The following is a 109,603-nucleotide window of genomic DNA, read 5'->3' on the forward strand; positions in this document are numbered from 1 at the left end:
CCGGCGCGGCACAGCCGGCCGCAAGCAGCACCGAAGACAAGAGAGGGACGACAGCGAGACGACGCAGAGGGCCGGGCATTCAAGTCCTTTTCGTGGGTGAGGGGAGGTAAGGCACGCATAAGTTACTACGTCTGGATGCTCCCCTCCACCGATCGCCCGGATCCGGCATCTCGTCCCCCTCTGCGCTCCGGCGGAGAGCGCCGTCCGCTTGCGGACTCGCGCGTCGCCCACCCTGCCGCTGTCTGCGGTCGGGTGGGCGACGGGGGTGAACGCCGACGGATTGTCAGTCGTCGGTATCGGTGGCGACCACCGCAAACGAGGCGTCGAGGTCGATGTCGATCGACCGGCGGTCCTCTGTGACGACCGAGACGTCGTACGGGCGCGAGGCGTCGTCGTCGACATCGAGGTCGGTGATCATGCCCTCGGCCTCGTCGAGCGCGGCGGCGACGAGTGCGCGGATGGCGTCCTCGTCGAGAGTCACCGTCGGGCCCGTGTCGCCGTCGTCGGCGGTCTCGGTCGAGACGACGGTCGCCGCGAGGTCGGCGTCGACCCGCACCTCCGACTCGTCGCCCGCGGCGGTCTCGAGCGTGACCTCCCACGAGCCGTCGCGCTTCGCGTCGATCGAGGTGACGTCGCCGTCGGCGGCTCCGCGCGCGGCGTCGGCGATGTCGACGAGCTCGTCGGCCGAGTCGGTGCCGATGCCGGTCACCGGGCCGCCGCGCTGGGGCCCGCCCTGCCCGGGGCCGCCCTGCTGCGGTCCGCCCTGCGGGGGCTGTCCCTCGCCGCGGTCGTCGCCGTCGCCCTGCTCGTGCCGGGGTCCGTCCACCGCCGAAGGGCGGTCGTCGTGGTCGTCGCCGAACTCGTCGGCCATCGCCGCACCGACCGCGACGCCTCCTCCCGCGAGCAGCACGGCGGCCGCGATCCCGCCGCCGATCAGCAGCGCACGCTTCCGTCCGCGCTTCGGGGCCTCGCCCGGCGTCGCCGGGTATGCGGCGGATGCCTCGGGCTGGGGCGCGGCGCCGGCGGGAGCGGCGCCGGCGGGAGCTGCGGAACCGGCGCCGGCCGGAGCGGCGGGAGCCGGAGCATCCGCCGGCGTGAGGGGCACGGTCGGGGAGTCCGGCGTCGACTCCGGTGCGCGGTCGGCCGACGCGGGGTCGGTGTGCGGCGTGTTCTCGTTGTTCGGGGTCTTGTCGTCCATGTCCCCAGGGTGTCGCGCGACCGCTGAAGCCCCCCTGAAGCGTCCTGAAGTCGTCTTCAGGAAACGTCGGGCCCGCTCAGTCGGCGAGGGGGAGCGTCACGACGAAGCGCGCGCCGCCCCAGCGCGAGGCATCCACCGCCACCGTGCCGCCCATGGCCGTCGCGATGCCCCGCACGATCGCGAGGCCCAGGCCGCTGCCGCCGGCATCGCGGCTGCGCGCCTCGTCGAGACGCACGAACCGCTCGAACACGCGCTCCCGCTCGGCGGTCGGCACGCCCGCGCCGTCGTCCTCGACGGTCACCAGCACGACGCCATCACCGGGAGTCACCCCGATGGCGACGCGTCCCGCGCTGTGTCGGGCCGCGTTGTCGGCGAGGTTGCGCAGCAGCTGCCCGGTCAACCGCGGATCGCCGGACACGCGCGCGGCCCGGATGCCGGAGCCGTCGACCTCTATCCCCGCCGCGCGCAGTCGCCGCACCTCGGCGAGGGCCTGGTCGTCGAGGTCGATCGGCTCGTCGCGCGTGGCGACGCCCTCGTCGAGACGGGCGAGCAGCAGCAGCGACTCGACGATGCCCTGCAGTCGCAGACCTTCATCCGAGACGACCTCGGCCAGCTCGCCGATGCTCGTCGTCGACGGGTGCGCCTGTGCGAGCTCGGCGTGCTGGCGGATGACGGCGAGGGGCGAGCGCAGTTCGTGCGAGGCATCCGACACGAACCGACGCTGCGCGGTCGCCGCGGCGTCGAGACGATCGAGCATGCCGTTCATCGTCGTCGCCAGCGCGGCGATCTCGTCGCCCGACGGGGGCACGGGCACCCGGTGGTGCAGCCGCTCGGCCGTGATGCCGTCGACCTCCTCGCGGATACGCGTCACCGGACGCAGTGCGCGCCCCGTGACCAGCCACGTGGTGACCGCGACGAGCAGCAGCAGCAGGGGCACCGCGACGGCGAGCAGCACGGCCACCGTCGACAGCGTCTCGACGTCGTTCTCGACCGACACGGCGATGACCAGCGTGTGATCGCCCTCGATATCGTTCGACACGATCAGCATCGGCTCGCCGTCTACGCGTCGGGTCACGGGGTCGTCGTCGATCGGCAGCGCCGTCGAGCCCAGGGCGTCGCGGGCATCGTCGCTCGCCGCCCGCACCACGCCGTCAGGGCCGATGACCTGCACGATCTCGTCTTCGATGTCGCCGACGTTGCGCCCCGCGGGTCCCGGCCCGCCGCGCTGTTCGAAGCGTTCCGACAGTTCGTCGAGGCGCTGCTCCGCCGCGCGTTCGGTGCCCGCATGGATGCTGGCGCTCAGGATGCCGTAGAACGACACCGCTCCGATCAGCAGTGCGACGGCCACGACGAGAGTCGCGCCGAGGGTGGTGCGACCGCGCACGGAACGCCAGGCGCGGCGGCGCGGATGCTCAGCCACCGTCGGCCGCCAAACGGTAGCCCGCGCCGCGGATCGTCTCGATCGCCTCGCGGTCGAAGGGCTTGTCGACCTTGCGGCGCAGATGCCCCACGTACACCTCGACGATGTTGGGGTCGCCGTCGAAATCGTCGTCCCACACGCCCTCGATGAGCGCGCGTTTCGACACGACCTGGCCGCGATGACGCATCAGGTGCTCGAGTACGGCGAACTCGCGTGCCGTGAGGGTGATCGGGGCGTCGCCGCGCCACACGCGATGCGCCGCGGGGTCGAGGCGCAGGTCGCCGGCCTCGAGCACGGTCGGGCGCGCCACGGCGCCGCGCCGCACGAGCGCCCGCAGCCGCGCCACGAGGATCGCGAACGAGAAGGGCTTGGTGACGTAGTCGTCGGCGCCGCTCTCGAGCGCCTCGACCTGATCCCACTCGCCGTCTTTCGCGGTGAGCATGAGCACCGGTGTCCAGTTCTCTTCGGCGCGCAGAGCCTCGCACACTTTCCACCCGCTCATGCCGGGCATCATCAGGTCGAGCACGATCGCGTCGTACCGGGTCTCGCGCGCGCGCCACAGCCCGTCGACGCCGTTGTGCGCCACGTCGACCGCGAAGCCCTCGGCCTCGAGCCCGCGGCGTACGGCGTCGGCGAGACGCACCTCGTCGTCGACCACCAGGATGCGCATGCTCCCAGTGTGGCGCGTCGGGGCTGAAGCGCGGCTGAAGCGCGGCGGTCGCAGCCCGCGAGACACCACGCCGGCCGTGAGACACCACGGGAGACGTGATGTCTCACGGGGAGAGTGGTGTCTCAGCGCAGAGCGGCGAAGAAAGTGCGGCGCACCGCGGCGACGTCGGTGCCCTCGCGGGTCGGATGCACGCGATTGAGCAGCAGCACCCCGTACGACCCCGACCGGGGCGACACGGCGAACGCGGTGCCGGTGAAGCCGGTGTGGCCCACGGCATCCGCCTCGCCCATCCACGACCGGTCGCGCACCCGCAGACCGACCGCCTGCGCGAAGCCGTCGGCCGGTGCGGCGGGAGTGGTCATCAGGCGGATGCTCTCGCCCGACAGCACCCGGCCGCCCGCGCCGAACCCCTCGTCGCGCACCATGCGCGCGAGCGCAGCCACGTCGTGCACCGAACCGAAGAGGCCCGCATGACCCGCAGGCCGGCCGAGGGCGTGCGCGAGCTCGTCGTGCACCTCTGCGCGCACGAGGCCGCGGTGGGGCTGCACCTCGGTGGCCACCGTGCGGTCGGCCTCGGGCGTCCAGGTGAGCGAGGTCGCACCGAGCAGCGCGGCGACCTCGCCGACGAGTTCGGTCAGCGACCGGCCCGACACGCGTTCGAGCAACTCGCCCACCGCGATGAAACCGACGTCGGAGTATCGGTGCGCGGTGCCGGGGTCGGCGAGCAGTGCGCTGCGCAGCACGACCGCGCGCAACTCCTCACCGCGCAGACCCGTGCGCCAGGCGCCGCCCTCGGCCGGAAGCCCCGACGTGTGGGTCAGCAACTGGCGCAGCGTGATCGCTCTGGAGCCATCGCCGATCCCCACCGCGAGGGCGTCGGCGACCGGCGCATCGAGGTCGACCGCGCCCGCGTCGACCAGGCGCAGAGCCGCGACCGTGGTGAAGATCTTGGTGAGCGACGCGAGGTCGAACAGGTGCCGGTCGGTGAGCGGCGTCGGGTCGTCGTCGGCCGGAGTGCCGAAGACCCGCAGGTCAGCGGCATCCGCCCCGCCGTCCGGCCGAGCATCCGCCCGGCTTTCCGCCCCGCCGAACGCGTGAGCATCCACCTCACCCGTTCCGTCGACGAGCGACGCCCACGCCGATCCCGGCGCCCCGTTCACCACGCGCGGCTCACTTGCTCATGCCGGAGGTGAGTCCGTTGATGATCTGCTTCGTCGCGAGCAGGAACAGCACCACCAGCGGGATCGTCGCGATCGTCAGACCGGCGAACAGCTGCGGCCAGTCGGTCGAGTACTCGCCGAAGAAGCGGGTCAGACCCACGGGAAGCGTGTACGAGTCACGGTCGCGCAGCAGGATCAGCGGGTAGAAGAAGTCGTTCCACACCGGCACGAACCGGAACACGATGACCGTTGCGAGGGCCGGCCGCACGAGCGGCAGCAGGATCTGCACGAAGGTGCGGAAGGGGCCGGCGCCGTCGATGCGGGCCGCCTCCTCCAGCTCGATCGGCAGTGCGCGGAAGAACACCGTGAGCACGAACGTCGTGAACGGGATGCCCAGGGCGCCGTACACGAGGATCAGGCTGAACACGTTGCTGGTCATGCGCAGCGAGTCGAGCAGGTAGAACAGCGGCAGGATCGCCAGGTGAACCGGCAGCATCAGCCCCGAGAGGAACACCGCCTCGACACCGCGGAAGAACTTGGCTCGCGCCCGGGCGAATGCGTAGGCGGCGAGCACCGACACGACGGTCGTCACGATGACCGACCCGACGGTGACGGTGATCGAGTTGATGAAGTAGGTGTCGAACGACGCCGTGATCCACGCGTTCTGGAAGCTGGTGAACGTGGGCTGCAGGGGGAGGCCGAGCGGTTCGGTCGCGATCTGCTGCTGGGTGCGCAGCGAGTTGTTGACCATGAGCAGCAGCGGGCCGATCGCGATGATCGCGTAGCCCCAGAGGAACACGTTCGCGAGCAGGCGTCCGATGAACGGGGTGTCGTTCGTGCGGCTGGTGCGGCGGCGCGGGGCGGACGACCGGCCCGAGACGATGGCCTCGGTGGTCGGCTCGGGGCGGGCTTCGGTGGCGGTGCTCATCAGAACAGCTTCCGTTCGGCTCGGCGCATGGTCGACGTGATGACGACCGAGATCACCATGATGAAGATGAACAGCACGGTCGCGAGCGCCGAGGAGACACCGATGGAGTTCGGGTTCCCCGATTCGAAGGCCGTGCGGTAGAAGAGGAGCATCATCACGTCGGTCGATCCGGCGGGGGCTCCGTTGGATCCGGCGAGGGCGAACGGGATCGCCATCGCCTCCATGCTGCCGATGAAGGTGAGTACCGTGATGATGCCGATCGTCGGGGTGAGCATCGGCAGCGTGATGTATCGGAACCGCTTGCCGGCGGTGGCGCCGTCGAGGGCCGCGGCTTCTTCGATCTCTTCGGGGATGCCGCCGAGGGCCGCCCCGTAGAGCAGGATCGGGAAGCCGATCCACTGCCACGCGCTGACGAGCACGATCACCCAGATCGCGAGCTTCGGGTCGCCGAGCCACGGCAGGGCGAGACCCTCGAGACCGGCGCCGCGCAGGATCGCGTTGACGGGGCCGAACAGCGGCGACAGCATGAGCGACCACAGGTAGCCGATCACCATCGGGCTGACGAGGTACGGCAGGGCGAAGATGGTCTGGAAGAAGCGCTTGGTGCGCTTGCGGCGGTGCAGCAGGGTCGCGATGCCGAGGCCGAGCGAGTTCTGGAAGACGACGGCGCCGGCGAACAGCAGCAGGTTGTGGCCGAATGCGTTCCACAGTTTCGAGGCGTAGGGCTCGGTGGTGAGCAGGGTGATGTAGTTGCCGATGCCGGCGAACCCGCCCTGCTTCGTGCCCTGCCAGTCGAACAGCGAGTAGCTGAGCGCGGCGAGCATGGGGTAGAGGATCAGCACCGCGAACAGCACGGCGGCGGGCAGCACGAAGAGCATCGCCGTGGGGGTGGAGAGGGCGATGCCGGTGCGACTGCGTCGGTTCGGCGTCGTGCGCCGCAGGGGGAGAGTCAGGGCCATGATGAGTCTTTCGCTCCGCGAGGGGGCGCCGCGAACGGCGCCCCCTCGGTTCGGATCAGGATCCCGGGGTGAACCAGGTGGAGACGCCGGACTGCAGGTCGGCGCCCAGCTGCTCGGCCGTCTTGCTGCCGAGGAACATCGCCTGGATGTCGGGGCCGAGCACCGCGGTGCCGGTCGGGTCGCCGTAGCGGAAGTCGACGAGCAGCAGGTACGGCGCAGGGTTCTCGGTGTACGCCTCGTTCATCTCCTGCATGAGCGGGTCGGAGTACTCGACGCCGGGCAGGGCCGAGAACTGGTCGACCTCGTCGGCGACGAGCTGGCCGAACTCTTTGGTGGTCATCCAGTTGAGCAGCTCGGTCGCGGCCTCCTGCTGGTCGCTGGCGGCGTTGATGCCGAAGCTGCCGTCGGCGTAGCCCGGGGTCACGGCGTGGTCGAGCGCGCTGCCCGGTGCGGGCGGCACCTCGTAGACGCCCCACTCGGTGTCGGGCGCCGAGCTCTGGAACGTGGGCAGGTCGAACGAGCCGCCGGGCCACTGCGCGGCCTGACCCGAGGTGAACTGCAGCACGGCATCCGCGACGGCGATGGCGCTGACGTCCTTGTCGAGGTACTTCTGCATGTCCTTCACGGTCTGCAGCGAGGCGACGTAGGCGGGGTCGGTGAAGTCGACGTCGCCGGCGAGCACCTTCTCCTCGAACTCCGCGCCGCCGTACTGGGCCGAGCCGACGATGTCGTGGAACATCGGCAGCACCCAGTCCTCACGGGCGCCGAGGGCCATCGGGGTGACGCCCTCGTCGAGCAGGGTCTCCTGCAGCTCGATGAACTCGTCCCAGTCGGTGGGCTCTTCGAGGCCCATCTCGTCGAACATCGTCTTGTTGTAGAACATCTGCATCGTCTGGTACGCGAACGGGACGCCGTAGGTCTTGCCGTCGTCCTTGCCCTGGGCGGCGCGCAGCACCGTGGGGTCGTACTGGTCGAGCCCGTCGACGATGTCGTCGATGGGCACCAGCTGCTCCGACTGGATGGCGGGCTGGATGCCGCCGTAGGCGCGCAGCATGGCGATGTCGGGTCCGTCGCTGCCTTCCAGGCCCGTGGCGAGGATCTGGTTGTACTCGGTGGGCTGGTAGCCCTCGAACTCGACCGTCACACCGGGGTGCGACTCCTCGTACTTGTCGAACACGGCCTCCCACTTGGGAGACGACGATGCCTGCCACGACCAGACCTTGAGGGTGACGTTCTCGGCGTCTCCCTCCCCGCTGGAGGCGGAGGGTGCGCAGCCGGCGACGGCGAGCCCCGTGACGAGCAGACCCGCGGTGAAGACGAGTCGGGTGGTGCGGTGTCGCATGAGAATTCCTCTCGGACGTCGGTGTCGGGATAGGCGGGGCAGTCGGATGCCGGGGCCCTCATGCCACTTTGGGCAAAGAGTTACAGAAACTCAAGACTTTCCTGAAAATTCCTTCCATTCATTGATTCGATTCTGCAATCCTGTTCGCGTGACCCTCAGTGCGATGACCGCCATCCACCAGCGCCTGTCGGCGCTCACCCCCACCGAGCGCCGCATCGCCACCCACGTGCTCGACGACCCGCAGAGCGCGGTCGACAACTCCATCACCCAGCTCGCCGCCGCCTGCGGCACCTCGGTCGCCAGCATCGCCCGCTTCACGCAGAGCCTCGGCTTCCAGGGGTACCCCGAGATGCGGCTCGCCCTCGCCACCGAACTCGACCGGCGGGCCTCCGATCGCGAGCGGTTCCAGGTGTCCGAGTCCGACGTCAGCCGCCATGACGACGCGCTCACCACGGTGCGCAAGATCGCGTTCGCCGAAGCATCCGCCATCGAACGCACCGCCCAGCAGATCGACATCGACGTGCTCGAACGCTGCGTCGCCGCCGTACGCGGCGCTCGCCGCATCGACATCTATGGCACCGCGTCGAGCGGGCTCGCCGCCCACGACCTCGAACAGAAACTCCACCGCGCCGGACTCGTCGCCCAGGCCCGCACCGACCTGCACCTCGCGCTCACCGGCGCCGCGCTGCTCGACGTGCGCGACGTCGCGATCGTGATCTCGCACTCCGGTCGCACGCTCGAGATCGTGCAGTCGGCGCAGGTCGCCGCGCGCGCCGGCGCCACCACCATCGCGATCACCAACAACCCCCGTTCGCCGCTGGCGCGGGTGTGCGAGCTCGTGCTCGTCACCGCCGTGTCGGAGTCGACCTTCCGCTCGGGGGCCATGGCCAGCCGCATCGCGCAGCTCGCCGTGCTCGACTTCGTGTTCACGCGCATCGCGCAGGCCGACTACGACACCATCTCCGACAACCTCCAGCGCACCTTCAACGCCGTCACCGACCACAGAATCGACTGATCCCATGGCCCCGCTGCACCTCGGCATCGACCGCCTCGTCGCCCGCGACATCCGCCCCGATCTGCTCTCCCGACTCATGTCGGGAAGGGTCGGGATGCTCACGAACGATCTCGCCCTGACCTCCGATCTCGTCCGGGGTCGCGAGGCGCTCGCCGCGAGCGGATGGGACTTCGCCCTGCTCTTCGGCCCCGAGCACGGTCTGAGCGGGCGGGCCCGCGAGGGCGAGCACGTCGGCGACCTCACCGATCCCGTGACGGGCGTCGCGGTGCGCAGCCTGTACGGCGACGCCGTGCGTCCGACGGCCGCCGACCTCGCCGGTCTCGACGCGGTGCTCGTCGACCTGCCCGACGTGGGGGCGCGTTTCTACACCTACATCTGGACCATGAGCCATCTGCTCGAGGCCTGCGCCGACGCGGGAGTCGCCGTGGTGGTACTCGACCGTCCGAATCCGCTCGGCGGGCGGCTCGACCGCGCCGAGGGGCCGATGCTCGACGAGGGCGGCCAGTCGCTCGTCGGCCGATGGACCATGCCCATCCGGCACGGGCTGACCATCGGCGAACTCGCCCGGCACTGGGTGCGCACGCGACGGATCGACGTCGAGCTGGAAATCGTCGAGGTCGCCGGGCTCACCCGCGACCGGGCGATCGGCGGGGGAGAGGGCACCTGGATGCCGCCCTCCCCGAACCTTCCCAGCCCTACGACCACCCTGCTCTACCCGGGCACGTGCCTCGCCGAAGGCGTGAACGTCTCCGAAGGCCGCAGCACCGCCGTGCCCTTCCGGGCGCTCGCGGCCCCCTTCATCGACGGGGAAGGCTACGCCGCGGCCGTCAACGCCGCGGGGCTGCCGGGCCTCGCGGCCGTGCCTTACGGTTTCACTCCGCTGGTGCGCGACCACGCGGGCGAGGCGTGCGAGGGTGTGATCCTGCACGTCACAGACGCCGAGGCGTTGCGCCCCGTCCACGCCGGAGTGCGTCTGCTCTCGCTGCTCGAGCAGCTGCATCCGGGTGCCCTCGTCGAACGCTCCCTCGTGCCCATGCCGGGCGAGTCGGACTGGAGTCCGCTCGAGAAGCTGTTCGGCGTGCGCGGGGCGTTCGCGCAGATCACCCGCGGCGAGTGGGACGACCCGGCGCGCCTCGCCGTGCCCGACTGGCCCGCCGCCGTTGCCCCCGACCTGCTCTACGCCTGAGGTGTTGCAGGGGCCCCGTCCCCTCCCGCCCCTCCCGCCCCCTCCCCGCCCTAGCCCTCACCTCGTCCTGGCTCGGCCCCGACCCCGGCACAACTTCGGAGTCGCGGCGCGACACGCCGGGTGCGAGCATCCACCCCTCGGGGAGTCAGCTCGCCACTCCGAAGTTGTGGGGTGGGGCGGGGGCGGGAGCATGGGTCGGAGTGTCGCGCGCGTGGGGCGAGCGGCCCGCCGCGTCAAGCCCCTGCGAGGGGGAGTGTCCGCTCGGCCAGGGTGACCGCATGAGCCATAGTCCCCATGACGACGCGGGCCCGGGCGGCGCCGTCGGCCGCTACCTCCACGATCACCTCGCCGAGATGCTCGACCGGTTGTCCGAGTGGGTTGCGATCGCGTCGGTGTCCGCCGATCCCGACCGCCGCGGCGAGATGCGGCGCTCGGCGGACTGGCTGATCGGCGAGATGTCGGCGGCCGGGATGCAGGCTCGCACGTTCGAGACGGGCGACACGTGGGCGGTGTACGGCGAGTCGATCGTCGACCCGGGCGCTCCGACCGTGCTCGTGTACAGCCACCACGACGTGCGCCATGCCAAGCCCGATGAGTGGAGCGTCACCGCTCCGTTCACCCCGGTCGAGCGCGACGGTCGCCTCTACGGACGCGGCGCATCGGATGCCAAGGGGCAGGCGCTCGCGCACGTCTGGGGTCTGCGCGCCCATCGCGAGGTGTTCGCCGGTTCCGGCGCCCTCAACGTGAAGATGATCATCGACGGCGAAGAGGAGATCGGGTCGCCGAACCTGCGAGAGCTGCTGCGCACGCAACGCGACCTGCTCGCGTGCGACGTGATCGTGTTCTCCGACACGATCCAGTGGCGGGTGGACGCCCCGGCCCCCGTCACCTCGATGCGCGGCACGGTCACGGCCACCCTCACCATCCGAGGACCCGAACGCGACGTGCACAGCGGCGCTGCCTCGGGCGTGACGCCGAATCCGTCGCTCGTGCTCGCCGAGGTGCTCGCGGGGCTGCACGCCCCCGACGGACGCATCGCGATCGAGGGGTTCGACGATGACGTGCCGCCGCTCGGCGAGCAGCGCCGCCGCGAGCTCGCCGCACTGCCCTTCGACGACGACGACTGGCTCGCCCGCAGCGAGACCCGCAGCATCATCGGCGAGGACGGCTACACACCCCTCGAACGGCTGTGGGCACGGCCCGCGATCGAGGTCATCTCCCTGCTGGCGGGTGATCCGGAGGGATTCGAGCGGTCGGTGATCCCGCGCGAGGCGACGGCGTCGCTCAGCATCCGCACCGCGCCGGGGCAGCGGATCGCCGAGACCGCCGACCGGCTGCGGGCGCACATGGCGCGGGCCGTGCCGCCCGAGGTCGAGTACGAGCTCACCGTCGACCAGGACATCGCGCAGGAGCCGTACGTCACGCCCGACGGCCCCGTGACCGCGGCGCTCGAACGTGCGCTCACCCTCGGCTACGGCATCCCGGTGCAGGGGCGCATGGGCAACGCCGGGGGCGGCCCGGCCGACCTGCTCGCGACCGAGCTCGGCGCGACCGTGCACTTCCTCGGCACGGGTCTGCCCGAGGACCATTGGCATTCGAGCGACGAGAGCATCGACATCCGCATGCTGCTGCGCGGTGCCGCCACGATCGCGCACCTCTGGCGCGAGCTCGCCGCCCTCTCGCCCGGCGGGACGGGGGTCAGGGGAGAAGGGGGAGGTCGGGGATGAGGGGATTTCGGTCGAGGGGGTCGGCGATCACCGCGGTGACCGCCGACAGGTCGAGCACGGGATAGCGCGACACGGCGCCGATCTTCTCCTCGCTCGCGAGCACGAGCACCTCGGCGCAGCGTTCGGCGAGAGCGCGCTTGGTCACGGCGTCGTCGAGTTCGCCGGTGGTGAGGCCCTGCGCGGGGTGCACTCCCGTGACGCCGAGGTAGAAGACATCGGCGGCGAGGTGACGGATCGCCTCCATCGCCAACGAGCCGCTCGCGACGAGCGAGTGCCGCGAGAGCTCGCCGCCGATCATCACGACCCGCGCATCGGAGTGCTCGACGACGGCCAGGGCCACCGCGGGGCTCGGCGTGAGGACGGTGAGCCCCGCGTCGCGCGGCAGGTGCCGGGCGAGGGCGAGGGTGGTGGTGCCGGCGTCGAGCACGATGGTCGAGCCGCGGCGGATGCCCTCGGCGGCGCGTCGCGCGACGCGTTCCTTGCTCGCTGTCGCGAGGTCGGCCCGGGCGTCGACGGGGCGGTCGGCCGCGGGCACGGGGAGGGCGCCGCCGTAGACGCGGATGACCCTTCCCTCGTCGGCGAGTTCACGCAGATCGCGGCGGATGGAGTCCTCGGAGAGGCCGAGGTCGGCGGCGACGTTCTTGGCGACGACGCGCCCGTCGCGAGCGAGGATGTCGAGCAGGTGGGCCTTGCGTTGGGCGCCGAGCATGGTGGTCCTTCACGAAGTTGCACGTTCTTGCACGGTTAACGTTACAGTGTCCGGCATGAACACTCCACTCCTCATCCTCATCGCCGGCCCCTACCGCTCCGGCACCGACGGCGACCCCGCGCGCATCGCCGCCAACCTCGAACGGCTGGAACAGGCATCCGCCCCGATCTTCCGTCTCGGGCACGTGCCCATGATCGGCGAATGGGTCGCCCTGCCGGTCCTCCGCACGCTCGACGCGGATGCCGTCGACGGCGACGTGATGTACGACACCGCGCACCGTCTGCTGCAGCACTGCGATGCCGTGCTGCGCCTGCCGGGGGCCTCGGCCGGTGCCGACAAGGATGTCGAGATCGCGCGGGAGCGCGGGCTCCCCGTGTACTTCTCGGTCGACGAGATCCCGGCGGCCTGACCCCCTCGGCGACCGGTCACGCACACGCCCGGGCCGTCCTCGGCGTGATGGTCGAGATCGTCAGCCCGCGGTCGACCGACGGACCGACGCGTCGGGGAACACGACCCCGGTCAGCTGCTCGGACACGCGCCAGACCCGCCCGGCATCCGTCTCGCTGCGCAGCCGAGAATAGAGCGGCTGCTCGGCCGGCGCCCCGCCGAGGTGGGCGAGGCCCTTCGGCCCGTAGAAGCGGCGGGCGCGGGCATCGCTCGCCGTCGCCGCGTACAGCGCCGGGAGCGCGGCCGTCTCGGGCGTGCCGAGCAGGATGCCGCGGGCCGAGGCCCAGCGGATCACCCGCACGCCCACCGTGTCCGTGGTGCGCCCCAGCTCGGGGCGGGCCGCGAGCAGGCTCGTCGGTGCGACACCGGGGTGCGCCAGGTTGCTGGTGATGCCCCAGCCATGGCGCTCGCTGCGGCGGTCGAGCTCGAGCCCGAACATCCCGAGTGCGATCTTCGACTGGCTGTATGCGCGCCCGCCGCTGTACGAGCGCTCCCACGCGAGGTCGTCCCAGTTGATCGACCCCTGGTTCGCCGAGACGCTCACCTGCGACGTGACGCGCGCCCGCCCCGCGCGCAGCAGGGGCAGCAGATGACCGACGAGGGCGAAATGACCGAGATGGTTGGTGCCGAACTGCAGTTCGAAGCCATCAGCGGTGGTCTGACGCTCGGGCGGGGTCATGACCCCGGCGTTGTTGATCAGCAGGTGGATGGGATGCCCGTCGGCGAGCATGCTCGCGCCGAATGCGGCCACCGAGGCGAGGGAGGAGAGGTCGAGCGCGGCGATCCGCACGCGGGCGTCGGGGGCGGCGCCGCGGATGACGGATGCCGCCGCCTCCCCCTTCTCCGTGTTGCGCACGGGCAGCACGATCTCCGCGCCGGCGGCGGCGAGTCGGGTGGCGATGCGCAGGCCGATGCCGTCGCTGCCCCCGGTGACGACGGCGCGGCGCCCGCGGAGGTCGGGGATCTCGATGTCGATGCTCGTGCGGGTCATGATGCTCCTTCGTGTTCTTCCTCCAGCGTGCGCGGACCGCGTCGGCGCATCCAGGACATGCCATGCAGTGGATACGCCTCGGTCGCGAGTGCGAGGATCGGTGCGGCGGAAGGACGGTGTCGGATGGCGGTCGACAGAGAGGCGCTGGCGGGTTTCCTGCGGCTGCGCCGTGACAGCCTGCAGCCCGAGGACGTCGGGTTGCACCGGGGGCAGCGTCGGCGCACCGAGGGGTTGCGGCGCGAGGAGGTCGCGGCGCTCAGCCACATGTCGCCCGACTACTACGCGCGCCTCGAACGCGGTGACGGCCCCCTCCCGTCCGAGCAGATGCTGGCGTCGATCGCGCAGGGGCTGCACCTCACGATCGACGAGCGCGACCACCTGTTCCGCCTCGCGGGTCACCCGCCGCCGCCGCGCGGAGAGGCGAGCGACCACGTCGGTCCCGGACTGCTGCGCATCCTGGATCGGCTGGGCGACACCCCGGCCGAGATCGTCACCGAGCTCGGCGAGACGCTGCGGCAGACGCCGCTCGGGATCGCGCTGACCGGTGACACGGCATCGCTGCGGGGTCCGGAGCGCAGCCTCGGTTATCGCTGGTTCAGTGCTCCGCACACCCGCCGGCTCTACGCCGAAGAAGAGCACGCCTTCCTCTCGCGGTTGTGGGTGTCGGGTCTGCGCGAGGTCATCGCGCGGCGCGGGCCGGACTCGCGGGCGGCAGCTCTCGCCGACTCGCTGCACGCGCAGAGTGCGGAGTTCCGGGCGATCTGGGAGAGGCACGAGGTCGGCGTCCGACCGCGCGAGACGAAGCACTTCGTGCATCCGGATCTCGGGGCGCTCGAGCTCACCTGTCAGACCCTGTTCGACGCGGAGCAGTCGCAGGCGCTGCTCGTCTACACGGCGATCCCCGGCAGCGAGAGCCACGAGAAGCTCCGGATGCTGTCGGCCCTGGCTCCCCGCGTCGCGGTCTGAGTGCTCCCGGCCGCCCGGCCCCTCCTAGGCTGGAGGCATGAACAAGAACACCCTCTGGACCGTCCTCGGCGTGGTCGTGGCGATCGTCATCGCCTGGTGGATCGTGAGCGCGCTGTTCTCGATCCTCTGGTTCATCGCGAAGGCGGCGATCGTCGTCGTGGTGGCCGTCGTGGTGTTCTTCGCGCTGCGCAGTCTGTTCTCGTCGCGCGTGCGCGACTGACGCGGCGACCCGTCGTGGCCGTCCTCATCGTCACCGCGCATCCGCAGTCCGACTCGCTCACGGCGTCGATCGTCGATCGACTGCGCGACGCCCTCCCCGCGGATGCCGTTCGCATCGCCGACCTGCACGCCGAGGGGTTCGATCCCCGCTTCACCGAGGCCGACCGCATCACCTATGCCTCGGGCAGGGACGTGCCGCCCGACGTGGCGGCGGAGCAGTCCCGGATCGACGAGGCCACCGACGTCGTGCTCGTCTTCCCGGTGTACTGGTGGAGCTTCCCCGCGCTGCTCAAGGGCTGGATCGACCGCGTCTTCGTCAACGGGTGGGCGTTCGACGTCGACGCCGAGGCGGGGATCCGCCGGAACCTCGGGCGGCTCACCCTGCACATGATCCCCGTCGCGGGCGACACCGAAGACGTCTACGAGCGGCACGGCTACCGCGCTTCGTTCGAGACGCAGATCGCGCACGGCATCCTCGACTTCTGCGGGATGCAGCGCGGCGCGACCGCGTTCGTCTTCGACTCGGAGGGGGACGCCGGGCCTCGCGATCGCGGCGTCGCCGCGGCGGTCGAGGCCGTGACCCGGGCGATTTCGGGCGCGTGAGCTGAGCCGAGCCGAGTTGCGGCGGGCTGAGCCGAGCCGAGTTGCGGCGGGCCGTGGCGTCGCGGAGACATGAGGAAGGGCCCCGCCGGAACGACGGAGCCCTTCTCGGATGAGCGCAGACTCAGCTCTCCTGCATCGCCCGTCGGCGAGCACGCACGATGAACGGCGCGGCACCGGCGAGCAGGAGCAGCAGCCCGGCCGCCGACAGGGCCGCCACCAGCGAGCCGTCGGCTCCCGTCGCGGCGAGTCCGTCGCGGTCGGCCGCGCTGCCCGCGCCCGGGTCGGCCGGGTCACCGGCGGCTCCACCTGCACCCGGCGTCGATCCGCCGGGCGTCGAGCCCCCGGGTGCCGCCGGCGCGGCGATCGCGAACTCTACCGCGAGCGGGGCGGAGCTGCGCGTGCCGAGCGCCTGCGTGACGCTCAGCCGGTTCGCGCCGACCGTCAGGCCGCTCACCTCGAGCGTCCATTCGCCGTTCTCGCCGACGACGGCAGAAGCCGGCGCGGCGGCCACTGCGACCGCCGCCGGGGTCGTCGCGGCTGCGTCGGCGACGTTCACCTGCGCGCCCGGGAGTCCCGTGCCGCGCAGCGTGACCGACGTGGTCGTCGCGGGCAGCTCGCCCTGCGGCGCGCTCGTCACGGCGAACGCGCTGAGGTCGGCGCGCTGCGTCAGCCACTCGTCCGGCGTGGTCGGCCGGTCGATGATGCGCGTCTCGCCGATGCATCCGTTCCATCCGTTGCGGGCGGCGTCGTCGACCCAGTCCGCGCCGAGGATCCACGAGTGGCCCTCGTGCCAGGCCATGCCGGCGACATCGGTCGCGTTGCGCAGCACCGGCGCGCCGTCGACGTACATCGTCGTGGTGCGCGTGGCGGGATCGTTCACGAGGGCGACGTGCACCCAGGTGTCGACCATGATCTCGCCCGACCAGTTGACGCGGTCGCCGAGGGCGGCGTTCGCGTCGAGGCTGGTCCACTGGAACTCACGCAGGCTCGAGATGCCGAGCGCGCTCGGCGAGGCCGTCCAGTCCCAGCGCGTCTCGGGCACGCCGATCTGCGAGCGGTTGCCGGTGCGGGTGAGGAACTTCGACCAGGAGTTGTCGGCCACGCTCCACTCCGGGTCCATCTTCACGAAGGTCTCGATCGTGTAGCCGTCGCGCAGGTCGACGTCGTTGAGCGGCGCGTCGGCGGCCGTGGTCAGGTAGCTGAAGCGCGACCCGGTCGAGTCGGCGAAGCACATCGAAGCGCCGTCCGACGAGAAGCCGTGGGCGTCGTCGACGATCGTGACGTCGTCCCACGTGGCGCCCACCGCGTTGGTGGCGGCCGGGTCGACGCGCGTGAGGTCGTTGTCGCCCGCGACGTCTTCGATCACGGTGTCCGCGCCGACGACGCCCGACTCCCCGTTGAAGCGCCAGTGGGCCAGGGTGCCCTCGGCCTCGACGAAGTCGAGTTCGTTGCCCGGCAGCTCGGTCGAAATCGGGTCTGGGCCCTCGAATCCGTCGAGCAGCAGCGTGCGCGCCGCGGTCGACAAGGAGCCCTCGTCGGGGGTGCCGGCCGCGAAGCCGGGATCGAATCCGGCGAAGCGCTCGGCGAAGTCGATGTCGAGCGAGTAGCGCTGGTGCATGCCGTCGAGCAGCGGCTGGTCGTAGCTGGTCAGCGACTCCTGCGGCTTCGCGACGACCCAGGGCGACCCGGTCTCGAGCGAGAGGCTGCCGTTCGTGAGGTCGAACTCGAACAGGCCGAGGTAGCCGTTCCCGCCCTCGTAGGCCATCTGGTAGTCCATCAGCACCTGGTGCACGTCGTGCCCGAAGTCGTTCTGCTTGACCTGGCGCGTCGCCCCGTGGAAGTGCCCGTTGAGGGTGAGGAAGATCTGATCGTTGCTGCGGATCAGTCGATCCCACATGCGCTGGCTGTCGGCGGTCTCGACCGGCGACATCTGGTCGGCGGCGACGTTGATCAGCGCGTGGGAGCTGAGGATCACCGGCACGGTGGGGTGGGCGTCGAGCACGCTCTGCGCCCAGGCGAGGGTGGCGTCGGACGAGTTCCAGCCGATGGCCAGCGACATGAACTGCTGCCCCTCGGCCTCGAAGATGTGGAACTGGCTGAGGCCGGTCGGGTCGGACCCGCCGTACGTGGACTGCTCGGCCGCCCGCGACGCACCGAACCAGCGGTTGAACGGCTCGTTGGCGAGGTCGAGCTCGGTGTCGCGCTTGCCGCTGTCGAGCACGTCGTGGTTGCCCGGAAGGATCGAGTAGGGCAGGTCGGCGTCGTCGAGCGTCTGCATCGCCCGGTCGGCCGCCTGCCACTCGTTCTGCACGTTGGCGCGATCGACGACGTCGCCGAGGTGGGCGACGAACGGGATGTTCAGCTCATCGGCGTGGTCGGCCAGCCAGGCGGTCTGCGTGGCGAACGGGTCGGTGCCGTATCGCGGGGTGAACTGGTCGATCGAGTAGCGCGAGTAGAACTGGGTGTCGGGGAGCACGGCGAACGTGAACCGGGAGGCGAGGGGTTCGGAGGGCGCGGGGTCGGCGGCCGCGGCGGCGGGAGCGATGCCGGCGGTGAGTCCGGCGACGACGGTGGTCGCGATCACGGCGGCGCCGGTACAGCGCTGCAGTGTGCGGAAACGGCGGGGGGACACGTTTCTCCTTCAGGGGATCGGGCCCGCGACCCGGGTGGTCGCGCAGCCTCCCGAACCCTCGCGGGGCGGGGCGACGCCCGGGTGACCTCTGGTGCACGAGGAGGTGTCCGGGAGGTGGCGGATAGGGATGCGGTCAGTGCGTACGACCGTACGCATAAAGTGGTACGATCGTACGCATGACGGATCACTTCGCAGACGACCCGCGCACGCACCGGGAGCGGATGCTCGCCGGCGACCTCTACATCGGCGACGACCCCGAACTCGTCGCCCGGGCCGCGCGCGCCGCACGCCTCGCCGACCTCTACCACCGGCAGACGATCTCGGGCGACCCCGCCGCCCGCGGGTGGCTGCAGGACCTGCTCGGCGCGCTCGGAGAGGACGTCATCGTGCGGCCGCCGCTGCACGTCGACTACGGCGAGCACATCCGCATCGGCGCCCGCACCTTCGTCAACTTCGGCCTCACCGCGCTCGACACCGCCGCGATCACCATCGGCGAGGACTGCCAGATCGGTCCGAACGTGCAGTTGCTCACGCCCACGCATCCGATCGATCCGACGCTGCGCCGCGACAAGCTCGAAGCGGCCCTGCCCATCACGATCGGCGACAACGTCTGGCTCGGCGGGGGAGTGATCGTCTGCCCCGGCGTCACCATCGGCGACAACTCGGTCATCGGCGCCGGCGCCGTGGTCACTCGCGACATCCCCGCGAACGTCGTCGCGGTCGGCAACCCGGCTCGGGTGATCCGCGAGATCGGCCCCGAGCATGACGCCTGAGCCGGGCAGCCGGCGCGGACGCCGGAACGACCCCGACCGCCGCGACCGCATCATCGACGCCTGCCTCGACGTGATCGCCGAGTCGGGCGTCGCGGGTGCATCGCACCGACGCATCGCCGAAGCCGCCGGGGTGCCGCTCGGCTCGATGACCTATCACTTCGCGGGCATCGACGAACTGCTGCGCGAGGCGTTCACCCGGTTCGGCACCGAGATCAGCGAACGGTTCGAGACGCGGATGGCCGCGGCATCCGACCTCGAATCGGCGAGGGAGGCGGTCGTCGCGATCATCCTCAGCGACGTCTACGGCGACCCGCGCGAGCTGGTGCTCTCGCACGAGCTGTACACGCTGGCCGCCCGCGACCCCGCGTACCGCGAGCTCACCAGCGCGTGGATGCGGCGCAGCCGCGACGCGCTCGAGAAGTGGTTCGACCCCGAGACCGCGCACATGGTCGACGCCATCATCACCGGCGTCTCCATCCACCGCGCCCTCGACGTCACCGACCGCGACCCGGCCGAGGTCGCCCTCGCCGTGGCCCGCATCACCGCCTGACGGCGCATCGCCTGATCCGCACACCGCCTGACGGCCCACACCGCCTGACGGCGCCCATCGCCTCATCCGCACGCCCCCGCGGCCGCCCCTGTGGCGCGGCTCCTCCATCGACCGGCGCGACCGCACCCGCGCACGACCATCGGGAATCCCATGACCTCCACCACCACCGGCCCCACGCGCGCCGACCGCCGCGCACGTCTCGCCGTGGCCGCGCTGTTCCTCACGAACGGCGCCCTGTTCGCGAACATCCTGCCGCGCTACCCCGAGATCAAAAACCACCTCGGCCTCGACAACACCGTCTACGGGCTCGCCGTGGCCGCATTCCCGGTCGGCGCCATCGTCGCCGGACTCGCGGCGGCCGCGCTCATCCGCCGGTTCGGGTCGGCGAAGGTCGCCGTGTTCGGCACGATCCTCACCGGCGTCGGTGTCCTCGCCGCCGGTCTCGCGCCCAGCGTGTGGCTGTTCGCGCTCGGCCTGTTCCTCGGCGGCGCGATGGATGCCATCACCGACGTCGGACAGAACGCCCACGCCCTGCGCGTGCAGCGCGGCTACGGGCGATCGATCCTCAACTCCTTCCACGCCGTGTGGTCGATCGGCGCGGTGCTCGGCGGCACGATGGCGGCCGGGGCGATCGCCCTGCGCCTGCCGCTGGGCTGGCATCTCGCGATCTCGGGCGTGCTGTTCTCGGTGGTGTCGCTCGTCGCGCTGCGGTTCTGCCTCCCGGGGCGCGACGAGGCCGCCGACGAGGATGCCGTGGCCGATGCAGAAGAGGTGTCGACGGCGGTGCGCGCGGGCATCCGTCCGGCCGTGGTGTGGTCGCTGATCGGGCTGGTCGTGATCGCCGTGGTGGGCACGGTCGTCGAAGACGCCGGTAACACCTGGGCGACGCTCTACCTGTCGTCGCTCGGGGCGCCGGCCGCACTCGCCGCGACCGGATTCATCGCGCTCGTCGGGGCGCAGTTCGTCGGGCGGCTGCTCAGCGACCGCCTCGTCGACCGCTTCGGACAGCGCGCCGTCGCGCGGGTCGGCGGCCTCATCGTGGTGCTCGGCATGGGGCTCGCCCTCGCGTTCCCCTCGGTGCCCGGCACGATCCTCGGCTTCGCCGCCGCCGGATTCGGCGTCGCCCCGCTCGTCGCGGCCGCGATGGCCGGCGCCGACCGCCTGCCGGGCCTGCGCCACGGCACCGGGCTGACGCTCGTCTCCTGGCTGATGCGACTGGGGTTCCTGCTGTCGCCCCCGGTGGTCGGTGTTCTCGCCGATGCGACGAGCCTGCGCGTCGGACTGCTCGTCATCCCGGTCGTCGGGGTCGTGGTGATGCTCGTCGCCGGGGTGCTCCGCGGTCGCGAGCGGCCCTGACGTCGGGCGGCCGGATGCAGGCACGACGACGAGTTGCAGGCGGGATCCGGCAGGTTTCGCCTGCAACTCGCATCGGCGTCTGCATTCGGCGGGGGGTCAGCCCCGCCGGCCATCGCGCTGCACGGGGATGAGGCCGGTCTGCGCGGTCGGGATCGGATCGACGGGGCGGCGTTGCGTGCGCATCCACACCACGAAACCGACCGCGGTGAAAGCGCCGTAGAACACGTACATCAGCCCCGTGGCGTAGTACCCCGAGCCGAACAGCAGGGGCACCCCGACCACGTCGACGGCGATCCAGATGAGCCAGAACTCCGTCCAGCCCTTCGCCATGCCGTACGTGGCGAGGAGCGACCCGACGAACGTCCAGGCATCCGCCCATACCGGCTCCCACGAGCCGAGCGCGCGGAACAGCGGCGTGAGCGCGATCGTCCCGATCACCATGCCGAGCACGAGGCCGACGCGCGCGCCGGTCGGCGCCCACCGCGGCTGCACGCGCCCACCCTCGGCGCGACGCCAGCGCACCCAGCCGTAGATCGCGACCGCGATGAACATGATCTGCCGTCCGGCCTGCCCGAGCAGATGCGGCAGCGAATGGTCGGGGCTCAGCACCGAGCCGAGGAAGACGGTCAGCAGCAGCACGTTGCCGACGATGCCGACCGGCCACGCCCAGATGCGCCGCCGCATGCCGCCGATGGCGCTCGCGAGGCCGAACGCGTTGCCCACGACCTCGCGCACGAGGAGGGTCTGCCCGCCGGGCAGGGTCCAGGTCGACGAGAAGGCGTCGACGAGCCAGGTCAGCGGATCCATCAGGACGCCGTCGGCGTCGGCCGGTCGTCGAGCGTCAGCTGCAGGAAGCTGAGGTCGAGCCAGCGTCCGAACTTGGCGCCGACCTGCGGCAGGCGGCCGACCTCGACGAAGCCGAGGCGCTCGTGCAGGGCGACCGATGCCGCGTTGCCGCTCTCGACCGCGGCGACCATCACGTGCACGCCGCGTTCGCGGGCCCGCGCGATGAGCGCGGTCATGAGTTCGCGACCGATGCCCCGCCCCTGTGCGCCCTCGCGCACGTAGACGGAGTGCTCGACGGTGTGCCGGAAACCGCTGTGCGGCCGCCACCGCCCGAAGGTCGCGTACCCGAGAACGCCGGTCTCGTCGGATGCCACGATCACCGGGAACCCGTCGCACGACCGCTCGCCCAGCCACGCCGCACGGTCGTCGACGTCGACCGGGTCTTCGTTCCAGATCGCCGTGGTGTGCACGACGGCGTGGTTGTGGATCGTGGTGATCGCCTCGAGGTCGGCGATTCCGGCATCCTTGATCTGCATCGGGTTCTCCTGCGTCTGCGCTCGGGCAAGCGCATCGCCGACGGTACCAGTCCCCTCGGGCATCGGGTCGCGACGGTCACCGCCAGGTCGTCAGCTTGGCGGGGTTCAGCACGATCCACACGTGCGCCACCGCGCCCGAGACCACTCCGAGATTCACGACCGCGACGATCCCGCCGTGCTCGCGGAACAGGAACGCCGACCCGTCGCCCGTCTCGACCGTCTCGACCCGCATCTCGGGTCGTTTCGCCGCGATGCCGAGCAGGAAGCGCGCCACGTTGTCTGCGCCCGTCACGACGTTGCGGGCCGCACTGACGACGCCGCCGCCGTCGCTGTGCAGTTCGACGTCGGGGGCGAGCACCCGCAGCAGGTCGTGGATGCTCCCGCTGCCGCTCGCCTCGTGGAACGCCCGCACGACCCGGTCGTGCTCGGCGCGGGGCACATCGACCGCCCGGTCCTGCTGCACGCGCCGCCGCGCAGACGCGGCGAGCTGGCGGGCCGCGGCCGGCGACCGCCCCAGCACCTCGGCGATGTCGGCGAACGGTACGTCGAAGACGTCGTGCAGCACGAACGCCACCCGCTCGGCGGGGGTCATCGCCTCCATCACCACGAGCAGCGCGGTGGCGACCGCGTCGGTGCGGGTGACCCGGTCCAGAGGATCGTCGAGATCGGATGCCGGGGCGACGCGCGCTCCCCCGACGAAGAGGTCGAGCGGCACCGGCTCGGGCAGCCACTGGCCCACGTACTGCTCGCGCCGACGGCGCGCCGAGGTGAGCAGGTCGAGGGCGACGCGGCTCGCCACCGTGGTCATCCAGGCCGCCGGATTGCGGATGCCGGAGCGCTCGGCCTCGGTCAGCCGGTACCACCGGGCGAAGGCGTCGTGCACGACGTCCTCGGCGTCGGCGACCGTTCCGGTCATCCGGTAGGCCATTGACAGCAGTCGGCGCCGCTCGCCGTGCACGTCATGCTGCGCGTGGTCCACCGGTCTCCTCGTCTCGCGCCTGTTCGCAGACTACCGACCTCACACCTCGACGCGCTGCGTCGTCGAACAGAGGAGAGGATGCAGAGAGCATCCCGCATCGAGAGGACCGCCATGAGGATCGCCGTCGCCGGAGGAACCGGAACCGTCGGACGCCACGTCACCCGCACCGCCCGTGAGGCCGGGCACGAGGTCGTCGTGCTGTCGCGCAGACACGGCGTCGACGTGTGTACGGGCGCGGGCGTCGATGCCGCGCTCGCCGGGGCGGATGCCGTGGTCGACGTGACCAGCACGATGACGCTGTCGCAGAAGAAGGCGACTGCGTTCTTCGAGACCGGAACGCGCACGCTGCTCGACGCCGAGGCGCGGGCGGGCGTCGGCCACCACGTGGTGCTGTCGATCGTCGGGATCGACGGTATCGATGCGGGCTACTACGCCGCCAAGCTCGCCCAGGAGCGGGCGGTCGCCGGGGGTCGGGTGCCGCACTCCATCGTGCGCGCCGCGCAGTTCCACGAGTTCGCCGGGCAGGTGATGTCGATGGTGAGCGGACCGTTCGCGGTCGCGCCGCGCACGCTCATGCGTCCGGTCGCGGCGCGCGAGGTCGCCGCGCATCTGCTGCGGGTGGTCGAGGGCGGGCCGGTCGGTCGTGCGCAGGACATCGTCGGGCCGCGCGACGAGACGCTCGCCGACGTGATGCGACGGCAGATGGCGGCAGACGGCATCCGTCGTCGCGTGCTCGACGTGCGCCTGCCCGGTGCCTATGGTCGGGGTCTGGCCTCCGGCGCCCTGCGCGGCGGCCCCGATGCGTTGCAGGGCGCGATGACCTTCGACGCCTGGCTCGGCGGCCCCGATCACCGCCGCCCCTGACCGACCTGCCGCCCCTGCCACGGACCCGGCTGTTCCCGTCGCGAAATCTGTCGCCCCGGTCCCCCGCCAGCGACAGATTTCGCGACGGGAGCAGTGGGTGGTGCGAGGGCGAGAGGGCGACGATCAGGCGTGGACGTCGGCGGGCGACTCCTCGCCCTCGTGGAAGCGGGGCTTGCGGCCGAACAGCTTCGCGATGCCGAGCACGATGCCGACGATCACGAGACCTGCGACGAGCCCGGCGACGGCGGAGAAGAGCGTGTCGCCGATCCAGACGATGACGGCGCCGGCCGGCTCGAGGGCGTGCTCGATCGCGTGCAGGATGTCGGCGCCGAAGTGGATTCCGACCTCGCCGAGGTTGACCAGCAGGAGGTGCCCGCCGACCCACAGCATCGCCACCGTGCCGAGGATGCTGATGAAGCGGAAGACCGCGGGCATCGACCGCACGATGCGCATGCCGGTGTGGCGCACGCGGGCCTCGCGGTTCTTCGCCATCTTCAGGCCGATGTCGTCGATCTTCACCAGCAGCGCGACCGCACCGTAGACGACGCCGGTCATGATGACGGCGATGACGGCGAGGATCGCGAGGGTGGTCCAGATGTCGAGCCCCGCCTCGAGGTTCGACAGCGAGATGAGCATGATCTCGGTCGAGAGGATGAGGTCGGTGCGCACCGCGCCCCACACGAGCTTGTTCTCGTTGCGGGCGCCCTCGTCGGCGTGGCCGTGCTGCACCCCGAACCATTCGAGCACCTTCTCGGCGCCCTCGAAGCAGAGGTACGCGCCGCCGAGGATGAGCAGGTAGGGCAGCACGAACGGCGCGAAGGCGGTCAGTACCAGCGCCACGGGGATGATGATGACGAACTTGTTCGCGAGCGATCCCACGGCGATCTTCGCCACGACGGGCAGCTCGCGCGCCGGTGTGATGCCCTGCACGTACTGCGGGGTGACGGCGGCGTCGTCGATCACGACGCCGGCGGCCTTGGCCGAGGCCTTCATCGCGGCGCTCAGGATGTCGTCGACGACGGCGAGCAGTCCAACCGACATGTGCGTCCCCCCGGGTGTGAAGTGCAGACGAGCAACTCTATCCGCTCGCGCAAACTCACAGCGCGCTCCCAGCCCCGCGGGACCAAAACGGGGCGGTCGGCGGTTGTGACAGATGACGCCGCAGCCAGCGGCGCCGGACGAAGGAGACACACCATGTCGAACGACTTCCGCAAGACGCCAGAGGCCGTCAGCGACCTCACCCACCTGCAGTACGAGGTCACGCAGGAGGACGCCACCGAGCCGCCCTTCCGCAACGCCTACTGGAACAACCACGACGCCGGCATCTACGTCGACGTCGTCTCTGGGCAGCCCCTGTTCAGCTCGCTCGACAAGTACGACAGCGGCACGGGCTGGCCGAGCTTCACGAAGCCGATCGAGGCGGATGCCGTCACCACCCGCACCGACCGCAAGCTGTTCATGACGCGCACCGAGGCGCGTTCGTCGGGCGCCGACAGTCACCTCGGCCACGTCTTCGACGACGGCCCGCGCGACGCCGGCGGCCTGCGCTACTGCATGAACTCGGCGGCGCTGCGCTTCATCCCCGCCGACCGGCTCGACGAAGAGGGGTACGGTCGCTACAGCGGCCTCTTCGACGGCACCGGCACCGCTGACACCACCCACGACACCGAGGAGCAGTCATGACCGACGACACCGGAAACATCACCCGCACCCCCGGCACCGAGACGGCCGTGCTCGCCGGCGGATGCTTCTGGGGCATGGAAGACCTCATCCGCCGCCAGCCCGGCGTGCTCGACACCCGGGTCGGCTACACCGGCGGCCAGAACGACCACGCCACGTATCGCAACCACCCGGGTCACGCCGAGGCGGTCGAGATCGTCTTCGACCCGACCAAGACGACGTACCGCGACATCCTCGCGTTCTTCTTCCAGATCCACGACCCGTCGACGCTGAACCGTCAGGGCAACGACATCGGATCGAGCTACCGTTCGGCGATCTTCCCGCTCAGCCCCGAGCAGGAGCAGGTCGCACGCGACACGATCGCCGACGTCGACGCCTCCGGCCTGTGGCCTGGCAAGGCCGTCACCACGATCGAGCCCGAGGGTCCGTTCTGGGAGGCCGAGCCCGAGCACCAGGACTATCTGGTGAAGTACCCCAACGGGTACACGTGCCACTTCCCGCGCGCCGGGTGGGTACTGCCGAAGCGTGCCGAGACCTCGGTCTGACCCGCGCCGCGGATCCGGCATCCGCCAGGAGCCCCGTCGTCGTCGGGACGGCGGGGCCTTTCGCGTGCACGCCCGGCGTGCGAGGCTGGAGGCCGTCGCGCTTCCGAGGAGTCCCATGGTCGTCAATCCGCTCATCCCGAGCATCTACGACATCGTGTTCGGCAGCATCTGGGTCGCCGTCGTGGCCTTGGCGGTGGTGGCGTTCGTCTCGGCCCTGCGTGAGCGCCGCGTCACCGGCATCCACTTCGTCCTGTGGGCTCTGCTGATCTGGTTCGTGCCGGTCCTCGGCCCCATCGCCTGGTTCGTGCTGCGTCCGCGCCTCACGACGGTCGCTCCCGAGTCCGGTCGCACGAACGGCTCTTCTCAGACGTGAGAGCAGCCGCTCGCGCGACCGGAACGGCCTCGCGCCGCTCAGCCCTCGGCGAGGAACGCCACCGCCGCGTCCTTGAACGCACGCGAACCGGGCGCGTTGAAGTGGTTGCGGTCGGGGATCTCGAAGAACCGCCCGTCGGGGGCGGCGGATGCCAGGGCCCGCGACCCCTCGATGATCGCGTCCTTCGAGCCGGTGGCGAACAGGATCGGTCGCACCGGAGCATCCGCCGGATCGGGGTCGATCGCGCCCGACGACCGCATGCCCTCGGCCAGAGCGACGAGGGCGCCGAGGTCGTTCCCCGGCACCCGCTCGACCAACGAGATGTAGTTCTGCGTCGTGGCATCGGCGACCGGGGTGCCGTCGGCGATGTAGGCCCGGACCTGGTCGAGGTCGAGACGGGCGAGGGGGATGCCGTCCGGCACACCGCCGAGCACGGCGCGGCCGATGCGGTGCGGCAGCTCCTTCACGACCTCCCAGCCCACCCGGGCGCCGAGCGAGTAGCCGACGTACACGGCGTCGTCGACGAGATGGGCGTCGAGCACCGCCTCGACATCGGTCACCAGCGTGCGGATGCTGTAATCCTCGGGCAGATGCGGCTTCTCGCTGTGCCCGTGCCCGCGCTGGTCGAGGGCGAGCACCCGGTATCCGGCCTTGGTGAGCTCCCGCACCCATCCCGTGAGCACCCAGTTGTCGCGCGCGCTGGAGGCGAAGCCGTGCACCGCGACGACGACCGGAGCATCCGGCTCGCCCCACGTGTAGGTCGCCAGGCGCGTGCCGTCTGCGGCGTGCACGTGCTGCGGTTCGGGCATGCGGGTGATGTCGGAGAGGGGGACGGCCACGACATCCATTGTCCTCCCTGTCGCCGCGGCGGAATGCGACGAGGCCCACCGCCCCGGCTCGCGGGACGATGGGCCTCGAAGGCTGGCCGTGACTCAGAAGCGGGCGCGCAGCGCCTCGCCGAGCGACGCGTCGACGTTCGTCCAGTACTGGAAGAAGCGCTCGCGGATCGCGTCGATCGTGATGCCCTGACCCTGGCCGGTCAGCGTGTCGAGGAAGCGCGCGCGCTGCTCGTCGTCGAAGACCGTGCGGTACAGCGTGCCGGCCTGGCCGAAGTCGTCGTCGTCGAGGTGCAGGGTCGCCGCGGCGCGCATGAGCTCGCCGTCGGTCTCCCAGCTGGCCTCGACGCCCGCCTGCGGGTCGGCCTCGGGGCCACCGGCCGCGCCGAACGAGTTCGGGGTGTAGACGCGGTGCTCGGCCGGGTTGAACCGGTACTGCATCTGGCCCTCGTGCATGTAGTTGCGGGTCTCGGCAGCGTGCGCCTGGTTCACCGGCAGCTGGTTGTAGTTGGCGCCGATGCGGTAGCGCTGCGCGTCGGAGTACGCGAACACGCGGGCCATGAGCATCTTGTCGGGCGAGATGCCGGTGCCGGGGACCTGGTTGCCGGGCGAGAAGGCGGCCTGCTCGATCTCGGCGAAGAAGTTCTGCGGGTTGCGGTTCAGCGTGAACGTGCCGACCTTGATGCGCGGGTAGTCCTTCTTCGACCAGGTCTTGGTGAGGTCGAACGGGTTGAAGCGGTACTCCTTCGCCTCGTCGTACGGCATGACCTGCACGTAGACGTCCCACGAGGGGTGCTCGCCGCGGGTGATCGCGTCGAACAGGTCGCGGCGGTAGTAGTCGGCGTCGGAGCCGGCGAGCTTCTCGGCCTCTTCGGCGCTCATCGCCTCGACGCCCTGGTTCGAGAGGAAGTGGTACTGCACCCAGAAGCGCTCGCCCGCGGCGTTGACCCACTGGTAGGTGTGCGAGCCGTAGCCGTTCATGTGGCGCCAGCTGCGGGGCAGACCGCGGTCGCCCATGAGGTAGGTGACCTGGTGGGCGGTCTCGGGCGACAGGGTCCAGAAGTCCCACTGCATGTCGGCGTCGCGCAGACCCGAGTCGCCGAGGCGCTTCTGCGAGTGGATGAAGTCGGGGAACTTCATCGCGTCGCGCAGGAAGAAGGTCGGGGTGTTGTTGCCGACGATGTCGAGGTTGCCCTCGGTCGTGTAGAAGCGCAGTGCGAAGCCGCGCACGTCGCGCCAGGTGTCGGGGGAGCCCTGCTCGCCGGCGACCGACGAGAAGCGCAGCAGCGTCTCGCTCACGGCGCCCGGCTGGAACGCGGCCGCGCGGGTGTAGGCCGAGACGTCTTCGGTGACGACGAACTCGCCGAACGCGCCGCCGCCCTTGGCGTGCGGGTTGCGCTCCGGCACGCGCTCGCGGTTGAACGAGGCGAGCTTCTCGACCAGGTAGCGGTCGTGCAGGACGGTGGGACCGTCGGGGCCGACGGTGAGCGAGTGCGCGTCGCTCGCGACCGGCGTGCCGGTCTGGGTCGTGGTGGCGGGTTTCTGCGTCATGGTGTTCTCCTTCGGCGCGCGGGCGCGACGGATCGTGCTCTCCCGCGGGTGCGGGAGAGGGGCGGATGCCTCGGCCTACGCGGCTTTCTGGCAGCTGGGGCAGAGGCCCCAGAAGGTCACTTCGGCGGTCTGGACGGTAAATCCTCCGGCGGAGGACGGGGTGAGGCACGGCGCCTCGCCGACGACGCAGTCCACATCGGCCACGGCGCCGCAGACGGTGCAGACGATGTGGTGGTGGTTGTCGCCGATGCGCCGTTCGTAGAGCGCGGCGGAGCCTGCCGGTTCGATCCGGCGGACGAGGCCCGCCGTCGTCAGGTCCGCGAGGATGTTGTGCACCGACTGGATCGACGTGGTCGGCAGCACGGCGGAGACGGCGCGGTACACGCGCTCCGCGTCGGTGTGGGCCATGGAGTCCAGTGCCCCGAGAACGGCGACGCGGCCCGCGGTCGCCTTCAGCCCGGCGCCGCGGAGCGCCTGGTCGAGGGTGGTCTCCATGTCTCCGACCCTACCTGGTTGTTTTGAATGACTCAAAACACGGCGTGTCGCTGGCGTGTCGGGAAGGTGAACCGTCGGCGCACGTCGCGGCGGTTGCCGCGCTCGTCACGACAGCCGGATGCTCTGCCGCAGGCGCGTGCGGATGTCGAACAGCTCCGTCCCGCCGATCACCCGCGTGCCGGGCGGGCCCGAGCGCAGCAGGCCGGGCAGCACGCCGCGCCGCACGACGAACACGGGCAGCCCGCGGATGCTCCCGAGCGGGGTGAGCGGCAGCGCGAGGTCGTCGTCGGGCAGCACGACGATCGCCCCGCTGAACCGCACGCGAGCAGCCCGGGCGACGCCGCGGATCTGCGCGAGGAGCTCGGTCACGGGCGCCCGATGCCCGAGACTCGGCCCGGTGATCTCCCCGCGCCGGAAGCCCACGACCCCGCCGATGTCGGTCGACATCACCCCGTACAGGCCCGAGGGGCCCAGCACCACGTGGTCGAGTCGGTCGGAGGTGTCGGTCGCCGCACGCTCGCCCGTGCGCGGGGCGGCGATGTCGACCCCGATCCCGTGCCACAGGGTGAAGCCCATGCCGAGGCCCGAGACGGCGACCGCGGTGGCCTCCTCGGCGAGAGCATCCGCCAGCAGCCTCCGCAGCGCGCGCGGCGCCGATCGCACGAGCGCCGGGGAGTAGGGGTCTTCGACCTCGCCGCCCGCCCATTCCTGCAGCAGCGCGGTGTAGCGGGCGCGGCGCCACGCGCCCGGCTCACCGTAGGTCTTCGAGCGCGGTCGCGTGTCGTGCGGGCGGTCGGGCTCGCGCCAGGCGTCGCCGTCGGCGTCGATGTCGCGCGAGCGGTCGTAGGCCGCGCGTCCCTCCGCGGTGCCGACGATCTCCCAGGCCCGCTGCACGTGGATGAACAGCGCGGCGTCGCCGCCCGTGTCGGGGTGCGTCTCGCGCAGCCGCAGCCGATAGGCGCGCCGCAGCTGCTCGTCGTCGGCGTCCGGAGCCACCCCGAGGACCTCGTACGCCGAGGCCGAGAGCGGGCTGTCGAACATCCCCTCAGCCTACGGCTCGCCCCGTCCCTCCCCGTCCCTCCTCCCTCCTCCCGTCGCGTCCCTCCCTGCTCCCGTCCCTCTCTGCTCCCGTCGCACTTTCTGTCGCTCGCCGCGCGCGCAGGCGACAGAAATTGCGACGGGAGCTGTCGAGAAGGGGGGAGGGGGTCAGGCGGGGATGTCGGTGATGCGGGTGGCGCCGGTCGTGGGGGAGACGCGGCCGGCGGATGCGGCGGCGAGCGCATCCGTCAGCGATCCGATCGACGGGGCCGGTGCCCACAGCTCCAGGGTCGCCCTCGCCCCGTACGTGGGGGTGCCGAGGGTCGCGCCGTGATGCTCGGCCCAGTCGCGCAGGAGGTTGTCGAAGCGCCCGGCATCAGCATGGTCGACATCGACGCTCACCTGTGTCAGCGACTCCCGCCGCACGAGACGCGCGAGGTCGAGCGCCTCGGACGTCGCCGACGAGTACGCGCGCACGAGCCCGCCCGCCCCGAGCTTGACGCCGCCGAAGTAGCGGGTGACGACGGCGACGACATCGGTGAGCTCGCGGCGGCGCAGCACCTCGAGCATCGGCACTCCGGCGGTGCCGGACGGTTCGCCATCGTCCGACGAGCGGCCCTGGTCGCCGAGCACGCCCGTGACCATGGCGGTGCAGTTGTGCGCGGCATCCCATGCGCGCTTGCGGATGCCTGCGATCACCGCGTCCGCCTCCTCGACGGAGCCGACCGGCGCGACGTGCGCGAGGAACCGCGACTTCTTGATGACGAGCTCGTGGTCGACGGCGTCCGCGATCGTCGCCGGATACCGTCCCATCCCGCCCACCCTACCCAGCCCGTTAATCGCTCCCGTCGCACTTTCTGTCGCTTGCCGCGGCCGTGGGCGACAGAAAGTGCGACGGGAGCGGGTGAGATCACGCCCAGCTGACACTCCGAATCGATTCGATAGACTGGGGGCGCGGCACGGAGCGGTGCCGTCCCGCATCCGCCCCAGACCTTCCCGCGAGCTCCTCCATGCCGACCTCCCTCACGACCGGCCGCCCTTGGCGCGTCATCCTCTCGTTCTCCATCCCGCTGCTGCTCGGCAACGTCGTGCAGCAGATGTACCAGTTCGCCGACGCGATCGTCATCGGACGCCACCTCGGCGTCACGTCGCTCGCCGCCGTGGGCGCGACCGGACCTCTGCTGTTCCTGCTGCTCGGCTTCGCCTGGGGACTCACGAGCGGGTTCGCGATCCCCCTCGCCCAGGCCTTCGGCGCCCGCGACGATGCCGGGGTGCGGCGCTCGGTCGCCACGGGAGTGATGCTCAGCGCCACCACGAGCATCCTGCTCACCGCCGGCGCCCCCCTCATCGCCGGCCCGCTGCTGGTCGCCCTGCAGACCCCGCCCGAGTTGCTGCCCGAGGCGACGGCGTTCACGCAGATCAGCTTCCTCGGGGCGAGCGCCACGATGTTCTTCAACTACCTGTCGGCGATCATCCGCGCCATCGGTGACTCCCGCACGCCGCTCGTGTTCCTCACGATCTCGTGCGCGCTCAACGTCGGGCTCGTCATCCTGCTCGTCGGACCCCTCGACGGGGGTGTCGGCGGTGCCGCGCTCGCCACGGTCGTCGCCCAGGGCGTCTCCGTTCTGCTGTGCCTGGAGTTCGTGCGCCGACGTCTGCCGATGCTGCACCTGCTGCGCGGCGACTGGCGCGTCACCCGCTCCGACATCGCCGACCACCTGCGGCTGGGCCTGCCGATGGGATTCCAGGCGTCGATCATCGCGATCGGCACCCTGACGGTGCAGGTCGCCCTCAACACGCTCGGTGCAGACGCCGTCGCCGCCTACACGACCGCCTCGCGCGTCGACAGTCTCGCGGTCGCCCTGCTGGCGTCGCTCGGACTCGCGGTGTCGATGTACACCGCGCAGAACCACGGCGGTCGACGGCCCGACCGCATCCGTCGCGGCGTGAAGGAGGCGACGGTGATGGCGATCGGTGCCGGCGTGGTGCTGGGCGGGTTGATGATCGCCTTCGGCGTGCCGATGGTGCGTCTGTTCGTGGGCGAGGGGTCGGACGACGTCGTCGACCTCGCGCACCTCATGCTCATCCTCAACGGGTGCGGGTACTGGGCGCTCGGCATGCTCTTCGTGCTGCGCGGTGCGCTGCAGGGACTCGGACGCACGCTCGTCCCCACAGTCACGGGGGTCATCGAGCTGGTCGCCCGAGTCGTCGCGGCGATCGCGCTCGGGGGGCTCATCGGGTTCGCGGGCGTCGCCCTCAGCAACCCGCTCGCCTGGGTCGGGGCGATCCTGCTGCTCGTGCCCGCGTACCTGCGGGCGCACCGGTCGCTCGCGGCCATGCCCGTCGACCCCGCCGAGGCGACGGAGACCTCGGCGATCGCCATCGTCGGCCCGACCGACGGATCGATGGTCGTCGACGCCGTGCTCACCCAGCCCGTCGCGGTCGTGCGGCGGAAGGGGCTGCGCCGCCTCGCCGTCCGTCGGCCGCGGTCGTCTTCCCGCGCCGGCCGCCGCTGATCCGCCCGGAGAATCTGAGCGAACACGCGTAAGGAATCGGCCCCCCGAACGTCTCATCTGAGGAGGGTTTCGCCGGATGTCCTCCGAAAGGATGACAGTGATCATGCGTGAGACGGATGGGCATCCGCGTACGCTTTTCTACTGTCGAGAGTGCGGAGATTCCGCAGACCGGGGGGTCATCATGACGACAGCAGCAGTGGCGCGGGATCTCGCGGGATTCCTGGTTCCGATCGGGGTGGCGGGAGCGGCGATCGCCGTGATCTGCGCGGTGATCGCGGGGGTTGCGATCATGCGCGGTGCGGGGGGCTTGAGCGGGGGAGCCGTGGGGGTGTGGATCCCGGCGGCGCTGCTCAGTTCGACCCCGGCGTTCACGAACCAGTGGATGCCGTTGACGATCGCCGGCGCGGCGCTCGCCGCGTCGCTCGTGATCGGTGGCGTCGTGCGGGCGATCGTCGCGGTGGCCGCGGGACCGCGCGCGACGGCGCGGAAGGCCGCGCAGGCGGCGAACGCCGTCGAACCCGCCCCCGCGACGACCACCGTCGTGGTGCCGGCGCGGCCGGGGCGCGCGGTCACCGGCACCATCGCCGTCGTGCGCTGACGCCGGGGTCGGGCCGGGGCGGCTCCGCGGTCAGCGGTGGTCGCGCTCCCAGTGCTGCCCGGACTCGTCGCCCGCCTCGACCCGTGCCGCCTCGCGCGCTCGCAGCTCGACGCGGCGGATCTTGCCCGAGATGCTCTTCGGCAGCTCCGGCACGAACTCCAGCACCCGCACCCACAGGTGCGACGACAGGCGCTCGTTCGCGTGGGCGAAGATCGACCGCGCGGTGGCGGAATCGCCGTCGCCCGCATCGGCGCGCAGGCACACGTACGCCTTGGGCACCGCGAGCCGCGTGGGGTCGGGGCTGGGCACCACGGCCGCTTCGACGACGAGATCCTGCTCGAGCAGCACCGACTCGAGCTCGAAGGGGGAGATCTTGTAGTCGGATGCCTTGAACACGTCGTCGGCCCGCCCGATATAGGTGAGGTACCCCTCGTCGTCGCGCGTGGCGATGTCGCCGGTGTGGTGGTAGCCGCCGACGCGGGACTCCGCGGTCTTCTCGGGGTCGTCGTAGTACCCGGCCATGAGGCCGAGCGGCGGCTGCGAGAGGTCGAGAGCGATCTCGCCCTCGCTCTCGGTCACCGCGCCGGTCGCCGGGTCGAGCAGCACCACGGGGTAGCCCGGCAGCGCGCGTCCCATCGAGCCGACCTTGACCGGCTGGCCGGGGGAGTTGCCCACGCAGCACGTCATCTCGGTCTGGCCGAACCCGTCGCGGATCGTGCCGCCCCACGCGTCGCGCACACGGTCGATGACCTCGGGGTTCAGCGGCTCACCGGCACCCACGAGTTCGCGCGGAGGGTGGCTGAGGCGACCGAGGTCGGCTTGGATGAGCATCCGCCACACCGTCGGCGGTGCGCAGAACGTGCTCACGTGGTGCGTCTCCATGACGTCCATCAGCGTGTTCGCGTCGAAGCGGTCGTAGGTGTACACGAACACGGTCGCCTCGGCGAGGAACGGCGCGTAGAAGCTCGACCACGCGTGCTTCGCCCAGCCCGGCGACGAGATGTTGAGATGCACGTCGTCGGGCTGCACGCCCAGCCACCACATGGTCGAGAGGTGCCCGATCGGGTACGACACGTGCGTGTGCTGCACGAGCTTCGGCCGATTCGTGGTGCCCGAGGTGAAGTAGAGCAGAGCGGTGTCGGTCGCCGGGGTCGGAGCATCCGGCTCGAAAGCCGCGGGCGCCCCGGTCGCGTCGTCGAAAGGCACCCAGTCGGCGGGAACGCCGTCGCCCACCCCGATGCGCAGGATGTCCGCGTCGATGCCCGCGAGCCGGTCGGCGAGAGCGCCGACCGTGACCACGGCCCGCGCGCGACCGTGCGTGATGCGATACTCCAGATCGGATGCCGAGAGCAGGGTCGAGGTCGGAATGGAGACGGCGCCGATCTTGGTGATGGCGAGCATCGTCTCCCACAGCTCGATGGTGTTGCCGAGCATCACGATGACGTGGTCGCCGCGGCGGATGCCGAGGCAGGTGAGCCAGGCGGCGACCTGGTCGGAGCGGCGCGCCAGCTCGCCGTAGGTCCACGACCGCATCGACAGGTCGGCGTCGACGATCTGCACCGCCGGCCGGTCGGGGTTCTCCCCGGCGATGACGTCGAACCATTCGAGGGCGAAGTTGAACTCCTCGACCTCGGGCCAGACGAATCCGGCGCGCGCGGCGTCGTAGTCGGTGGCGTGCGCGAACAGGAAGTCGCGCATCTCGCGGATGGCATGCGTGGCGGCGGTGGCACTGCGGGTCATGCCCTCCATCTTCGCGCAGCCTCCGTGCGTCGGGCATCCGTTCCCGTCGCGCGAGTGGTTCTTCTCGGGCGTCAGAGCGACCGTTCGTGCGACCGGAGCGAACTCAGGCGACCGTTCGCGCGACGGGAACGGGGGTGAGTCAGCGCGCGAGCAGGCCGGCGCCGTCGCGCAGCTCGAACACGAGCTGCGTCTCGGTGCCGCGCACGATCGGATGCGTGGTGATGTGCTCGAGCACGATGTCGCGCAGGGCCGTCGCGTCCTGCACGGCGACGTGCACGAGGAAGTCGTCGACCCCGGCCACGTGGAACACCTGCAGCACGCGCGGCAGCGCCGCCAGCGCATCGAACAGGGTCGTGACCTTCGGACCGGTGTGGTTCGCGAGACGCACCTTGATGATCGCCTGCAGGGGGAAGCCGACCGCGGCCTCGTCCAGGCGGATGCGCGTGTCGCGGATCACACCGCGCTCCCGCAACGCACGCACCCGGTGGGCGCACGTCGACTCCGCGAGATCGAGCCGGTGCGCGAGGGCCTTGTTCGTGATGTCGGCCTCGCGGGTCAGCACGGCGAGGATGCCGAGGTCGACCTCGTCGAGCGGCGACGGTTGTGCTTTGGGCAAGTCGGGTCCTCCTCCGCATGCAGTTGTTGCCGAGAATAGCGTTCCACCGGCGTTCGACGACGGATGCTGTCGATCAGCTGCCCTTGGGCCGCGTTCTCGGCAACATGGAGGGATGTCTGCAGCGTTGCATCCCGATACCGTCGCCGTGCACAGCGGCCGTTCCGATCTCGGCGAACTGGGCGTGCACGCTCTGCCGATCGACCTGTCGACGACGAACCCGCTGCCCGACGTCGAGCGCGGCGGCGACTCGTACGAGGCGATGGCCACGGGCGGGCGCCCGCCGGCCGACGGCAGCCTCGTCTACGCGCGGTTGTGGAACCCGACGGTCGCCCGGTTCGAAGAGGCGCTCGCCGAGCTCGAGCACGCCGAGGCATCGGTCGCCTTCGGCTCGGGCATGGCGGCGATGACCGCGGTGATCCTCGCCCACACGAACGCGGTCGGCAAGCGGCACGTGGTCGCGGTCCGCCCGCTCTACGGCGGCACCGACCACCTGCTCGGCTCGGGACTGCTGGGGGCCGAGGTCACGTACTGCGGTCCGCGCGAGGTGGGCGCGAGCATCCGCCCCGACACGGGACTCGTGGTGCTCGAGACCCCGGCGAACCCGACGCTCGAGCTCACCGACATCGCCGACGTCGTCGCACAGGCGGGCGCGGTGCCGGTCGTCGTCGACAACACCTTCGCCACGCCGCTCCTGCAGAACCCGCTCGACCACGGCGCCGCGCTGTCGCTGCACAGCGCCACGAAGTACCTCGGCGGGCACGGTGACGTGATCGCCGGAGTCGTGGCGTGCAGCGAACAGACCGCCGAGGCGCTGCGTCGGGTGCGAGCCGTGACCGGCGGGCTGCTGCATCCGCTCGGCGCCTATCTGCTGCACCGCGGTCTCGCGACGCTGCCGGTGCGACTGAAGCGCCAGCAGGAGAGCGCGCGCCGCATCGTCTCGTGGCTGCTCGACCGCCCCGAGGTCGCCGAGGTGTTCTACCCCGGGCTCGACGGTGACCCGCAGGGCTTGCTCGATCGGCAGATGCGCGGCACCGGAGCGATGGTGGCCGTGCGGATGCGCGGAGGGTATGCCGCCGCATCCGCCGTCGCCTCGGCCACCCGCCTGTTCACGCACGCGGTCTCGCTCGGCGGGGTCGACTCGCTCGTCCAGCATCCGGCCGCGTTGACGCACCGCCCCGTTCCGGCGGAGTCCCGCCCGGCCGCCGACATCCTGCGCCTGTCGATCGGACTGGAGGCGGCGGACGACCTGATCGCCGACCTCGCGGCGGCGTTCGGCGCGGCATCGATCTCCGACCGGGTCGCCCCGCTCCACGACGCCCGCACGGGGGCCGGCCGATCGTGAGGGGGCGGCCCGGTCGGAGCCGGCGGTTCAGATCTTCGGCAGGGTGACCGTTCCGGTCGCGATGCTCTGCGTGGGCATGCGGTCGCGGTTGTAGGTGATGTCGGTGTAGCCGTGCGGCGTCGGGTTGCCGTCGTCGTCGAGGCTCACGAACACGATCTTCTCGATCGTGAGGATGCGCTTGCGCGTGATCATGTTGCGCGCGATCGCCCGCATCGTCAGCGAGGTGCGCCCGAAGTGCGTCGCGGTGAGGCCGATCTCGATGAGGTCGCCCTGCACGGCCGACGCCTCGAAGTTGATCTCGGAGATGAGTTTCGTCACGGCCCGGTAGTTGCCGAGCTGCACGATCGCGTAGATCGCAGCCTCCTCGTCGATCCACTTGAGCAGACTGCCCCCGAACAGCGAGCCGTTCGCGTTGAGGTCTTCGGGGCGCACCCACTTGCGCGTGCGGAAGGTGATGCCGTCTTCCGACCAGGGGTTCTCTTCGTGCTTCGCCATGCCTCCAGCCTAGGAACCCCGTGAGTCGCGGAGGTTACGCGGCGGTCGCAGACCGCCGCACGGTCACAGGGCCGCCGTCACCCCGGGGAGGAGTTTGGAGAGGATGCCGGAGAGCTGCGCGCGTTCCTCGGCGGTGAGCGGATCGAGCACCAGCTCGCGGATCTGCTCGACGTGCACCGGGGCAGCCGACCGCAGCACCTCGCGGCCGGCGGGGGTGAGCGTCGCCGAGAGCGTGCGCTTGTCGCGGTTGCACGAGGTGCGCTCCACCCAGCCGCGTTCCTCGAGCGAGTCGAGCGCGTGGCTGAGGCGCGAGCGGCTGAGTCCGGCGATGCGGGCGAGCTCGGTCATCGTCGTCGCCCCGCCGTCGACCTGCCCCGCGAGCATGATGAGGATCGCGTAGCGGGCGTGGTTGAGGCCGACCTCGTCCTTCAATGCGCGGTCGAGCACCTGCGGCAGCAGCTGCACGAAGCGGATGACCGGCAGCCAGGCCTGCATCTCGTCGTCGTCGAGGCGTCGGGGATGCCTGTCTGCCGCGTCATCGCCCGAGGTCATGCTCACGCCGCCGAGAGGTCGATGGTGTGCGCGGTGTGGTCGCGCTTCGCCTCGAGATACCGGGCGTTGGCCGGCGAGAGGTGCACCCCGGTCGGTACGTGCTCGGTCACGCGGATGCCGAGCCGACCGAGCTGGCTCGCCTTGTCGGGGTTGTTGCTCAGCAGGCGGATGCTGTCGGCGCCGACCGCCGCGAGCATCTGCGCCGCGACGGTGTAGTCGCGTTCGTCTTCACCGCGGCCGAGAGCGACGTTCGCCTCGTAGGTGTCGAGACCTGCATCCTGCAGCGCGTAGGCGTCGAGCTTGGCGTAGAGGCCGATGCCGCGGCCCTCCTGGCGCAGATACAAGAGGAAGCCGCCCGCGTCGGCGATGCGCTCGACGGCTTCGCGCAGCTGCGGGCCGCAGTCGCAGCGCTGCGATCCGAAGACGTCGCCGGTCAGGCACTCGCTGTGCGGGCGCACGAGCGGTGCCGCGCCTCCCTCTGCGGCGCGCTCCAGGGCGCCGCGCCAGTCTCCGAGGCCGAGGAGCAGGTGCTCTCGCCCGTCGACGAGACCGTCGAAGGTGATCACGTCGGCGGTGGTGGCGTACCCGTCGGCGAACTCCATCGGCACGCGCACCCGGGTGCGCTCGGTGGCGACGGGGGCGGCCGTTGAACTTTCAATCATGTGGGGTGCAACGCCGTCTTCCCGGTTCTATTCCCATGAATCGGAAAGGAGGCGGCTGAATCGGAAAGGCGGCCGGGTCAGCCGGCGGGGCGGAGCATCGGGACGTGGGGGATCCCGTCTTCGGCGTATCGCGGGCCGCTGACGACGAACCCGAACTGCGCGTACCACTCGGCGAGATGCTCCTGGGCGTCGAGCGCGATCTCCGCCTGCGGCCACCGCGACTCGATCCGCTCCACCGCCCCGCGCATCAGCTCGGCGCCCAGGCCGCGTCCGCGGGCCGACGATGACGTCGCGACCCGACCGATGCGGGCCTTGCCGGTCCCCTCGTCGCGCAGCACGCGCGCCGTCGCGAGCACGTCGCCGTCCTCCTCGACCCACAGCAGCTCGGCGTCGGATTCGAGGTCGCGGCCGTCGAGCTCGGGGTAGGCCGCCCGCTGCTCGACGACGAACACGGCGACCCGCAGCCACAGCAGCCGGTAGAGCGTCTCGGCGGGGATGTCGCGGAGGGGCGCGACCTGAAGGGAGTGCATGGTCGGGGGCTGCTTTCGGTCGAGGAGCGCGCCGCCGTCACGGAGGCGCCGATCCATTCTCGCCCGCGGGCCGCCGCGGCGGACGCCGCAGAGCCGGTCCGGCCCCTCGCCGCCCCCGCGTAGACTGGGAGCACAACCCCGGAGGTCCCAGGATCGTCATGTCTGCCCCAGCCCGCACCTTCAGCGTGCGCCACGTGCAGCTGCTGCGCGCCGTCTTCGCGGCGACCGCGGCGTTGATGATCACCTTCTCCGCCGATCACTCGGCGGCCGTGGGCCTGTCGGTGTTCAGCGGCTTCGCGCTCGTCAGTGGCTTCGTGCTGCTGCTCTCGGTCTGGCTCGTGTTCCCCGCGGGATCGCGCTGGCCCGCCGTGGTGCTCGGCATTTTCGGCGTCGCCGCCGGCATGGCGAGCGGCATCCCGGCGTGGCGCACCGAGGACTACTTCTTCGTGCTCGTCTCGGCCTGGGCGGCAATCACCGGCGTCGTCGAGCTGCTCGCCGGAATCCGCGCCCGCCGCGCCGGTGATCCCACCGCGCGGGACGCGATCACGGTCGGTGCCTTCGGCATCCTCCTCGCGGTCCTGCTGCTCGCGATCCCCGCCGGGTTCACCCACGAGTACACGATCACCGATGCGGGCACCTACGAACTCACCGGCATCATCCTCGGTGTGGGCATGTTCGGCGGCTATGCGGCGCTCGTCGCCGTGTTCCTCGGCATCGCCGGGCTCACGCCGCGCAAGACGGATGCGGTGGCCCCCGCGGCGGCCGAGACGGAGGAGGCGCGATGACCGACGAGAAGCCGAGCCGGCGCGACATCCTGCGACCGCTGCACCTGCTGGGGATCGCCCTCGCCTGCGGCGTGTTCGCGATGATCGTGACCCTGGTGACCACCGGGGCGTTCACGCTCCGCGTCAACACCGCGATCGCGAACGGCTCGTACGAGGGTCTGACGCCCTTCGCGCTCGGCCTCGTCGTCGGCGGCGGCGCGTTCATCGTCACGCTGCTCGGGCTCGCGATGCTCATGCTCGCGGTCGACCCCGCCGAGGTGACCAAGACCGTCGACCGCCCGGTGCTGTACGACCCGGAGCCCGAGAAGCCGGCGGACGCCCCGGCATCCGACCGCGCCGACGACGCGCGCGGCGAGAACCGCGCGGAATAGTGCCGGGCGCGACGGGCTTGATCCTCTCGTGAGCACTCCCGTCGACCGCGCATCCATCGGACTCCGATCAGCGAGGGGGCCCGTCCTCGGCGCCCTCATGCTGTCGACCGGACTCATCGCGATCGACGCGACCATCCTCGCGACCGCCGTGCCGAGCATCGTCGACGATCTCGGCAGCTATCAGCAGTTCCCGTGGCTGTTCTCGGTCTACCTGCTCGCACAGGCCGTGAGCGTGCCGATCTATTCGCGGCTCGCCGACACGATCGGACGCAAGCCCATCATCCTGCTCGGGATCGCGCTGTTCCTGCTCGGATCCATCCTCTGCGGCTTCGCCTGGAGCATGCCGGCGCTCATCGCATTCCGCGTGGTGCAGGGCCTGGGCGCGGGAGCCGTCGCACCGATGTCGATGACCATCGTGGGCGACATCTACACCGTCGCCGAACGCGCCAAGGTGCAGGGGTACATCGCGAGCGTCTGGGCGATCTCATCGGTCGTCGGACCGGCGCTCGGCGGCCTGTTCGCGCAGCTCGACGCCTGGCGGTGGATCTTCTTCGTGAACATCCCGCTGTGCCTCGTCGCGGGATGGATGCTGCTGCGTGCCTACACCGAGAAGAAGCAGTCGGCCCGCCACAGCATCGACTACCTCGGCGCGGTGCTGCTGACGATCGGCCTGACCGGGGTCATCCTCGGGATGCTCGAGGGCGGGAACGCGTGGGCCTGGCTCTCGGTGCCGAGCGCCCTCTGCTTCGGCATCGGCGCCCTGTCGCTCGCGGCCTTCGCGGTGGTCGAGCGGCGGGCATCCGAGCCGATCGTCGACCTGCGGCTCGCCGCTCGACCGCTGATCCTCACCACCACGATCGTGTCGCTGGGCATCGGCGCGCTGATGACCGGGGTGACCAGCTTCGCTCCCGCGTACCTCGAGGGGTCGATCGGCATCCCGCCCCTGCTCGCCGGGCTCGCGGTCGCGGCCCTCACCCTCGGCTGGCCGGTGTCGGCTGCCAACGCCGGACGCCTCTACCTGCGCATCGGATTCCGGCGCACCGCGCTGATCGGCATGGGCATCACGTCGCTCGCCGCGATCGCCCTCGCGATCACGGGCAGCTGGCCCAACCCGTACACGATCGCGCTGATCGCCTTCGTATTCGGGTTCGGCCTGGGGTGGAGCGCCGCGCCGACGCTCATCGCGGCGCAGGCCTCCGTCGGCTGGGGCGAACGGGGCGCCGTCACGGGCATGAACGCCTTCGCCCGCTCCGCCGGGAGCGCCGTGGGCGTCGCGATCTTCGGCGCCATCTCGAACGCCGTGATCGCCCAGGGACGCGGACCCGACGACCCCGCCACCATCGTCTCGGCGTCGACCTGGGTGTTCGTGGCCGCCGCGATCACCGCGGTGCTCACGCTGGTCGCCGCGGCGTTCATGCCCCGCGACCGCGTCGACGCGCACTCCGGCGAGCCGGGCACCCTGTCCTGAGGCGTGGCCGGGGCCTGCGCGGCTCCGAACGCGAAAACGCACCCCCGCGCGGTGCGGGGGTGCGTTTCTCGGGGCTCGGGGGTCAGCGCGCGAGGCGCTCGGCGATACCCGTGTAGGTCGCGGGCGTCAGGGCCAGCAGGCGCTGCTTCGCGGCGTCGCCGATCTCGAGCCCTTCGACGAACTCCGCCAGCTCGGCGCCGCCCACGCGGTGACCGCGGGTGAGTTCCTTGAGCAGCGCGTACGGGTCGGTGATCGACGAGCGACCGGCGACGACCTCGGCGCGGATGACGGTCTGGATGGCCTCGGCGAGCACCTCCCAGTTGCCGTCGAGGTCGGCGAGCAGCACGTCGCGCGACAGCGAGATCTCGTTGAGCCCCCGGCGCAGGTTGTCGAGCGCGAGCAGCGAGTGCCCGAACGCAACGCCGATGTTGCGCTGCGTGGTCGAGTCGGTGAGGTCGCGCTGCAGACGGCTGGTGACGAGCGTCTGCGAGAGCGAGCCCAGCAGTGCCGCCGAGAGCTCGAGGTTGGCCTCGGCGTTCTCGAACCGGATGGGGTTGATCTTGTGCGGCATGGTCGACGACCCGGTCGCACCGGCGACGGGGATCTGCGCGAAGTAGCCGAGCGAGATGTACGTCCAGATGTCGGTGGCGAGGTTGTGCAGGATGCCGCCGGCGTGACGCACGCGGTCGTACAGCTCGACCTGCCAGTCGTGCGACTCGATCTGCGTGGTGAGGATGTTGAATCCGAGACCCAGGCCCTCCACGTATTCGCGGGCGATGGTGGGCCAGTCGGCGTCGGGGTCGGCCGACAGGTGCGCCGACCACGTGCCGGTCGCGCCCGAGAACTTGGCGAGGTAGTCCGATGCCGCGATCTGCGCGCGCACCCGCTCCAGACGCCACGCGAACACGGCGATCTCCTTGCCCATGGTCGACGGCGTGGCCGGCTGCCCGTGGGTGCGCGAGAGCATGGGGGCGTCGGCGTGCTCGACCGCGAGCTCGCGGAGCTTCGCGATGACGGCATCCAGCGCGGGCAGCCACACGCCTTCGACGGCGCGCTTGACGGTGAGGGCGTACGAGACCGAGTTGATGTCCTCGCTGGTGCAGGCGAAGTGGGTGAGCTCGGCGATCGCGTCGAGGCCGAGCGCCGACAACCGGTCGCGCACGAGGTACTCGACGGCCTTCACGTCGTGACGGGTCACGGCCTCCTTCTCGGCGAGCCAGTCGATCTCGGTCTGGCCGAAGTCGCGGTAGAGGGCGCGCAGGCGGTCCTTGTCGTCGGCCGACAGCGGAGAGGTCTCGAACAGCGAGCGGTCGGTCAGGGCGATCAGCCACTCGACCTCCACCTCGACCCTGGCCCGGTTGAGGCCCGACTCCGAGAGGAAGTCGGCGAGACCGGCGACGGCGGCGCGGTAGCGGCCGTCGAGCGGGCTGAGCGGCTGCGGGGGGAGCGAAGGCTGGGAAGTCAGGGGAATCCTCCTGATCGGGCCCCTCAGGGGCGCGGCGTGCGGGGCTGGCGCAGAGCGGGTTCGAGCTGACGGAACAGGCCGCGCGTCGCCGTCTCGATCATACCGAGCACCGAATCGAACATCTCGGGCCCGGCGTAGTACGGGTCGGGCACGTCGAGGGTCGTGGCGGCGGCGTCGAAGCCCAGCAGCAGCGTGACCTTGCCCTCCTCGTCCTCGTCGCGCGCCCACTCCCGCAGGATGCGCTCATGGGTGCGGTCGAGGGCGACGACGAGGTCGTTCTCGGCGAAGGACGCGGTGGTGAACTGTCGTGCGCGATGCAGCGAGCCGTCGTACCCCCGGCGGGCGAGGGCGTCGATGGTGCGGTGGTCCGCCTGTTCGCCGAGGTGCCAGTCGCCCGTGCCGGCGCTGCGCGAGACGATGTGGGAGCCCAGGCCCTGATGCTGGGCGAGATCGCGGAAGACGATCTCGGCCATCGGGGAACGGCAGATGTTCCCCGTGCACACGAAGATCACGCGAAAGGGATCCCGGGATGTCACCTCCCCATTGTGCCGGTCGTGGGCGCCCGCGCACAGTTCGGACCTCGCCCACGCCGCACCCGCCCTGCACCGAACCCGATCGGTGGGATCAGCCCACAGCGCGCGTCTTCCCGACCGCGCCGACCTTCTCCCGGCACGGATGCTTGCCGTATGACCTTCGCGATCACCTCACTCACTCCCGACACCTGGACCCCTGACGACGCCGAAAGGTGGGCGCAGACGGGCGTCTACCTTCGCGGCGCGCTGTTCCCCGCCGAGACGGCGACCGCGGTGCTCACGCCGCTCCCCGCCGAGACGCAGTGGTCGTCGGACGGCCTTCGCGCCCTGCACGAGGCGCTGCTCGACTTCCGTGAGCGGGCGGCGTCGGTTCTGTCGGCGCTGCGCGAGCGCGTGCACGAGTGGGAGACCGAGGCGCCGGCATGAGCGACGGCGTCGATGTGCACTACGGGGGCGCGATCGCCGTCGATACCGAGGTGCTGCGCGACATCGGAACGCGGATGCTCTCGGCCGCCGCGTCGATGAGGGATACCGAGGGGAATGTCGTGGCGGCGCATCTCGAACTGACCCTCTCCATACCCGGGCGCGAGTGGGTCGGGTACTCGGCGCTCGCCGCCGACGCGACGGCGCTGCGCACGCTGGCCGGCGATATCGAGGCGGACGCGGCCGCCGTGCTGCTGATGTCCGACGCGTACGAGGTCGTCGAGCTGCATGCGCAGGCCCGGGCCCTCGAAGCGAGCGATGCGGCCGCCGCGGCCGACCTGCGTGCGCGTGCGGATGCGCTCGCCGCCTCGGATCCGCAGATCCAGCCCCTCGTCGACCGGCTGCGTCTGGAGTGGGTCGTCGGCCGTTTCGAGGGTCTCGACCGGCAGGTCGATCCGTCCGCGGGCGGATGGGGGTCGGTGTTCGGCTCGATCGGCGGCAGTGCGGCCTTGATCGGCGCCGGCGTCATCGCGCGGGGGACGCGCTTGTCCGGCTCCGCCGATCCCGTGCTGGTCACCCCGGTACGGACGACGACCCCCGCGGGCCCGCCGACGTCGCTGCCCGATGCGCTCCGCCGGTTCCCCAGTGCGGCGGGAGCGCAGGTGAAGGTCGAGACCTATGCGATGAGCGACGGCACGCATCGGCACGTCGCCTACATCAAGGGCACGCAGTCGCTCGCGGCCGGCGGATCGAACCCGTGGGACATGAAGTCGAACGTCGAGCTGTACTCCGGGCGCAGATCGGCGTCGTATCAGTCGACCCTCGATGCGCTGAAGCTCGCCGGGGCGAAGCCGGGCGAGAGGGTAGACGTCGTCGGGTACTCGCAGGGCGGCGCAATCGCGTCGTACTTCGCGATGGACGGCACCTACGACGTCGGGGTGCAGATCACCGCGGGCAGCCCGCTCGAGCCCACGCTCAGCGATTCCCAGACCCTCGTGCAGCTGCGCCACACCGACGACGTCGTGTCGTCGCTCGCCGCCGGCGGGTCGCCCGGCGGCACCGGGTCGCCCGACAGTGTCACGGTGGAACGGGTCGCCGATCCGACTCCCGGTTTGCACGACCTGCTGCTCGAGCCGCATCGCATCGAGAACTACATCGAGACCGCCGAGATGTTCGAGGCGTCGGGCGACCGGCGAGCGCACGGCCTCGACCCGCTCTGGGCCGAGCTCTCCGAGGCCGAGTCGGTGACCTCGGTCGAGTACCACGCCGAGCGCATCATGCCTGAGCAGACCCTGGCGCCGGGACTCGAGCCAGACGGTGGCGACCCGGGTGGACGGGGACGCGATGTCTACTGAGGCGCGGCACAGAGCGACGCGCACCAGGCGCACCAGGCGCACCAGGCGCACCAGGCGCAGCAGGCGGAGCAGCCGGCGCCACTCGCCGCGCGTCAGTCGCGGCGCGGGCGCTTGCGCTGCGGACGCAGGATGAAGCCGAAGACGCCGTTGATGATCGAGATGAGCAGAGCCGCGACGACACCCCACCAGAAGTGCTCGACGCGCAGGCCCCACCCGAAGCCGCTGGTGATCGCGGCGGTCAGCCACAGCAGGAAGCCGTTGATGACGAAACCGATGAGGCCGAGGGTGAGGATGTACAGCGGGAACGCCACGATCTTCACCACCGTGCCGATGATGGTGTTCACGAGCGCGAAGATCGCCGCGACGGCGAGCAGCGTGAGCACGAGCTGCAGATCGCCTCCGGGCGGGAACGCGATCACGCTCACCTGCAGCACGGGGATCAGCGTGACGACCCACAGGGCGAACGCGTTGACGACGACTCGGATGATGAAGCGCATGATGCGCTCATCCTCCCACGCGCGTCGCCGCTTGTCAGGGGGACGCCGCCGGTCGACGGTCGGGTCGCGGGCAACCTACGGCGTCAGAGGGATGCGATGCGCTCGAATGCGCTGCTCGGCCTCGTCGAGATCGACGGAGCCCTCCGCGATGCCGATGACGAGACCGAAAGCATCGTCGGTCGAGAAGTCATGCTTCCACCCGTTGATCCAGAGGAAGGCGACCATCGTCGTCCACGCCGTCCTCTTATTGCCGTCGAAGAGCGGGTGGTTCTTGCAGAGGGATTCCAGCATCGCGGCGGCTTTGCGATCGATCGTGGGGTACGCGTCCTCCCCGAACAAGGAAGCGGCAGGACGCGCGAGCGCCGACGAGAGGAGACCGGCATCACGGACATGGAAACCGAAGCGTTCGACGATCCTCAAGCCGTCTTCGAGCGTGAGGAATTCGGTCATGCGTCTTCAAGCCGCTGAAGCAGGTCGCGGTCGTTGTCGAGAACGAAATCGACGGCGGCATCGACCTGAGCCGCGCGAGAGGAGTCGCGTGCGAATCGAGATGCGGCCTCGATGATGACCGCATGCTTCGAGACATGTCGCGAGCGAGCGATTTCTTCGAGCTGCTCGTCAAGCTCTTTGGGGAGTCGAACCGTCATAGCCATACCACAATGGTACCAACGACCCTTGGAGCCCACCAGGGTGCGGGGCTCTTCTCCAGCGGCGGTCCCGCGACCCACCGCGTCCCGCCGCCGACGATCGTAGACTCGTGCTCGTGACCGACCACATCCTCCCGCGCATCCGTCCCGCCATCGCCGCGCTCGCGCCGTACCGGCAGGGCAAGCAGGCGGGGCCCGACGCGTTCAAGCTGTCGAGCAACGAGAACCCGTTCGACCCGCTGCCGTCGGTGGTCGAGGCGATGCAGCGCATCACGCCGATCAACCGCTATCCCGATGCCACCGCGCTGCGTCTGCGCGAGCGTCTCGGCGCGCGCTACGGCGTCACCCCCGATCAGGTCCACGTGGCGGCCGGCAGCGTGTCGATCCTGCACCAGCTCGTGCTCGCCACGGCATCCGTCGACGACGAGGTGATCTACGCGTGGCGCTCGTTCGAGGCGTACCCCAGCCTGCCGCTCGTCGCGGGGGCCACCGGCGTGCCGGTGCCGCTCGCCGAGGGTGCTCGTCACGACCTCGACGCCATGGCGGATGCCGTGACCGACCACACCCGCGCCATCCTCGTCTGCACCCCGAACAACCCCACCGGACCGGTCATCACCAGCGCCGAGTTCGCGGCGTTCGTCGCACGCGTCCCGGCCGACGTGCTCATCATCCTCGACGAGGCGTACGCCGAGTTCGTCACCGCGCCCGACGCCGTCGACGGCCTCGCCGAGCGCATCTTCGAGCAGCACCCGAACGTGGTCGTGCTCCGCACGTTCTCGAAGGCCTACGGGCTCGCCGGTCTGCGCGTGGGCTACGCCATCGGTCACGAGAAGGTGCTCGATGCGGCCCGCACCACCGGCATCCCGCTGTCGGTCACGTCGGCGGCCGAGAACGCGGCGATCGCCAGCCTCGACGCCGAGCCCGAGCTGCTCGAGCGCGTCGCCGAGATCGTCGAGCGCCGCACGCGCCTCGCCGACGGACTGCGCGCCCAGGGCTGGGAGGTGCCCGATGCGCAGGGCAACTTCGTGTGGCTCCCGGCCGGTGCGCGCACCGAAGAGGTCGCCGCCGCGTTCGTGGCCGGCGACATCGTCGTGCGGCCTTTCCCGGGCGACGGCATCCGCATATCCGTGGGCGAGCATGAGTCGGTGGACAAGGTCCTACAGGTCGCGGAATCCGTTGTGCGCACCCTCCAGCCCTAGGCGGAGTTCCTCGGATAGCGTGGAACGGTGAGCTCGCCAGAGAACGAAATCGTCCGCGTCCTGGAGGCGGACGGCCGATTCGCGCCCAGTCCCGCCGCCGAGCGATACCTGCCGCTGATCGAGGCGATCGGCGACGCCGAGCTCGAGCAGTTCTACCGCGACATGGTCGGCATCCGCGCCATCGACACCCAGGCCACCAACCTGCAGCGGCAGGGACAGCTGGCCCTCTGGCCGCCGAGCCGCGGGCAGGAGGCCGCGCAGGTCGGCTCGGCCCGCGCCGCCCGCGCGCAGGACACCATCTTCCCGTCGTACCGCGAGCACGTCGTGACCCGCATCCGCGGCGTCGACCCGCTCGACATCATCACGCTCATGCGGGGCGTCTCGCACGGCGGCTGGGACCCGACCGACCCCAAGAACGGCAACACCCGTCTCTACACGCTCGTGCTCGGCTCGCAGACGCTGCACGCCGCGGGCTACGCGATGGGCCTGTCGTTCGACGGGCGCTCCGGCACGGGCGACGTCGAGCGCGACGAGGCCGTCATCGTCTACTACGGCGACGGGGCGTCGAGCCAGGGCGACGTGCACGAGGCGATGGTCTTCGCCGCGAGCTACCAGGCGCCGACGGTCTTCTTCCTGCAGAACAACCACTGGGCGATCTCGGTGCCGGTGACGACCCAGTCGCGCGTGCCGCTCGTGCAGCGCAGCGCCGGCTACGGCATCCCGAGCGTGCGCATCGACGGCAACGACGTGCTCGCCAGCTACGCCGTCTCGCGCACCGCCCTCGACGAGGCGCGCACCGGCCAGGGGCCGCGCGCCATCGAGGCCGTCACCTACCGCCTCGGCGCGCACACCACGAGCGACGACCCCACGAAGTACCGCGGCAGCGACGAGGAGCAGTCGTGGGCGCAGCGCGACCCGATCGCCCGCATGCGCGCCTACCTCGAGAGCCGCGGCGCCGCGGCGTCGTTCTTCGACGAGGTCGACGCCGAGGCGGCGGACGCGGCCGAAGACCTCCGTGCCCGCACGGTCGAGCTCGGCCCGCCGCCCGTGAGCCGCATGTTCGACCACGTCTACAGCGAACCGCATCCGCTGATCGCCGAGCAGAAGGAATGGCTCGCGCGCTACGAGGCGTCGTTCGAAGGAGGAGCGCAGTGACCCTCGAGACGATGCCGTTCAGCAAGGCCTTGAACGCCGGTCTGCGCAAGGCGATGGAGGACGACGCCAAAGTCCTGCTCATGGGCGAGGACATCGGCAAGCTCGGCGGCGTCTTCCGCGTGACCGAGCACCTGCAGCGCGACTTCGGCGAGCAGCGCGTGCTCGACACCCCGCTCGCCGAGTCGGGCATCGTCGGCACCGCGATCGGTCTCGCGATGGCCGGTTTCCGTCCCGTGGTCGAGATCCAGTTCGACGGCTTCGTCTTCCCGGCGTTCGACCAGATCACCACACAGCTCGCGAAGCTCACCAACCGCCACGAGGGGTCGCTGAGCCTGCCGATCGTCATCCGCATCCCCTACGGCGGGCACATCGGCGCGGTCGAGCACCACCAGGAGAGCCCCGAGGCCTACTTTGCGCACACGCCGGGTCTGCGGGTCGTGTCGCCGTCGACCCCGAACGACGCCTATTGGATGATCCAGGAGGCCATCGCCTCGAACGACCCCGTGATCTTCATGGAGCCCAAGAGCCGCTACTGGCCCAAGGGCGAGGTCGAGCTCGATGCCTCCGCCGCCCCGCTACACGCGACCCGCGTCGTGCGCACCGGCACCGACGTCACCCTCGTCGGCCACGGCGCCATGGTGACGACGCTGCTGCAGGCCGCCGCGCTCGCCGAGTCGGAGGGCACGAGCTGCGAGGTCGTCGACCTGCGCTCGCTGTCGCCGATCGACTACGAGCCGATCCTCGGGTCGGTGCGCAAGACCGGCCGCATGGTCTACGCACAGGAGGCCCAGGGCTTCGTCAGCATCGGCAGCGAGGTCGCCGCGACCGTCATGGAGCGCGCGTTCTACGCGCTCGAGGCGCCGGTGCTGCGGGTCTCGGGCTTCGACACGCCGTTCCCGCCCGCCAAGCTCGAAGGCCAGTACCTGCCGGATGCCGATCGCATCCTGGAAGCCGTCGACCGTTCCCTCGCCTACTGACACGTTCCGGAAGGATCGCAGATGAGCACGCAGAACTTCACCCTCCCCGACGTCGGGGAGGGCCTGACCGAAGCCGAGATCGTCACCTGGAAGGTCGCTCCGGGTGACACCGTCGCGATCAACGACGTCATCTGCGAGATCGAGACGGCGAAGTCGCTCGTCGAGCTGCCGTCGCCGCACGCAGGCACGGTCGCCGAGCTGCTCGTCGCCGAGGGCGCGACGGTCGAGGTCGGCACCCCGATCATCACGTTCGTGTCGGATGCCCGTGACGACGCCGGTCCCGGCAAGGTCGTCACCGCCGAGGCCCCCGCGCCCGAGGAGGGCGGAGGGTCGGTGCTCGTCGGCTACGGCAGCGGCGGCGGGGCGACCTCGCGGCGCAAGCGCCCGGCCGAGCGTCCGGTGCGCTCGTCGGTGGGCGTCATCGCCAAGCCCCCGATCCGCAAGCTCGCCCGCGATCTCGGCGTCGACCTCACCGCGGTCACCCCAACGGGGGCCGACGGCGAGGTGACCCGGGACGACGTGATGAAGCAGGCGTCGCAGGCGAGCGTCTTCCGCAACATCGAGACGCCCGACTGGGGTGCCGTGCGCGAGGAGACCGTGCCCGCACCGCAGACCGCGCCGGTCGGCCTCGCCCGCGGAGTCGCGCCGGTGCAGGCATCCGCCTCCGACGCCGAGCGCACCGAGTCGATCCCCGTCAAGGGCGTGCGCAAGGCGACCTCGTCGGCGATGGTGCAGAGCGCCTACTCCGCCCCGCACGTCACCGTCTGGAAAGACGTCGACGCCACCCGCACGATGGAGCTCGTGAAGCGCCTCAAGGCCGCACCCGAGTACGCCGACATCAAGGTGTCGCCGCTGCTGATCGTCGCGCGCGCCGTGATCTGGGCCGCCCGTCGCACCCCGATGATCAACGCCGCGTGGGTCGAGACCGAGAACGGCCCCGAGATCGCCGTGCGCCACTACGTCAACCTCGGCATCGCGGCCGCCACGCCGCGCGGCCTGCTCGTGCCGAACATCAAGGACGCGCAGGACCTCGGCATGAAGGACCTCGCCCGCGCCCTCAACCGCCTGACCCTCACGGCCCGCGACGGCAAGACGACGCCGGCCGACCAGCAGGGCGGCACCTTCACGATCACCAACATCGGCGTGTTCGGGATGGATGCGGGCACCCCGATCATCAACCCGGGTCAGGCCGGCATCCTCGCGATGGGCACGATCAGTCAGAAGCCGTGGGTCGTCGACGGCGAGGTGCGTCCCCGCTGGGTGACGACGGTCGCCGGCTCGTTCGACCACCGCGTGGTCGACGGCGACGCGATGAGCCGCTTCATCGCGGATGTGGCCTCGGTGCTCGAGGAGCCCGCGCTGCTCGTCGACTGATATGAGACGTCGCTGAAGGTGCTTTTTCTTCATACGAAGTTGAACCAACTCAGCGAAGTCGATCCAAAACGACATAGTTGATCCCGGTGTTTGCAGGGATGCCGGGTTGGGCGGCTGTGAGATGGAACGTAAGGGACCTCGAGCAATTCCGGCGATGCTCTCGTCTGGGTGGCCGGACGGGCCATCCTCCAGCCCCGCGGGTGGAGCTGCTCGCTGATTCGCTGTAGCGGTACCCGTTCGCACCGACGCGATCGGGCGGCAGCAGTCCGATGCGGTCGTAGTGGCGCAGGGTACGACCGCTGATCCCCGCACGGTCGGCCAGCTCGGAGACGGTCCACTCCATGCGATCTCCGTTCAGTCGGCGGACGGGGCGAGCCCCAGGCGGGCCAGGGCGACGGACAGGATCTCGGCGGCCGGCGTATGCACGGACTCCGCCGCCGTGCGTCCGGTCTCCTCACGGTACGCCTCGACGAGGCGCGCACCCGCCGCGTAGCCCGCGCCGGTCGGGAGTCCGAGCGGGACGCCGCCGAACAGGCGCGCGGTGGCGTCGCCGAGCACCCAGGCGGCGAAATCCTGCATGCCCGTGACGTCGAGTCCGGTGGCGACCCTGGCGAGGACGCGGTCGTCGGCGCGCGTCTCGGGCGAGACGAAGTGCGTATAGCCCGCCGCGCCGTAGAGCTCGGCGGCGAACACGTCGGCGAGTCCCTCGGAGATCACGTGCTCGCCGACCGTGACCGTGGCGGGATCCCAGACGACGCCTCCGGGGGAGTACCGCACGTTGTGATGCAGCTCGTGCACGGCGATGGCTTCGAGCCGGTCGAGCACCCGGGCGGTCGGCCACAGGGTGAGGACGATGTATCCGCTGATCCCGCCGAACCCGGACAGCCCCTGCACCTCGTCGACGAAATGCACGTTGGCCGGGTCGCCCACGATCACGAGCACGGTCAGATCGGGAACGAGGATGCCGGGGTCGGCTCGCCGCAGAGCGTCGATGCCGGAGTGCAGCGCCGACGCGATGCGGCGCCACGCGTCGGCGCGGACGAGGGCATCGAGGCCCGCGCGCACGTCGGCCGAGGGATGCTCGACATCGAACCCGAAGCTCTGGCGGTGCGCATCGACGAGGTCGAGGCCGCCGGGGACGAAGTGGTACATGCCCGCCATCGGCGCCCACATCTCGCGGACGAGGTCGGGGCGCTCCGACGGGGCGGCATCGAGGATGCGGGCGGTCGCGGAAGCACTGTCGATCACGGTGACGGTCATGTCATCCGACGGTAGACATTGCCGTCGCGTCAAGGTCAACTCGTCGGCGGAGACGACCGCGTCGGATCGGCGACCTTACGGTCGGAAAGCGCCGATCATCGTCACGGTCGCGGTCGCCGGATCCCACCTCCGCACGCCCACGACCTCGGCGGCGATGTCCCCGCCGATGAGGTCGAGCGCCGCCTCGAGGTCGGCGAGGCGCAGGCGGCGAGCGAGGGTCACGTGCGGGGTCCATTCGCCCGGCGCGGTGTGCGGAGCATCCGCCCCCGGCCCTGCGGCACGATGCGCCGACGCATGGAGGGCGAGCAGCTCGGGGGTGGGCACGACACTGCGAGCGAGCACGCGGCGGTCGCCGGCGCCGAACAGCACGGGGGCCCCGAGCGTGAGGGGGATCGGCGCCGTTCGCGCGAAGGCGTCGGTATCGAGATCGCTGAGATCGACGCGCGCCAGCAGGGTGAGGTGCGGGCGGTTGGTGGGCGAGGTGTGCCGACCGAGGCTCGACATTCCACGGGCGGCGAGAGCCTCCCACTCGGCCCGCACCGCGGCCTCTGCGGCGGGGTCGAAGAGCAGCTCGATCGACGACGGCGACGGCCGCGGCTCGGGTTCTGGCACGGATCGATTATGTCGCCCGGCAGCGAGGTGCCTCTAGCCTCGACCTATGACGGATGCTGCGCGGGACGGACTCATCGACGGACACAACGATCTGCCGTGGGCGGCGCGGAACCTCGCCGCGTACTCGGTGGAGGGGCTCGATGCGCAGACGCCGGCGCCGTTCCAGACCGATCTGCCGCGCATGCGGCAGGGCGGGGTGCTCGGCCAGTTCTGGTCGGTCTACGCCGAAGACGAACCGGGTGTGGATGCCGTGCAGTACACGCTCGAACAGATCGACTACGTGTACCGGCTGGTGCGGCGCTACCCCGACCGGCTCGCGCTCGCGCGCACCGCGGCCGACGTCGAGCGCGCCGGAGCGGAGGGCCGGATCGCCAGTCTGCTCGGAGCGGAAGGCGGGCACAGCATCGGCGGATCCCTCGCGACGCTGCGGATGCTCGCCCGTCTCGGTGTGCGGTACATGACACTGACCCACAACAACAACACCCCGTGGGCCGACTCGGCCACCGACGAGCCGGAGCACGGCGGGCTGAGCGAGTTCGGTGAGGCGGTGGTGCGCGAGATGAACGCGCTCGGGATGCTCGTCGACCTGTCGCACGTCTCGGAGGCGACGATGGATGCCGCGCTGCGCGTGACCGACTCGCCCGTGATCTTCAGCCACTCGTCGTGCCGCGCGGTGACGGAGCATCCGCGGAACGTGCGGGATGCCGTGCTCGAACGCCTGCCCGACAACGGGGGCGTGGTCATGGTCTCGTTCGTGCCCGTGTTCGTGTCGCGGGATTGGGCCGACTGGTGGGAGGCGGGGCGAGACGGCGAGCCGCCGGCGGTGGGCATCGAGCATGTCGTGGCGCACTTCGAACATGCGCGGGCGGTCGCCGGCATCGACCACGTCGGGATCGGCAGCGACTTCGACGGGTTCCCCGACTTCCCGGAGGGGCTGGGAGATGTGACGGGGTTCCCGCGCCTGCGCGAGGCCCTGTCGGCGGCGGGCTGGTCGGACGCCGATCTCCGCAAGGTCTGGTCCGGCAACATCCTCCGGGTTCTCCGCGCGACCGACGACCGCTTCGTCGCCCAGTCCCGCGACTGACCCTGGCCGCGAGCGGGCCCCCACGCGGAAGGGGAGTGGGGGGTCTAGGCGGGCACGCTCAGGCGCTGTTCGGCGAGCAGCGGCACCGCGCGCTCGCGGGCGGCGCGCCGTGCGGTCGCGACCGCTCCGACCGACACGACCTCGGCGCCCAGCTCGGAGGCGACGATCGTCGGCGCGGGCAGGTGCAGCTCCTCGGGGAGGATGCGGCGGGCGGCGGCGAGCACGGGCTCGATGCTCTCGGCGACGGCGCCGCACACGATCACGCGAGCCGGGTCGTACATGCTGCCGAGCACGCCCACGATGCGCGCGACCACGGCTCCCACCCGGTCGGCGACGAGCACGGCATCCGCGTCGCCCGATGCGGCGAGGGTGAGGACCAGGCGCGGGTCGACGCGCTCGGTGTCGACGAGGCGGCCGAGCGCACCGTCGAGCGGCGCCTCGCCCGAGCCGACGAGCTCCCGCGCCGTGTCCTGCACGGCGTACGGCAGACCGACGGCCGATCCCACTCCCATGATGTGATCGAACACCACGCCCTCGCCGACGCCGCCGTGCGCCCCGTGCAGCACGTGCCCGTCGACGACGACACCGCCGCCGTAGCGCTCGCTGGCCAGCAGGGCCACGTAGTCGCGGCATCCGACCGCCGCGCCGACTGCACCCTCGGCGATCGCGGCGAGCTGGGCGTCGTTCTTGACCTGCACGACGGGGGCCCATGCGGCCAGCGCCTCGGCGAGCCCGGGGTTGGTGCGCTCCCAGAACCCGTCGGGGTGGGGAGGCGAGATGCCGTTGCGGTCGACCGGCGCGGCGACGCCCGCGCAGATGGCGAGCACGCGATCGCGCGGCACCCCCGATTCGTCGATGGCTGCGGCGAGGTGCTCGACGATGAGCGCCCGCCGGGCGGCGGCGGACTGCGTCTGGTCGACCTCGACACGATGGTGCACCAGGGTGCGGTCGAGCACGTCGGCGACGGTGAAGGCGACATGCGTGTCGCCCGCGTCGATGCCGACCACCACGCCGAGGTCGGGCGAGAGGGCGAAGCGGCGGGCCGGGCGCCCGGAGCGGTAGCTGCCGGCCACGCGGGCGTTGGGCAGCTCGCGCAGCACCTCGGCGCCCACGAGCGTGTCGATCGCATCGATCGCGGTCGAGCGCGTGAGCGATGTGCCGCCCATCACGTCGGTGGCGGTGAACTCGCCGGCGTTCCAGGCGAAGTCGAGCACGGCGCCGACGCTCGCGCGTCCGGTGCCGAGCCCGGTCGTGATGTCGGTCACTGCTCTTGCCTTCCTGCCGTCCGAATGAGAGAGTACCGGTCAGCGGAGTAAATTCGCTCATTAGATTTAATAGCTGGATCTAAATCGGAAGGACAACGGTGTCTGGGAGACGAACACGCGCGCTGCGGCTGATCGGCGGGGCCCTCGGGCTCACGCTCGTCGGCGCCGCCCTCACGAGCTGCGCCGCCGGCTCGGGAGCGGAGACCATCCGCTTCACCTTCAGCAAGCGCGAGGCGATCGAGTTCATGACCGAGCTCGTCGCCGAGTACAACGCGTCGCAGGGCGACGTGAAGGTCGAGATCGACACCTCGGGCGTCGATGTCGTTTCGGCCAGCTTCGTGCGGGGCAACCCGCCCGACATCATGCTCGCCAACTACAACTACGAGGTCGCCCGGTTCGTGCAGCGCTGCGCGCTGACCGACCTTTCCGGTACCGATGCGGCCGCGAGCATCCGCGACGACCTGCAGCCGCTCATGGAGCAGTACGGATCGTGCGAAGGGCGCACGAGCGCCCTGCCGTACTCGGTGATGGCCGCATCCGTCATCTACAACAAGGAGATCTTCGAGGCGCAGGGACTCGAGGTCCCCACCACCTGGGACGAGCTGATCGCCGTGTGCGACCAGCTCACGGCCGCCGGCATCGACCCGTTCTACGGCACCTTCAAAGACGACTGGACCGTCGCGCAGGGCTGGTACGACTACACCGCCGGAGGATCGGTCGACACGATCGAGTTCTTCGATGCGCTCGCCGAGGAGGGCGCCGAGGTCGGCCCCGACTCGCCCGTGTCGTTCGAGAAGGACTTCGCCGAGCCGATGGATCGCATGATGCAGCTCGCCGAGAACTACACCAACGCGGATGCCCCGAGCCGGGGCTACGGCGACGGCAACCTGGCGTTCGGCAAGGGCGAGGCCGCGATGTACCTGCAGGGTCCGTGGGCGTTCAGCGAGATCGCGAAGACGGCCCCCGACCTGGCGCTCGGCACGTTCCCGCTGCCGATGACCGACGACCCCGACGACCTCGGCGTGCGGGTGAACATGGACCTCGCGGCCATGATCCCGGTCGAATCGGCGCATCAGGAGGCGGCGCGCGACTTCCTCGAGTACCTGTTCCTGCCCGAGAACATCGAGGCCTACAACGCCTCGCAGCTCGGCTTCACGCCGACGAAGGATGCCCCGGCCCCCGACGATCCGCGCATCGAGGGGATGATCGAGTACTACGAGAACGGGCAGATCTACCAGGGTCCGTCGGTGCTCGTCCCCAAGACGCTGCCGATCTTCAACTACGCGCAGGCCATGGTGCTGGGCGCCTCGACCGACGCCACTCTGCGCACCATGGACGCCGACTGGGCACGCATCGCGTTCCGCGCGCCGATCCCCTCCACCCAGGACAACGCCTCGGGTGAGGAGTCCGCATCATGAGCACCACGACCGCACCCAGCGACAGCACGACGGTCATCGTCACCGGCGGTCGGCGCGAGCTGCGCCGCCACCGGCGCCGTGTCGAACCGATCTACTACCTGTTCCTGCTGCCGACCCTGGTGATCTTCACCCTCGCGATCACCGTGCCCGGCGTCATGGGCATCTTCTTCAGCTTCACCGACTCGATCGGGTTGGGGGAGTGGAGCTTCAACGGCTTCACGAACTACATCGCGATGTTCAGCGACCCGTCGATCCTGCAGAGCTACCTCTTCACGTTCGGGTTCTCGATCGCCACCGTGATCGTGGTGAACGTGATCGCGTTCCTCCTGGCGGTCGGCCTCTTTCGCGCATCCGCCTCAAGACGGCGCTCCGCACGGTCTTCGTGATCCCTATGGTGATCTCGGGCATCATCATCGCCTACGTCTTCAACTTCCTGTTCTCGAACTCGCTGCCCGCAGCGGGCGCGGCCACCGGCATCCCCTGGCTGTCGGAGAGCCTGCTCGCCAACCCCGACCTCGCATGGGTCGCGATCGTCATCGTCACCGCGTGGCAGGCCGTGCCCGGCACGCTGCTCATCTACATCGCCGGCCTGCTGTCGGTTCCCGGCGAGGTGTACGAGGCCGCGAGCATCGACGGGGCGAGCAAGACGCAGCAGCTCACCCGCATCACGGTCCCGCTCGTCATGGGCTACGTCGTGATCAACGTCATCCTCGGGTTCAAGGGCTTCCTCAACGCCTACGACATCATCGTCGGCCTCACCAACGGCGGTCCGGGCACCGCCACCCGCAGCGTCGCAATGACGATCATCGCGGGCTTCAACGGCGGCGACTACGCCTACCAGATGGCCAACGCGACCATCTTCTTCATCGTCGCCGTGCTCATCTCGCTCCTCCAGCTCTCGCTGACGCGCGGAAGGAACGCACTCTGATGTCGACGCAGACCATCACCACCGCCACCGGCGGGAAGAAGCCGCGCGAGCGCATGGAACGGGTCAACTGGTCGGCGACGATCATCCTGATCCTCTGCACGGTCACGGTGCTGCTCCCGCTGTACGTCACCCTCTCGATGGCGTTCAAGACCACGAACCAGGCGGTCGACGGCAACGCCTTCTCGCTGCCGGCGCCGTTCAGCATCGACGGGTTCGTCGAGGCCTGGAACCTCACGAAGTTCCCGGTCGGCGCGGGTATCTCGCTGCTCGTCACGGCGGGCACGGTGATCGCCACGATCGTGCTCGCGGCGTGGGCGTCGTACGCGATCGTGCGCAACTGGGACCGCCGGCTGTTCCGCTACTCGTTCTTCTACCTGCTCGCGGCGATGTTCATCCCGTTCCCCGTGGTCGCCCTGCCGCAGATCCAGCTCACCGGCCGCGTCGGACTCGACAACCCGTTCGGCGTCATCATCCTCGCGACGATGTTCCAGCTGAGCTTCAGCGTGCTGCTGTTCACGGCGTTCCTGCGGTCGATCCCCATCGAGCTCGAGGAGAGCGCCCGCATCGACGGCGCGACCACGTGGCAGACGTTCTGGAAGCTGATCTTCCCGCTGCTCGCGCCGATGAGCGCGACGGTCGGCATCTTCGCCTTCCTCTACGCCTGGAACGACTTCATGATGCCGTCGCTGATCATCTCCGACCCGGCGTTGCAGACGCTGCCGGTGCGGCAGAACCTCTTCCAGAACCAGTTCAGCAACAACTACAACGTGGCGTTCGCCTCGTACCTCATGGCGATGGCGCCGGCCATCCTGGCGTACCTGTTCACGCAGCGCTTCGTCATGGAGGGCGTCACGCAGGGCGCCGTCAAGGGCTGACCGGATGCCCGGCGACGGGCCGGCCCGTCCGCGGCGCCCGCCCGCGACCGCCCCCGCAGAACCCCCACCGCAAGGAAAGAAGGAGCAACACCCCTCATGACCGATGCGCTTCTCACCGAGACCCGCGACGACCGGACGGCAGCATGGTGGCGGCAGGCCGCCGTCTACCAGATCTACCCCCGCAGCTTCGCCGACGCGAACGGCGACGGGCTCGGCGACATCCCCGGCATCGTGTCGAAGGTCGGCTACCTCGCCGACCTCGGCATCGACGCCGTCTGGCTGAGCCCGTTCTACCCCTCCGAGCTCGCCGACGGCGGCTACGACGTGGCCGACTACCGCGACGTCGATCCCCGCCTGGGCACTCTCGCCGACTTCGACGCGATGGTCGAGGCACTGCACGCCCGCGGCATCCACGTGATCGTCGACATCGTGCCGAACCACTCGTCCGATCAGCACCCGTGGTTCCAGGAGGCGCTCGCCGCCGGGCGCGGATCGGCCGCGCGCGAGCGGTACATCTTCCGCGAGGGCACCGGCCCCGACGGTTCCGAGCCGCCGACCGACTGGGTCTCGGTGTTCGGCGGCGGCGCCTGGGAGCGCGTCGACGACGGCCAGTGGTACTTCCACAACTTCGCGAAGGAGCAGCCCGACTTCAACTGGGACCACCCGGAGGTGCGCGAGGACTTCCTGAAGACCCTGCGCTTCTGGTCCGACCGGGGCGTCGACGGTTTCCGCATCGATGTCGCGCACATGCTCACGAAGGACCTCAGCGAACCCCTGCCCTCGCGCGCCGAACTCGACGCCATCGACCGCTCGACCGGCCTGCATCCGCTCATCGACCGTGATGAGGTGCACGAGATCTACGCCGAGTGGCGCCAGGTGTTCAACGAGTACGACCCGCCGCGCACGGCCGTGGCCGAGGCGTGGGTCGACACCCCCGAGCGACGCGCGCGCTACGCGTCGGCCGAGGGGCTGGGTCAGGCGTTCAACTTCGACCTGCTCGAGGCCGACTTCGACGCCGCGCAGTTCCGCGGCATCATCGACGACAACCTCGCGCAGGCGCGGCTCACCGGGTCGTCGACCACGTGGGTGCTCTCGAACCACGACGTGACGCGGCATGCCACGCGATACGGCCTGGCCCCGCTGCAGGGCCGTGCCGTCAAGCAGGGCACCGAGTGGGTCGCCGCCGGCGGCCCCGCCGACATGCTCGACCGCGACCGCGGACTGCGGCGCGCGCACGCCGCATCGCTGCTGCTGTTCGGCCTGCCGGGCAGCGCGTACCTCTACCAGGGTGAGGAACTCGGGCTGCACGAGGTGGCCGAGATCCCCGCCGATGAGCGGCAGGACCCGGCGTTCTTCCGCGGCGCGGAGTTCGACGGTCTGGGTCGCGACGGATGCCGTGTGCCGCTGCCGTGGACCGCGGACGGCGTCTCGTTCGGATTCGGCAGTGCTCCGGCACACCTGCCGCAGCCGGCCTGGTTCGCCGAGCACGCGGTGGATGTCGAGGCATCCGACCCCTCGTCGACCCTGTCGCTCTATCGCGAGGCGTTGCGGTTGCGGCATCCGCTGCAGACGGGGGAGTCGCTGGAGTGGATCGAGACCGGCCGCGCCGACGTGCTGCGCTTCGTGCGCCCGAACGGGTGGCAGATCGTGACGAACTTCGGCGCCGAGCCTTTCGACCTCGGTGCGGACGCATCGGAGGTGGTGCTCGCGAGCATCCCGCTGAACGGCACATCTCTCGCTGGCGAGGCGACGGCCTGGCTCGCGCCGGAGGGTCTGCTCGACTGAGGCGCGGCTCCCCGGGCGGAACGCCTGCGCGGAACGGAGACCACCGTGGCCGGGGTCGGCGTGTCGAGGGACGACACGCCGACCCCGGAGCGATGCGTCTGCGTTTCGTGCGTAAAGGCGACGGAGAACCTCCCGCATCGATTTGATAATGGTTCTCATTAGCTCGTACAGTGGAGGCATGAAGAAGCCCGTCGTCGTCCTCAGTCTCGCCTCCGTCGCCGCCCTCACGCTGGCCGGATGCTCCGCCCCTGCGGCCGGCGAAGGGCAGGACGACGGCGAGATCACCGTCGTCGCGAGCACCAACGTCTACGGCGACATCGCCGCGACCATCGGCGGCGACCGCATCGAGGTCGAGTCGATCATCACCTCCGCCACGCAGGACCCGCACTCGTACGAGGCCAGTGCCCGCGACCGGCTCACCGTGCAGGACGCCGACCTCGTGATCGAGAACGGCGGCGGCTACGACGCCTTCGTCGACTCGCTGCTCGGCGACTCCGACGCGCACGTCATCACCGCCGTCGAGTACGCCCACGACTACCCGGGCAACGAGGGTCACTCGGACGAGGATCACGACCACGCGGACGACGCCTCGGCGACGGATGCCCCGGCCGAGGAGGAGCACGACCACGCCGAGGAAGAGGGCCACGACCACGCCGAGGGTGAGGACGGTCACGAGGGCCACGACCACATCGAAGGCTTCAACGAGCACGTGTGGTTCGACCCGCACACGATGATCCACGTCGTCGAGGCGATCTCCGACGAGCTGTCCGAGCTCGACCCCGACGAAGCCGAGGAGTTCGCCGCGAACGCCGACGCCCTCATCACCGAGCTCGAGGGCTTCGAGGCCGACCTGGAGGCCATGAAGACGGATGCCGCGGGCACGAACGTCTTCATGACCGAGCCCCTGCCCGGCTACCTCGCCGCCGCCGCGGGCTTCACCGACGTCACGCCCGAGGGCTTCGCCGAGTCGGTCGAGGAGGGCACCGACGTCGCTCCCGCCGTGCTGCTCGAAGCGCTCGACGTGATCGGCAGCGGCCAGGTGTCGGCGCTGTTGACCAATGCCCAGACCGGCGGTTCCGAGACGGAGCGCGTCGAGAAGGCCGCGGAGGACGCGGGCGTCCCCGTCGTGGCCTTCACGGAGCTGCTCGACGACGGATCGTCGTACTCTGAGTGGATGAGTGACGCGATCCAGAGCCTCGCCGCCGCGACCCAGTCGTGAGCCGGGCCCCTCGACAGGGTCTGGCACGCGCGGGAGGAGCGGAGGCCCCGCGCCCCGTGCTCGAGATTGCCGGCGCCTCGCTGCACCGCGGCGACCGTGAACTGTGGTCGGGCCTCGACCTGACCGTGCACCCCGGCGAATTCATCGCCGTGCTCGGCCCCTCGGGCTCGGGCAAGACCACTCTGCTGCGGAGCATCCTGGGCCTGCAGCCGTTGTCGTCCGGCAGCATCCGCGTCGCGGGTGAGCCCGTGCACCGCGGGAACTCCCGCATCGGGTACGTGCCGCAGCAGCGTTCTCTCGCCCCCGACACGAGCATGCGGGCGCGCGACATGGTGGCCCTCGGTGTGCAGGGCAGCCGCTTCGGCTTCCCTGTTCCGCACCGCGGCGACCGCGCGAAGGTCGACCGCCTGCTCGCATCGGTGGGCGCCAGCCACTTCGCCGACCGCCGCGTCGGCCTGCTGTCGGGAGGCGAGCAGCAGCGACTGCGCGTGGGGCAGGCCCTCGCCGACGAGCCCGCCCTGCTGCTGTGCGACGAGCCGCTGTCGAACCTCGACCTCGCCAACCAGCTGGCCGTGACCGACATCATCGATCGGCAGCGGCGCGAGCGCGAGGCCGCCGTGATGTTCGTCACCCACGACATCAACCCGATCCTCGGCCGGGTCGACCGCATCCTCTACATCGCCGGCGGGCGCTTCCTGCTCGGCACGCCCGACGAGGTACTGCAGACGCGGGTGCTCACCGACCTCTACGGCACACCGGTGTTCGTGCTGCGCGCCGGCGACCGACTGGTCGTCGTCGGTGTGCCGGATGCCGAGCCCCACCACGACCACGGCGAGCACGAGCACGGGGGAGCGGCGTGAGGCCGCTGCTCGACTGGGGCGACGTCTTCTCGTTCCAGGACTACGGCGCGCTCGTCGAGCTGCTGTCGAACTCGATCATCGCCGGAGCGGTTCTCGGACTCGTCGGAGGTCTGATCGGCGTCTTCGTGATGCAGCGCGACCTCGCCTTCGCCGTCCACGGCGTGAGCGAGCTGTCGTTCGCGGGCGCCGCGGCCGCCCTGCTCTTCGGGGGCAGCGTCGTGTTCGGCTCTCTCGCCGGCGCGCTCGTCGCAGCGGTGCTCATCGGTGTGCTCGGCGCCAAGGCTCGGGATCGCAACTCGATCGTCGGCGTGCTCATGCCGTTCGGCCTCGGCCTCGGCATCCTGTTCCTGTCGCTGTACGACGGCCGCACCGCGAACCGATTCAGCCTGCTCACCGGGCAGATCGTGTCGGTGTCGAGCCCCGACCTCGGGTGGCTCATCGGTATCAGCGTGGTGGTGCTCGTCGGCCTGCTGCTGATGTGGAACCCGCTGCGGTTCGACTCGCTCGACCCCGAGTCGGCGGCCGCCCGCGGGGTGCCCACCCGCGCCGTCAGTCTGATGTTCATGGTGCTGCTCGGCCTCATCGTCGCCGTGAGCGTGCACATCATCGGCGCCCTGCTGGTGATGGCGTTGCTCGTCACCCCGGCGGCGGCAGCCATGCGCGTGACCGCCGGGCCCGTGCTCGTACCTGTGCTCGCGGCGCTGTTCGGCCTCGTGTCGGCGGTCGGCGGCATCCTGCTGGCCCTCGCCGGGACCCTGCCCGTGAGCCCGTACATCACGACGCTCTCGTTCACGATCTACGTCGTGTGCTGGATCGTGCAGAAGACCCGCGCCCGGGTGCGCCGGGTTCGCGCGTAAGAGTGGGAAGCGAGGTGCGTCTGAACCTTGTGTACCAGTGGTACAGTACCGCCATGACAAGGATCACACAGCCGCACGTCGCCCCAGACATCCGCCGGGTTCTCGGCATCTATCTGCTCGGTTTGCTGTCGGTCATGGTTATCACCCACGCGGCGATCGCGATCGCAGGAGGAGCCATCGGACCGGCCGCGCTCATCCTGCTCGCCGCGGTAGCCGTGGGGCTGGCCGTCTGGTGGTCGTTCAATGGTCGGCGGCTCGGCCGCGTGCGTTTCGGGCCCGTGGTCGCCCACACGATCGCGTTCGTCACCATTGCCGGCTCGTTCATGCTGCACGCCTCCATCCGCGTCTTTGTTCTCGCTCAAGCTCCGCAGGGCTACGACGCGGCGGCGGACATGATCCTGCGTACGCCGTGGTTCGGTCTGACGTTCGGGATGACCTCACTATGGGCTGTCGGCCTTGCGATGCATCTCGCCGGAGCGGTCCTCACGCGCGGCTGGGAGGACTGAGGTGTCACGCCCCTCGGAAGAGGATGAGTGGATCGAGCACCGTGTGGCCGCATGGGTCGAGACGTATAAGAAGGCGATGCTCACGCCCGTCCTGCTCGACGCGGTGGCCGCATCCGAGCCCGTCACGATCGCCGCGCTCGCGGAGGCGACGATGAGGATGACCGGGTGGAACCTCACGGAGCGAGGCCTCTACCGCACGATCAGCCGCCTCGAGGAGCAGGGGCTGCTTTCGTCGATCGACCGCAACGCGCCCCGCACCGGGGCGCTGCGCAAGGAGATCCGTCTCACGGATGCGGGGCGCTCCGTCCTGGCTGGCATAGGCGAGCAGATCGTCCCCCTGCCCGCTCGAGTTCCGACGTCAGCCGCCCGAAGTGTCAGTGAGAGTGTGTGATGCTCCCGTTCGCGGTCATTCGAGACCGAGGCCAGGCGGGTGCGCCGCACTCCCAGCCCTCGCTGATCCCCGCCGCCTAAGATCGTCGGTATGGCTCAGCGGAACACCTGGCAGCGCGAACGCGTGCGCGAAGCGCTCGCCGACGCGCGCGGATTCGTGAGCGCCCAGAACCTGCACGCCACGCTGCGCGACGACAACACGGGCATCGGGCTCGCGACCGTGTACCGCGCGCTGGCCGGACTCGCCGCCTCCGGCGACGCCGATTCGCTGCAGAGCCCAGACGGCGAGGCGCTCTACCGCGCCTGCACCACGCAGGGCCACCATCACCACCTGATCTGCCGCAACTGCGGACTCACGGTCGAGATCGAAGCGACCGACGTCGAGCAGTGGGCGCACCGCACCGCCGCCCTGCACGGCTTCACCGATGCCGCACACGTCGTCGACATCTTCGGGTTGTGCGCGCCGTGCACCAACAAGCGCGACGCCGAGAGGGCTGCCGGGGCGTGACTCTCCTCACGCCCCCGCGGCACACGCATCGTCCGACGCGGTCCCCCCGCTCGACATGGGTCGGTGTCGGTATCGGCGCGGCCATCGTGGTCGCGCTCTTCCTCGTCGACGCGTTCCTGCCCGCGCTCTTCCCGGCGTCGCTGCCGACACGTGCGCAGGACGGCCTGACCCTCGCGCTCAGCGTGCTCATCGAGGCGCTGCCGTTCGTGATCCTCGGTGTGCTGCTGTCGATCGTCGTTCAGGTGTGGCTGCCGTCCGACGTCATCCACCGGTGGCTCCCGAAGCGCGCCTGGGCGCGCCGCGCCGTGCTGTCGCTGCTCGGCATGCTGATCCCGGTGTGCGAGTGCGGCAACGTCCCGTTCGCCCGCGGACTCATGATGCGCGGCCTCGCGCCGGCCGAGGCCATGACCTTCCTCATCGCCGCGCCGATCGTGAATCCCATCGTGATCCTCACGACTCACGCCGCGTTCGGGTGGGACGGCGGCATCCTCGTCGCGCGCCTCGTCGGCGGGTACCTGATCGCGAACCTCATCGGCTGGATCTACAGCCGCCACCCCTCGCCCGACGCCATGCTGACGCAGCGTTTCGTCGAGACCTGCGACCGGGTCACCCACGAGCACGGCACCCCGGTGAAGCGCAGCCTCACGCAGTTCCTCATCGAGCTGCGCGCCGTCATGCCGGCGCTCGTCATCGGTTCCGCCCTCGCCGGCGCGGTGCAGGTGCTCATCCCGCGCGATCTGCTGCTGGCCATCGGGGCGAACCCTGTGCTTTCGATCGTCGCCATGATGGCGCTCGCGATGGTCGTCGCGATCTGCTCGAACGTCGACGCGTTCTTCGCCCTGTCCTTCGCCTCGACGTTCTCGTCGGGCGCCATCGTCGCCTTCCTGCTCGTCGGCCCCCTGGTCGACGTGAAGATGCTCGCGCTCATGCGCACCACCTTCACCACGCGCACGCTGCTCGGCGTGGTGGGCGTGGTCATCGCTGCCGCCTTCGCCATCGGGATCGGGGTGAACGTCCTTGTCTGATCACGCATCCACCGCGCACGTCGAGGCCACCGAGGACGCGGCATCCGACCACCGCGACGCGTCGCGCGCACGCCGACGCGCGATCGCCACCCGGTGGCTCGGCATCGGCCTCGCCACGTTCGTCTCCATCGTGACCCTCGGGCTCGGCCTGACCGGGCGGCTCACGCTCTACATCAGCCCCGAATCGGTGTGGTTCGCGTGCGCGGCCGCCGTCGTCACGCTGGTGGGGGCGATCTGGTCGTGCACCCTGCCGCTCGGCGAGGAAGACGATCACGGTCACGACCACGGCACGGCGCACGAGGCGGATGCCCCACCCTCCCCGCGGCGCTCGCTCGCCGCGGCCGGCGCCGTCACCGGGGGAGTGCTCGCTTCGGGCGTCGTCGTCGCCGCGCTCGTGCTGCCCCCGGCGTCGCTCTCGGTCGAGCTCGCGATGTCGCGGGTGGGCGAGCAGGCGACGCTCTTCGCCGGCAGCGACGACGTCACGCTCGGGGTCGCCGACACGTCGACCTTCGGGGTGGGGGACTGGGCCAGCGTCTTCGCGACGGCGACGAACACCGCCGCGTACGACGGCGCATCGGTCACCCTGCAGGGCTTCGTCACGCCGGATGCCGTGAAGAACGGCGAGGTCAACCTCACGCGCATGGTCATCACGCACTGCGTGATCGACGCGCAGCCCGCCACCCTGCCCGTCGACGTCGACGCGAGCGCCTACGACACCGGGCAGTGGATCGAGGTCACCGGCACGGTGCGGGCGGATGCCGACGGCTCGCTGACCATCGAACCGACCGACGTCGTCAAGATCGACGAGCCGGGGGACCCGTATGAGTACTGACGACGAGCGCGCAGAGCGGCCCGCCGTCCCCCCGCGCACCCGCGCAGAACTCCGCGCGGCGCGCGAGGCCGAGGCGGCGCGCGAGGCGGAGGCGGGGCCGGCACCTGAGCCCACGTCTTCTCGCGAGACCTCGCACTCGTCGGAGCCCGTTCTCCCGACGCCGCCCGCCGACCGTGCCGCCCCCGCGGACCACTCCTCCGCCCGGCCCGCCCGCCGCTCGTCGTTCGAAGCACTGGAGGGCGCCGACCCCGCAGACGAGCGGTCGCGCTCGAAGTGGCAGAGGGCCGAGCGCCCGGAGCGCCCCGAGAAAGAGCGAGCCGCCCGTCCCGCGCGTGCACCGAAACCTCCGCGTGAGCCGAAGCCCCCGCGGCCGGCGAAGACGCCGCGGGCGCCGAAGCGCACGTCTCCCGCCTCCACCGACGCGACGGCATCCGCGTCCGGCGCTCTTCCCGCCCGAGCATCCACCGCCGCTGCATCCCCCGCCGCTGCATCCGCCTCCCCCCGCCCCGCCTCGCCGTCGCGCCGGTTCGGCCTCGCCCTCGCGGCGGTGCTCGGGATCCTGGTGCTGGTCGGCGCGGGGTTCGGCGTCGTGAGCCTCACGCAGGGTCCGCGCATCTCCGAGGTGCAGGTCGACCCCTCGCACGCGATCGACTCGTCGGGCAGCCGGGTGATCCTCACGGCCAACCAGGCGCTCGCCGCCGTCGACCCCGCGCAGGTCACCGTCGAGCCGGCCGTGCCGTTCACGGTCGACGCGGCGGGGCGCGGCATCGGCATCCGCTTCACCGTCCCCCTCGACGACGAGACCACGTACACGGTCACCGTCGCCGACGCGGTCGGGGCGGGCGGCGGTCCGTCGAGCACCCTGACGACGAGCTTCACCACGCCGGCATCCACCATGTTCCTGCTCAACCGCAGCGAAAAAGACGACAAGATCTTCGCCACCGATCTCACCGGTGAGAAGGCGGTTCCGGTGTTCGCCGCCGACAAGATCAACGACTTCCGCGCCACCTCGTCGCAGCTGATCGTGACGACCGAGGAGGACGACGGCTCGCACCTCCTCGTCATGGACCACGACGGCTCGAACCAGCGCGAACTGCCTCTGCCGGGCGAGGGGTTCGTCAGTTCGGTGCAGGTGTCGGAGCGCGGCGGACTCGTCGGCTACAGCTACTCCGATCGCGAGCTCAGCGACACCGAGGGCCGCGCGAGCGTTCTGGTGACGCAGTCGCTGAACGACAAGGACTCCGCACCGCAGGTGATCGAGGTGGGCGACGCCGAGGTCAGCGTGTTCTCCTGGCAGTTCGTGCCCGACAGCGCTGCGCTGCTCTTCATCGACTTCGACGGCGCGCTCTCGCTCGTCGACCGCTCCGCGGACGCGGGCGTGCAGTCGCTCGGCCTCGCCGCCAACATCCAGGGCATCAGCCGCGGCACGTACACCGCGATCGTCGAGCGTCTGGACGGCTCCGTGGTCGAGCTGAACCTCGCCGACGGGTCGGAGCAGCCGCTCGCCGCATCGACCCCCGACTACGGCGTCGCGACGACGATCACGCCGTACCCCGGTGGCACGCTGCGGCACATCGTGGCCCGCGACGAGATCGGCATCCCCACGGGGCAGGCCATCATCCGGGTCGACGACGAGGGCGTCGCCACGCCGCTCGTCGAGGTGCCCGAGACCGATTCGATCCTGCAGGCGTGCGCCTCGCCGAGCGGGCAGTACGCCGCCGTCGTCATCGCGCCGGACATGACCGAGAACCCGTACGACGAGATGCTGCTGCCGCTGCCGACGAAGATGGAGACGCACCTGTACGACCTGCGCTCCGGCGACGAGATGGTCGCGCTGACCGGTTTCGACCCCTCGTGGTGCCAGACCGCGCCCCGCTTCTGACATGAGCACCCTGCACCGCGCGACGCGGGACGAACTCGCCGGACTGCCGGTGGAGGTTGCGCCGCGACTGCTGGGCGGCGAGCTGCGCACGGTGCGGGCCGACGATCCGTCGTCCGAGGTGCGGCTGCGCATCACCGAGGTCGAGGCGTACCACGGGCAGGGCACGGGGCCGCTCGCCGACCCGGGCTCGCACGCGCGCATGGGGCGCACGGCCCGCAATGCGACGATGTGGGGCGAACCCGGGCACCTGTACGTGTACCTCAGCCACGGCATCCACTCGTGCGTCAACGTGGTCTGCGGACCCGATGGCATCGCCGGGGGAGTGCTGCTGCGCGCGGGTGAGGTGGTCGCAGGGGTGGATGCCGTCGCCCGCCGCCGCGGCGTCGACTCCGCGCTCACACCCCGGGTCGTGCGGGACCTGGCCCGCGGACCCGGTCGTCTCGGGCAGGCGGTGGGGCTGAGGCATCCGCTGCACGACGGCATCGACGCGGTGTCGGGCGCCGCGCATCACGGGGTGCGCGCCGAGCTGTGGCTGGGAGAGCCGCTCGACGACGTCGCGACGGGCCCGCGCGTCGGCGTCGCGGGCGTGGCGGGGACGGATGCCTTCCCCTGGCGCTTCTGGGTACCGGGCGACCCGACGGTGTCGCCGTTCCGCTGGGGACGAGGCGCGCGCGAGGTCGTGCTAGACTAGGCGATTGTCTGTGCACACTCCTGTGCGCAGTTCGCGTGCCGTCCGGTCCTGCGGGGTCAGGCGGCGTGCAGACAAGGGATCTTGGGTGGGGCCGTCCGGCCTCACGGTAATGAAGGAGTCACCATCATGGCAGCAGTGTGCCAGGTGACCGGAGCTGTTCCCGGCTTCGGTCACAACGTCTCGCACTCGCACCGCCGGACGAAGCGCCGCTTCGACCCGAACGTGCAGAAGAAGACCTATTTCGTCCCGTCGCTGGGTCGTAAGATCACGCTCAACGTGTCCGCCAAGGGCATCAAGGTGATCGACGCCCGCGGCATCGAGAACGTCGTCAAGGACCTCCAGGCGAAGGGTGTGAAGCTCTAATGGCCAAGAAGGCTCAGGACGTCCGTCCGATCATCAAGCTGCGTTCGACGGCAGGCACGGGGTACACCTACGTGACCAAGAAGAACCGTCGTAACACCCCCGACCGTCTCGTGCTCAAGAAGTACGACCCGGTGGTTCGCAAGCACGTCGAATTCCGCGAGGAGCGTTAATCATGGCGAAGAAGAGCAAGATCGCTCGCAACGAGCAGCGCAAGGTCGTCGTCGAGCGTTACGCCGAGCGTCGCGCCGAGCTGAAGAAGACCCTGGTCGACCCGAACGCGACCGACGAGGCCCGCGAGGCCGCCCGCGTCGGCCTGCAGAAGCTGCCGCGCAACGCGTCGCCGGCGCGCGTGCGTTCGCGCGACGTCATCGACGGCCGCCCCCGCGGCGTGCTCACGAAGTTCGGCATCTCGCGTGTCCGCTTCCGTGACATGGCGCACCGTGGCGAGCTGCCCGGCGTCACCAAGTCGAGCTGGTAAGACAGCGCGTCTGAAAGGGGCGAGGATCTTCGGATCCTCGCCCCTTTCCGCGTCTCCGGGGTGGTCGCGCCTCCCTCATTTCGGGCGGTCGGAGGGTCAGAACGTGTGACTGGAGTGAAAAAAGTGGCCCGACACGCCCTGTAAATGGCCAAAACCCGCGAAATGACGCGGAAATGGGGGTGGTCGTTGGTACATTCGAGGCGGTCACTCGACCAGGGGCACCCGCCCCGATCCACACAACGATGCGACGGAATCCTCGTCGCTGGAGGATGACATGGCTGACAAGTCCATCACGAAGACCGAGCTCGTCGCGAGCATCGCAAGCGCCACGGGCCAGAGCCAGGCCACCGTCTCGGGTGTCCTCGACGCGCTCTTCTCGTCGGTCTCCGACGCTGTTGCCAAGGGCAGCAAGGTCTCGATCCCGGGCTGGATCTCGTTCGAGCAGGTCGACACGGCCGCCCGCACCGGCCGCAACCCGCAGACCGGCGCCGAGATCAAGATCCCGGCCGGCAAGCGCGTCAAGGTGACCGCCGGCTCCAAGCTGAAGGCAGCCGTCAAGTAAGACGCTCCGCCTCGAAGGCCGCCGCCCCTCCCGGGACGGCGGCCTTCTGCGTTGCCTCAGGCATGCGCATCCCTCGCGCCGATGGGGTCTGCGGCCCCCCTCCTCTGCTCCCGTCGCATTTTCTGTCGCTCGATCGCGTGCCAGACGACAGAAAGTGCGACGGGAACCGAGGGAGAGAGGGGGAGGGGAACCGAGGGAGAGAGGGGGAGGGGAACAGCGGGAGAGGGGGAGAGGGAAGGGGGAGGCGGCGGGCCGGAGGGGGCGGGGCGCGGCTTAGGCTGGAGGGGTGACCTCCCGCGCCGTGACCGACCGACCGGGCGCGGCGACCCGACCGCGCGCCACCACTCGACCGCGCCCCGGCACGCCGTCTCCGGGGTACCGGCTGGCCGGTCTCGCGATCCTCGGAATCGCGGCCATCGTCGGCGTCGTCGCGGCGCTCGTCGTGGGTGGCGGCGCCCAGCCCCTGCTCCTGCAGGATCCGGGTCCGTTCGTGATGTGGGCCACCCCGATCGCGAAGCTCGTCATGAACATCGCGGCGGCCGCCATGCTGGGCTCGCTCGTGATGGCGCTGTTCGCGCTCAAGAGCGGCGATAAGCCGTTCGACACCGCCCTGAACGTCGCATCGATCGGCGCGGCCGTGTTCACCGTGTCTGCAGGCTTCACGGCGTTCCTGACCTTCATGGCCGCGTTCAACCCCCAGCTCAGCATCGAGCGGGAGTTCGGCACGCAGCTCGGCCGCTATCTGCTCGAGACGGCGCTGGGCCAGTCGTGGCTGATCACGACCATCTTCGGGTCGATCATCACGGTGCTGGCCTTCGCCTGGCGCAGCTGGACCCCCACCCTCATCACGGCGCTCCTCGCCGCGGCGTCGTTCCTGCCGCTCGCGACCCAGGGCCACTCCGGCGACCTCGCCGGGCACACGACGGCGGTCAACTCGATCCTCCTGCACACGATCGGCGCCGCGGTCTGGCTCGGGGGTCTGCTCATGCTCGTCATCCTGCGCCGGCGCGCGGGCATCGACGACGCCGAGCTGGTGCGCCGCTACTCGTCGCTCGCCATCGCCGCCTTCGTCGTGGTCGCGGTCTCGGGCATCGCGCGATCGGTCGTGGCCCTCGGTGACCCGAGCCAGCTGTGGACCCCGTACGGCGCGATCCTGCTCGCCAAAGCCGTGCTGCTCACCGCGATGGGACTCCTCGGCGCGTGGTACCGCGCCCGACTCATCCCGCGGCTCGAGGGCGAACGGGCATCCGGCTGGTTCTGGATGCTCGTGCTGGGCGAACTCGCCCTGATGGGACTCGCGTCGGGCGCCGCGGCGGCGCTCGCCCGCACGCCTCCGCCGACCGGCGAGGAAGCGGCCTTCGCGCAGACCCCCGCCGAGGTGCTGACCCGCTCGGCCGTTCCCCCCGAGTTCACGCTCGATCGCTGGTTCACCGCCTGGGACATCGACATCCTGTGGTTGGTCGCGGGTCTCTTCGGCTTGTTCCTCTACCTGGCGGGCGCGCTGCGCCTGCACCGTCGTGGCGACCGTTGGCCGATCCACCGCACGATCTTCTGGTCGCTCGGCATGCTGATGCTGATCTGGGTGACGTGCGGTCCGATCAACGCCTACCAGGAGTACCTGTTCAGCGTGCACATGCTGGGCCACATGATGCTGTCGATGGCGATCCCGCTGCTGCTCGTCTCGGGAGCCCCGGTCACCCTCGCGCTGCGCGCCATCCACAAGCGCGATGACGGCACGCGCGGCGGACGCGAATGGATCCTCTGGGCCGTGCACTCGCCGTTCTCGCGCGTGGTGACGCATCCGTTCGTCGCCGCCGCGATCTTCATCGTGTCGCTGTGGGCGTTCTACTTCACCGACCTCGTGCGGTGGTCGATGTTCGAGCACCTCGGGCACGAGTGGATGGTCATCCACTTCCTCATCTCGGGGTACCTCTTCGTGCTGAGCCTGATCGGGGCCGACCCGGTGCCGTATCGCCTGCCGTACGCCGGGCGCCTCATCACCCTCATCGCGGTCATGGCGATGCACGCGTTCTTCGGCGTCGCGATCATGATGCAGGAGGGGCTGATGGTCGCCGACTGGTTCGGCTCGATGGGCCGCACGTGGGGCGTCGACCCCCTGGCGGATCAGTACATCGGCGGCGGTGTGGCGTGGTCGATCGGCGAGATCCCCACGCTGATCCTCGCGATCACCGTGGCGATCCAGTGGAGCCGCAGCGACACGAAGCTGCAGAAGCGCCGCGATCGGCACGCCGACCGCACGGGAGATGCCGAGCTCGAGGACTACAACGCCAAGCTCGCGGCCCTTGCCGATCGCGATCGACGCCGCGAGGCCGCCGGGCGCTCCTGAGTCCTGACGGCTCAGTCGGCCGCGAGGTCGGGGGAGCTCACGCGGATCGACGCCGTGCCGTCGGCGAGGATGACGACGCTGCCGTCGATGCGGAACGGCACGTCTTCGGAGACCTTCTGGATCGACCCGTCGAACAGCGAGCGGATCTCGACCTCGACGTGGGCCACGCCGTCGGACGGGGGGATCGCCCAGTCGCCGCCGTCCGGCACCACGGTCACCGTGGGCTGCTTCGCGATCGACCAGGTCGGCAGGGTGGCGATGCGGTTCTGCACCTTCATGCCGAAGGGGCAGGCGGTGGGCTGCAGCACCTGCTGGGTGGTGCAGGCGGTGAGGAACTCCTCGACCTGCTGCTGCACGACGTCGACGAACTCGTCGGTGGGTTCGGTCTGCACCTCGAGAGGAGTGGTGGCGAGCGGGGTGTCGGCGAGCACGCCCGTGCCCGCGGCGGTCGAGATGGGGGTGTCGACGGTGACGGAATAGACCCCCGGGGTGAACACGAGCAGGGGCAGCGGGTCGAGATCGGCCGCGCCGGTGCCGGCGACCGAGACCTGGGCGCGCTGCATCTCGAAGCCGTTGACGGCGAAGCGATCGGCGCCGCGCAGCGTGAGGTCGACGACGGCGAGCGGGCTGCGTTCGAAACGCCAGCGCGGGGCCACGCCCTCCCATCCGTCCTGCTCGACGGTGAAGGTGGTGCGTCCGGGGTGGCCGGCCGCCTCGTACGAAACCGTGACCTCGGTGATGCCGTCGTTCTCCTTCTCGGACTCGACCTCCACGCGGGTCAGCGGGGCGAGCGCCGCCTGGCGGAGCAGGGCCTCGGATGCCGTCGGGGCGATGCCGGCGTCGGCGAGGATCTCGCGGTCGACGGCCACGCCCGGAACGCGCAGCGCGTCGGCGGCCCGACCGGTGGACAGCAGATCCAGGTACCTCGTGACGAATGCGGACGGACCATAGAAGTCCTTGTAGACGATCGCGCCCCCGGCGCCGAGCGCGGCGAGGAGCAGCACGCCGACGAGGGCGAGCAGCGTCAGATCGGCGGCGAGACTCGAGCGCCGCGGCGCCCTCATGTCCACCCCGTTCATGAGGCAAGTCTAGGAGCGACGCCTGGAGGAGCGCCGAGCGGCAGCGCGCCCGTCGCGCGGGCCTCGGGCACGTAGCATGGTGGGGCGCCCCGCATCCCTCGTTCCCTTTGTGAGACCCGTGTCCCTTCCCGCTCTGTCCGCCGAACAGCAGGAGCTGTTCGACCTGATCGAGCACACCGACGAGCACGTCTTCATCACCGGACGCGCGGGCACCGGCAAGTCGACCCTGCTGCAGCACTTCGCGTGGAACACCGAGAAGCAGATCGCGATCTGCGCCCCCACGGGCGTCGCGGCGCTGAACGTCGAGGGTCAGACGATCCATTCGCTCTTCCGGTTGCCGATCGGTCTGATCGGCGACGCCGACATCGACCAGAACGACGCCACCCGCCGCATCCTGAACGCGATCGAGACGCTCGTCATCGACGAGGTCTCGATGGTGAACGCCGACCTCATGGATGCGATGGATCGCGCGCTGCGGCAGGCCCGCGGGCGCCGCGGCGAGCCGTTCGGCGGGGTGCAGGTCGTCATGTTCGGCGACCCGTACCAGCTCGCGCCGGTGCCGCCCCGCGGTGACGAGGCGCGCTACGTGAAGGACCACTACCGGTCGTTCTGGTTCTTCGACGCGAAGGTGTGGTCGGGGCCGTGGACGGGCGGGCCGGAGGGCGCGGACGCGACGGCCCCGGGTGATGGCGCGCTGTTCGAGGTGGATGCCCGTGCCGAGCTGCACGTGCGGGAGCTCGTGCACATCCATCGGCAATCGGACGACGGATTCAAGGCGATGCTCAACGCGGTGCGCTACGGGCGCGTGACCGCCGAGATCGCCGGGGTGCTGAATGCACAGGGTGCGCGCACGCCCCCCGATCCGGAGCCGGGCGAGGTGCCGATCATCACCCTCGCGACCCGCAATGACATCGTCAACGGCATCAACAGCCGGCATCTGGCCGCTTTGGCGGGCAAGGAGCAGATCGCGCACGCCGAGATCAACGGCGAGTTCGGTCGCGGCGAGGCGTCGCTGCCGGCCGAGACCGAGCTGCGGCTCAAGGTCGGGGCGCAGGTGATGTTCCTGCGCAACGACACCTCGATGTCGGGCGAGCCGCCGCGGTGGGTGAACGGCACGATCGGCACGGTCACGCGCATCCTGGGCGGGTCGGTCCGCGTCGACATCGACGGCGAAGAGGTCGACGTCGAGCCCGCCGTCTGGGAGCGGTTCCGTTACGCCTACGACCCGCACACCAAGAAGTTGAGCCGGGATGTGGTCGCCGAGTTCACGCAGTTCCCGCTGCGGCTGGCGTGGGCGGTCACCATTCACAAGTCGCAGGGCAAGACCTACGACCAGGCGATCATCGATCTGGGCTCCGGTGCCTTCGCGCCGGGGCAGACGTACGTCGCGTTGAGTCGCCTGACGTCGCTCGACGGGCTGTACCTGTCGCGCCCGTTGCGGCCGAGCGACATCCGCGTCGACGAAGACGTTCGCCGATTCATGCGCGAGGCGTGGCTGGCCCGCACGACCCCCGAGCTGCCGACGGGCTGAGCCGCCTCGCTTAGGCGGCGAGGCGCGCCCGGTCGAGGTCTTCGAACAGTTCGGTGTTGAAGCGGTAGGCGAGCAGCACCTCGTCGATCACGCGCTCGCGCTCTGCCTCGTCCCACGGAGCGGCGTCGAGCTGCTCGCGGTACACGTCCTTGAAGGTGGACGGGTCGGCGATGTCGTCGAACAGGTAGAACCCGATGCCGTTGGTCTCGAAGCCGAAGCGGCGGGCCATGACCCGGCCGATGAAGATGCCGCCGGAGAGGTCGCCGAGGTAGCGCGTGTAGTGGTGGGCGATGAATCCGCCGACCCAGGTCGCACCGACCTCGCGGATGCGCTCGACGTAGCGGCGCGTGGTCGGCAGCGGCGCGATGCGCTCGCGCCAGTCGGCGCCGAGCAGGAACTCGAGGTCCGCTTCGAGCGCCGGAAGACGGGTGAGCTTGTCGCTGAGGAAGACGGCCGCGACCGGGTCGTGACGCATGCGGTCGCCCGCACCCTCGAGCGCTTCGTAGATGAAGTAGTGCTGCGCGACGAGGGCGATGTAGTCCTCGCGCGAGCCCTCTCCCTTGAGGAGGTCGGACATGAAGCCGGCGTGCTCGCTGCGGGAGTGCGATCCGGACGAACGCTCGCGCAGGGCGGCGGAGAAGGAGAGGATCTCGGGCATGGCCCCAGTGTAAGGGCAGCCTTACCTATGACGGAACCCGCAATCTCCTCCTCCGGCGTGACGGGTCACGCGTGCGGGCGCGGCTCCACGCCGAGTCGCGCGCACGCGGCGTCGTAGAGGGCGACGATCTCGCGACGCACTTCGGGGCGCTCGGTGATGGGACCTCCCGGCCACGGCACCTCAAGCTCGGCATCCGTCCCGCCGCGCGTGACGCGCCAGGTCCCGCCGTCGCCGTCGAACCCGGTCATCACGGCATCCGTCACCTCTGCATCGTCCGGAGCCGCGAACGCGCGGGCGATGAGGAGGTTGTCGTCGGTGTGGTCGTCGTTCATGTGGTGGAGAACGGCGGCGGTCACGGTGGCGTCGAAGATATGGGGCACCCCTTCACCCTAGAACGGCGCTTCGGCGACGGCGTCGGTGCGGACTTTCAGCCGGGGCGTTCTAGACTCGGGAGACACAGTCCCCGGGGGTCCCCTTCATGCAGCTTCTCTCGTCGCGCCGCTGGCGCGCCGTCACGGCCGGAGCCGTCGTGCTCGGTCTCGCGCTCACCGGATGCGCCGCCGAGGAGTCCTTCTCCTACGAGGCGCCCGCTCAGGTCGACGGGGCGCTCCCCGACGACATGGTCGCCCAGATGACGGATGCCGTGAACAACGCCATCACCGCGTCGGGCTCGACCGGTGCCATCGTGGGCGTCTGGGCCCCGTGGAGCGGTCAGTGGGTCACCGGCCTCGGCACCCAGCAGCCGAACGGCGAGGGCGGCGCCGTCGACACCGACATGGCCTTCCGCATCGGCGACGTCACGCGACTCATGACGTGCGACGTGCTCTACGCCCTCGCCGACGAGGGCACCGTCGAGCTCGACGCGCCCGTTCCCGACTACGTCTCGGGTGTCGCAGACCTCGAGGGCGTCACGCTGCTCGACCTGTGCAACGGCACGGCCGGCATCGGTTCGTCCGAGCCGCGGGTCTCGGCCGAGTGGCTCAACACCCCCGAACGCAAGTGGGTGCCGCTCGAGCTGGCCGGCTACGGCCTCGCCGCCGCCCGCACGCCCGTCGGCGCGTACCGCGAGTCCGACGCCGGCTACCTGCTGCTGGGTCTCGCGCTCGAGCGCGCGTCCGGCCTCTCGGCCTCCGAGCTCATCTCGACGTACGTGACGCAGCCGCTCGGGCTGAGCGCGACCTCGCTGCCCGGTCCGGAGGCGGCGGCGCCCTCGACCGGCTCGGTGCTCGACGGCCACTACCTCACCCCCCTCGACGGCGGCTACAACTGCGCGGCCCCCGTCGACATCACCACGATGTCGTCGAGCGCGGGATTCACCGATTCCGGCGCGGTCTCGACGATCGAGGATCTCGGGCGGTACGCGCAGGCCGAGGCCTCCCAGGCGCTGCGCACCGAAGAGGAGCCGGCGCGCTTCGGCACGCCGCTCCCCGTCTCGGCCGAGGCGCCGTCGTGGTACCAGGCCACCGGCGGCGGCTACCTCGTCGGATCGATGATCGGGCAGCACGGCTGGACCCCCGGCTACGCGACGGCCGCATACTCCGACCCGCAGTCCGGGTTCACGGTCGCCGTGGTGCTCAACAACTCCACGGCCGGCGCCGGCGTCGTGCAATCGCTCGCGTGGGAGCTCGCGGCGATCGCCTCGAAGGCGCCCGCGGCCGAAGGGCAGACCGCCCCCGAGTTCGGCCTGCCCTTCACCGCCGAGCAGTACCACCAGGCCGTCATCGACTCCGGTCTCGCGTGCGCGCCGCCACCCGCGGAATGATCGCCGCATGAACGAGGAGGGCCCCTGCCGATCGGCAGGGGCCCTCCTCGTCTGTCACGCCGTCGCGGTCACTCGCCGTCGGCGTCAGGCATCCCCGGTCCGGGCCCCGGACGCACCTCGGCGTCGTCGCGGATGTCGACGCGGGTGTTGCCGTCGTGCTCGCTCACGTCGATGCGGGGCGCCGCGTCCTCCTCGGTCGCGTCCGGCGCCGAGGTGAGCTGGTCGTGACGGTTCTCTTCGAACGACGGGTTCTCTTCGAACGACTCGGCGTCGCGGGTCTCATCGGGTCTCATCGGGGTCCTCCTGGGTGTCGGGGCGGGCGGTGGAACGGGGGGTGGTCGTGGTGGTCGAGGACGTGGGCGTCGCAGACGAGACGGATGAGTCGGTCGAGCGCCGACGCGCGAGACGCGTGATCAGGAACAGCACGGCGCCGACCGCGAGCAGGATCGCGCCGAACAGCCACACCTCGGCGGGCTGCTGGGTGAAGAGCAGGATGCACGAGAGGATGCCGAGCACGGGCACGAAGGTCCACACGCGGAAGTGATCGTGCTCGACCTTGTCACGACGCAGCACGAGCACCGACACGTTGGCGCTCAGGAAGACGACGAGGAGCAGCAGCACGACGGTGCTGGCGAGGAGCGCGAGGTCGCCGACGAGGGTGAGACCCATCGCGACGAGGGTCGTCACGAGGATCGCGACCCACGGCGTCTTGCGCTTCGGCAGCACGCGGGACAGCACGACGGGCAGCAGCTTCTGCTCGGCCATTCCGTAGGTCAGGCGGCTGACCATGATCATCGTCAGCAGCGCGCCGTTGGCGACCGCGATCAGGGCGATGAGGCTGAAGAGCCACGACGGGATGCTCGCGCCGGTCGCCTCGACGACGGCGAGCAGCGGGCCGGACGACTCCTGCAGCTCCGACGCCGGGAGCGCGACCGAGCTGGCGACACCGACCAGCACGTACACGACGCCGGCGGTCACGAGCGAGGCGAACAGGGCACGGGGGTAGGTGCGGCGCGGGTCCTTGACCTCTTCGATCATGTTGGCCGAGGTCTCGAAGCCGACGAACGAGTAGTAGGCGATGACGGCTCCGGCGAGCACGGCGAGGGCGACCGGCGTGCCCTCCGGAGTTTCGACGACGCGTGAGAAGTCGCCGCCTCCGCCGCCCACGAAGAAGGCGACGACGACGATCACGATCACGAGACCGCTCAGCTCGATCGCAGTCATGACCAGGTTGGCGCCGAGCGACTCGCGGATGCCGCGGGCGTTCAGCAGCGCCACGATCGCGAGGAACGCGATGGCGACCGGCGTCGTGGGGAGGTCGATGAACGTCGAGAGGTAGTCGCCGGCGAACGCGATCGACAGACCGGCGGCGCTGACGACGCCGGCGGCGAGCATGCAGAACCCGACGAGGAACGAGACGAGCGGACTGCGGAACGCGCGCTCGGCGAAGACGGCCGCGCCGCCCGCCCGGGGGTACTTCGTCACCAGCTCGGCGTACGAGCCGGCGGTGAGGAGCGCGAGGAGAAGGGCCACGACGAGGGGCGCCCACAGCATCCCCCCGACCTCTTCGGACAGCACGCCCATGAGCGCGTAGATGCCGGCGCCGAGCACGTCGCCGAGGATGAACGCGAACAGGAGCGGGCCGGTCACGGCCTTGCGAAGACGGGTGGGGTTCTCCGCTAGAGGAGCTTCGGTGGTCATTTTCCGCAACATAGGACGCTGAGCCGCTCGCCTCGATGGGGTTGACACCGCGGCCCGCCGCTCGCAGCTGGTTCGGCGCGCCGTCCCGACCGGGGCGTCTCCGACCGATTCGCAGACGTCACCCGTCTTATTGTTGGCGACCGTTCTCAGGTCACCGCGTACCGGACGAAGCAATTCGTCCTCACTTATCCACAGTTCCGCCCTGTATCGCGGCGTACCCGCTCCGCATGTCGCCTCGCAGGTGTATCGTGTCGGCTCAAGAGCGGTCTACACGGCGCCGCAACTGAGCTGGACCGGTGCCCTCGCCGTCGGCGAGACGGTGACGGTCACGTACTCCGTGACGGTCGACGACCCGATCACCGGCGACCGGCGCATCGACAACGCGGTCGTCACCGACAACGGCGGCACCTGCGACGACGGCTCGACCGACCCCGCCTGTGTCGTCAACATTCCCGCGGGTTCGTTCACCGTGGCGAAGACCGCATCGGCGACGAGCGCCCTGCCCGGCGACGTCGTCACCTATACGGTGACGGTGCGCAACACCGGAGCGGTCGCCTACACCGACGACGCCCCGGCCTCGTTCGAGGACAACCTCGCCAACGTGCTCGACGACGCGACGTACAACGACGACGCGACCAACGGCGCCACGGTGACGGGCACGACCCTCGCCTGGCAGGGGGCGCTCGCGGTGGGCGAGACGATCGTGATCACCTACTCGGTCACGGTCGACGACGCCGGCAGCGGCGCCGGTGACGCGAATCTCGGGAACGTGGTCGTCGCATCGTCGCCGGGCGGCGAGTGCGACCCCGAAGGCGGGTGCGTCACCGACACCCCGATCGGACGGTTCCTCGTCACCAAGACGTCCGACGGCGCCGGTGTCGTTCACGAGGGCGACGTGCTGACCTACTCGGTCACCGTCACGAACGACGGGGATGTCGCCTTCACCCAGAGTGATCCGGCATCGTTCACCGACGACCTGTCCGAGGTGCTCGACGACGCGACGTACAACGGCGACGCGACGGCCGGCGCCACCATCGACGGAACGACGTTGAGCTGGCAGGGTCCGCTCGCCGTCGGCGCATCGGTCACCCTCACCTACTCGGTGACGGTGGGAGCCGTGGGCGACGGCGACGGCGTGCTGACCAACGCGGTCGTGCCGGGCGACGGCGGCGCGTGCATCCTCTCCTGCTCCACCACCGACGAGCTGCAGGCCTACATGGTCTCGAAGACCTCGTCGGCCGGTGGGTCGGTCGGCGAGGGAGACGTCGTGACCTACACGGTCACCCTCACCAACACGGGCGCGGTCGACTACACCGAGGACTCGCCCGCCACCTTCACCGATGACCTGTCGGCGGTTCTCGACGATGCGGAGTACAACAACGACGCATCGGCGGGGGCCACCGTCTCCGGAAGCACCCTGTCGTGGTCGGGCGCCGTCCCCAGCGGTTCGTCCATCGAGATCACGTACTCGGTGACAGCACTCGCCGCAGGAACCGGCGATGGTGTTTTCACGAACGTCGTCGTCCCCATCGGTCCCGGCGGCGAGTGCGCCCCCGACGACGACTGCTCGACCACCGACCTGCTGCGCGCGTTCCGCGTCGACAAGGCGACTTCCACGACGAGCGCCGAGCGCGGCGACGTGGTGGTCTACACGGTGACGGTGACGAACACCGGCGCCGCGGCCTTCACGCCGGATACTCCGGCCACGGTCACCGACGACCTCAGCGGGGTGCTCGACGATGCCTCGTACAACGGCGACGCCTCGAACGGTGCCACGTATGCGGCACCGGTGCTGTCGTGGTCGCTGGCCCTCGCGGCGGGGGAGAGCGTGGCGCTGACGTACTCGGTCACCGTCAACGACACCCTCGACGGCGATCTCGCTCTCGTCAACGCTGTCGATCCCGGTGCCGATGGTGCGTGCGCCGAGGACGGCGCCTGCGTGACCGAGACCCCCGTCGGCGGCTTCTCGGTGGCGAAGGCCGTGGATGTCGCGACGACCGGCCCCGGTTCGACGGTGACGTACGCGATCACCGTGCGGAACGAGGGGGCGGTCGCGTACACCGCCGAGAACCCCGCGGTGTTCGCCGACGACCTGTCGGACGTGCTCGACGACGGCACCTACAACGGTGATGCGACGAACGGCGCGACCTACGACGAGCCCGTGCTCGTGTGGTCGGGCCCCCTCGCAGTCGACGAGTCGATCACCATCACCTACAGCGTCACGGTCGACGACAACCTGACCGGTGATCGTCGACTCGAGAACGCGGTTCTGCCCGGTCCGGGCGGCGGATGCGCGGCGCAGTGCTCGGTCACGACCTCCGTCGTGGCGCCGGGGAGCTCGTGGCTCGCCACCACCGGGCTACCGGCCGGTCTCCTGGGCGGGGTGCTCGGCGCGGCCGGTCTCGCAGTTCTCGCTGGCCTCGTGCTTCTGCTCGCACGACGCCCCCGACACGGAGGAGTGCACCACGATGTCTGACCCTCGACCCTGCAGCTCCGAGTCCTGGCGCACGACGCCACGACGGCTCGCCGCGGCGCTCGCGGTGCTGCTCCTCGCGGCATTCGTCGCCTTCGACGGGAACGCGGCACGCGCCGACGCACCGCCCGCCGCCGCTCCCGATGTCGCCATCACCCTGGTGAGCGATGCGCGGGAGGTCGCAACGGGCGACGCGATCACGTACACCGCGGTCGTGACGAACAAGGGGGAGGCGTTCGGTGCGCGAGTGGTGCTCGAGCCGCCCGCCTATGTCACCCTCGAGACCGTGGAGCAGGACGGCACCCTCGGCGAGGGCGACGCCACCTGGTCGCTCGCCTTGGCCGCGGGCGAGACGACGACACTCGAGGCGACCGCGTCGGTCGGTGAGATCCCGGCCGACGCGGCTCGTGCAACGGCACTCATCAGCCTGTACGTCGGCGACGAGACCTCGCCGCTCGTGCGCTCGGCGTCGGCCGACATCATCGCCGGCGTCGACGATGAACAGACGGTCGCCACGGCGTCGGTGCCCCCGTACGCGATGATCGGCGGGGTGGGGGCGGCTCTGGTCGTGGGCATCGTCGCGGTGGTCGTGCTGACGCGGCGTCGGCGCGGCTCGGCGGACGCGGGCCCGGCTGCCCCGGCGCCCGATGCGGGTTCGGATGGCCCGGCGGTGGGTCCGGCCGATCAGGCGGCGGGTTCGGATGGCCCGGCGGCGGCTCCGGCCGATCTGGCGGTGGGTCCGGCTGATGCGCCGCAAGACGGGGGTTCGGCTGATGTGCCCGCGGGCCGGGCTGGCCCGGCGGCCGATCCGGCGGTGGGTTCTACCGATACGGCGGAGGCGCGGCCGGCAGGCTGAGACTGCTCGAGAATGACGAGGGCCCCGGGGGAACCCGGGGCCCTCGTCGTGTGCAGGTGGTGTCAGACGATGCCGAAGATGGAGCGGACCGCGGTTTCGGCGGCGACCCCGTCGTGCGTGGAGAGCGCCTCGGCCACTGCGCGGCTGCCTGCGCGCGCGGCCTCGATCTCGGCGGACGAGTAGGTGAGGCGTCGCAGGGCGCGAAGCAGGGAGTACTGGCGCTCGGTGATCTCGGCGAACAAGATGGGGCTTCCCGCACGGGCCGAGAAGAAGAGCAGCAGATCCAGCGCCCGCGTCGCGGCGGCGGCCGGGTCGCCCAGAGCCTCGAGCAGCGCATCGACCCGCTCGATCGCGGTGTCGGAATCGGCCGCTGAGAGGCGCGGCACCGCCTGGCGCGCGGCGATGCCTCCGCAGTAGCCGGCCCATCGACGGCAGTCCTCGGCGTTCTGGCGGGTCAACGGTGTGACGCGCGTGCGCCGGGAGGGGAGCACCTCGACGAGACCGATCTGCTGCAGCTGCAGGATGGCCTCGCGAACCGGAGTGCGGGAGATGCCCATCTGCTCGGCCAGCTCGCGGTCGCGCAGCAGCTCGCCGTCGGCGATCGCCCCCGAGGCGATGGCGGTGCCGAGCTCGGTGAACGCGTCGTCGCCGAGGAACCGTCGCACGCGGCGGAACTCGGACCCGTCGAAGATCTCTTGGCGGGGAACCGATGCCACTCCGGGGCGGGGGTCGGCGGGGGCGAGGTCGTCCTGGTCGCGATCTCCCGGACGGCGCGCTCCGCGCGGGCGGACTCGGACTTCATCGAACATCAACGTCATGGATCACCAATCGACTCGAGAGGGGAGAAGGGGGCGGCGCACCACACTCCGCCCCCTTCGCGCGCCGAGTTCCCCCTGGAACCGACGCGCTGATGAGGGAACCGACTCCCCCTCAAGAGAGATGACGAGCGAGCATCCGATATCTGACGCTCGTTCGCGGGATTCTTCGACGCAGGCCGGAATCAGCCCTTGATGGCGAGCACGCGGTACTTGCCGGTGGTGCCGGGAACGGGCGGGATGACGACGGCGTGCTCGTTCTTGCCCTGCGCCGGGGCGACAGTGATCTCGGGCGGCAGGCCCTGCGAGACGGCGGCGCCGCTCGCGCCCGTGAGGACCCCCGCCTTCACGGCGGCCGCCCCGAACGCCTTCGCCGCCTTCTTGTCGAGCGCCGAGATCGAGGTCTGGAACTGCAGCGCGATCGCGTCGAAGGTCTCGTCGGGCATGCTCGGGTGCGAGATGAGCACGGTGTCGACCTCGGCATTGCCGTTCTTGACCTTCAGCCCGGTGTAGCGCTGCTTGCCCACCCACCCGCGCGAGCGGAAGTCGTCGTACAGGGCGGCTCCGGCCTTCTTGCGCGTGGTCAGGTGCACGATGAGCAGGATGATGCCGAGGGGCACGAGGACGATGGGCGCGTACACGTAGACGTAGTGCCAGGCCTGACCGCGGCCGCTCGAGAACTCCAGGGCGTCGGCCTGGAAGAACAGGCGGAAGATGAGCCACCAGCGCCACTCGGTGGCCGAACCGATCTGCAGCAGGTTGATGACCAGGCCCGCCACACCGAGCACGAGGCTCGTGACGCCGATGCTGAAGGCCTTCCCTCGGGCGTTCACGGCCTGGGCGAAGCCCTCCGGGGTGGACAGTTGCTGTTGCACGGTGGCGGTTGTCGTCATGCGCCCGAGCATATTGGCATGCCAAGAGCCCCGTCGGGAGGCGCGACGGGCTGTCCAACCGGGGAACGGTGGTCGACATCTGCAGACGACGATGTCGACCACCGGAGGTGGGCGACACCCCCATGCCGCCCACCAGGTGGCCCCGATATTCCCGGATCGGGGCGCGGATGCTCGAGACCGAGACTCGGCATCCATATCTATTGACGCGGAGGGGGCGAGAATCTGACGCTCTCGCCGGTTCACACGATCGCGAGTTCGATCTGCCGTTGCAGCTGAGCGAGCGCGGCGGCGTTCTTCTCCGCGTCGGCGGTGTCGACCGGGGTGCCGGGAACGACGTCGAGCGAGATCTCGATCTCGCACCCCCGCCGCATCGCCACGATCGTCACACCCACCTCGCGCTCCCAGTGCCAGATCGTCTGCGGCATGCGGAAACGCAGCCGTCGACGCTCCTCATCGGCCTGCAGGTCGGTGCCGCCGCCGTCGAGAGCGATGCGCTCCACCGTCGCCGCGGCGACGTCGGCCCCGACCGCAAGCGTGAAACGCGTGGCGGCGACCGATGTCGGTCGGAGCAGCGCCTCGTGCGCCCGCATACGCCTGGTCTCGTCCATGGTCCGCCCTCCCGCGCCGCGCCCATCGCAGCGTGCCCGCAGAGGAGACGTGCGGGAGGGCGGAATCTCGCGCGCGAGGGTGAGATTCGTCGCGGAGCCGACGGATCCGCGCCGTCCGTCCGTCAGAGAAGACGAGGCCCGTTCGCGCCTCAGCACGGGGATTCTCGAGTCGAGGAGGTGTGCGGTGATCAAGGGTGAGAGAGGAGTGTCGGCGCTGCAGGGAGTGGTCTTCCTGCTGGTGGGGGCGGGTGTCGCCGCGACCACCGAGCGTGGAGGAGCGACCGGAGCGGTCGTCGCGCTGCTCATGCTCGCGGCGTCGGTGCACGGGTTCGCGTCGGCGGTGATGCTCGGCCGACGCGGCGAGAGCCACCTCGACCCGCCCGGTGGCCGTCGCTTCCCGGGGCTGACGGCCTTCGCCCCGCCGCCGCAGGACGACGACGGCGTCGCCGGACGAGAGACGAGCGAGGCGGCCGCGCAGTGACTCCGCGACCGTCGGCGCGGTGACGCGGGCCGGTCAGGCGTGGACGTCGAACCGTCGCGCTTCGCGCTTCGTGGGCTGCAGCATGAGGACCGCGAGGAACAGCGGACCCACCGCGGGCAGCAGAGCCGTGAAGAACCAGGGGCCGGCGAGACCGGCATCGTGCAGCCGTCGCCAGATCAGAGCGAGCGTCGGCACGACCAGCACCGCGAAGAGGACGCCGCCGATCGCCAGACCGGTCGGGAGGAGCGCGGCGGCGGTGGGGTCAGCGAGGAGTGGCGGCTGCGTGTATCCGACGACGTGACCCGAGCCGACTGAGACCGGCGACTGGTGGGCGAAGGAGAACGCCAGCCCGCTCGCCAGGCCCGCCGTCACCATCACGTTCGGGACGAGCGTGACGAGGAAGAGGAACAGGGCGACCCACCAGAACTCGCTCTTCGAGGCGCGACCCCGGAACGTCGCGTACGTGCGGAAGAAGCGCGACACCGCCTGCCCGAACGAGGCGCGGTGCAGCGGGGCGAGCAGGGGAGCGGTTGCAGTGGGCATGGTCTCCTCGGATGTCGTCGCGGACGCATCCGCCCCCTCAGTCTCGCGCACGGCGGCGGTCGTGTCGCGCGTGCCAGAACGGTGGCGGGGGAGGAGACGGGTCAGTCGACGGATGCCCGGTCGAGGGCGTAGTCGTGCATGTCGAGGCGCACCGACTCGACCTCGTCGAGGATGCGCCGCGCGCGCAGCTGCAGGTGCCGGCCGGCGGGGGTGAGCGAGACGCGGCGCGTGCTGCGCTCGAAGAGGCGCGTGCCGATCTCTTGCTCGAGGCGTCCGACCTGCACGCTCAGCGGCGGCTGCGACATATGCAGGCGGCGAGCGGCCCGGCCGAAGTGGAGCTCTTCCGCGACGGCCAGGAAGTAACGCAGTTGACGAAGCTCCATGCCGCCACGGTACGAGCCGGGTGTTTCGCCGCCGTTACGCGAGCGTTGCGGCTGTCGGCCCGGAGAGAGCGCCGTAACGACGTGGAAATACGCCGTGCGTATCGTGCCCTCATGGTGCTCCGCCCCCACGTCGCGCTCTTCCACGTGCGCACCCGTCGTCCGTCGGCGGTGGGGTACCAGGCGCTCCTCGACACGCTCAACGCCTCGGCGGTCGCCGCCGTCGAGGGACTCGGATGGTCGGCCTCGCTGCACGCCGCGGCCGAGGACCCCGAGGGCGACCTGCGCCGGGCCTCGTCCGAGGCCGACGTGGTCGTGATCCTCGGCGGCGACGACATCGAGCCGGGGCTGTACGGGCAGGACGACCGGCGACCCCGTCGAACGGGCTACGAACGCCGCGCCGACCGGATGCAGATCGCCGTGGTCATGGATGCGGTGCGCGCCGGTCGCCCGCTGCTCGGGGTGTGCCGGGGGCATCAGCTGCTGAACGTGGCGCTCGGGGGCACGCTGCGGCAGCACGTCGACGGGCATCGTGCCGCGGCGGGCGACCCGTACGTGGCGACGTCGCTCGACCTCGACGCCGTCGCGCCGGGGCTCGTGCCGCCCGCGCTGTGCACGCATCATCAGGCGGTCGACGAGCTCGGCGCCGGTCTGCGGGTGCTGGCCCGCGCTGACGACGGCGTCGTCGAGGCGATCGCGCACGAGCAGCTGCCGTTGCTCGGGGTGCAGTGGCATCCGGAGCATCCGTCGACGGCCCCGACCCAGCTCGCCGGCCTGCTGCGCGCGGTGCACGAGCGCGAACTCGTCGGCTGAGGGGGATCGCTCGACGGATGGCCCGCCGCCGGGCCGGCGGTCAGGACCCGGGAGTGCGGACCACCGAGACCCCGCGTTCCTCGATGCCCGCCGCCGTGGCGTCGCTGAGACCGGCATCCGTGATGACCATGTCGAGGTCGTCGAGGTCGAGCACGCGGTAGCGCCCGAAGGTGCCGTACTTCGAGCTGCCCGCGACGAGCACCGACTCGCTCGCGCTCTCGAGCGCCGCGATCTTCGGCGCGATCTTCGACTCGGTGGGCGTGGTGACGCCGCGCCGCAGGTCCCACGACGAGGAGGAGAGGAAGGCGATGTCGATCGACAGCTCGTGCAGGGTGAGAGCCGCGAGCCGTCCCGTCGTCGACTGGTTGGCCTTCTCGACCCGCCCGCCGATCGCGATGAGGTCGGCGGAGGGGTGGTCGAGGAACGCCGCGATGATGGCGAGGTCGTTCGTCACCACGGTGAGGTCGTTGACACGCTCGAGGTGCGGCCGCATCGCCTGGATCGTGGTGCCCGCGTCGAGGTAGATCGTCATCGACTCGGTCACGAGGGACGCGGCGTGACGCGCCATCCCGTCCTTCTCGGCGACGTCCTGCCGCGCCTTCTCGAACCGCGAGGGCTCGGCGACGAGGCGGGAGGCGATCTTGGCGCCGCCCGGCGTGGCGAGCACCCGGCCGGCTTCCTCGAGCGTGGCGATGTCGCGCCGGATGGTCATGTGGCTCACGCCGAGCAGCCCGGTGAGCTGGCGGTAGCTCAGCACGCCCTCGCGGCGGAGGTGCTTGACGATCAGCTCGCGCCGCTGCTCGGGGATGAGCGGCGTAGGGGCGGCATCGTCGGCGGGGGTCATGTCGTGGTCAGCCTAGCGAACGAGTGCGGAGTCCTCGGTCCAGGGCGTGCCCCACCGGTCGGCGAGGGTGCGCACGTCGGCGGGAGGGAGGAGACGGCGCGGTCGGCCGTCGGTGAGGAGCGCGATGCGGCAGGCCTCTTCGAGCTCGATGGCCGCCTCGACGGCGGCATCCGCCCCGGACGCCGACACGATCTGCCCGTGGTTGGCCAGCAGCACGGCGTGGAACGGGTGATCGATGGCGAGCACCTGCACGGCCAGGTCGGGGTCGCCGGGCACGCGGAACGGGACGAGGGGCGTCTGCCCCACCCGCATGACGAAGTAGGGGGTGAGGGGAGGAATGGCGCTCTGCGCCGACCACGGTTCGAGGCAGCTCGCCGCGACGGCGAACGGAGAGTGCAGGTGCACGACCGCGGTGTGCTCGGGGTTCTTCGCGTAGAACGCGAGGTGCAGGCTCACCTCCTTCGACGGCGTCGCGCCGCGCAGCGCCTCGCCGTGCGCGGTCACGACCGCGATGTCGTGCGGGGTCAGGCGCCCGAGGTCGGTCCCGGTGCCGGTCATGTAGACGACGTCGTCGACGCGGATGCTGACGTTGCCGCTGCTGCCGGGGCTGATGCCGGCGGCGGCGAGGCGGGCGCCGGCCGCGATGAGGGCGTCAGTGGGAGTGGTCATCGAGCGCCCTCCAGGCGGTGGTGAACATGTCGTCGGCGCCGAAATTGCCCGACTTGAGTGCGATGGTGACGGGGCCGTGCGCCGAGTCGGCCGCGCTCCAGCACACGCCGGGTGCGATGCGGGGTCCGATCCACAGGCGGCGGATGCCGAGGCGCTGCACGACCGCGCCCGAGGTCTCGCCGCCGGCGACGATGACCTGCCGGACGCCGAGCCGGTCGACGGCTCCGTCGACGATGGCCGAGAGGACCTCTTCGATGCGACCGGAGACGGTGTTGCCGTCGGGGCCGCGGCGCACGTCGTCGAGCGAGCCCACGGTGTAGATGAGCGGGACTTCGCCCGGGTCGAGGGTCTCGACCCACTCCAGCGCGTCGAGGACGACCTGCGCCGGATCGGCGGCGATGCCCTCGATGTCGAGCTTGCGCGCGGGCAGGCTCTGCGCGGCGTGCGCGATCTGGGCGCGGGTCTTCGCCGAGGCGCTGCCGCAGACGATCAGACGGCGGCCCGGAGTGACCTCGATCTCGGAGAGCGTGCCGGGGCGCGGGCCCGTCATGCCCAGGGCGAGGCCGGCCCCGCCCGACACGACGCGCCAGTCGGAGACGGCCGTCGCGATGGTCTCGAGGTCGGCGTCGGTGAGGGCGTCGACGACCGTGTACCCGGCGGGGCTCTCGTCGAGGGTGCGGCGCAGGGCGGAGGGGCCGGCCCACACGGCGTCGGCCCCGACCTCGCGGATGTCGCGCGCGGTCTGCGGCGCGAGGAGGTCGCGCAGGCGGGACTGCGTCATCGGGGTGAGCGGATGCTGGCGCATCGGCGATTCCTCGAGCAGGTCGTCGCCGACGAACAGGCGCCCGCGGTAGACCGTGCGGCCGTTGTCGGGGAAGGAGGGGACGACGATCGTGCGGGTCTCGCCGAGTTCGTCGAGCACGGCGTCGAGGACCGGGCCGATGTTCCCCTGCGGCGTGGAGTCGAACGTCGAGCAGTACTTGACGTAGTACCGGCGGGAGTCCAGCGCCTCGAGCGCCTGCACCGCGCGCACCGACTGGGCCACCGCGTCGGACACCGGGGCCGTGCGGGTCTTGAGAGCGACGACGACGGCATCCGCGTCGCCGAGCTCCGCCGGGTCGAGGGGAGCGTCCTCGATGGAGACGACCGCGCGGAATCCACGCTGACGCAGCGCGATGGCGAGATCCGTCGCGCCGGTGAAGTCGTCGGCGACTGCGCCGATCTCGATCACGGGTCCTCCTCGGGAATGTGTCCGCCCATTTGACCACGTGTGAATCGATGTGAACAAATTTGAGAAATCTGTATGGTGTGTGACACAGTGAGCGAGGCCCGCGGCAGACCCGCTCCGTCGGCCACCGCAACGACGCACGGAACGTCCCGTGCAGAGGGGACCACCGACGATGACCCGCACTCCCATCCGCATCGCCCTCACCGGCGCGCGCGGAGGTTTCGGCCGCACGTTCCTCTCGCAGCTGCGCTTCATCGACCGCATGACCGCGACGCAGCTCGTCGACCCCGACGTCGACGGCGTCCGCGCGCTGATCGCCGACCTCGGCGGGCTCCCCGACGCCGAGCCCGTCGCCGGCCACGACGAGGTGCGCTGGGACGAGATCGACGTGCTCGTCGAGGCGTCGGGCCGCGTCGAGGCGGGCTACCGCTACGCCGCCGAGGCCATCGAGCGCGGCATCCACGTCGTCATGGTGAGCAAGGAGATCGAGAGCGTCGCCGGCGTCTCGCTCGCCCGCGCCGCCCGGGCGAAGGGCGTGGGCTACCTCCCCGGCGACGGCGATCAGCCAGCCAACCTCCTGCGCCTGCTCGACTGGGTCGAGCGCGTCGGGCTCGAGGTCGTCGCGCTCGGCAAGTCGGGCGAGTACGACCTCGTTTTCGACCCCGCCACCGGCGTTCTCGAGCAGCAGGGCGAACGGATCGACGCCGCCGCCCTCGCCGACCACCTCTTCCTGGGCGACGACATCGCGGCGACCCTCGCCGCCCGGGCATCCGTCGTCGCACCGCTGAAGCGCGCCGCCGCCGCCGATTCGTGCGAGATGGCCGTCGTGTCGCTGTACTCGGGCGCCACCGCCGACGTCGAGCGCATGCACTACCCGGTCGCCCGCCCGAGCGAGCTCGCCGACATCTACGCCCGACGCGCCGACGGTGGGATCATCGGCACCGAACGCGCGGTCGATGTGTTCTCGGCCCTGCGCCTGCCGGGGGAGACGAGCTTCGCCGGGGGCGTGTTCGCGATCGTCACCACCGGCGACCCCGAGACGTGGGACCTGCTCGCCGGCAAGGGCCACATCGTCTCGCGCTCCGGCCGCTACGCCTGCATCTACTGGCCCTACCACTTCATGGGCGTCGAGACCCCGCTCACGATCGACGCGCTGGTCGACGGCACCTCGACCTTCGCCGAACCGCGCCACCACACCGTGCTCGCGGCCCGTGCCGCCCGCGCGCTGACCGCCGGTGCGACGTTCGAGGTGCGCGGTCACCACCACGAGATCGACGGCGTCGCCCCGGTCATCGTCGATCGCGCGGAGGCGGACTCCGGCGACGACGACGCTCTCGTCGCCGCGTACTACCTGCTCTCGGGCGCTCGCCTCGCACGCGACGTCGCCGCGGGCGAGCTCATCCGCGTGTCCGACCTCGAGGGCGTCGCCGCCGACGTGCGGGCCGCCTTCGTCGAGGGTGTGCGGCTGTGAGCGTCGAGACCGCCCGCCGGATCCAGGACGCACGTCTGCCCGACGGCTACGACCTGCGCATCGTCGACGCGCACCACCACTTCTGGGACCTCGAGGGCGACGGCCACTGGCCGTGGATCCAAGACGAGTACAACGAGCAGTTCTTCCTCGGGGACTACAACGCCATGCGCCGCACGTTCCTGCCGCGCGAGTACGTCGCCGAGACCGCGGGCTGGAACATCCTGGGCACCGTGCACTGCGAGGCCGAGCGCAGCCGTGCGGAGCAGGTCGCGGAGGACGACTTCCTGCAACAGCTCAGCGACGCCACCGCCGGACGCTTCCCGATCGCCGCCGTCGCGCACGTCGGCTTCCTCCAGCCCGACCGCGACGCCGTGCTCGCCGCCCACGCGGCGCGACCGATCGTGCGCGGCATCCGCTCGAAGCCCGTGATCGCCGCGGATGCGGGGGAGCGGGCGACCGGACCCGGCACCCTGCACGACCCCGCGTGGGTCGAGGGGCTCGCCGCCCTCGCCGCGCACGGGCTCTCGTGGGACCTGCGCGTGCCGTACTACCACCTCGCCGAGGCGGCCGACGTGCTCGCCGACTTCCCCGACCTGCCCGTGGTGATCAACCACTGCGGTCTTCCGATGGATCGCAGCCCCGAGGGTCTGCGCGTCTGGCGCGCCGGGATGGAACGCCTCGCCGACCTGCCCCGCACCGCGGTGAAGGTGTCGGAGCTCGGCCTCCACCCCAACCGCTGGGACCGCCCGTCGAACGAGCAGGTGGTGCGCGAGACCCTCGCCGTCTTCGGCGCCGGCCGGTCGCTGTTCGCCTCGAACCTCCCGGTCGCCACCCTGACCGCGCCCGACTTCGACGAGGTGATGGACACGATCCTCACCGGCGCCGCCGGCCTCGACACCACCGGCCTCGACGCGCTGTTCCACGGCACCGCCGCGCGCGTGTACGGCCTCGACCTCTCCCTGCTCCCGCCGCGCTGACGTCCGGCACACCCCGCATCCGCTCCGACCCCGAGGATCACCGATGACCACCCTCGAACAGGGCACCGCCGCCCGCACCGCCCGCCCCACGAAGATCCGCTGGTGGGTCATCGTGGTGCTCTTCGTCTTCTACACGATCAACTGCATCGACCGGGCGTCGCTCTCCGTCGCCCTGCCCACGATCAGCGCCGAATTCCTTCTGGAGCCCGCCGTGCAGGGCATCATCCTGTCGGCGTTCTTCTGGACCTACTGCCTCTTCCAGATCCCGGGCGGCGCGGCCGCCGACCGCTTCGGCCCTCGGCGGGTCATCGGCGTCGCCGCCGTGATCTGGGGCTCGTTCACCGCCCTGGCCGGTCTCGCCGTGAACGCCGTGATGCTGGTGCTCAGCCGTCTGGGCCTCGGCGCCTTCGAGGCGCCGTACATGCCCTCCGCCAACAAGCTCGTCACCCGGTGGCTGCCCGCCAAGCACCGCTCGACCGGCGTCACGCTCATCGACTCCGGTGCGCCTCTGGGCTCGGCGCTCGGCGCCCTGGTGGTCACCGGTCTCATCACCGCGACCGGCTCGTGGCGCTGGTCGTTCGTCATCATCGGTCTCGCGACGGTCGTGATCGGCATCGGCGTCGCCCTGTTCATCCGCAACCACCCGTCCGAGCACCCGCTCGTCAACCGCGCCGAGGAGACGCTCATCGCCTCGGGCGGCACGGCGGAGCGCCCGCAGGCCGAGGCCCCGGGCATGAGCCGCGCGACCGTGTTCTGGATGGTCGTCGGCCGCATCGGCTGGGCCATGGTGTTCTGGGGCCTGGTCACCTGGGGTCCGACGTACCTGTCGCAGGCCCGCGGACTCGACCTCTCGGCGATGGGCTTCGCGACGTTCCTCATCTTCCTGTGCGGAGCGGCCGGCGAGATCCTCAGCGGCATCCTCGCCGACGCGCTGCAGAAGCGCATGACGCCGAACCGCGCCTTCAAGCTGCTGTTCGGCGGCTCGGGCGCGCTGAGCCTGCTGGCCCTCGCCGCCCTGCCCTTCGTGAGCGACGCCGGGATGGCCGTGACGCTGCTGTGCGTCGGCGTGTTCTTCAACCTCTTCGGCGGCCTGTACTGGACCATCCCCGGGCGCCTCGCGAAGCCCGAGCGCGTGGGGGTCGTCGGCGGGGTCATGAACTTCGCCGGCACGTCGGCCGGCATCGTCGTGCCGATCGTCGCGGGTCTGCTCGTGCAGTTCACCGGCGGCTACACGGCCGTGCTGATCTACCTCGCCGTCTGCGCGGCGATCTACCTGATCGGCTCGCTCTCCATCGACTTCGAGGGTCGGGGCGTACGCACGGCGGCCGCGCATGCCTGAGCTCTACGACGGGCCGATCGTCGACGCGCACCACCACGTGTGGGACCTCTCGCTCGGCCGACACCCCTGGCTCGCCCCCGAGGGTCGGGTCGCCCACCGCTACGGCGACTACGAGCCCATCAAGCACGACTACCTCCCGGCCGACTACCGGCGCGACATCGCCGGCACCGGGATCGTCGCCTCGGTCTACATGGAGGCCGAGTGGACGCCCGGTGACGGGCTCGCAGAAGTCGCCGTCGTCGAGCGGTATCGCGAGGAGACCGGCGTGCCCGGTGCGATGGTCGCGCAGGCGTGGCTGGATGCTCCCGACGCGGAAGAGCAGCTGACGGCCCTCGCGGCCGTGCCCGCGGTCAAGAGCGTGCGGCACAAGCCCGGCGGTGCGACCTCGCCGGCCGAGGCGGAGGCCGGGGTGCGATCGCTCCTCTCCGACGAGGCCTGGCGCAGGGGCTATGCGCTGCTCGCCGACCACGGGCTGCACTTCGACCTGCAGACGCCGTGGTGGAACCTCGGCGAGGCCCGCCGGCTCGCCGACGACTTCCCCTCCACGACTCTCGTCATCGACCACGCCGGTGTGCTCGCGTCGCGCGACGCCGAGACCGTCGCGGCCTGGCGCGCGGCGCTGGCGCACGCGGCCGACGCACCGAACGTCGTGATCAAGGCATCCGGCCTGTGCGTCGCCGGAACGCCCTGGACCGTCGACGCGAACCGCGGACCGATCCTCGACCTCGTCGACGTCTTCGGCGCCGACCGGGTCATGTTCGGCAGCAACTTCCCGGTCGACGGCATGTTCGTGAGCCTGCCCGCGCTCGTCGACGGCTACCGCGAGATCCTGGCCGTCCTCGACCAGGCCGCCCAGCGCGCCGTGTTCCACGACACCGCGCAGCGCGTCTACGCGCCGCAGCCGCTCGGCTGAGCATCCGCCCCCCGCCTCCCCCCTCCGATCCCACCCGACCCGACGAAGGACCCCCATGACCACCGTCAACGACGACAAGCTGTTCCGGAAGGTGATGCTGCGCGTGCTCCCGCTCGCAATGCTCGGCTTCTTCCTCTCGTACCTCGACCGCGTGAACATCGGCTACGCGCAGGCCACCATGAGCGCCGACCTCGGCTTCTCGAACGTGGTCTACGGCCTCGGTGCCGGGCTGTTCTTCGTCGGGTACTTCCTGTTCGAGATCCCCTCGAACCTCATCCTCGCGAAGGTCGGCGCGCGCAAGTGGATCGCGCGCATCATGATCACGTGGGGCATCATCTCCGGCCTCATGTTCATCGTCGACAGCGAGTGGATGTTCTACCTGCTGCGCTTCCTGCTGGGCGTCGCCGAGGCCGGTTTCATCCCGGGCATCCTCTTCTACATGGCGCACTGGTTCCCGGCCAGCCGCCGCGGACGCGCCTGGGGCATCTTCTACATCGCCCTCGCCTCGTCCGGCCTGATCGGCGGCCCCGTCTCGGGCTTCATCCTCAGCGGCATGGACGGGGTCTGGGGCCACACCGGCTGGCAGTGGCTGTTCGTGATCGAGGCCATCCCCACGGTGCTGCTCGGCATCATCGTGCTGTTCTTCCTGCAGGAGGACTACCGCAAGGTCGGCTGGCTCACCGAGCCGGAGCGCGACCGCCTCGGCACGCTCCTCGCCGCCGAGCGGGTCGACGAGGCCGAGACGCCGCTGCGCAAGGTCTTCACGAGCAAGCTCATCTGGCTGCTCACCGCCGTGTACTTCTCGTACAACTTCGCGCTCTACGGCATCAGCTTCTGGCTGCCCACGCTCATCGGCGACCTCGGCATCACCGACGCCGTGCAGGTCGGGTTCCTCAGCGCGCTGCCGAGCCTCGCCGCGATCGTCTCGATGGTGACATTCGGCTACCTGTCTGACCGCGCGGGCGAGCGCCGGAAGTTCATCGCCGCCGCCTTCCTGCTCAGCGCATCCGGCTTCGCGATCTGCATCGTCGCCGGCACCGACCCGGTGTGGGGCATCATCGGCCTGTGCCTCGCGAACGCGGGCGCCCTGTCGATCCCGGCGATCTTCTGGAGCTTCCAGACCTCGATGCTCGCGGGCACCGCGCTCGCCGGGGGAATCGCGCTGATCAACTCGACCGGCAACCTCGCCGGGTTCGCGGCGCCGTACCTCATCGGCTTCGTGAAGGACACGACCGGCGTCGCGACCGTGGCGCTCTACATCACCGGCGGCATCATGATCGTCGGGGCGATCCTCACCATGACCGTGCGGCAGCACCGTGCCGTCGCGACGCCCGAGGACCTGCCGACGGAGCTGGTCTCGAAGTAGTCCCCCCTACACGCCTCCGGGCCGAGACCGGGTGAACCCCCGCAGACCCCCGTCTGCGGGGGTTTCGTCGTACCCCGCGACGGGGGCGCACGGCACCGCGAAACGCGGGGGAAACATGGCGGGGAGGGTGGCCGTCACACGGGAGCGTCGGCCCGTATGCGGGGCACATTCCCTGCGCGACAACGTGGACGATCGCCCCATAGTGGGCGCGCACGGCTGCACTCCACACTGAACGACAACAGCCCGGCCGCCCGAGCCGGACGCGTGAGAGACGGAGCATCATGGAGTCGTTCGAGGTCGCAGTCGTCGGGATGGGAGCGCTCGGCAGCGCCGCCACCTACCACCTGGCCCGTCGCGGAGCGAAGGTGGTGGCGCTCGAGCAGTTCGAGCTCGGCCACGTGCGGGGCGCCTCGCACGACACCTCCCGCATCGTGAGGACCTCGTACGGATCGAGCGCCTACGTGCGCCTCGCCCAGTCGGCCTACCGAGACTGGGCCGACCTCGAGGCCGAGTCGGGCGAGCGGCTGCTCACGATCACCGGCGGCGTCATCATGCTCCCCGTCGACGGCCCGTACTCGGCATCCGACTTCACCGAGGCCCTCACCGAGTGCGGTGTCGCGCACGAGCTGCTGACGCCCGCCGAGGTCACCGCCCGCTGGCCGCAGCTGCGCGTGCCCGAGAACGTCGAGACCGTCTACACCGCCGACACCGGCATCGCGCACGCCTCCCGCACGGTCGCGACCCTGCAGATGCGGTCGCGGGTGCACGGGGCCGACATCCGCGACCGCACCCCCGTCGAGGCCGTGATCCCCGACGGCGACGGCGTGATCGTCCGCACCGCGCACGGCGACATCCGCGCCGGCAAGGTGATCCTCGCGACGGACGCCTGGACCAACACGCTCCTCGACCCGCTGGGCGCCACGATCCCGCTCGACATCATGCAGGAGCAGGTCACCTACTTCCGCCCCGCCGAGCCCGAGCAGTACGACCGCTCCGTGTTCCCGGTGTGGATCTGGGAGGACGACGAGTGCTACTACGGCTTCCCCACGTTCGGCGAGCCGTCGATCAAGGCCGCGCGCGACGTGTCGGAGAACCGCATGACGCCCGCGGAGCGGTCCTTCGTGCCGTCGCCCGAACTCGTCGACCAGCTCGCGGGGTTCCTCCACGACGTGATTCCGGGCGCGGGCCCCGAGCTGCGCACGGTCACCTGCCAGTACGCGCTCACGAAGGACCGCCGCTTCGTGCTCAGCGCGCTGCCGCAGCATCCCGACATCATCGTCGGCCTCGCCGCCGGGCACGGCTTCAAGTTCACCCCGGCGCTGGGGCGCGTGCTCGCCGAGCTCGCACTCGACGGCGTCTCGACCGACGACCTCACGGAGTTCGCCGCCGCCGACGCGATGGCCGTCTGACCCCGGTGCGCGGCGGACACCCGACCGCCGCGCGCCCGCTCCTCGACCCTGCTATGGAGGATTCGCCCACCATGCGACCGTTCCCCTGGGATGCCGCGCCATACGACCCGCGTCGTGCGCTCAGTAGCGTGACCGCCATGTCATCGACGACACCCTCCGTCCACGGACCCCGCACGCCCGCGGCCGACCGCGATGCGCTGCGGGGGGTGACGCGATCGTGACCCGCTACATCCTGCAGCGCATCCTGTCGTCGCTGTTCGTGCTCTTCATCCTCTCGGTCCTCGTCTTCTCGATGGTGCGGATCATCCCCGGCGACCCGCTCGCCGCCTTCGTCGATCCCGCCAACCCCGACCCGGCGAAGCTGGAGGCGCTGCGCGCCGAACTCGGCCTCGACCAGCCGTGGATCACCCAGTACCTCGGCTGGCTGCTCGGCGTCGTGCAAGGCGACTTCGGGCGGGCGATCACGCTGCCCGGCGAGGTGTCGGCGCTCATCGCCACGCGCCTGCCGCTCAGCCTCACGCTCGCGATCATGGCGACGGTGTTCGGCACGGTCATCGGCATCCCGGCCGGCGTGCTCGCCGCGACGCGGTGGCGGCGCGTGCCCGACCACCTCGTGCGCGGCTTCTCGTTCGTGCTGCTGGCCACGCCGCCGTTCGTGCTCGGCACGGTGCTGATCCTCGTCAACTCGCTCACGCTGCGGCTGCCGCTCGTCGGCTACTCGGGTGCCGCGAACGACCCGCTGCGCGCGATCGGCGTGCTCATCCTGCCCGCGCTGCTCATCGGCATCGTGCTCGCGGCGATCGTCGCCCGCTACACGCGGGGCACCCTGCTCGACACGCTCGGCCAGGACTTCGTGCGCACGGCCAGGGCGAAGGGGGCATCGCCCGCGCGGCTCGTCGGTCGACACGCCCTGCGCAACGCGCTCATCCCCGTGACCACGGTCATCGGCATCGAGCTCGCGGCGCTGGTGGGAGGCACCGTCGTGATCGAGGCGGTGTTCTCGCTCCCCGGCATGGGGTCGCTGCTGCTCACGGGCATCCGCTCGTCGGACTACCCGATCATCCAGGCGACGGTGCTGCTCATCGGTCTCGTCTACGTCGTGATCAACTTCGTCGTCGACCTGCTCTATCCGCTGATCGATCCCCGAGTGAGGGTGCACACACGATGACCGTCACCAGAGAACTCGCCCTCGCGAAGGTCGCGGGCAGTCGCCCCCGTCGCCGCCGGTTCGGCCCGGCGTTCTGGAGCGGCGCCGGCATCCTCGTCGTGCTCCTCGCCGTCGCGGGATGGATGACCCTGTCGCCGCTGCACGACCCGTTCGTCGCCTCGGGTCCCGCCCTCGCCGCGCCCAGCCTCGACCACCCGCTCGGTACAGACAACCTGGGTCGCGACACGTTCACCCGCCTGGCCTTGGCGGCCCGCACCAGTCTCGTCATCTCGGGAGCCGCCGCGCTGCTCGGGGCCGTGATCGGAACCTTCTTCGGCCTCATCGCCGGCTACGTGGGCGGATGGGTCGACTCGGTGATCATGCGCATCGTCGACGCGATCCTCGCCCTGCCGGCGATCCTCGTCGCCCTGGTCGTGGGGGTCGTGATCGGCAACGGGCCGTGGCCGCTCATCCTCGCCCTCGGCCTGGTGTTCGCCCCCGGCTTCGCCCGCGTCATGCGGGCGCCCGTGATCGCTCTGCGCGAGCGCGACTTCGTGCTCGCCGCCACGCTCAGCGGCGTGCGACCGGCGCGCGTGATCGTGGAGCACCTGCTGCCCAACGTGCTCACGCCGCTGTTCGTGCAGTTCGCCTCCGTCGCCTCGCAGGTGGTGCTCATCGAGGCGGCCCTCAGCTACCTCGGACAGGGCGTGCAGGCCCCCGAGCCCTCCGCCGGCCGCATGATCAGCGAGTTCACCCGCTTCATGCAGCTGCAGCCGCTGCTCATCATCCTGCCGTCGCTGGTCATCATCCTGCTCTCGGCGGCCTGGAACCTCCTCGCCGACGGCATGCAGGACTACCTCGCCCCGCGCCGCGAGCCCGCCTTCTCGCTCGGTCGCCGCCCGCGGCGCGCCGCGACGGCCGCACCCGCTTCCCCCGACCGCACCACCACATCCACGCAGCACACCCGAACGGAGTAGGCCATGAACAGACGACACTGGGCAGGGGTCGCGGCACTCGCCGCCGCGACGCTCGCCATCGCCGGATGCACGTCCGGCGGAGGCACGGGGACCGGCGGAGAGGACGCCGGAGACCCGGTCGCCGGCGGCACCCTCACGTGGGGCGTTCCCGCCGAGCCCTCCGCCGGCGGCGTCGACCCGATGGTGGCATCGACCATCGCCGCCGAGGTCATCTACTCGATGGCCTACGACACCCTCCTCACGCGCGACGACGACGGCACCATCGAACCCGCCCTCGCCACCGAGTGGGAGCAGACCGACGACACCACCTGGGTGTTCCAGCTGCGCGACGACGTGACCTTCGCCGACGGCACGCCCTTCGACGCCGGCGACGTCGTGTACTCGTTCCAGACCCGCAAGGACGGCGGCACCAACGCCACCTACCTGAGCCTCATGGAGAGCGTCGAAGCGACGGGCGACCACGAAGTGACCTTCCACTTCAGCGCGCCGGACGGCACGTTCCTCGACGCCGTCTCGGCCCGGCAGACGTTCCTCATCGTCAGCGAGGAGGCCTACGGCAACGCGACCGAGGAGGAGCGTCAGACCACCAGCGTCGGCACCGGCGCCTACCAGGTGACCGAGTGGAACCAGGGCGTCTCGGTGACGATGGAGAAGAACCCGAACTACTGGGGCGATGAGCCCTACATCGACACGATCGTCTTCGAGCTGTACCCCGACGAGAACACCCTCCTCGCCGCCGTGCAGCAGGGCAGCGTGCAGGCGGCGTCGTTCATCGACGGCAGCCTCGCGCAGCAGGCGGCGTCGTCGGGCTTCACGCTCGGTGACGCGGCGTTCCGCCAGAACCTCGCCGTGTACATCAACCCCGAGTCGGGTCCGCTGGCCGACGTCGATGTGCGCCGCGCGTTCTCGCTCGCCCTCGACCGTCAGGCGCTCGTCGACACGGCCATGCTCGGCAACGCCGGCATCTCGTTCGTGCCGCCGGCGGGCGACCCCGGCGCGACCGACGCGGCGAAGCTGCCGTATTACGAGCGCGATGTCGACGAGGCGAAGCGCCTGCTCGAGGAGGCCGGTCAGCCGAACCCCGAGATCACGCTGAGCTACATGGGCGATGTCGCGGCGGCGCACCACCCGGTCTACGAGATGATGCAGCAGCAGCTGGCCGAGGCGGGCATCACGCTCAACCTCAAGGCGACCCCGCTCGCCGAGATCTCGCCGATCTTCACGACCGGCGAGTCGTGGACCGACCTCGTCGCCATCCCCGGCAGCCCGCGCGCGTCGGCGGCGTTCTACCTCGAGCCCGTGCTGCTCGAGGGCGGTGTCTACAACCACTGGGACGGCAACCCCGACGCCGACAAGGCGCGTGAGCTGCTGCAGCAGGCGAAGTCGGCCACCTCGCCCGAGGAGTACACCGACCTGATCGCTCAGCTCGCCGAGGAGGCCGCCGACAAGGCGCTCGAGTTCGTGCCCGCCGCGGTGCCGGTGTACTTCGAGGTCTGGGACAGCAACAAGCTGCACGACTACGAGAACGACGCGTTCTACGCCCGCTCGGCGCTCGACCACGCCTGGCTGACGCAGTGACACCCCGTCCCGGCGCCTCCGCACCCGGAGGCGCCGGGGCCACCCCTCCCTCCCTCCTTCCTCACCGAACAGAAGCGAGAAGCGCATGACCGACGCCACCGACGCCCTGCGCGTCGACGACCTCAGCATCGCCTACGGCACCGCCCCGCCCTCGGTCTCCGGCGTCTCGCTGCGCGTGCGCAAGGGCGAGATCGTCGGCGTCATCGGCGAATCCGGCAGCGGCAAGTCCAGCATCGCGCTCGCCATGATGGGGCTGCTGCCCGACTCGGCCCGCGTGACCGCGAACCGCATCGAGGTCGCCGGGGACGACATGAACCACGCCACCGAGCGCGACTGGGCGCGGGTGCGCGGAGTGAAGGCCTCGATGGTCTTCCAGGAGCCGATGTCGGCCCTCAACCCGTGCATGCGCATCGGCGCCCAGATCGCCGAGGTGCTCCAGATCCACGGCACCGCCGACAAGAAGCGCGCGCGAGCACGGGCGCTCGAGATCCTGCAGCTCGTGCAGATGCCCGACGCCGAGAAGCGCCTCGACTACTACCCCCACCAGCTCTCGGGCGGCCAGCGGCAGCGGGTCGTGATCGCGATCGCCGTCGCCGCCGGCCCCGACCTGCTCGTCGCCGACGAACCCACCACCGCCCTCGACGTCACCGTGCAGGCGCAGATCCTCGACCTCATCCGCAGCCTCCGCGACGAGACCGGCATGGGCGTGCTGTTCATCAGCCACGACCTCGGCGTGATCGGTCAGCTCTGCGAACGCGTCGCCGTGATGTACCGCGGACGCGTGGTCGAGTCTGGGTCGGCCAGGCGCGTGCTCGACGACCCCCGGCATCCGTACACCCGGGCGCTGCTCGAGAGCATCCCGCGTCCGTCGGTGCCGGTGCGCTCGCCGCTGGCCGTCATCCCCGCGATCAACGACTTCGCCGAGGCGCCGGCCGAGCTCGAGGAGGCCTCATGACCGCCCCCGCCCCTGCCGTGCTGCCGGCCGATGTGCTGCGCGTGAAGAACGTCACCCAGCGGTTCGGGCACGGCGACAACGCCATGACCGCCCTCGACGACGTGAGCCTCACGGTGCCCCGCGGCGAGACGCTGGGCCTCGTCGGCGAATCGGGGTCGGGCAAGAGCACGCTCGCCCGCGCCATCCTGCTCATGCGCACCCCGACCGCGGGGGCCATCGAGTTCGACGGCGTCGACGTGACCGGTCTGCGGGGCAGCGCTCTGCGCCGGCACCGCCGTCGGGTGCAGATGGTGTTCCAGGACCCGAACGACTCGCTCGACCCCCGCTTCACGGTCGCCCGCTCGATCGCTGAACCGCTCGTGGCCGCGGGCATCGCGCCGAAGGAGCGACGGCGCCGCATCGCCGACTCGCTCGACCGGGTCGGGCTGCCGATGGACGCCGCCGACCGCTACCCGCACGAGTTCTCGGGCGGTCAGCGTCAGCGCATCGCGATCGCCCGCGCCATGGCCGCGGAACCGGAGTTCGTGGTGCTCGACGAGCCCACGTCGGCGCTCGACGTCTCGGTGCAGGCCCAGGTGCTGAATCTGCTCGTGCAGCTGCAGAAGGACACCGGGGTGACGTACCTCTTCATCACCCACAACCTCTCGGTCGTGCACCATGTCGCCCACCGGGTGGCCGTGATGCACCAGGGGCGCGTGGTCGAGGAGGGCACCGGCGAGCAGGTCATGAACGCGCCGCAGCACCCCTACACGCAGAAGCTCCTCGACTCGATGCCGGTGCTGTACCGGAGTTGAGCATCCGTCGACGGCGGACAGGGAGGGGATGAACGTGCGCGTGCAGAGGCGGGGCGACGACAGCCACGACTGGGAGCTGTACCACGGCGAGGGCCGCATCGGCATCGAATGGTACTTCCGGCAGACGACCGCGCTGCCGACGTCGGTCATGCTCTACCGCCTCGACCCCGGGGCGGAGGAGGGGCAGCACCACCACCTCGATGGCGATCCCACGAGCTGCTCGCCGAACAGCTCGGACGAGCTGTACGTGGTGACGCGCGGCGAGGTCGTGATCACGGCGGGCGACGATCGGCGCACGCTCGGAGCAGGCGACGCGTTCTACGCCCCGGAGGGCCTGCGGCACGGGGTGCGCAACGAATCGGATGCCGTGGCCGAACTCGTGCTGATCTTCGGTCCGCGCGGCCCCCACCCGTTCCCGCAGACCGGGGTCGAGCAGTTCGATGCGGAGGCGGAGCGGTAGGTCGGTGCTAGGCGACGGGGCGCTGAAGGCGCTCGCGCAGCTCGTCGAGGCGCACCGCGATGCCGATGCGGAACATGCGCTCATCGTCGCGCCACCCGGCACCGAGCACATGGTCGAGGCGGTCGAGGCGCTGCAGGATCGTGTTCGTGTGGAAGTTCAGGGCGCGGGCCGTGCGGGTGGGGCTGGCGTTGTGGCGCACGAAGGCCCGCAGCGTGCCGAGCAGATCGGCGTTGCGGTCGGCGTCGTACTGGCGCACGGCGCCGATCGTGTCGCGCAGGAACGCCGACAGCCCCTGCGCGTCGGTGTCGAGCACCGCCGAGTAGGGGAGGAAGTCCTCGACGCGGGCGGTGAGGTCGTCGACCTCGAGGGCGGCGAGCAGACGCGCGGTGCGGCGAGCGGCGAGGAACGCCTCGGGGAGACGCCCGGGAGGGGGCACGACGACGGTGACAGCATCCTGTACGGCCGCCGCGACCTGCGTGCGCAGGCGCTCGATGTCGACGTCGCCGCGCGACCCGGCGATCGCCGCCACGACCACGCCGCGGTACTCGCCCACGAGCGACCGTTCGTCGAGCAGCCGCACCAGGGCCCGGGCTGCGGGCGTCTGCAGTTCGCCGGGCACCGAGAGCAGCAGCAGCGCATCGAGCGCGTCGAGGTCGACGCCGAGGCGCCGCGCCCGTCGCTCGACGTCGGACCGCCGCTCCGGCACGTCGTCGAGCAGGTCGGCGACGAGCTCGCTGCGTACGCGGTGGTCGGCACCGGATGCCGCCTCCTGCTGCAGCTCGAGGAGCGCCCCGACCTGGGCGGCGCGCTCGACGGTGCGCAGGTCGACCGAGCCGAGGTCGAACCCGCCGTCGCCGAGCAGGATCGCGCCGAAGTGGCGGCTGCCCGCGGTGAGCGCGGCGACCGCGTGCACCCCCGAGCCGGGCACCGACACGCAGTGCCCGCTCCGGCGGCTCTCGGCGAGGGCGGCCCGCACGGTCTCGTCGAGCGCCAGCATGCCGGGGGCCAGCGGCAGACCCGCTGCGGCGATCACGTTCTCCTGCGCGTCGATGATCGCGACCGCGCGGCCGAGCGCCGACGCGAGCGTCTCGGCGACGGGGCCGAAACCGCCGCCCGCGAGCACGGCGTGCACGAGCTCCTGGTGCACGGTGTTCGCGCGGTCGCGCTCGGCGAGGTGCGCCGTCAGGCTCTCGAGGGTGCGGCGACTGGCATCCTCCGACTCGCGCAGATCGCGGAGGGTCTGCGTGGTCTGCAGGATCACCGAGGCGTGGTCGGCGAGGGCCGAGAGCAGGGCGACCTCGTCGGGGGTGAAGCTCTTGGGCTCGCGGTTGCCGACGAAGAGCACGCCCAGCACGTCGTCGCTGCTGAGCATCGGCACGCCGAGCATCGACACCAGGCCCTCCGCCGACACCGCGTCGTCGATGCCGGTGTCGTGGCGGTCCTCTGCGTAGGCGGCGTAGTCGGCGACCCACTGCGCGGTGCGCGACTCGACCACCACGCTCGCGAGGCCGCGGCCCGGCGGCACCCGCAGCTGCTGGAACGAGGCGCTGACCGACCCGCTGGTCTCCCGCACGCGCAGCTCGGAGGTGTCGGGGTCGAACTCCGACAGATAGGCGAGGTCGACGCCCATCATCTCCCGGGCACGCTGCACGAGGCGGGCGAGCACGGCATCGCTGTCGCGCAGCTCCGCGAGCTCGCGGGCGCTCGAGAACAGGGCGGTCAGCTCGTGCTCGCGGCGCCGCAGGCGCGACAGTTCGCGCTGGATGCGGGCGACCCGGTCGGCGAGGGCCGCGGCATCCGTCTCTCCGGCCTGCAGGCGGCGCAGCGCCTCGCTCACCCCGGTGGGCCCGACCGTCTCGGCGTCGTAGGCGGCGTCGAGCAGTGCGGCGATGGCGTCGTCGTACTCGGGCATCTGCGTCCCTTCGGGGGAGGACGGCGCCGACCGGCGCACGACTTCAGTGTCGGACATGCGAGACCCGGCTCTCAAATCAGCCCGGCGGATGCTCAGAGGCGCGCGTCCGCCCGGGCGGCGGTGCGCACCAGCGCGGCGGCGAGGTCGGGCCACAGCTCGTGCGGGATGAGGTGGCCCATGTCGGGATGCACCTGCAGCTCGGCGCCGGCGATGGCCTCGGCGATGTCGACGGCGGCGGCCCAATGCAGGACGTCGTCGTCGCGGCCGTGGAAGACGAGGGTCGGCGCGGTCACGCGGCGCAGGGCGTCGAGCCGCTCCGGCGCGCGCTTCAGCGCCGCCCATTGCCGCGAGAAGCCGGCGGGGTGGTAGCCGCGGTCGTAGGCCTCGCCGGCGGCACGGCGGTGCCACTCCACCTGCGGGTCGAATCGGCCGGGGGGAGCGGCCGCGACCGCCGCGGCAGCGAAGGCCACGGCCTCTTCGCGGCCGATGCGCACGGGCGGCTGCGAGAGTTCGGCGCGTTCGCCGTGCAGCACGTAGCGCGGCGACTGGCCGGGGATCGTCGACAGCAGCCCGAGGCTGAGCACCCGCTCCGGATGCAGGATCGCCAGCATCTGCGCCATCATGCCGCCCATCGAGTGCCCCGCGATGTGCGCCTGCTCGACTCCGAGGTCGTCGAGGATCCGCAGCACGTCGTCGGCCATGTGGGCGAGGTCGTAGCCGCCGTCGACGTCGTCGTCACCGCCGAACAGCTGCGAGAGCCCGGTGTCGCGGTTGTCGAAGCGCACGACGCGGAACCCGCCGTCGGTGAGCAGCCGGATGAACTCCTCGTCCCAGCTGAGCAGCTGCGCCCCGCCGCCCGAGACGAGCACGAGCACGGGTGCCTGCTCGTCGCCGAAGACCTCGTAGTACAGGCGTACGTCGGCGGAATCGGTGAAGGGCATCGTCTCTCCTCGCGCATCGGTCGGGGTCGCGCTCCGGGCGGTGCTGCGAGTCTAGGAGCGGCACCGTGGCGAAGTGATGTGTCGACCGCATACAGCGAGGCGCGGGTGATGAGTGTTTCACCCATCGTCGGCCCCGCGCCGCGCTCCTAGTGTCGTCGGTGACCACAGCGCCGAGGACCCGGCCGCTGTACCGAAGGAAGGTGGCCGATGCCGACCAACAGCCGAATCTCCGGACTGCGCGATCACACCCCCGAGGAGCGCCTGGCGCTCGTCGTCGAGGGCGCGGGACTCGACGCGGATGCCCTCGCGGCACTGCGCCCGGACGGCGGACTCTCGCTCGCTCAGGCCGACCACATGGTCGAGAACGTCGTGGGCGTGATCGGCGTGCCGGTCGGCGTCGCCACGAACTTCACGATCGACGGCACCGACCGCCTCGTGCCGATGGCGACCGAGGAGCCGAGCGTCGTCGCCGCGGCCTCCAACGCCGCCCGCATGGCACGCGGCCACGGCGGCTTCACGACCTCGTACACGGGCGACGTGATGATCGCGCAGATCCAGGTGCTCGACGCGGGCGACCCGCACGGCACGCGGTTCGCGATCCTCGAGGCCAAGGACGAGCTGCTGGCCCTCGCGAACGAGCAGGACCCGATGCTCGTCTCGCTCGGCGGCGGCGCGTTCGACCTCTCGGTGCGCGTGCTGCCCACCCGTGCCGGAACGCAGGTGATCGCGCACCTCCACGTCGACGTGCGCGACGCGATGGGCGCCAACGCCGTCAACACGATGGCCGAGGCGATCGCCCCCCGCATCGCCGAGGTCGCCGGAGCGCGCACGCTGCTGCGCATCCTCACCAACAAGGCCGAACTGCGCCTGACCCGGGCGCGCGCGGTGTTCGACGCCGAGCTGCTGGGCGGCCCGCAGGTCGTCGACGACATCGTCGCCGCCAGCGCCTTCGCCGAGGCCGACCCCTACCGGGCCGCCACCCACAACAAGGGCATCATGAACGGCATCACCGCCGTGGTGCTCGCCACGGGCAACGACACCAGGGCCGTCGAGTCGGGCTGCCACTCGCATGCGGCCCGCGCCGGCGGCTACACGGCCCTGTCGCAGTTCGAGAAGGACGCCGACGGCAACCTCGTGGGCACGCTCGAGGTGCCGCTCGCCGTCGGCCTCGTCGGCGGAGCCACGCGTGCGCACCCGACCGCGCAGGCCTCGGTGAAGCTGCTCGGCGTCGAGACGGCCCGCGAGCTCGCGAGCGTCATCGCCGCGGTCGGCCTCGCGCAGAACCTCGCCGCCTGCCGGGCGCTCGCCGCCGAGGGCATCCAGCGCGGGCACATGACGCTGCACGCCCGCACCATCGCGGCATCGGCGGGCGCCGAGGTCGACGAGATCGGGGCCGTCGCGCAGCGCATCGTCGCCGATCGCCGCATCCGGGTGGAGTACGCCCGCGAGGTGCTGGCCGAGATCCGCGCCGGGGGAGCGGGCGCATGAGCGTGCCGGCACCCCGCGTCTTCCGCGAGGAGGGGCTGCCGTCGCGCGTCACCGTGTTCGAGGTCGGCCCGCGCGACGGGCTGCAGGCCGAGACCGACATCATCCCCGCGGCGGTCAAGGCGCAGCTCGTGCGGCGCCTCTACGCCGCGGGCAGCCGCGACGTCGAGGTGACGAGCTTCGTGCCGCCGACGTGGATCCCGCAGCTCGCCGACGCCGAGCAGGTCGTCGCCTCGCTCGACGTGCCCTCGGGGGGCCGTGCCGTCGGGCTGGTGCCGAACCAGCGCGGTCTGCAGCGCGCGCTCGACGCCGGCATCCGCGAGGTGTCGGTCGTGGTCAGCGCGACCGAGTCGTTCGCCCAGGCGAACCTCAACACCACGCGCTCGGGAGCGATCGATCGCGCCGTCGAAGTCATCCAGGCGGCCACCGCCCAGGGCGTCCCCGTGCGCGGGTACGTCTCGATGGCCTTCGGCGATCCGTGGGAGGGTCGCGTCGAGACCGACGCCGTCACGAGCGCCGCCCGTGCTCTCCACGAGGCGGGGGTGCGCACCGTCGCGATCAGCGACACGATCGGCGTCGCCACCCCGGGGCACACGACCGCGATCATCGACGAGACCCGCGCCGTCGGCATCCCGACCGATGCGATCGCCCTGCACCTGCACGACACGTACGGCCAGTCGCTCGCCAACGTGCACGCGGCCCTGCGTCTGGGCGTCGCCGAGTTCGACGCGTCGGTCGGCGGACTGGGGCGCTGCCCGTACGCGAAGGGCGCGACCGGTAATCTCGCGACAGAGGACCTGGTGTGGATGCTCCACGGCCTCGGTATCGAGACCGGCCTCGATCTCGAAGCCCTCGCCGCCACCACGCTCTGGCTCTCGCGCATCCGCAACGTACGGCCCGCCTCGAACGTGGCACGGGCGTTCGCCGCCGCAGGAATCGACACCCCCGACGCCGTCCAGGAGGT

Annotated in this window: 115 protein-coding genes and 1 pseudogene (2 of these 116 running past the window's edge); 66 read left to right on the forward strand and 50 right to left on the reverse strand. The window is 70.9% G+C overall.

Going from position 1 to position 109,603, the window contains the following annotated elements; all coding sequences use genetic code 11:
- The 8 genes from AC3A3J_RS04660 to AC3A3J_RS04695 form a co-directional block, all read right to left on the reverse strand.
- A protein-coding gene (locus AC3A3J_RS04660; protein WP_487671159.1) for an iron ABC transporter substrate-binding protein crosses the window boundary here: on the reverse strand, positions 1-79 show its start. The gene continues 950 nt to the left of window position 1, outside the view; the window shows 79 of its 1,029 coding nt (coding positions 1-79); the start codon lies at positions 77-79; its stop codon lies off the left edge, out of view.
- Between the two features lie 204 nt (positions 80-283).
- Positions 284-1,198, reverse strand: coding sequence for a hypothetical protein (locus AC3A3J_RS04665; protein ID WP_487671160.1), 915 nt, complete (start codon positions 1,196-1,198; stop codon positions 284-286).
- Positions 1,199-1,274: 76 nt separating this feature from the next.
- Positions 1,275-2,618: a sensor histidine kinase gene (locus AC3A3J_RS04670; protein ID WP_487671161.1), complete on the reverse strand. Its 1,344-nt coding sequence runs from the start codon at positions 2,616-2,618 to the stop codon at positions 1,275-1,277.
- Positions 2,611-3,288: a response regulator transcription factor gene (locus tag AC3A3J_RS04675; protein WP_487671162.1), complete on the reverse strand. Its 678-nt coding sequence runs from the start codon at positions 3,286-3,288 to the stop codon at positions 2,611-2,613. The genes AC3A3J_RS04670 and AC3A3J_RS04675 overlap by 8 nt, the downstream gene beginning before the upstream one ends.
- 122 nt (positions 3,289-3,410) lie before the next feature.
- On the reverse strand, positions 3,411-4,448 hold the full coding sequence (locus tag AC3A3J_RS04680) for a serine hydrolase domain-containing protein (protein WP_487671163.1): 1,038 nt from the start codon (positions 4,446-4,448) through the stop codon (positions 3,411-3,413).
- A 10-nt stretch (positions 4,449-4,458) separates the two neighbouring features.
- A complete protein-coding gene (locus AC3A3J_RS04685; protein WP_487671164.1) occupies positions 4,459-5,376 on the reverse strand; it encodes a carbohydrate ABC transporter permease in 918 nt (305 codons plus the stop codon).
- Entirely contained in the window at positions 5,376-6,335 is a 960-nt protein-coding gene (locus AC3A3J_RS04690; protein ID WP_487671165.1) for a carbohydrate ABC transporter permease, read from the reverse strand. Before AC3A3J_RS04690 ends, AC3A3J_RS04685 begins: the two co-directional genes overlap by 1 nt.
- A gap of 55 nt (positions 6,336-6,390) precedes the next feature.
- A complete protein-coding gene (locus AC3A3J_RS04695) occupies positions 6,391-7,677 on the reverse strand; it encodes an ABC transporter substrate-binding protein (protein ID WP_487671166.1) in 1,287 nt (428 codons plus the stop codon).
- A 148-nt stretch (positions 7,678-7,825) separates the two neighbouring features.
- Here AC3A3J_RS04695 and AC3A3J_RS04700 point away from each other — a divergent pair, with 148 nt between their 5' ends.
- From AC3A3J_RS04700 to AC3A3J_RS04710, 3 genes are all read left to right on the forward strand, one after another.
- Positions 7,826-8,692 (forward strand): MurR/RpiR family transcriptional regulator, encoded by an 867-nt coding sequence (locus tag AC3A3J_RS04700; protein ID WP_487671167.1) that lies wholly within the window; start codon positions 7,826-7,828, stop codon positions 8,690-8,692.
- Between the two features lie 4 nt (positions 8,693-8,696).
- Complete coding sequence (locus tag AC3A3J_RS04705; protein ID WP_487671168.1) at positions 8,697-9,878, forward strand: exo-beta-N-acetylmuramidase NamZ family protein; 1,182 nt, start codon at positions 8,697-8,699, stop codon at positions 9,876-9,878.
- Between the two features lie 278 nt (positions 9,879-10,156).
- The gene (locus tag AC3A3J_RS04710; RefSeq protein WP_487671169.1) at positions 10,157-11,605 is read left to right on the forward strand and encodes a M20/M25/M40 family metallo-hydrolase; all 1,449 of its coding nucleotides are present in this window, start codon (positions 10,157-10,159) and stop codon (positions 11,603-11,605) included.
- Here AC3A3J_RS04710 and AC3A3J_RS04715 read toward each other — a convergent pair.
- Positions 11,577-12,314, reverse strand: a complete 738-nt coding sequence (locus tag AC3A3J_RS04715) for a DeoR/GlpR family DNA-binding transcription regulator (RefSeq protein WP_487671170.1) — start codon at positions 12,312-12,314, stop codon at positions 11,577-11,579. The genes AC3A3J_RS04710 and AC3A3J_RS04715 overlap by 29 nt on opposite strands.
- 55 nt (positions 12,315-12,369) lie before the next feature.
- Between AC3A3J_RS04715 and AC3A3J_RS04720 the strand changes: the two genes are divergently transcribed.
- Complete coding sequence (locus tag AC3A3J_RS04720; protein ID WP_487671171.1) at positions 12,370-12,723, forward strand: DUF4406 domain-containing protein; 354 nt, start codon at positions 12,370-12,372, stop codon at positions 12,721-12,723.
- A gap of 60 nt (positions 12,724-12,783) precedes the next feature.
- Here AC3A3J_RS04720 and AC3A3J_RS04725 read toward each other — a convergent pair whose 3' ends face one another.
- Positions 12,784-13,752, reverse strand: coding sequence for an SDR family oxidoreductase (locus tag AC3A3J_RS04725; RefSeq protein ID WP_487671172.1), 969 nt, complete (start codon positions 13,750-13,752; stop codon positions 12,784-12,786).
- Between the two features lie 123 nt (positions 13,753-13,875).
- Between AC3A3J_RS04725 and AC3A3J_RS04730 the strand changes: the two genes are divergently transcribed.
- Genes AC3A3J_RS04730 through AC3A3J_RS04740 form a run of 3 tightly spaced genes read left to right on the forward strand, consistent with a single transcriptional unit; the run spans position 13,876 to position 15,540 of the window.
- Positions 13,876-14,718, forward strand: a complete 843-nt coding sequence (locus tag AC3A3J_RS04730) for a helix-turn-helix transcriptional regulator (protein WP_487671173.1) — start codon at positions 13,876-13,878, stop codon at positions 14,716-14,718.
- A 37-nt stretch (positions 14,719-14,755) separates the two neighbouring features.
- On the forward strand, positions 14,756-14,938 hold the full coding sequence (locus tag AC3A3J_RS04735; RefSeq protein WP_487671174.1) for a hypothetical protein: 183 nt from the start codon (positions 14,756-14,758) through the stop codon (positions 14,936-14,938).
- Between the two features lie 14 nt (positions 14,939-14,952).
- Positions 14,953-15,540, forward strand: coding sequence for an NAD(P)H-dependent oxidoreductase (locus AC3A3J_RS04740; protein ID WP_487671175.1), 588 nt, complete (start codon positions 14,953-14,955; stop codon positions 15,538-15,540).
- A 121-nt stretch (positions 15,541-15,661) separates the two neighbouring features.
- Here the strand turns inward: AC3A3J_RS04740 and AC3A3J_RS04745 are convergent, their stop codons facing one another.
- Positions 15,662-18,172: a LamG-like jellyroll fold domain-containing protein gene (locus tag AC3A3J_RS04745; RefSeq protein ID WP_487671176.1), complete on the reverse strand. Its 2,511-nt coding sequence runs from the start codon at positions 18,170-18,172 to the stop codon at positions 15,662-15,664.
- A 176-nt stretch (positions 18,173-18,348) separates the two neighbouring features.
- On the opposite strand from AC3A3J_RS04745, the gene AC3A3J_RS04750 reads away from it, so the two are divergent.
- The 3 genes from AC3A3J_RS04750 (at position 18,349) to AC3A3J_RS04760 (ending at position 20,851) form a co-directional block, all read left to right on the forward strand.
- On the forward strand, positions 18,349-18,945 hold the full coding sequence (locus tag AC3A3J_RS04750) for a sugar O-acetyltransferase (RefSeq protein ID WP_487671177.1): 597 nt from the start codon (positions 18,349-18,351) through the stop codon (positions 18,943-18,945).
- Positions 18,935-19,495, forward strand: coding sequence for a TetR/AcrR family transcriptional regulator (locus tag AC3A3J_RS04755; protein WP_314650562.1), 561 nt, complete (start codon positions 18,935-18,937; stop codon positions 19,493-19,495). The genes AC3A3J_RS04750 and AC3A3J_RS04755 overlap by 11 nt, the downstream gene beginning before the upstream one ends.
- Before the next feature lie 150 nt (positions 19,496-19,645).
- Entirely contained in the window at positions 19,646-20,851 is a 1,206-nt protein-coding gene (locus tag AC3A3J_RS04760) for an MFS transporter (RefSeq protein ID WP_487671178.1), read from the forward strand.
- Positions 20,852-20,947: 96 nt separating this feature from the next.
- Here the strand turns inward: AC3A3J_RS04760 and pnuC are convergent, their stop codons facing one another.
- The 3 genes from pnuC to sigJ all read right to left on the reverse strand — a co-directional run bounded on the left by pnuC (position 20,948) and on the right by sigJ (position 23,152).
- A complete protein-coding gene (pnuC, locus tag AC3A3J_RS04765) occupies positions 20,948-21,658 on the reverse strand; it encodes a nicotinamide riboside transporter PnuC (RefSeq protein ID WP_487671179.1) in 711 nt (236 codons plus the stop codon).
- Entirely contained in the window at positions 21,658-22,173 is a 516-nt protein-coding gene (locus tag AC3A3J_RS04770) for an N-acetyltransferase family protein (protein WP_487671180.1), read from the reverse strand. The genes pnuC and AC3A3J_RS04770 overlap by 1 nt, the downstream gene beginning before the upstream one ends.
- A gap of 76 nt (positions 22,174-22,249) precedes the next feature.
- Positions 22,250-23,152, reverse strand: a complete 903-nt coding sequence (sigJ, locus tag AC3A3J_RS04775; RefSeq protein WP_487671181.1) for an RNA polymerase sigma factor SigJ — start codon at positions 23,150-23,152, stop codon at positions 22,250-22,252.
- A gap of 111 nt (positions 23,153-23,263) precedes the next feature.
- Here sigJ and AC3A3J_RS04780 point away from each other — a divergent pair, with 111 nt between their 5' ends.
- A complete protein-coding gene (locus tag AC3A3J_RS04780; protein WP_487671182.1) occupies positions 23,264-24,016 on the forward strand; it encodes an SDR family oxidoreductase in 753 nt (250 codons plus the stop codon).
- Between the two features lie 123 nt (positions 24,017-24,139).
- On the opposite strand, the gene AC3A3J_RS04785 is transcribed toward AC3A3J_RS04780, so the two are convergent.
- Positions 24,140-25,057 carry a DUF808 domain-containing protein gene (locus AC3A3J_RS04785; RefSeq protein ID WP_487671183.1) on the reverse strand — a complete coding sequence of 306 codons (918 nt, stop codon included), beginning with the start codon at positions 25,055-25,057 and terminating at the stop codon, positions 24,140-24,142.
- Positions 25,058-25,210: 153 nt separating this feature from the next.
- Between AC3A3J_RS04785 and msrB the strand changes: the two genes are divergently transcribed.
- The 3 genes from msrB to AC3A3J_RS04800 all read left to right on the forward strand — a co-directional run bounded on the left by msrB (position 25,211) and on the right by AC3A3J_RS04800 (position 26,614).
- Positions 25,211-25,699: a peptide-methionine (R)-S-oxide reductase MsrB gene (msrB, locus tag AC3A3J_RS04790; RefSeq protein ID WP_487671184.1), complete on the forward strand. Its 489-nt coding sequence runs from the start codon at positions 25,211-25,213 to the stop codon at positions 25,697-25,699.
- A complete protein-coding gene (gene msrA / locus AC3A3J_RS04795) occupies positions 25,696-26,241 on the forward strand; it encodes a peptide-methionine (S)-S-oxide reductase MsrA (protein WP_487671185.1) in 546 nt (181 codons plus the stop codon). The genes msrB and msrA overlap by 4 nt, the downstream gene beginning before the upstream one ends.
- A 115-nt stretch (positions 26,242-26,356) precedes the next feature.
- The gene (locus AC3A3J_RS04800) at positions 26,357-26,614 is read left to right on the forward strand and encodes a PLDc N-terminal domain-containing protein (RefSeq protein ID WP_487671186.1); all 258 of its coding nucleotides are present in this window, start codon (positions 26,357-26,359) and stop codon (positions 26,612-26,614) included.
- Between the two features lie 38 nt (positions 26,615-26,652).
- On the opposite strand, the gene AC3A3J_RS04805 is transcribed toward AC3A3J_RS04800, so the two are convergent.
- From AC3A3J_RS04805 to AC3A3J_RS04825, 5 genes are all read right to left on the reverse strand, one after another.
- Positions 26,653-27,462, reverse strand: coding sequence for an alpha/beta fold hydrolase (locus tag AC3A3J_RS04805; RefSeq protein ID WP_487671187.1), 810 nt, complete (start codon positions 27,460-27,462; stop codon positions 26,653-26,655).
- Positions 27,463-27,546: 84 nt separating this feature from the next.
- Complete coding sequence (locus tag AC3A3J_RS04810) at positions 27,547-29,001, reverse strand: catalase (RefSeq protein WP_487671188.1); 1,455 nt, start codon at positions 28,999-29,001, stop codon at positions 27,547-27,549.
- Between the two features lie 75 nt (positions 29,002-29,076).
- Complete coding sequence (locus tag AC3A3J_RS04815) at positions 29,077-29,496, reverse strand: Fur family transcriptional regulator (protein ID WP_487671189.1); 420 nt, start codon at positions 29,494-29,496, stop codon at positions 29,077-29,079.
- 105 nt (positions 29,497-29,601) lie between these two features.
- On the reverse strand, positions 29,602-30,537 hold the full coding sequence (locus AC3A3J_RS04820) for a J domain-containing protein (protein WP_487671190.1): 936 nt from the start codon (positions 30,535-30,537) through the stop codon (positions 29,602-29,604).
- 165 nt (positions 30,538-30,702) lie between these two features.
- Complete coding sequence (locus AC3A3J_RS04825; protein ID WP_487671191.1) at positions 30,703-31,347, reverse strand: IMPACT family protein; 645 nt, start codon at positions 31,345-31,347, stop codon at positions 30,703-30,705.
- Positions 31,348-31,544: 197 nt separating this feature from the next.
- On the opposite strand from AC3A3J_RS04825, the gene AC3A3J_RS04830 reads away from it, so the two are divergent.
- Positions 31,545-33,050: an MATE family efflux transporter gene (locus tag AC3A3J_RS04830; RefSeq protein ID WP_487671192.1), complete on the forward strand. Its 1,506-nt coding sequence runs from the start codon at positions 31,545-31,547 to the stop codon at positions 33,048-33,050.
- A gap of 181 nt (positions 33,051-33,231) precedes the next feature.
- Positions 33,232-33,648 (forward strand): hypothetical protein, encoded by a 417-nt coding sequence (locus AC3A3J_RS04835; RefSeq protein ID WP_487671193.1) that lies wholly within the window; start codon positions 33,232-33,234, stop codon positions 33,646-33,648.
- Positions 33,649-33,678: 30 nt separating this feature from the next.
- Here AC3A3J_RS04835 and AC3A3J_RS04840 read toward each other — a convergent pair whose 3' ends face one another.
- Entirely contained in the window at positions 33,679-35,388 is a 1,710-nt protein-coding gene (locus tag AC3A3J_RS04840) for an AMP-binding protein (RefSeq protein WP_487671194.1), read from the reverse strand.
- A 139-nt stretch (positions 35,389-35,527) separates the two neighbouring features.
- Positions 35,528-36,004, reverse strand: coding sequence for an Lrp/AsnC family transcriptional regulator (locus AC3A3J_RS04845; protein ID WP_487671195.1), 477 nt, complete (start codon positions 36,002-36,004; stop codon positions 35,528-35,530).
- Positions 36,005-36,116: 112 nt separating this feature from the next.
- On the opposite strand from AC3A3J_RS04845, the gene AC3A3J_RS04850 reads away from it, so the two are divergent.
- Positions 36,117-37,346, forward strand: coding sequence for a trans-sulfuration enzyme family protein (locus tag AC3A3J_RS04850; RefSeq protein ID WP_487671196.1), 1,230 nt, complete (start codon positions 36,117-36,119; stop codon positions 37,344-37,346).
- Positions 37,347-37,373: 27 nt separating this feature from the next.
- Here AC3A3J_RS04850 and AC3A3J_RS04855 read toward each other — a convergent pair whose 3' ends face one another.
- From AC3A3J_RS04855 to AC3A3J_RS04870, 4 genes are all read right to left on the reverse strand, one after another.
- Positions 37,374-37,841, reverse strand: a complete 468-nt coding sequence (locus tag AC3A3J_RS04855; RefSeq protein WP_487671197.1) for an acyl-CoA thioesterase — start codon at positions 37,839-37,841, stop codon at positions 37,374-37,376.
- Positions 37,842-37,904: 63 nt separating this feature from the next.
- Positions 37,905-38,393 (reverse strand): MarR family winged helix-turn-helix transcriptional regulator, encoded by a 489-nt coding sequence (locus AC3A3J_RS04860; RefSeq protein ID WP_487671287.1) that lies wholly within the window; start codon positions 38,391-38,393, stop codon positions 37,905-37,907.
- A 2-nt stretch (positions 38,394-38,395) separates the two neighbouring features.
- Complete coding sequence (locus tag AC3A3J_RS04865) at positions 38,396-39,055, reverse strand: GTP cyclohydrolase II (protein WP_487671198.1); 660 nt, start codon at positions 39,053-39,055, stop codon at positions 38,396-38,398.
- Positions 39,056-39,132: 77 nt separating this feature from the next.
- Positions 39,133-39,585: a GNAT family N-acetyltransferase gene (locus AC3A3J_RS04870; protein WP_487671199.1), complete on the reverse strand. Its 453-nt coding sequence runs from the start codon at positions 39,583-39,585 to the stop codon at positions 39,133-39,135.
- Between the two features lie 158 nt (positions 39,586-39,743).
- Here AC3A3J_RS04870 and AC3A3J_RS04875 point away from each other — a divergent pair, with 158 nt between their 5' ends.
- From AC3A3J_RS04875 to AC3A3J_RS04885, 3 genes are read left to right on the forward strand one after another with little or no spacing between them, the layout of a single operon-like run.
- Positions 39,744-40,370 carry an acyl-CoA synthetase gene (locus AC3A3J_RS04875; protein WP_487671200.1) on the forward strand — a complete coding sequence of 209 codons (627 nt, stop codon included), beginning with the start codon at positions 39,744-39,746 and terminating at the stop codon, positions 40,368-40,370.
- Positions 40,367-40,741: a hypothetical protein gene (locus AC3A3J_RS04880; RefSeq protein WP_487671201.1), complete on the forward strand. Its 375-nt coding sequence runs from the start codon at positions 40,367-40,369 to the stop codon at positions 40,739-40,741. Before AC3A3J_RS04875 ends, AC3A3J_RS04880 begins: the two co-directional genes overlap by 4 nt.
- 28 nt (positions 40,742-40,769) lie before the next feature.
- A complete protein-coding gene (locus tag AC3A3J_RS04885; protein ID WP_487671202.1) occupies positions 40,770-42,209 on the forward strand; it encodes an MFS transporter in 1,440 nt (479 codons plus the stop codon).
- An 82-nt stretch (positions 42,210-42,291) separates the two neighbouring features.
- Here AC3A3J_RS04885 and purB read toward each other — a convergent pair whose 3' ends face one another.
- Both purB and AC3A3J_RS04895 read right to left on the reverse strand, forming a co-directional pair.
- A complete protein-coding gene (gene purB, locus AC3A3J_RS04890) occupies positions 42,292-43,674 on the reverse strand; it encodes an adenylosuccinate lyase (RefSeq protein WP_487671288.1) in 1,383 nt (460 codons plus the stop codon).
- Between the two features lie 23 nt (positions 43,675-43,697).
- Positions 43,698-44,147, reverse strand: coding sequence for a low molecular weight protein-tyrosine-phosphatase (locus AC3A3J_RS04895; protein ID WP_487671289.1), 450 nt, complete (start codon positions 44,145-44,147; stop codon positions 43,698-43,700).
- A gap of 213 nt (positions 44,148-44,360) precedes the next feature.
- Here AC3A3J_RS04895 and AC3A3J_RS04900 point away from each other — a divergent pair, with 213 nt between their 5' ends.
- Complete coding sequence (locus tag AC3A3J_RS04900) at positions 44,361-44,633, forward strand: hypothetical protein (RefSeq protein WP_487671203.1); 273 nt, start codon at positions 44,361-44,363, stop codon at positions 44,631-44,633.
- Positions 44,630-45,985: a hypothetical protein gene (locus AC3A3J_RS04905; protein ID WP_487671204.1), complete on the forward strand. Its 1,356-nt coding sequence runs from the start codon at positions 44,630-44,632 to the stop codon at positions 45,983-45,985. The genes AC3A3J_RS04900 and AC3A3J_RS04905 overlap by 4 nt, the downstream gene beginning before the upstream one ends.
- Positions 45,986-46,077: 92 nt before the next feature.
- On the opposite strand, the gene AC3A3J_RS04910 is transcribed toward AC3A3J_RS04905, so the two are convergent.
- From AC3A3J_RS04910 to AC3A3J_RS04920, 3 genes are all read right to left on the reverse strand, one after another.
- Positions 46,078-46,482 (reverse strand): phage holin family protein, encoded by a 405-nt coding sequence (locus AC3A3J_RS04910; RefSeq protein ID WP_487671205.1) that lies wholly within the window; start codon positions 46,480-46,482, stop codon positions 46,078-46,080.
- Positions 46,483-46,557: 75 nt separating this feature from the next.
- Entirely contained in the window at positions 46,558-46,932 is a 375-nt protein-coding gene (locus AC3A3J_RS04915) for a type II toxin-antitoxin system death-on-curing family toxin (protein ID WP_487671206.1), read from the reverse strand.
- Complete coding sequence (locus AC3A3J_RS04920; protein ID WP_487671207.1) at positions 46,929-47,135, reverse strand: ribbon-helix-helix protein, CopG family; 207 nt, start codon at positions 47,133-47,135, stop codon at positions 46,929-46,931. The genes AC3A3J_RS04915 and AC3A3J_RS04920 overlap by 4 nt, the downstream gene beginning before the upstream one ends.
- A gap of 110 nt (positions 47,136-47,245) precedes the next feature.
- On the opposite strand from AC3A3J_RS04920, the gene AC3A3J_RS04925 reads away from it, so the two are divergent.
- The 4 genes from AC3A3J_RS04925 to AC3A3J_RS04940 are packed head-to-tail and all read left to right on the forward strand — an operon-like array spanning position 47,246 to position 51,834.
- On the forward strand, positions 47,246-48,328 hold the full coding sequence (locus AC3A3J_RS04925) for a histidinol-phosphate transaminase (RefSeq protein WP_487671208.1): 1,083 nt from the start codon (positions 47,246-47,248) through the stop codon (positions 48,326-48,328).
- Positions 48,329-48,355: 27 nt separating this feature from the next.
- The gene (locus tag AC3A3J_RS04930) at positions 48,356-49,483 is read left to right on the forward strand and encodes a thiamine pyrophosphate-dependent dehydrogenase E1 component subunit alpha (protein ID WP_487671209.1); all 1,128 of its coding nucleotides are present in this window, start codon (positions 48,356-48,358) and stop codon (positions 49,481-49,483) included.
- Entirely contained in the window at positions 49,438-50,460 is a 1,023-nt protein-coding gene (locus tag AC3A3J_RS04935) for an alpha-ketoacid dehydrogenase subunit beta (RefSeq protein ID WP_487671210.1), read from the forward strand. The genes AC3A3J_RS04930 and AC3A3J_RS04935 overlap by 46 nt, the downstream gene beginning before the upstream one ends.
- A 21-nt stretch (positions 50,461-50,481) precedes the next feature.
- Complete coding sequence (locus AC3A3J_RS04940; RefSeq protein WP_487671211.1) at positions 50,482-51,834, forward strand: dihydrolipoamide acetyltransferase family protein; 1,353 nt, start codon at positions 50,482-50,484, stop codon at positions 51,832-51,834.
- A gap of 49 nt (positions 51,835-51,883) precedes the next feature.
- Here the strand turns inward: AC3A3J_RS04940 and AC3A3J_RS04945 are convergent, their stop codons facing one another.
- The 3 genes from AC3A3J_RS04945 to AC3A3J_RS04955 form a co-directional block, all read right to left on the reverse strand.
- Positions 51,884-52,177 carry a MerR family DNA-binding transcriptional regulator gene (locus tag AC3A3J_RS04945; RefSeq protein ID WP_487671212.1) on the reverse strand — a complete coding sequence of 98 codons (294 nt, stop codon included), beginning with the start codon at positions 52,175-52,177 and terminating at the stop codon, positions 51,884-51,886.
- 11 nt (positions 52,178-52,188) lie between these two features.
- The gene (locus AC3A3J_RS04950) at positions 52,189-53,094 is read right to left on the reverse strand and encodes a DUF2268 domain-containing putative Zn-dependent protease (RefSeq protein WP_487671213.1); all 906 of its coding nucleotides are present in this window, start codon (positions 53,092-53,094) and stop codon (positions 52,189-52,191) included.
- Positions 53,095-53,169: 75 nt separating this feature from the next.
- On the reverse strand, positions 53,170-53,706 hold the full coding sequence (locus AC3A3J_RS04955; RefSeq protein ID WP_487671214.1) for a 2'-5' RNA ligase family protein: 537 nt from the start codon (positions 53,704-53,706) through the stop codon (positions 53,170-53,172).
- Between the two features lie 46 nt (positions 53,707-53,752).
- Between AC3A3J_RS04955 and AC3A3J_RS04960 the strand changes: the two genes are divergently transcribed.
- On the forward strand, positions 53,753-54,790 hold the full coding sequence (locus AC3A3J_RS04960) for a dipeptidase (RefSeq protein WP_487671215.1): 1,038 nt from the start codon (positions 53,753-53,755) through the stop codon (positions 54,788-54,790).
- Positions 54,791-54,834: 44 nt separating this feature from the next.
- On the opposite strand, the gene AC3A3J_RS04965 is transcribed toward AC3A3J_RS04960, so the two are convergent.
- The gene (locus AC3A3J_RS04965) at positions 54,835-56,055 is read right to left on the reverse strand and encodes an ROK family protein (RefSeq protein ID WP_487671216.1); all 1,221 of its coding nucleotides are present in this window, start codon (positions 56,053-56,055) and stop codon (positions 54,835-54,837) included.
- Positions 56,056-56,153: 98 nt separating this feature from the next.
- On the opposite strand from AC3A3J_RS04965, the gene AC3A3J_RS04970 reads away from it, so the two are divergent.
- The 19 genes and pseudogenes from AC3A3J_RS04970 to AC3A3J_RS05060 all read left to right on the forward strand — a co-directional run bounded on the left by AC3A3J_RS04970 (position 56,154) and on the right by AC3A3J_RS05060 (position 73,581).
- Positions 56,154-57,473: an ABC transporter substrate-binding protein gene (locus AC3A3J_RS04970; RefSeq protein WP_487671217.1), complete on the forward strand. Its 1,320-nt coding sequence runs from the start codon at positions 56,154-56,156 to the stop codon at positions 57,471-57,473.
- Positions 57,470-58,401: pseudogene (locus tag AC3A3J_RS04975) on the forward strand (carbohydrate ABC transporter permease). Before AC3A3J_RS04970 ends, AC3A3J_RS04975 begins: the two are co-directional and overlap by 4 nt.
- Complete coding sequence (locus tag AC3A3J_RS04980) at positions 58,401-59,276, forward strand: carbohydrate ABC transporter permease (protein ID WP_487671218.1); 876 nt, start codon at positions 58,401-58,403, stop codon at positions 59,274-59,276. Before AC3A3J_RS04975 ends, AC3A3J_RS04980 begins: the two are co-directional and overlap by 1 nt.
- A gap of 96 nt (positions 59,277-59,372) precedes the next feature.
- Entirely contained in the window at positions 59,373-61,061 is a 1,689-nt protein-coding gene (locus AC3A3J_RS04985) for a glycoside hydrolase family 13 protein (RefSeq protein WP_487671219.1), read from the forward strand.
- 178 nt (positions 61,062-61,239) lie between these two features.
- On the forward strand, positions 61,240-62,280 hold the full coding sequence (locus AC3A3J_RS04990; RefSeq protein WP_487671220.1) for a metal ABC transporter solute-binding protein, Zn/Mn family: 1,041 nt from the start codon (positions 61,240-61,242) through the stop codon (positions 62,278-62,280).
- 56 nt (positions 62,281-62,336) lie between these two features.
- Complete coding sequence (locus tag AC3A3J_RS04995) at positions 62,337-63,140, forward strand: metal ABC transporter ATP-binding protein (protein WP_487671221.1); 804 nt, start codon at positions 62,337-62,339, stop codon at positions 63,138-63,140.
- A gap of 5 nt (positions 63,141-63,145) precedes the next feature.
- The gene (locus tag AC3A3J_RS05000) at positions 63,146-63,997 is read left to right on the forward strand and encodes a metal ABC transporter permease (RefSeq protein WP_487671290.1); all 852 of its coding nucleotides are present in this window, start codon (positions 63,146-63,148) and stop codon (positions 63,995-63,997) included.
- A gap of 53 nt (positions 63,998-64,050) precedes the next feature.
- Positions 64,051-64,503 carry a hypothetical protein gene (locus tag AC3A3J_RS05005; RefSeq protein WP_487671222.1) on the forward strand — a complete coding sequence of 151 codons (453 nt, stop codon included), beginning with the start codon at positions 64,051-64,053 and terminating at the stop codon, positions 64,501-64,503.
- Position 64,504: 1 nt separating this feature from the next.
- Positions 64,505-64,894, forward strand: a complete 390-nt coding sequence (locus tag AC3A3J_RS05010) for a PadR family transcriptional regulator (RefSeq protein WP_487671223.1) — start codon at positions 64,505-64,507, stop codon at positions 64,892-64,894.
- A gap of 90 nt (positions 64,895-64,984) precedes the next feature.
- Complete coding sequence (locus tag AC3A3J_RS05015; RefSeq protein ID WP_487671224.1) at positions 64,985-65,401, forward strand: Fur family transcriptional regulator; 417 nt, start codon at positions 64,985-64,987, stop codon at positions 65,399-65,401.
- Positions 65,398-66,426, forward strand: a complete 1,029-nt coding sequence (locus AC3A3J_RS05020) for a permease (protein ID WP_487671225.1) — start codon at positions 65,398-65,400, stop codon at positions 66,424-66,426. Before AC3A3J_RS05015 ends, AC3A3J_RS05020 begins: the two co-directional genes overlap by 4 nt.
- Positions 66,419-67,258, forward strand: coding sequence for a TIGR03943 family putative permease subunit (locus tag AC3A3J_RS05025; RefSeq protein WP_487671226.1), 840 nt, complete (start codon positions 66,419-66,421; stop codon positions 67,256-67,258). Before AC3A3J_RS05020 ends, AC3A3J_RS05025 begins: the two co-directional genes overlap by 8 nt.
- On the forward strand, positions 67,248-69,140 hold the full coding sequence (locus AC3A3J_RS05030; protein ID WP_487671227.1) for a hypothetical protein: 1,893 nt from the start codon (positions 67,248-67,250) through the stop codon (positions 69,138-69,140). The genes AC3A3J_RS05025 and AC3A3J_RS05030 overlap by 11 nt, the downstream gene beginning before the upstream one ends.
- A gap of 1 nt (position 69,141) precedes the next feature.
- Positions 69,142-69,831, forward strand: coding sequence for a DNA-3-methyladenine glycosylase (locus AC3A3J_RS05035; protein ID WP_487671228.1), 690 nt, complete (start codon positions 69,142-69,144; stop codon positions 69,829-69,831).
- A 126-nt stretch (positions 69,832-69,957) separates the two neighbouring features.
- Positions 69,958-70,194 (forward strand): 50S ribosomal protein L28, encoded by a 237-nt coding sequence (gene rpmB, locus AC3A3J_RS05040; protein WP_025102729.1) that lies wholly within the window; start codon positions 69,958-69,960, stop codon positions 70,192-70,194.
- Complete coding sequence (rpmG, locus tag AC3A3J_RS05045) at positions 70,194-70,364, forward strand: 50S ribosomal protein L33 (RefSeq protein WP_046014935.1); 171 nt, start codon at positions 70,194-70,196, stop codon at positions 70,362-70,364. The genes rpmB and rpmG overlap by 1 nt, the downstream gene beginning before the upstream one ends.
- A gap of 2 nt (positions 70,365-70,366) precedes the next feature.
- Positions 70,367-70,672, forward strand: a complete 306-nt coding sequence (gene rpsN, locus AC3A3J_RS05050) for a 30S ribosomal protein S14 (RefSeq protein WP_314096482.1) — start codon at positions 70,367-70,369, stop codon at positions 70,670-70,672.
- Positions 70,673-70,946: 274 nt separating this feature from the next.
- Positions 70,947-71,234 (forward strand): HU family DNA-binding protein, encoded by a 288-nt coding sequence (locus AC3A3J_RS05055; RefSeq protein WP_120230127.1) that lies wholly within the window; start codon positions 70,947-70,949, stop codon positions 71,232-71,234.
- Between the two features lie 382 nt (positions 71,235-71,616).
- Positions 71,617-73,581 carry a bifunctional copper resistance protein CopD/cytochrome c oxidase assembly protein gene (locus AC3A3J_RS05060; RefSeq protein ID WP_487671291.1) on the forward strand — a complete coding sequence of 655 codons (1,965 nt, stop codon included), beginning with the start codon at positions 71,617-71,619 and terminating at the stop codon, positions 73,579-73,581.
- An 11-nt stretch (positions 73,582-73,592) separates the two neighbouring features.
- Here the strand turns inward: AC3A3J_RS05060 and AC3A3J_RS05065 are convergent, their stop codons facing one another.
- Positions 73,593-74,660 carry a hypothetical protein gene (locus AC3A3J_RS05065; protein ID WP_487671229.1) on the reverse strand — a complete coding sequence of 356 codons (1,068 nt, stop codon included), beginning with the start codon at positions 74,658-74,660 and terminating at the stop codon, positions 73,593-73,595.
- A gap of 118 nt (positions 74,661-74,778) precedes the next feature.
- Here AC3A3J_RS05065 and AC3A3J_RS05070 point away from each other — a divergent pair, with 118 nt between their 5' ends.
- Positions 74,779-76,191, forward strand: coding sequence for an ATP-dependent DNA helicase (locus AC3A3J_RS05070; protein WP_487671230.1), 1,413 nt, complete (start codon positions 74,779-74,781; stop codon positions 76,189-76,191).
- Between the two features lie 10 nt (positions 76,192-76,201).
- On the opposite strand, the gene AC3A3J_RS05075 is transcribed toward AC3A3J_RS05070, so the two are convergent.
- Positions 76,202-76,849, reverse strand: a complete 648-nt coding sequence (locus AC3A3J_RS05075) for a biliverdin-producing heme oxygenase (RefSeq protein ID WP_487671231.1) — start codon at positions 76,847-76,849, stop codon at positions 76,202-76,204.
- A 65-nt stretch (positions 76,850-76,914) separates the two neighbouring features.
- Positions 76,915-77,229: a DUF2470 domain-containing protein gene (locus AC3A3J_RS05080; protein WP_487671232.1), complete on the reverse strand. Its 315-nt coding sequence runs from the start codon at positions 77,227-77,229 to the stop codon at positions 76,915-76,917.
- Between the two features lie 98 nt (positions 77,230-77,327).
- Between AC3A3J_RS05080 and AC3A3J_RS05085 the strand changes: the two genes are divergently transcribed.
- Positions 77,328-78,611, forward strand: a complete 1,284-nt coding sequence (locus AC3A3J_RS05085) for a serine hydrolase domain-containing protein (RefSeq protein WP_487671233.1) — start codon at positions 77,328-77,330, stop codon at positions 78,609-78,611.
- Between the two features lie 68 nt (positions 78,612-78,679).
- Here AC3A3J_RS05085 and AC3A3J_RS05090 read toward each other — a convergent pair whose 3' ends face one another.
- Positions 78,680-78,904 (reverse strand): multidrug transporter, encoded by a 225-nt coding sequence (locus tag AC3A3J_RS05090; protein WP_487671234.1) that lies wholly within the window; start codon positions 78,902-78,904, stop codon positions 78,680-78,682.
- Positions 78,891-80,312 (reverse strand): APC family permease, encoded by a 1,422-nt coding sequence (locus tag AC3A3J_RS05095; RefSeq protein ID WP_487671235.1) that lies wholly within the window; start codon positions 80,310-80,312, stop codon positions 78,891-78,893. Before AC3A3J_RS05095 ends, AC3A3J_RS05090 begins: the two co-directional genes overlap by 14 nt.
- Before the next feature lie 241 nt (positions 80,313-80,553).
- Here AC3A3J_RS05095 and AC3A3J_RS05100 point away from each other — a divergent pair, with 241 nt between their 5' ends.
- Positions 80,554-82,788, forward strand: coding sequence for a DUF7927 domain-containing protein (locus tag AC3A3J_RS05100; RefSeq protein WP_487671236.1), 2,235 nt, complete (start codon positions 80,554-80,556; stop codon positions 82,786-82,788).
- Positions 82,781-83,641, forward strand: coding sequence for a hypothetical protein (locus AC3A3J_RS05105; protein ID WP_487671237.1), 861 nt, complete (start codon positions 82,781-82,783; stop codon positions 83,639-83,641). The genes AC3A3J_RS05100 and AC3A3J_RS05105 overlap by 8 nt, the downstream gene beginning before the upstream one ends.
- Positions 83,642-83,703: 62 nt before the next feature.
- Here the strand turns inward: AC3A3J_RS05105 and AC3A3J_RS05110 are convergent, their stop codons facing one another.
- The 3 genes from AC3A3J_RS05110 to AC3A3J_RS05120 all read right to left on the reverse strand — a co-directional run bounded on the left by AC3A3J_RS05110 (position 83,704) and on the right by AC3A3J_RS05120 (position 85,957).
- Positions 83,704-84,450, reverse strand: a complete 747-nt coding sequence (locus tag AC3A3J_RS05110) for a GntR family transcriptional regulator (protein ID WP_487671238.1) — start codon at positions 84,448-84,450, stop codon at positions 83,704-83,706.
- A 191-nt stretch (positions 84,451-84,641) separates the two neighbouring features.
- A complete protein-coding gene (locus AC3A3J_RS05115; RefSeq protein ID WP_487671239.1) occupies positions 84,642-85,349 on the reverse strand; it encodes a hypothetical protein in 708 nt (235 codons plus the stop codon).
- A 239-nt stretch (positions 85,350-85,588) separates the two neighbouring features.
- Positions 85,589-85,957 carry a hypothetical protein gene (locus AC3A3J_RS05120; RefSeq protein WP_487671240.1) on the reverse strand — a complete coding sequence of 123 codons (369 nt, stop codon included), beginning with the start codon at positions 85,955-85,957 and terminating at the stop codon, positions 85,589-85,591.
- Positions 85,958-86,141: 184 nt separating this feature from the next.
- On the opposite strand from AC3A3J_RS05120, the gene AC3A3J_RS05125 reads away from it, so the two are divergent.
- Positions 86,142-86,438, forward strand: a complete 297-nt coding sequence (locus tag AC3A3J_RS05125) for a hypothetical protein (RefSeq protein WP_487671241.1) — start codon at positions 86,142-86,144, stop codon at positions 86,436-86,438.
- Between the two features lie 33 nt (positions 86,439-86,471).
- On the opposite strand, the gene AC3A3J_RS05130 is transcribed toward AC3A3J_RS05125, so the two are convergent.
- Positions 86,472-86,981 carry a DUF805 domain-containing protein gene (locus tag AC3A3J_RS05130; RefSeq protein WP_487671242.1) on the reverse strand — a complete coding sequence of 170 codons (510 nt, stop codon included), beginning with the start codon at positions 86,979-86,981 and terminating at the stop codon, positions 86,472-86,474.
- Between the two features lie 101 nt (positions 86,982-87,082).
- Entirely contained in the window at positions 87,083-87,364 is a 282-nt protein-coding gene (locus AC3A3J_RS05135; protein ID WP_487671243.1) for a LysR family transcriptional regulator, read from the reverse strand.
- 111 nt (positions 87,365-87,475) lie between these two features.
- On the opposite strand from AC3A3J_RS05135, the gene AC3A3J_RS05140 reads away from it, so the two are divergent.
- Positions 87,476-88,174, forward strand: a complete 699-nt coding sequence (locus tag AC3A3J_RS05140) for a gamma-glutamyl-gamma-aminobutyrate hydrolase family protein (RefSeq protein WP_487671244.1) — start codon at positions 87,476-87,478, stop codon at positions 88,172-88,174.
- 40 nt (positions 88,175-88,214) lie between these two features.
- On the opposite strand, the gene AC3A3J_RS05145 is transcribed toward AC3A3J_RS05140, so the two are convergent.
- From AC3A3J_RS05145 to otnK, 3 genes are read right to left on the reverse strand one after another with little or no spacing between them, the layout of a single operon-like run.
- Positions 88,215-89,018 (reverse strand): DeoR/GlpR family DNA-binding transcription regulator, encoded by an 804-nt coding sequence (locus AC3A3J_RS05145; protein ID WP_487671245.1) that lies wholly within the window; start codon positions 89,016-89,018, stop codon positions 88,215-88,217.
- Between the two features lie 12 nt (positions 89,019-89,030).
- Complete coding sequence (locus tag AC3A3J_RS05150; protein WP_487671246.1) at positions 89,031-89,687, reverse strand: class II aldolase/adducin family protein; 657 nt, start codon at positions 89,685-89,687, stop codon at positions 89,031-89,033.
- A complete protein-coding gene (gene otnK, locus AC3A3J_RS05155; protein ID WP_487671247.1) occupies positions 89,671-90,918 on the reverse strand; it encodes a 3-oxo-tetronate kinase in 1,248 nt (415 codons plus the stop codon). Before otnK ends, AC3A3J_RS05150 begins: the two co-directional genes overlap by 17 nt.
- A 169-nt stretch (positions 90,919-91,087) precedes the next feature.
- Here otnK and AC3A3J_RS05160 point away from each other — a divergent pair, with 169 nt between their 5' ends.
- The 12 genes from AC3A3J_RS05160 (at position 91,088) to AC3A3J_RS05215 (ending at position 104,301) form a co-directional block, all read left to right on the forward strand.
- Complete coding sequence (locus AC3A3J_RS05160; protein WP_487671248.1) at positions 91,088-92,386, forward strand: homoserine dehydrogenase; 1,299 nt, start codon at positions 91,088-91,090, stop codon at positions 92,384-92,386.
- Entirely contained in the window at positions 92,383-93,363 is a 981-nt protein-coding gene (locus tag AC3A3J_RS05165) for an amidohydrolase family protein (protein WP_487671249.1), read from the forward strand. Before AC3A3J_RS05160 ends, AC3A3J_RS05165 begins: the two co-directional genes overlap by 4 nt.
- A gap of 43 nt (positions 93,364-93,406) precedes the next feature.
- A complete protein-coding gene (locus tag AC3A3J_RS05170) occupies positions 93,407-94,702 on the forward strand; it encodes an MFS transporter (RefSeq protein ID WP_487671250.1) in 1,296 nt (431 codons plus the stop codon).
- Positions 94,695-95,615: an amidohydrolase family protein gene (locus tag AC3A3J_RS05175; RefSeq protein WP_487671251.1), complete on the forward strand. Its 921-nt coding sequence runs from the start codon at positions 94,695-94,697 to the stop codon at positions 95,613-95,615. The genes AC3A3J_RS05170 and AC3A3J_RS05175 overlap by 8 nt, the downstream gene beginning before the upstream one ends.
- A gap of 55 nt (positions 95,616-95,670) precedes the next feature.
- Entirely contained in the window at positions 95,671-96,981 is a 1,311-nt protein-coding gene (locus AC3A3J_RS05180) for an MFS transporter (RefSeq protein ID WP_487671252.1), read from the forward strand.
- Between the two features lie 281 nt (positions 96,982-97,262).
- A complete protein-coding gene (gene solA / locus AC3A3J_RS05185; protein ID WP_487671253.1) occupies positions 97,263-98,390 on the forward strand; it encodes an N-methyl-L-tryptophan oxidase in 1,128 nt (375 codons plus the stop codon).
- A 217-nt stretch (positions 98,391-98,607) separates the two neighbouring features.
- Entirely contained in the window at positions 98,608-99,558 is a 951-nt protein-coding gene (locus tag AC3A3J_RS05190; protein ID WP_487671254.1) for an ABC transporter permease, read from the forward strand.
- Positions 99,555-100,514 carry an ABC transporter permease gene (locus AC3A3J_RS05195; protein ID WP_487671255.1) on the forward strand — a complete coding sequence of 320 codons (960 nt, stop codon included), beginning with the start codon at positions 99,555-99,557 and terminating at the stop codon, positions 100,512-100,514. Before AC3A3J_RS05190 ends, AC3A3J_RS05195 begins: the two co-directional genes overlap by 4 nt.
- Positions 100,515-100,517: 3 nt before the next feature.
- Positions 100,518-102,092: an ABC transporter substrate-binding protein gene (locus AC3A3J_RS05200; RefSeq protein WP_487671256.1), complete on the forward strand. Its 1,575-nt coding sequence runs from the start codon at positions 100,518-100,520 to the stop codon at positions 102,090-102,092.
- 85 nt (positions 102,093-102,177) lie between these two features.
- Entirely contained in the window at positions 102,178-103,047 is an 870-nt protein-coding gene (locus AC3A3J_RS05205; protein ID WP_487671257.1) for an ABC transporter ATP-binding protein, read from the forward strand.
- Complete coding sequence (locus AC3A3J_RS05210; protein ID WP_487671258.1) at positions 103,044-103,841, forward strand: ATP-binding cassette domain-containing protein; 798 nt, start codon at positions 103,044-103,046, stop codon at positions 103,839-103,841. Before AC3A3J_RS05205 ends, AC3A3J_RS05210 begins: the two co-directional genes overlap by 4 nt.
- 34 nt (positions 103,842-103,875) lie before the next feature.
- Positions 103,876-104,301, forward strand: a complete 426-nt coding sequence (locus AC3A3J_RS05215; RefSeq protein ID WP_487671259.1) for a cupin domain-containing protein — start codon at positions 103,876-103,878, stop codon at positions 104,299-104,301.
- 7 nt (positions 104,302-104,308) lie between these two features.
- Here the strand turns inward: AC3A3J_RS05215 and AC3A3J_RS05220 are convergent, their stop codons facing one another.
- Complete coding sequence (locus tag AC3A3J_RS05220) at positions 104,309-106,270, reverse strand: helix-turn-helix domain-containing protein (protein WP_487671260.1); 1,962 nt, start codon at positions 106,268-106,270, stop codon at positions 104,309-104,311.
- A gap of 35 nt (positions 106,271-106,305) precedes the next feature.
- Positions 106,306-107,154: an alpha/beta fold hydrolase gene (locus AC3A3J_RS05225; protein ID WP_487671261.1), complete on the reverse strand. Its 849-nt coding sequence runs from the start codon at positions 107,152-107,154 to the stop codon at positions 106,306-106,308.
- 207 nt (positions 107,155-107,361) lie between these two features.
- Here AC3A3J_RS05225 and AC3A3J_RS05230 point away from each other — a divergent pair, with 207 nt between their 5' ends.
- Together AC3A3J_RS05230 and AC3A3J_RS05235 are read left to right on the forward strand one after the other, a co-directional pair.
- Positions 107,362-108,642: a hydroxymethylglutaryl-CoA reductase, degradative gene (locus AC3A3J_RS05230; RefSeq protein ID WP_487671262.1), complete on the forward strand. Its 1,281-nt coding sequence runs from the start codon at positions 107,362-107,364 to the stop codon at positions 108,640-108,642.
- On the forward strand, positions 108,639-109,603 hold the 5' portion of the coding sequence (locus AC3A3J_RS05235) for a hydroxymethylglutaryl-CoA lyase (RefSeq protein ID WP_487671263.1). It continues 13 nt past the right edge of the window; 965 of the gene's 978 nt are visible here — the first part of the coding sequence; the start codon lies at positions 108,639-108,641; the stop codon falls past the right edge of the window. The genes AC3A3J_RS05230 and AC3A3J_RS05235 overlap by 4 nt, the downstream gene beginning before the upstream one ends.

The sequence above is a fragment of the Microbacterium sp. Soil_N32 genome (genome assembly GCF_057655505.1).

What these genes read in the sequence shown, in the direction of transcription:
- AC3A3J_RS05065 (WP_487671229.1), bottom strand. Translation starts at nt 74,660, where the DNA reads ATGAACGGGGTGGACATGAGGGCGCCGCGGCGCTCGAGTCTCGCCGCC.
- AC3A3J_RS04935 (WP_487671210.1), top strand. Translation starts at nt 49,438, where the DNA reads ATGGCTCGCGCGCTACGAGGCGTCGTTCGAAGGAGGAGCGCAGTGACC.
- AC3A3J_RS05150 (WP_487671246.1), bottom strand. Translation starts at nt 89,687, where the DNA reads ATGACCACTCCCACTGACGCCCTCATCGCGGCCGGCGCCCGCCTCGCC.
- AC3A3J_RS05030 (WP_487671227.1), top strand. Translation starts at nt 67,248, where the DNA reads ATGAGTACTGACGACGAGCGCGCAGAGCGGCCCGCCGTCCCCCCGCGC.
- AC3A3J_RS04730 (WP_487671173.1), top strand. Translation starts at nt 13,876, where the DNA reads ATGGCGGTCGACAGAGAGGCGCTGGCGGGTTTCCTGCGGCTGCGCCGT.
- AC3A3J_RS04905 (WP_487671204.1), top strand. Translation starts at nt 44,630, where the DNA reads ATGAGCGACGGCGTCGATGTGCACTACGGGGGCGCGATCGCCGTCGAT.
- AC3A3J_RS04860 (WP_487671287.1), bottom strand. Translation starts at nt 38,393, where the DNA reads ATGACCTCGGGCGATGACGCGGCAGACAGGCATCCCCGACGCCTCGAC.
- AC3A3J_RS04725 (WP_487671172.1), bottom strand. Translation starts at nt 13,752, where the DNA reads ATGACCCGCACGAGCATCGACATCGAGATCCCCGACCTCCGCGGGCGC.
- AC3A3J_RS04990 (WP_487671220.1), top strand. Translation starts at nt 61,240, where the DNA reads ATGAAGAAGCCCGTCGTCGTCCTCAGTCTCGCCTCCGTCGCCGCCCTC.
- AC3A3J_RS04855 (WP_487671197.1), bottom strand. Translation starts at nt 37,841, where the DNA reads ATGGCGAAGCACGAAGAGAACCCCTGGTCGGAAGACGGCATCACCTTC.
- AC3A3J_RS05110 (WP_487671238.1), bottom strand. Translation starts at nt 84,450, where the DNA reads ATGTTCGATGAAGTCCGAGTCCGCCCGCGCGGAGCGCGCCGTCCGGGA.
- AC3A3J_RS05090 (WP_487671234.1), bottom strand. Translation starts at nt 78,904, where the DNA reads ATGAGACCCGATGAGACCCGCGACGCCGAGTCGTTCGAAGAGAACCCG.
- AC3A3J_RS04945 (WP_487671212.1), bottom strand. Translation starts at nt 52,177, where the DNA reads ATGGAGTGGACCGTCTCCGAGCTGGCCGACCGTGCGGGGATCAGCGGT.
- AC3A3J_RS04830 (WP_487671192.1), top strand. Translation starts at nt 31,545, where the DNA reads ATGCCGACCTCCCTCACGACCGGCCGCCCTTGGCGCGTCATCCTCTCG.
- AC3A3J_RS04880 (WP_487671201.1), top strand. Translation starts at nt 40,367, where the DNA reads ATGACCGACGAGAAGCCGAGCCGGCGCGACATCCTGCGACCGCTGCAC.
- AC3A3J_RS04770 (WP_487671180.1), bottom strand. Translation starts at nt 22,173, where the DNA reads ATGCAGATCAAGGATGCCGGAATCGCCGACCTCGAGGCGATCACCACG.
- AC3A3J_RS04985 (WP_487671219.1), top strand. Translation starts at nt 59,373, where the DNA reads ATGACCGATGCGCTTCTCACCGAGACCCGCGACGACCGGACGGCAGCA.
- AC3A3J_RS05205 (WP_487671257.1), top strand. Translation starts at nt 102,178, where the DNA reads ATGACCGACGCCACCGACGCCCTGCGCGTCGACGACCTCAGCATCGCC.
- AC3A3J_RS05075 (WP_487671231.1), bottom strand. Translation starts at nt 76,849, where the DNA reads ATGCCCGAGATCCTCTCCTTCTCCGCCGCCCTGCGCGAGCGTTCGTCC.
- AC3A3J_RS05145 (WP_487671245.1), bottom strand. Translation starts at nt 89,018, where the DNA reads ATGACCCCCGCCGACGATGCCGCCCCTACGCCGCTCATCCCCGAGCAG.
- AC3A3J_RS04800 (WP_487671186.1), top strand. Translation starts at nt 26,357, where the DNA reads ATGGTCGTCAATCCGCTCATCCCGAGCATCTACGACATCGTGTTCGGC.
- AC3A3J_RS05230 (WP_487671262.1), top strand. Translation starts at nt 107,362, where the DNA reads ATGCCGACCAACAGCCGAATCTCCGGACTGCGCGATCACACCCCCGAG.
- AC3A3J_RS04950 (WP_487671213.1), bottom strand. Translation starts at nt 53,094, where the DNA reads ATGACCGTCACCGTGATCGACAGTGCTTCCGCGACCGCCCGCATCCTC.
- AC3A3J_RS04805 (WP_487671187.1), bottom strand. Translation starts at nt 27,462, where the DNA reads ATGGATGTCGTGGCCGTCCCCCTCTCCGACATCACCCGCATGCCCGAA.
- AC3A3J_RS05130 (WP_487671242.1), bottom strand. Translation starts at nt 86,981, where the DNA reads ATGCCCACTGCAACCGCTCCCCTGCTCGCCCCGCTGCACCGCGCCTCG.
- AC3A3J_RS04835 (WP_487671193.1), top strand. Translation starts at nt 33,232, where the DNA reads ATGACGACAGCAGCAGTGGCGCGGGATCTCGCGGGATTCCTGGTTCCG.
- AC3A3J_RS05120 (WP_487671240.1), bottom strand. Translation starts at nt 85,957, where the DNA reads ATGGACGAGACCAGGCGTATGCGGGCGCACGAGGCGCTGCTCCGACCG.
- AC3A3J_RS05195 (WP_487671255.1), top strand. Translation starts at nt 99,555, where the DNA reads ATGACCGTCACCAGAGAACTCGCCCTCGCGAAGGTCGCGGGCAGTCGC.
- AC3A3J_RS04665 (WP_487671160.1), bottom strand. Translation starts at nt 1,198, where the DNA reads ATGGACGACAAGACCCCGAACAACGAGAACACGCCGCACACCGACCCC.
- AC3A3J_RS04720 (WP_487671171.1), top strand. Translation starts at nt 12,370, where the DNA reads ATGAACACTCCACTCCTCATCCTCATCGCCGGCCCCTACCGCTCCGGC.
- AC3A3J_RS04870 (WP_487671199.1), bottom strand. Translation starts at nt 39,585, where the DNA reads ATGCACTCCCTTCAGGTCGCGCCCCTCCGCGACATCCCCGCCGAGACG.
- AC3A3J_RS04910 (WP_487671205.1), bottom strand. Translation starts at nt 46,482, where the DNA reads ATGCGCTTCATCATCCGAGTCGTCGTCAACGCGTTCGCCCTGTGGGTC.
- AC3A3J_RS04920 (WP_487671207.1), bottom strand. Translation starts at nt 47,135, where the DNA reads ATGGCTATGACGGTTCGACTCCCCAAAGAGCTTGACGAGCAGCTCGAA.
- AC3A3J_RS04760 (WP_487671178.1), top strand. Translation starts at nt 19,646, where the DNA reads ATGACCTCCACCACCACCGGCCCCACGCGCGCCGACCGCCGCGCACGT.
- AC3A3J_RS05055 (WP_120230127.1), top strand. Translation starts at nt 70,947, where the DNA reads ATGGCTGACAAGTCCATCACGAAGACCGAGCTCGTCGCGAGCATCGCA.
- AC3A3J_RS04940 (WP_487671211.1), top strand. Translation starts at nt 50,482, where the DNA reads ATGAGCACGCAGAACTTCACCCTCCCCGACGTCGGGGAGGGCCTGACC.
- AC3A3J_RS05085 (WP_487671233.1), top strand. Translation starts at nt 77,328, where the DNA reads ATGCAGCTTCTCTCGTCGCGCCGCTGGCGCGCCGTCACGGCCGGAGCC.
- AC3A3J_RS04710 (WP_487671169.1), top strand. Translation starts at nt 10,157, where the DNA reads ATGAGCCATAGTCCCCATGACGACGCGGGCCCGGGCGGCGCCGTCGGC.
- rpsN (WP_314096482.1), top strand. Translation starts at nt 70,367, where the DNA reads ATGGCGAAGAAGAGCAAGATCGCTCGCAACGAGCAGCGCAAGGTCGTC.
- AC3A3J_RS04675 (WP_487671162.1), bottom strand. Translation starts at nt 3,288, where the DNA reads ATGCGCATCCTGGTGGTCGACGACGAGGTGCGTCTCGCCGACGCCGTA.
- AC3A3J_RS04825 (WP_487671191.1), bottom strand. Translation starts at nt 31,347, where the DNA reads ATGGGACGGTATCCGGCGACGATCGCGGACGCCGTCGACCACGAGCTC.
- AC3A3J_RS05105 (WP_487671237.1), top strand. Translation starts at nt 82,781, where the DNA reads ATGTCTGACCCTCGACCCTGCAGCTCCGAGTCCTGGCGCACGACGCCA.
- AC3A3J_RS04715 (WP_487671170.1), bottom strand. Translation starts at nt 12,314, where the DNA reads ATGCTCGGCGCCCAACGCAAGGCCCACCTGCTCGACATCCTCGCTCGC.
- AC3A3J_RS04915 (WP_487671206.1), bottom strand. Translation starts at nt 46,932, where the DNA reads ATGACCGAATTCCTCACGCTCGAAGACGGCTTGAGGATCGTCGAACGC.
- msrB (WP_487671184.1), top strand. Translation starts at nt 25,211, where the DNA reads ATGTCGAACGACTTCCGCAAGACGCCAGAGGCCGTCAGCGACCTCACC.
- AC3A3J_RS04690 (WP_487671165.1), bottom strand. Translation starts at nt 6,335, where the DNA reads ATGGCCCTGACTCTCCCCCTGCGGCGCACGACGCCGAACCGACGCAGT.
- AC3A3J_RS04685 (WP_487671164.1), bottom strand. Translation starts at nt 5,376, where the DNA reads ATGAGCACCGCCACCGAAGCCCGCCCCGAGCCGACCACCGAGGCCATC.
- AC3A3J_RS05140 (WP_487671244.1), top strand. Translation starts at nt 87,476, where the DNA reads ATGGTGCTCCGCCCCCACGTCGCGCTCTTCCACGTGCGCACCCGTCGT.
- AC3A3J_RS04785 (WP_487671183.1), bottom strand. Translation starts at nt 25,057, where the DNA reads ATGTCGGTTGGACTGCTCGCCGTCGTCGACGACATCCTGAGCGCCGCG.
- AC3A3J_RS04900 (WP_487671203.1), top strand. Translation starts at nt 44,361, where the DNA reads ATGACCTTCGCGATCACCTCACTCACTCCCGACACCTGGACCCCTGAC.
- solA (WP_487671253.1), top strand. Translation starts at nt 97,263, where the DNA reads ATGGAGTCGTTCGAGGTCGCAGTCGTCGGGATGGGAGCGCTCGGCAGC.
- AC3A3J_RS05180 (WP_487671252.1), top strand. Translation starts at nt 95,671, where the DNA reads ATGACCACCGTCAACGACGACAAGCTGTTCCGGAAGGTGATGCTGCGC.
- AC3A3J_RS05210 (WP_487671258.1), top strand. Translation starts at nt 103,044, where the DNA reads ATGACCGCCCCCGCCCCTGCCGTGCTGCCGGCCGATGTGCTGCGCGTG.
- AC3A3J_RS04780 (WP_487671182.1), top strand. Translation starts at nt 23,264, where the DNA reads ATGAGGATCGCCGTCGCCGGAGGAACCGGAACCGTCGGACGCCACGTC.
- rpmB (WP_025102729.1), top strand. Translation starts at nt 69,958, where the DNA reads ATGGCAGCAGTGTGCCAGGTGACCGGAGCTGTTCCCGGCTTCGGTCAC.
- AC3A3J_RS05095 (WP_487671235.1), bottom strand. Translation starts at nt 80,312, where the DNA reads ATGACCACCGAAGCTCCTCTAGCGGAGAACCCCACCCGTCTTCGCAAG.
- msrA (WP_487671185.1), top strand. Translation starts at nt 25,696, where the DNA reads ATGACCGACGACACCGGAAACATCACCCGCACCCCCGGCACCGAGACG.
- AC3A3J_RS05225 (WP_487671261.1), bottom strand. Translation starts at nt 107,154, where the DNA reads ATGCCCTTCACCGATTCCGCCGACGTACGCCTGTACTACGAGGTCTTC.
- rpmG (WP_046014935.1), top strand. Translation starts at nt 70,194, where the DNA reads ATGGCCAAGAAGGCTCAGGACGTCCGTCCGATCATCAAGCTGCGTTCG.
- AC3A3J_RS04895 (WP_487671289.1), bottom strand. Translation starts at nt 44,147, where the DNA reads ATGGCCGAGATCGTCTTCCGCGATCTCGCCCAGCATCAGGGCCTGGGC.
- AC3A3J_RS05200 (WP_487671256.1), top strand. Translation starts at nt 100,518, where the DNA reads ATGAACAGACGACACTGGGCAGGGGTCGCGGCACTCGCCGCCGCGACG.
- AC3A3J_RS05035 (WP_487671228.1), top strand. Translation starts at nt 69,142, where the DNA reads ATGAGCACCCTGCACCGCGCGACGCGGGACGAACTCGCCGGACTGCCG.
- AC3A3J_RS05175 (WP_487671251.1), top strand. Translation starts at nt 94,695, where the DNA reads ATGCCTGAGCTCTACGACGGGCCGATCGTCGACGCGCACCACCACGTG.
- AC3A3J_RS05170 (WP_487671250.1), top strand. Translation starts at nt 93,407, where the DNA reads ATGACCACCCTCGAACAGGGCACCGCCGCCCGCACCGCCCGCCCCACG.
- AC3A3J_RS04705 (WP_487671168.1), top strand. Translation starts at nt 8,697, where the DNA reads ATGGCCCCGCTGCACCTCGGCATCGACCGCCTCGTCGCCCGCGACATC.
- AC3A3J_RS04810 (WP_487671188.1), bottom strand. Translation starts at nt 29,001, where the DNA reads ATGACGCAGAAACCCGCCACCACGACCCAGACCGGCACGCCGGTCGCG.
- AC3A3J_RS05220 (WP_487671260.1), bottom strand. Translation starts at nt 106,270, where the DNA reads ATGTCCGACACTGAAGTCGTGCGCCGGTCGGCGCCGTCCTCCCCCGAA.
- AC3A3J_RS05135 (WP_487671243.1), bottom strand. Translation starts at nt 87,364, where the DNA reads ATGGAGCTTCGTCAACTGCGTTACTTCCTGGCCGTCGCGGAAGAGCTC.
- AC3A3J_RS04850 (WP_487671196.1), top strand. Translation starts at nt 36,117, where the DNA reads ATGTCTGCAGCGTTGCATCCCGATACCGTCGCCGTGCACAGCGGCCGT.
- AC3A3J_RS04840 (WP_487671194.1), bottom strand. Translation starts at nt 35,388, where the DNA reads ATGACCCGCAGTGCCACCGCCGCCACGCATGCCATCCGCGAGATGCGC.
- AC3A3J_RS04960 (WP_487671215.1), top strand. Translation starts at nt 53,753, where the DNA reads ATGACGGATGCTGCGCGGGACGGACTCATCGACGGACACAACGATCTG.
- AC3A3J_RS04695 (WP_487671166.1), bottom strand. Translation starts at nt 7,677, where the DNA reads ATGCGACACCGCACCACCCGACTCGTCTTCACCGCGGGTCTGCTCGTC.
- AC3A3J_RS05005 (WP_487671222.1), top strand. Translation starts at nt 64,051, where the DNA reads ATGACAAGGATCACACAGCCGCACGTCGCCCCAGACATCCGCCGGGTT.
- AC3A3J_RS04815 (WP_487671189.1), bottom strand. Translation starts at nt 29,496, where the DNA reads ATGGAGACCACCCTCGACCAGGCGCTCCGCGGCGCCGGGCTGAAGGCG.
- AC3A3J_RS04980 (WP_487671218.1), top strand. Translation starts at nt 58,401, where the DNA reads ATGTCGACGCAGACCATCACCACCGCCACCGGCGGGAAGAAGCCGCGC.
- AC3A3J_RS04750 (WP_487671177.1), top strand. Translation starts at nt 18,349, where the DNA reads ATGACGGATCACTTCGCAGACGACCCGCGCACGCACCGGGAGCGGATG.
- AC3A3J_RS04875 (WP_487671200.1), top strand. Translation starts at nt 39,744, where the DNA reads ATGTCTGCCCCAGCCCGCACCTTCAGCGTGCGCCACGTGCAGCTGCTG.
- AC3A3J_RS04865 (WP_487671198.1), bottom strand. Translation starts at nt 39,055, where the DNA reads ATGATTGAAAGTTCAACGGCCGCCCCCGTCGCCACCGAGCGCACCCGG.
- AC3A3J_RS05160 (WP_487671248.1), top strand. Translation starts at nt 91,088, where the DNA reads ATGACCCGCACTCCCATCCGCATCGCCCTCACCGGCGCGCGCGGAGGT.
- AC3A3J_RS04735 (WP_487671174.1), top strand. Translation starts at nt 14,756, where the DNA reads ATGAACAAGAACACCCTCTGGACCGTCCTCGGCGTGGTCGTGGCGATC.
- AC3A3J_RS05115 (WP_487671239.1), bottom strand. Translation starts at nt 85,349, where the DNA reads ATGACGACAACCGCCACCGTGCAACAGCAACTGTCCACCCCGGAGGGC.
- AC3A3J_RS04755 (WP_314650562.1), top strand. Translation starts at nt 18,935, where the DNA reads ATGACGCCTGAGCCGGGCAGCCGGCGCGGACGCCGGAACGACCCCGAC.
- AC3A3J_RS05015 (WP_487671224.1), top strand. Translation starts at nt 64,985, where the DNA reads ATGGCTCAGCGGAACACCTGGCAGCGCGAACGCGTGCGCGAAGCGCTC.
- AC3A3J_RS04820 (WP_487671190.1), bottom strand. Translation starts at nt 30,537, where the DNA reads ATGTTCGACAGCCCGCTCTCGGCCTCGGCGTACGAGGTCCTCGGGGTG.
- pnuC (WP_487671179.1), bottom strand. Translation starts at nt 21,658, where the DNA reads ATGGATCCGCTGACCTGGCTCGTCGACGCCTTCTCGTCGACCTGGACC.